Annotated in this window: 80 protein-coding genes and 1 pseudogene; 44 read left to right on the top strand and 37 right to left on the bottom strand. The window is 62.2% G+C overall.

All coding sequences use genetic code 11. The annotated features are described in order from the left end of the window. The 11 genes from AC3WLT_RS02280 to AC3WLT_RS02230 all read left to right on the top strand — a co-directional run. Positions 1–298: biotin/lipoyl-containing protein (locus tag AC3WLT_RS02280; RefSeq protein WP_492590309.1), on the top strand; the 298-nt coding region annotated here is incomplete at its 5' end. An 85-nt stretch (positions 299–383) separates the two neighbouring features. Then, positions 384–1,151 carry a LamB/YcsF family protein gene (locus AC3WLT_RS02275; protein ID WP_492590308.1) on the top strand — a complete coding sequence of 256 codons (768 nt, stop codon included), beginning with the start codon at positions 384–386 and terminating at the stop codon, positions 1,149–1,151. 185 nt (positions 1,152–1,336) lie between these two features. Beyond that, positions 1,337–2,095 (top strand): SDR family oxidoreductase, encoded by a 759-nt coding sequence (locus AC3WLT_RS02270; protein WP_492590307.1) that lies wholly within the window; start codon positions 1,337–1,339, stop codon positions 2,093–2,095. A gap of 8 nt (positions 2,096–2,103) precedes the next feature. Then, the gene (locus AC3WLT_RS02265) at positions 2,104–2,283 is read left to right on the top strand and encodes a hypothetical protein (protein ID WP_492590306.1); all 180 of its coding nucleotides are present in this window, start codon (positions 2,104–2,106) and stop codon (positions 2,281–2,283) included. A gap of 64 nt (positions 2,284–2,347) precedes the next feature. Then, a complete protein-coding gene (locus AC3WLT_RS02260) occupies positions 2,348–3,358 on the top strand; it encodes a 2-hydroxyacid dehydrogenase (protein WP_492590305.1) in 1,011 nt (336 codons plus the stop codon). Between the two features lie 336 nt (positions 3,359–3,694). Then, positions 3,695–4,396 (top strand): amino acid ABC transporter permease, encoded by a 702-nt coding sequence (locus AC3WLT_RS02255; RefSeq protein WP_492590304.1) that lies wholly within the window; start codon positions 3,695–3,697, stop codon positions 4,394–4,396. 1 nt (position 4,397) lies between these two features. Continuing rightward, complete coding sequence (locus AC3WLT_RS02250) at positions 4,398–5,147, top strand: amino acid ABC transporter permease (RefSeq protein WP_492590303.1); 750 nt, start codon at positions 4,398–4,400, stop codon at positions 5,145–5,147. A 27-nt stretch (positions 5,148–5,174) separates the two neighbouring features. Next, positions 5,175–5,903: an amino acid ABC transporter ATP-binding protein gene (locus AC3WLT_RS02245; RefSeq protein WP_492590302.1), complete on the top strand. Its 729-nt coding sequence runs from the start codon at positions 5,175–5,177 to the stop codon at positions 5,901–5,903. Positions 5,904–5,993: 90 nt separating this feature from the next. Continuing rightward, entirely contained in the window at positions 5,994–6,842 is an 849-nt protein-coding gene (locus AC3WLT_RS02240; RefSeq protein ID WP_492590301.1) for a transporter substrate-binding domain-containing protein, read from the top strand. A gap of 113 nt (positions 6,843–6,955) precedes the next feature. Beyond that, positions 6,956–7,495: a gluconokinase gene (locus AC3WLT_RS02235; protein WP_492590300.1), complete on the top strand. Its 540-nt coding sequence runs from the start codon at positions 6,956–6,958 to the stop codon at positions 7,493–7,495. Between the two features lie 19 nt (positions 7,496–7,514). Next, positions 7,515–8,270 (top strand): glucose 1-dehydrogenase, encoded by a 756-nt coding sequence (locus AC3WLT_RS02230; protein ID WP_492590415.1) that lies wholly within the window; start codon positions 7,515–7,517, stop codon positions 8,268–8,270. 234 nt (positions 8,271–8,504) lie between these two features. Here the strand turns inward: AC3WLT_RS02230 and AC3WLT_RS02225 are convergent, their stop codons facing one another. The 3 genes from AC3WLT_RS02225 to AC3WLT_RS02215 form a co-directional block, all read right to left on the bottom strand. Further along, complete coding sequence (locus tag AC3WLT_RS02225; RefSeq protein WP_492590299.1) at positions 8,505–9,374, bottom strand: DUF6920 family protein; 870 nt, start codon at positions 9,372–9,374, stop codon at positions 8,505–8,507. 69 nt (positions 9,375–9,443) lie between these two features. Next, the gene (locus tag AC3WLT_RS02220; protein ID WP_492590298.1) at positions 9,444–9,845 is read right to left on the bottom strand and encodes a hypothetical protein; all 402 of its coding nucleotides are present in this window, start codon (positions 9,843–9,845) and stop codon (positions 9,444–9,446) included. Positions 9,846–9,959: 114 nt separating this feature from the next. Next, positions 9,960–10,241, bottom strand: a complete 282-nt coding sequence (locus AC3WLT_RS02215; RefSeq protein ID WP_492590297.1) for a hypothetical protein — start codon at positions 10,239–10,241, stop codon at positions 9,960–9,962. 489 nt (positions 10,242–10,730) lie between these two features. Here AC3WLT_RS02215 and AC3WLT_RS02210 point away from each other — a divergent pair, with 489 nt between their 5' ends. The 7 genes from AC3WLT_RS02210 to AC3WLT_RS02180 all read left to right on the top strand — a co-directional run bounded on the left by AC3WLT_RS02210 (position 10,731) and on the right by AC3WLT_RS02180 (position 17,936). After that, entirely contained in the window at positions 10,731–11,744 is a 1,014-nt protein-coding gene (locus AC3WLT_RS02210; RefSeq protein ID WP_492590296.1) for an ABC transporter substrate-binding protein, read from the top strand. Between the two features lie 247 nt (positions 11,745–11,991). Then, positions 11,992–13,134: a porin gene (locus tag AC3WLT_RS02205; RefSeq protein WP_492590295.1), complete on the top strand. Its 1,143-nt coding sequence runs from the start codon at positions 11,992–11,994 to the stop codon at positions 13,132–13,134. A 116-nt stretch (positions 13,135–13,250) separates the two neighbouring features. Beyond that, positions 13,251–14,876 carry a methyl-accepting chemotaxis protein gene (locus tag AC3WLT_RS02200; RefSeq protein WP_492590294.1) on the top strand — a complete coding sequence of 542 codons (1,626 nt, stop codon included), beginning with the start codon at positions 13,251–13,253 and terminating at the stop codon, positions 14,874–14,876. Beyond that, positions 14,873–15,211, top strand: coding sequence for a DUF3579 domain-containing protein (locus AC3WLT_RS02195; RefSeq protein WP_492590293.1), 339 nt, complete (start codon positions 14,873–14,875; stop codon positions 15,209–15,211). Before AC3WLT_RS02200 ends, AC3WLT_RS02195 begins: the two co-directional genes overlap by 4 nt. Before the next feature lie 94 nt (positions 15,212–15,305). Beyond that, entirely contained in the window at positions 15,306–15,608 is a 303-nt protein-coding gene (locus tag AC3WLT_RS02190; RefSeq protein ID WP_492590292.1) for a hypothetical protein, read from the top strand. Positions 15,609–15,837: 229 nt separating this feature from the next. After that, positions 15,838–16,707, top strand: coding sequence for an ADP-polyphosphate phosphotransferase (locus AC3WLT_RS02185; protein WP_492590291.1), 870 nt, complete (start codon positions 15,838–15,840; stop codon positions 16,705–16,707). A gap of 404 nt (positions 16,708–17,111) precedes the next feature. Beyond that, positions 17,112–17,936 (top strand): acetyltransferase, encoded by an 825-nt coding sequence (locus AC3WLT_RS02180; RefSeq protein ID WP_492590290.1) that lies wholly within the window; start codon positions 17,112–17,114, stop codon positions 17,934–17,936. A 305-nt stretch (positions 17,937–18,241) separates the two neighbouring features. Here AC3WLT_RS02180 and AC3WLT_RS02175 read toward each other — a convergent pair whose 3' ends face one another. The 3 genes from AC3WLT_RS02175 to AC3WLT_RS02165 form a co-directional block, all read right to left on the bottom strand. After that, a complete protein-coding gene (locus tag AC3WLT_RS02175) occupies positions 18,242–19,000 on the bottom strand; it encodes an SH3 domain-containing protein (RefSeq protein ID WP_492590289.1) in 759 nt (252 codons plus the stop codon). A gap of 315 nt (positions 19,001–19,315) precedes the next feature. Beyond that, positions 19,316–19,687, bottom strand: a complete 372-nt coding sequence (locus AC3WLT_RS02170; protein WP_492590288.1) for an RcnB family protein — start codon at positions 19,685–19,687, stop codon at positions 19,316–19,318. A gap of 311 nt (positions 19,688–19,998) precedes the next feature. Then, positions 19,999–20,256, bottom strand: a complete 258-nt coding sequence (locus tag AC3WLT_RS02165) for a hypothetical protein (RefSeq protein ID WP_492590287.1) — start codon at positions 20,254–20,256, stop codon at positions 19,999–20,001. Between the two features lie 285 nt (positions 20,257–20,541). Here AC3WLT_RS02165 and AC3WLT_RS02160 point away from each other — a divergent pair, with 285 nt between their 5' ends. Together AC3WLT_RS02160 and AC3WLT_RS02155 are read left to right on the top strand one after the other, a co-directional pair. Beyond that, positions 20,542–21,708 carry a DUF4382 domain-containing protein gene (locus tag AC3WLT_RS02160; RefSeq protein ID WP_492590286.1) on the top strand — a complete coding sequence of 389 codons (1,167 nt, stop codon included), beginning with the start codon at positions 20,542–20,544 and terminating at the stop codon, positions 21,706–21,708. A gap of 50 nt (positions 21,709–21,758) precedes the next feature. Beyond that, on the top strand, positions 21,759–21,926 hold the full coding sequence (locus AC3WLT_RS02155; RefSeq protein ID WP_211610459.1) for a hypothetical protein: 168 nt from the start codon (positions 21,759–21,761) through the stop codon (positions 21,924–21,926). 203 nt (positions 21,927–22,129) lie between these two features. On the opposite strand, the gene AC3WLT_RS02150 is transcribed toward AC3WLT_RS02155, so the two are convergent. After that, positions 22,130–24,049 (bottom strand): NHL repeat-containing protein, encoded by a 1,920-nt coding sequence (locus AC3WLT_RS02150; RefSeq protein WP_492590285.1) that lies wholly within the window; start codon positions 24,047–24,049, stop codon positions 22,130–22,132. A 509-nt stretch (positions 24,050–24,558) separates the two neighbouring features. Here AC3WLT_RS02150 and AC3WLT_RS02145 point away from each other — a divergent pair. After that, positions 24,559–26,217 carry an ABC transporter substrate-binding protein gene (locus AC3WLT_RS02145; RefSeq protein WP_492590284.1) on the top strand — a complete coding sequence of 553 codons (1,659 nt, stop codon included), beginning with the start codon at positions 24,559–24,561 and terminating at the stop codon, positions 26,215–26,217. Positions 26,218–26,465: 248 nt separating this feature from the next. Here AC3WLT_RS02145 and AC3WLT_RS02140 read toward each other — a convergent pair whose 3' ends face one another. Both AC3WLT_RS02140 and AC3WLT_RS02135 read right to left on the bottom strand, forming a co-directional pair. Next, positions 26,466–27,041: a GNAT family N-acetyltransferase gene (locus tag AC3WLT_RS02140; RefSeq protein ID WP_492590283.1), complete on the bottom strand. Its 576-nt coding sequence runs from the start codon at positions 27,039–27,041 to the stop codon at positions 26,466–26,468. An 18-nt stretch (positions 27,042–27,059) separates the two neighbouring features. Further along, positions 27,060–28,112 carry an MsnO8 family LLM class oxidoreductase gene (locus tag AC3WLT_RS02135; RefSeq protein ID WP_492590282.1) on the bottom strand — a complete coding sequence of 351 codons (1,053 nt, stop codon included), beginning with the start codon at positions 28,110–28,112 and terminating at the stop codon, positions 27,060–27,062. Between the two features lie 318 nt (positions 28,113–28,430). Between AC3WLT_RS02135 and AC3WLT_RS02130 the strand changes: the two genes are divergently transcribed. The 6 genes from AC3WLT_RS02130 to AC3WLT_RS02105 all read left to right on the top strand — a co-directional run bounded on the left by AC3WLT_RS02130 (position 28,431) and on the right by AC3WLT_RS02105 (position 35,510). Beyond that, positions 28,431–29,456 (top strand): succinylglutamate desuccinylase/aspartoacylase family protein, encoded by a 1,026-nt coding sequence (locus tag AC3WLT_RS02130; protein WP_492590281.1) that lies wholly within the window; start codon positions 28,431–28,433, stop codon positions 29,454–29,456. A 185-nt stretch (positions 29,457–29,641) separates the two neighbouring features. Continuing rightward, positions 29,642–30,193: a GNAT family N-acetyltransferase gene (locus AC3WLT_RS02125; protein WP_492590280.1), complete on the top strand. Its 552-nt coding sequence runs from the start codon at positions 29,642–29,644 to the stop codon at positions 30,191–30,193. A 32-nt stretch (positions 30,194–30,225) separates the two neighbouring features. Continuing rightward, the gene (locus AC3WLT_RS02120) at positions 30,226–31,167 is read left to right on the top strand and encodes an ABC transporter substrate-binding protein (protein ID WP_492590279.1); all 942 of its coding nucleotides are present in this window, start codon (positions 30,226–30,228) and stop codon (positions 31,165–31,167) included. Between the two features lie 155 nt (positions 31,168–31,322). Continuing rightward, the gene (locus AC3WLT_RS02115) at positions 31,323–32,645 is read left to right on the top strand and encodes an LLM class flavin-dependent oxidoreductase (RefSeq protein WP_492590278.1); all 1,323 of its coding nucleotides are present in this window, start codon (positions 31,323–31,325) and stop codon (positions 32,643–32,645) included. 84 nt (positions 32,646–32,729) lie between these two features. Then, positions 32,730–34,553, top strand: a complete 1,824-nt coding sequence (locus AC3WLT_RS02110; RefSeq protein ID WP_492590277.1) for an amino acid ABC transporter permease/ATP-binding protein — start codon at positions 32,730–32,732, stop codon at positions 34,551–34,553. A gap of 21 nt (positions 34,554–34,574) precedes the next feature. Beyond that, a complete protein-coding gene (locus AC3WLT_RS02105; protein WP_492590276.1) occupies positions 34,575–35,510 on the top strand; it encodes an ABC transporter substrate-binding protein in 936 nt (311 codons plus the stop codon). A 46-nt stretch (positions 35,511–35,556) separates the two neighbouring features. Here the strand turns inward: AC3WLT_RS02105 and AC3WLT_RS02100 are convergent, their stop codons facing one another. Beyond that, positions 35,557–36,306 carry a GntR family transcriptional regulator gene (locus tag AC3WLT_RS02100; protein WP_492590275.1) on the bottom strand — a complete coding sequence of 250 codons (750 nt, stop codon included), beginning with the start codon at positions 36,304–36,306 and terminating at the stop codon, positions 35,557–35,559. Between the two features lie 187 nt (positions 36,307–36,493). Between AC3WLT_RS02100 and AC3WLT_RS02095 the strand changes: the two genes are divergently transcribed. Together AC3WLT_RS02095 and AC3WLT_RS02090 are read left to right on the top strand one after the other, a co-directional pair. Further along, positions 36,494–38,053, top strand: coding sequence for an SLC13 family permease (locus AC3WLT_RS02095; protein WP_492590274.1), 1,560 nt, complete (start codon positions 36,494–36,496; stop codon positions 38,051–38,053). Positions 38,054–38,109: 56 nt separating this feature from the next. Then, complete coding sequence (locus tag AC3WLT_RS02090; protein WP_492590273.1) at positions 38,110–40,566, top strand: hypothetical protein; 2,457 nt, start codon at positions 38,110–38,112, stop codon at positions 40,564–40,566. Here AC3WLT_RS02090 and AC3WLT_RS02085 read toward each other — a convergent pair. From AC3WLT_RS02085 to groEL, 4 genes and pseudogenes are all read right to left on the bottom strand, one after another. After that, positions 40,560–41,324, bottom strand: a complete 765-nt coding sequence (locus tag AC3WLT_RS02085; protein WP_492590272.1) for an ABC transporter ATP-binding protein — start codon at positions 41,322–41,324, stop codon at positions 40,560–40,562. The genes AC3WLT_RS02090 and AC3WLT_RS02085 overlap by 7 nt on opposite strands. Next, positions 41,324–42,214 (bottom strand): ABC transporter permease, encoded by an 891-nt coding sequence (locus AC3WLT_RS02080; protein ID WP_492590271.1) that lies wholly within the window; start codon positions 42,212–42,214, stop codon positions 41,324–41,326. Before AC3WLT_RS02080 ends, AC3WLT_RS02085 begins: the two co-directional genes overlap by 1 nt. Before the next feature lie 6 nt (positions 42,215–42,220). After that, on the bottom strand, positions 42,221–43,264 hold the full coding sequence (locus tag AC3WLT_RS02075; RefSeq protein WP_492590270.1) for an aliphatic sulfonate ABC transporter substrate-binding protein: 1,044 nt from the start codon (positions 43,262–43,264) through the stop codon (positions 42,221–42,223). Positions 43,265–43,503: 239 nt separating this feature from the next. Continuing rightward, positions 43,504–43,692, bottom strand: a pseudogene (groEL, locus tag AC3WLT_RS02070) (chaperonin GroEL); the annotation flags it as partial. Positions 43,693–43,896: 204 nt separating this feature from the next. Here groEL and AC3WLT_RS02065 point away from each other — a divergent pair. After that, entirely contained in the window at positions 43,897–45,216 is a 1,320-nt protein-coding gene (locus AC3WLT_RS02065; RefSeq protein ID WP_492590269.1) for an Nramp family divalent metal transporter, read from the top strand. Positions 45,217–45,243: 27 nt separating this feature from the next. Here the strand turns inward: AC3WLT_RS02065 and AC3WLT_RS02060 are convergent, their stop codons facing one another. Genes AC3WLT_RS02060 through AC3WLT_RS02050 form a run of 3 tightly spaced genes read right to left on the bottom strand, consistent with a single transcriptional unit; the run spans position 45,244 to position 47,526 of the window. Continuing rightward, a complete protein-coding gene (locus AC3WLT_RS02060; RefSeq protein ID WP_492590268.1) occupies positions 45,244–46,119 on the bottom strand; it encodes a DMT family transporter in 876 nt (291 codons plus the stop codon). Beyond that, complete coding sequence (locus tag AC3WLT_RS02055) at positions 46,112–46,927, bottom strand: DUF2182 domain-containing protein (RefSeq protein ID WP_492590267.1); 816 nt, start codon at positions 46,925–46,927, stop codon at positions 46,112–46,114. The genes AC3WLT_RS02060 and AC3WLT_RS02055 overlap by 8 nt, the downstream gene beginning before the upstream one ends. Then, positions 46,924–47,526: a DUF1326 domain-containing protein gene (locus tag AC3WLT_RS02050; RefSeq protein ID WP_492590266.1), complete on the bottom strand. Its 603-nt coding sequence runs from the start codon at positions 47,524–47,526 to the stop codon at positions 46,924–46,926. The genes AC3WLT_RS02055 and AC3WLT_RS02050 overlap by 4 nt, the downstream gene beginning before the upstream one ends. A 340-nt stretch (positions 47,527–47,866) precedes the next feature. Between AC3WLT_RS02050 and pdhA the strand changes: the two genes are divergently transcribed. The 3 genes from pdhA to AC3WLT_RS02035 are packed head-to-tail and all read left to right on the top strand — an operon-like array spanning position 47,867 to position 51,072. Further along, complete coding sequence (pdhA, locus tag AC3WLT_RS02045) at positions 47,867–48,955, top strand: pyruvate dehydrogenase (acetyl-transferring) E1 component subunit alpha (RefSeq protein ID WP_492590265.1); 1,089 nt, start codon at positions 47,867–47,869, stop codon at positions 48,953–48,955. Further along, positions 48,948–49,928, top strand: a complete 981-nt coding sequence (locus AC3WLT_RS02040) for an alpha-ketoacid dehydrogenase subunit beta (RefSeq protein ID WP_492590264.1) — start codon at positions 48,948–48,950, stop codon at positions 49,926–49,928. Before pdhA ends, AC3WLT_RS02040 begins: the two co-directional genes overlap by 8 nt. Before the next feature lie 4 nt (positions 49,929–49,932). Continuing rightward, the gene (locus AC3WLT_RS02035) at positions 49,933–51,072 is read left to right on the top strand and encodes a dihydrolipoamide acetyltransferase family protein (protein ID WP_492590263.1); all 1,140 of its coding nucleotides are present in this window, start codon (positions 49,933–49,935) and stop codon (positions 51,070–51,072) included. A 53-nt stretch (positions 51,073–51,125) separates the two neighbouring features. On the opposite strand, the gene AC3WLT_RS02030 is transcribed toward AC3WLT_RS02035, so the two are convergent. Together AC3WLT_RS02030 and fusA are read right to left on the bottom strand one after the other, a co-directional pair. After that, positions 51,126–51,914 (bottom strand): SAM hydrolase/SAM-dependent halogenase family protein, encoded by a 789-nt coding sequence (locus AC3WLT_RS02030; protein ID WP_492590262.1) that lies wholly within the window; start codon positions 51,912–51,914, stop codon positions 51,126–51,128. Between the two features lie 359 nt (positions 51,915–52,273). Continuing rightward, complete coding sequence (gene fusA / locus AC3WLT_RS02025; protein ID WP_492590261.1) at positions 52,274–54,325, bottom strand: elongation factor G; 2,052 nt, start codon at positions 54,323–54,325, stop codon at positions 52,274–52,276. Positions 54,326–54,546: 221 nt separating this feature from the next. Here fusA and AC3WLT_RS02020 point away from each other — a divergent pair, with 221 nt between their 5' ends. The 3 genes from AC3WLT_RS02020 to AC3WLT_RS02010 all read left to right on the top strand — a co-directional run bounded on the left by AC3WLT_RS02020 (position 54,547) and on the right by AC3WLT_RS02010 (position 57,792). Further along, complete coding sequence (locus AC3WLT_RS02020; RefSeq protein WP_492590260.1) at positions 54,547–55,032, top strand: aminoacyl-tRNA deacylase; 486 nt, start codon at positions 54,547–54,549, stop codon at positions 55,030–55,032. A gap of 83 nt (positions 55,033–55,115) precedes the next feature. Next, positions 55,116–55,853, top strand: coding sequence for a BON domain-containing protein (locus tag AC3WLT_RS02015; RefSeq protein WP_492590259.1), 738 nt, complete (start codon positions 55,116–55,118; stop codon positions 55,851–55,853). A 196-nt stretch (positions 55,854–56,049) separates the two neighbouring features. Beyond that, entirely contained in the window at positions 56,050–57,792 is a 1,743-nt protein-coding gene (locus tag AC3WLT_RS02010; protein WP_492590258.1) for a tetratricopeptide repeat protein, read from the top strand. A gap of 114 nt (positions 57,793–57,906) precedes the next feature. On the opposite strand, the gene AC3WLT_RS02005 is transcribed toward AC3WLT_RS02010, so the two are convergent. Further along, positions 57,907–58,281, bottom strand: a complete 375-nt coding sequence (locus AC3WLT_RS02005; RefSeq protein ID WP_492590414.1) for a DUF2784 domain-containing protein — start codon at positions 58,279–58,281, stop codon at positions 57,907–57,909. A gap of 177 nt (positions 58,282–58,458) precedes the next feature. On the opposite strand from AC3WLT_RS02005, the gene AC3WLT_RS02000 reads away from it, so the two are divergent. Then, on the top strand, positions 58,459–58,683 hold the full coding sequence (locus AC3WLT_RS02000) for a CDGSH iron-sulfur domain-containing protein (RefSeq protein ID WP_492590257.1): 225 nt from the start codon (positions 58,459–58,461) through the stop codon (positions 58,681–58,683). Positions 58,684–58,763: 80 nt separating this feature from the next. Here AC3WLT_RS02000 and AC3WLT_RS01995 read toward each other — a convergent pair whose 3' ends face one another. The 17 genes from AC3WLT_RS01995 to AC3WLT_RS01915 all read right to left on the bottom strand — a co-directional run bounded on the left by AC3WLT_RS01995 (position 58,764) and on the right by AC3WLT_RS01915 (position 73,884). Beyond that, complete coding sequence (locus AC3WLT_RS01995; protein ID WP_492590413.1) at positions 58,764–60,233, bottom strand: sigma-54 dependent transcriptional regulator; 1,470 nt, start codon at positions 60,231–60,233, stop codon at positions 58,764–58,766. A 265-nt stretch (positions 60,234–60,498) separates the two neighbouring features. Continuing rightward, positions 60,499–61,461 (bottom strand): type II secretion system F family protein, encoded by a 963-nt coding sequence (locus AC3WLT_RS01990; RefSeq protein ID WP_492590256.1) that lies wholly within the window; start codon positions 61,459–61,461, stop codon positions 60,499–60,501. A gap of 49 nt (positions 61,462–61,510) precedes the next feature. Next, positions 61,511–62,488 carry a type II secretion system F family protein gene (locus tag AC3WLT_RS01985; protein ID WP_492590255.1) on the bottom strand — a complete coding sequence of 326 codons (978 nt, stop codon included), beginning with the start codon at positions 62,486–62,488 and terminating at the stop codon, positions 61,511–61,513. A gap of 51 nt (positions 62,489–62,539) precedes the next feature. Continuing rightward, positions 62,540–63,907, bottom strand: coding sequence for a TadA family conjugal transfer-associated ATPase (locus AC3WLT_RS01980; RefSeq protein WP_492590254.1), 1,368 nt, complete (start codon positions 63,905–63,907; stop codon positions 62,540–62,542). A 21-nt stretch (positions 63,908–63,928) separates the two neighbouring features. Further along, on the bottom strand, positions 63,929–65,137 hold the full coding sequence (locus tag AC3WLT_RS01975; protein WP_492590253.1) for a CpaE/TadZ family protein: 1,209 nt from the start codon (positions 65,135–65,137) through the stop codon (positions 63,929–63,931). 26 nt (positions 65,138–65,163) lie between these two features. Beyond that, positions 65,164–65,631 (bottom strand): TadE family protein, encoded by a 468-nt coding sequence (locus AC3WLT_RS01970; RefSeq protein WP_492590252.1) that lies wholly within the window; start codon positions 65,629–65,631, stop codon positions 65,164–65,166. Then, positions 65,628–66,143 carry a TadE/TadG family type IV pilus assembly protein gene (locus tag AC3WLT_RS01965; protein WP_492590251.1) on the bottom strand — a complete coding sequence of 172 codons (516 nt, stop codon included), beginning with the start codon at positions 66,141–66,143 and terminating at the stop codon, positions 65,628–65,630. The genes AC3WLT_RS01970 and AC3WLT_RS01965 overlap by 4 nt, the downstream gene beginning before the upstream one ends. Positions 66,144–66,152: 9 nt before the next feature. Further along, on the bottom strand, positions 66,153–67,415 hold the full coding sequence (locus tag AC3WLT_RS01960) for a TadE/TadG family type IV pilus assembly protein (RefSeq protein ID WP_492590250.1): 1,263 nt from the start codon (positions 67,413–67,415) through the stop codon (positions 66,153–66,155). Positions 67,416–67,439: 24 nt separating this feature from the next. After that, positions 67,440–67,751 (bottom strand): hypothetical protein, encoded by a 312-nt coding sequence (locus tag AC3WLT_RS01955; RefSeq protein ID WP_492590248.1) that lies wholly within the window; start codon positions 67,749–67,751, stop codon positions 67,440–67,442. Positions 67,752–67,772: 21 nt separating this feature from the next. Next, positions 67,773–69,728, bottom strand: coding sequence for a type II and III secretion system protein family protein (locus AC3WLT_RS01950; protein ID WP_492590246.1), 1,956 nt, complete (start codon positions 69,726–69,728; stop codon positions 67,773–67,775). A 115-nt stretch (positions 69,729–69,843) separates the two neighbouring features. Beyond that, entirely contained in the window at positions 69,844–70,680 is an 837-nt protein-coding gene (cpaB, locus tag AC3WLT_RS01945) for a Flp pilus assembly protein CpaB (RefSeq protein WP_492590244.1), read from the bottom strand. Positions 70,681–70,717: 37 nt separating this feature from the next. Further along, positions 70,718–72,115 (bottom strand): DUF8689 domain-containing protein, encoded by a 1,398-nt coding sequence (locus tag AC3WLT_RS01940; RefSeq protein WP_492590242.1) that lies wholly within the window; start codon positions 72,113–72,115, stop codon positions 70,718–70,720. Positions 72,116–72,203: 88 nt separating this feature from the next. After that, positions 72,204–72,740, bottom strand: a complete 537-nt coding sequence (locus AC3WLT_RS01935; RefSeq protein WP_492590240.1) for an A24 family peptidase — start codon at positions 72,738–72,740, stop codon at positions 72,204–72,206. A gap of 27 nt (positions 72,741–72,767) precedes the next feature. Further along, a complete protein-coding gene (locus tag AC3WLT_RS01930) occupies positions 72,768–72,953 on the bottom strand; it encodes a Flp family type IVb pilin (RefSeq protein WP_492590238.1) in 186 nt (61 codons plus the stop codon). Positions 72,954–73,062: 109 nt separating this feature from the next. Continuing rightward, on the bottom strand, positions 73,063–73,272 hold the full coding sequence (locus AC3WLT_RS01925) for a Flp family type IVb pilin (protein WP_492590412.1): 210 nt from the start codon (positions 73,270–73,272) through the stop codon (positions 73,063–73,065). A gap of 105 nt (positions 73,273–73,377) precedes the next feature. Continuing rightward, the gene (locus AC3WLT_RS01920; RefSeq protein ID WP_492590236.1) at positions 73,378–73,548 is read right to left on the bottom strand and encodes a Flp family type IVb pilin; all 171 of its coding nucleotides are present in this window, start codon (positions 73,546–73,548) and stop codon (positions 73,378–73,380) included. Between the two features lie 96 nt (positions 73,549–73,644). Beyond that, positions 73,645–73,884, bottom strand: coding sequence for a hypothetical protein (locus AC3WLT_RS01915; RefSeq protein WP_492590234.1), 240 nt, complete (start codon positions 73,882–73,884; stop codon positions 73,645–73,647). Between the two features lie 737 nt (positions 73,885–74,621). Here AC3WLT_RS01915 and AC3WLT_RS01910 point away from each other — a divergent pair. The 7 genes from AC3WLT_RS01910 to AC3WLT_RS01880 all read left to right on the top strand — a co-directional run bounded on the left by AC3WLT_RS01910 (position 74,622) and on the right by AC3WLT_RS01880 (position 81,839). Beyond that, positions 74,622–75,863, top strand: a complete 1,242-nt coding sequence (locus tag AC3WLT_RS01910) for a glycosyltransferase family 87 protein (protein WP_492590411.1) — start codon at positions 74,622–74,624, stop codon at positions 75,861–75,863. Next, positions 75,860–77,119, top strand: a complete 1,260-nt coding sequence (locus AC3WLT_RS01905; RefSeq protein ID WP_492590232.1) for a glycosyltransferase family 87 protein — start codon at positions 75,860–75,862, stop codon at positions 77,117–77,119. Before AC3WLT_RS01910 ends, AC3WLT_RS01905 begins: the two co-directional genes overlap by 4 nt. 255 nt (positions 77,120–77,374) lie before the next feature. Beyond that, on the top strand, positions 77,375–78,436 hold the full coding sequence (locus AC3WLT_RS01900) for a glycosyltransferase (protein WP_492590230.1): 1,062 nt from the start codon (positions 77,375–77,377) through the stop codon (positions 78,434–78,436). Positions 78,437–78,454: 18 nt separating this feature from the next. Next, entirely contained in the window at positions 78,455–79,189 is a 735-nt protein-coding gene (locus AC3WLT_RS01895) for a class I SAM-dependent methyltransferase (protein ID WP_492590228.1), read from the top strand. 7 nt (positions 79,190–79,196) lie between these two features. Then, a complete protein-coding gene (locus AC3WLT_RS01890; RefSeq protein WP_492590226.1) occupies positions 79,197–79,574 on the top strand; it encodes a GtrA family protein in 378 nt (125 codons plus the stop codon). A gap of 393 nt (positions 79,575–79,967) precedes the next feature. Then, positions 79,968–81,194 (top strand): hypothetical protein, encoded by a 1,227-nt coding sequence (locus AC3WLT_RS01885; RefSeq protein WP_492590224.1) that lies wholly within the window; start codon positions 79,968–79,970, stop codon positions 81,192–81,194. Between the two features lie 381 nt (positions 81,195–81,575). Next, on the top strand, positions 81,576–81,839 hold the full coding sequence (locus AC3WLT_RS01880) for a hypothetical protein (protein ID WP_492590222.1): 264 nt from the start codon (positions 81,576–81,578) through the stop codon (positions 81,837–81,839). Positions 81,840–82,340 lie beyond the last annotated feature (501 nt).

Genomic DNA, 82,340 nt, shown 5'->3' with positions numbered 1-82,340 from the left:
GCCTATAGCCCGCTCTGGACGAGCGGGCGCGCCGGAACCGTCGCTGAACGGGCCGGCCGTCAGCGTCACCGCGAAGTCGGCCGGCATCTTTCTGACCACGCATCCGGCGCGTTCAACGCCGTTAGTCAGCGCGGGCGCTCACGTCAAACTGGGCGACATCGTCGGCTTGCTGCAGATCGCGCAGTTGTGTGTTCCGGTGGTCGCGCCAGTGGATGGCGTGGTCATGCAGTGGTGTGCCGCGCATGGCACGACGGTCGGTTATGGAACGCCATTGCTCGAGCTATCGCCATCGGCGTAGACGCTTATCGATAGACAGACTCTGAGCCGAAGGGGTCCGCTGCGGATTGCCCGGCACAGACCGCTTAAAGAATGGAGAGTGGATTGTGGAAATCGACCTGAACGCGGACCTGGGCGAAGGCTTCGGGCCCTATCGTATGGGCGAGGACGAAGCGATGCTCGATATCGTGTCGTCCGCCAACGTCGCATGCGGCTATCACGCGGGCGACCCGGTCATCATGGACAGGACGGTGCGGATGGCACTGGCGCGCAAGATCGACGTCGGCGCGCATGTCGGCTTTCCCGACCTGATGGGCTTCGGCCGGCGGCAAATTCAGGCGGACCCGCTTGAACTGGCGAATTACGTGGTGTATCAGATGGGCGCGCTTGCCGGCATTGCCAAGGCAGCGGGACATCGCGTCACGCACATGAGCTTTCACGGCGCGCTGGGCAACATGGCTGCCGCATCATATGAACTGGCGGAGCCGCTGGTGCGGGCGGTTGCCGAATTCGACCGCGATCTGATCATCAGCGTGTCGACGAACACGGAAATCGAACGGGCCGCCGACCACATCGGGATCCGCACAGCGAACACGTTTCTCGCCGACCGTGCCTACGACGATCAGGGTGCGCTCGTGTCGCGCAAGCTGGAAGGCGCGGTCATCAAGGACCGCGCGGCGGTCCTGGCACGCGTCAAAGAGTTGCTCGAAGAAGGCACCATCACGACGATCGCGGGCCACAAGCTCAAGGTCGCGATCCAGTCGATCCTGCTGCACGGCGATACGCCCGGCGCTGTCGAACTCGCGCGCACGGTGCGTGGTGTGATCGAGTCGGCGGGCGGCCGGGTCGTGCCCGTGTCGAAGCTCGTACGCTAGACGGCGCGTCGGGCAACCCGCATTGGCCAAACCGCGTCGTTCAACCATAAGCCAGCCTTATCGCCACAAAGCCAATCCGTCTTTGCCTCGCGTTTTCACGGCGTATACATTGGTAACAGCATTGGTAACAGGCTTATCGCACGCCTCGAAGGGCGACAGTCAAGAACTAGAGATAGAGGTCATTCATGCCGTTTTCAGACTATAAGACCGCGCTGGTGACGGGCGCTTCGACCGGGATGGGTGCTGCGATCGTCGAGCGCTTCTGCCGTGAAGGACTCGAAGTGCATGCGCTCGCCCGCAACGCCGATCGTCTGAATGAGCTGGCGGAGCGAACCGGTTGCATTCCGCACGCGATCGACGTGTGCGATCTGGCGGCGGTGACGAAGCTCACCCAGGAAGTACCTTTCGATATCGTCGTGAACAATGCCGGCGTATCGCGCAAGGGCTCGATTCTGGACGCCAGTGTCGAAGACATCGACGTTCAGGTGGAAGTCAACCTGCAAGCGGTTCTGCATCTCGTGCGGCTCACCATGCCGGGCATGGTCGCGCGGGATCGCGGTCATATCGTCAACATCAGTTCGATCGCGGCGATCTACAACTTCAACGGCAACTCCATCTATCACGCCACGAAGGCCGGAATTCACGCGTTGTCGCGCCAGTTGCGAGTGGATGCGACCGGCAAGCGTGTGCGCGTGACGGAAATCTGCCCGGGCCGGGTCGCCACCGATATCTTTGGCCACGTGCATGGCGACATCGAAGAGGCGCGCAAGAAGTTTATCGACGGCTTCGAGTTGCCGCTGCCATCCGATATTGCCGATGCCATCGCCTTTGCGATCGCTGCGCCGCTCGCGGTCAACATCAGCAATATGGAAATCCTGCCCACGCTGCAGGTGCCGGGCGGCCTGACGACGATCAAACGCGACCCGGCCGACCACAACGAGTAAGTGCAAGCATGTCTTCGAATCTTGCCGCGGTCGTCTCGACGCTGGACCCCGGCATGTGGCTCGATCGCGCGCTTCATAGCTGGGCCGCGCGCGAGCATGCCGGGATTTTTGTGCCGATATCGCGGCTATTCCATTGCATTCGTGAGATCTCGACCGCGGTGACCCGCGAGGTCGGCGCGTTCGGCTAACCCATTCGACTCTCGCGCAACGGCCGCGCGAGACCATCACCAGAGCCCAACAAGGAGGTTTTCCATGCGTGCATCGGTACTGGTTACCCGTGCGTCATTTCCGGACATTGTTGATCGCCTGCGCGCGAACTTTGATGTGACCGACAACCCGGAAGACACGATCTGGACGCAACCGGAGCTGATTGCCCGGCTGCAAGGCAAGGTGGGGGCCATGACGGCCGGCAGCGACCGGATCGACGCGACCTTGCTCGACGCTTGCCCGCAACTCAAGGCGGTATGCAACATCGGCGTGGGTTACAACAACGTCGACGTGGAAGCCTGTACCGCGCGTGGCGTGCTGGTGACGAATACGCCAGACGTCCTGACGGATACCACCGCCGACTTCGGTTTCGCGCTGATGATGGCAACGGCGCGGCGCATCACCGAGTCGGAACACTTCCTGCGCGGCGGCGAGTGGACCAGGACAGGGCGCTATGACATGTTCGTCGGCAGCGACGTGCATGGTTCGACGCTCGGCATTCTCGGCATGGGACGTATCGGCCAGGCCATCGCGCGGCGCGGCGCATTCGGTTTTGGCATGCGTGTGATCTATCACAATCGTTCGCCACTGACGCCGGATGTCGAGGCGAGCTGCCGGGCACGCTATGTCGACAAGGAGACGCTGTTGCGCGAATCCGATCATCTGATCGTCGTGGTGCCGTATTCGGCCAGTTCGCACCACGCGATAGGCGCGGCGGAGCTCAAGCAGATGAAATCGTCGGCCACGCTCACCAACATCGCGCGTGGCGGCGTGGTGGACGATGCCGCCCTGGCGGTGGCGCTCAACGAAGGCAGCATCGCGGCGGCTGGTCTGGACGTGTTCGAAGGCGAGCCGGTTGTCTGCCCGGCGCTTCTCGCGCAAAAGAATGTGGTATTGACGCCGCACATCGGCAGCGCGTCTGTCAGCACGCGACGTGCGATGGCCGCGCTTTGCGCAGACAATTTGATTGCCGCGCTGGGTTACGGCGCATCGGCTGGCAAGCCGCCGACACCGGTGAATCCGCAGGTGCTGACGCGCCCGGCAGCCACTGCCTGAGCGATGACCGGCGCAGTATGCTGCGCCGGCGCTGTTTCGCAAAAATGGGCGCTCCGATCGCGGAGCGCGCCAACCGATGAGGCGCCCGCAGAGGCGCCGCATACTGGAGACAAACACCATGCACGACCACGCCTGTTCCGCTGCCGGAAGCCGTCCCGATTCATCATTCCCGAAACTTATTGCACCAGAAGAAAGGCCTCTGCAACAGCCTTTTTTCGCGAGCTAGTATCAGTTCAACACGGAGGTCAATGACGACTTCTGGAGGGATAACGATGGTGCCGCAGGTCGAGTCAGACCGGGATCATCGCTTCGATCCGAATCATTGGGACGTGCAACATGAAACTTCATTTTGACCTGGCGACGGTGCTGCAAGGCGACTATGGGGCGCTGTTTCTCCATGGGATCGAGCTCACCCTCGCGATGGCAGCGCTGGCGTGGATGCTCTCGCTGGTCGTGGGCATTCTTCTCACGCTGATCCGCCTGACCAACAATCGTCTCGCGACGGCCTTCGTCAAGGCGTTCGTGGCCTACCACCGCAATGTGCCGATGCTGGTCCAGATCCTGTTCTGGTACTTCGGCATTTCGAACATCCTGCCGGACTCATTGCAGGCGCTGCTGAACCACTACAACGGCCAGTTCATTTTTGCGGTCGTGGCGATAGGGTTGTGCAGTGCGGCCTATCTCTCTGAGGATATCCGCAGCGGATTGCGGGCGATTCCCTACGGTCAGTACGAAGCTTCGCGCGCGCTGGGCTTGAACTTCCTGAATGGCATGCGTTACGTCGTTCTTCCGCAAGCGCTGCGCAATGCGATTCCGCCGATGGTCAATCACGCAGTCTTGCTGTTCAAGAATACGAGTCTCGCGATGGCGATCGGCGCGGCGGAGCTGACGTATGTCACCCGTCAGGTCGAGAACGAAACCTTCCTGTCTTTCGAGTCGTATTTCGTCGCCACAGCGTTGTATCTCGGCCTCTCCCTCGTCATCATGCTGGGCGGCGCCAAAATCGCGATGCACTACCGCATTCCGGGAGTGAAGTGACATGTTCGACATCCTGCGCGACAACTGGACACTTCTGCTCATTGGGCAGTATCCGCACGGCCCGCTAGGCGGCATCGTGCTGACGATACTGCTGTCGCTTTCAGCACTCGTCATCGCATTTCCTTTGGGTATCCTGGTCGCACTGGCCCGCATCAGCCCCTTCCGGTTTCTGCGGGCGCCGGCCACCGGTCTCGTCTACATGGTGCGGGGCATCCCGCTCCTGATGGTGATCTTCTGGGTGTACTTTCTCGTGCCAGTTCTGACCGGCTATCCGGTCACCGGGTTTGTCACGATGCTGTGCGCGCTCGTCATCTATGACTCCGCCTATCTCGGGGAAATCATCCGTGCGGGCATCGAGGGGCTGCCGAAAGGGCAGGCTGAAGCCTCGAGGGCGCTCGGCATGAGCTACATGCAGACCATGCGCGCGGTCATCCTGCCGCAGGCGCTTTACAACGTGGTGCCGAGCATGGTCACGCAGTTCGTATCGACGATCAAGGAGACCTCGCTCGGTTACATCATCAACGTTCAGGAGATCTCTTTCGCGGCGGATCAGATCAACAACCGGCTGCTGACGAAGCCGTTCCCCGTGTATCTGATTCTCGCCTTGAGCTACTTCGCCCTCTGTTACGCGCTGACACAGTTTGCGCAGTATCTGGAGCGGCGCGTGACACGCAAGCGGGCCGGCGTCGTCACGAAGACCCAGAAGGCGGGCGCCGTTGCGCTGACCGATCCGCTGCCCACCGAGAACTAGGCGTTCAATCACTTCGAGGTAATTCGCATGATCAAGTTTTCCAGCGTCAACAAATGGTACGGCGAATATCACGCTCTCGTGGACGTGAACGCCGAAGTTCGCAAAGGCGAAGTCGTGGTCGTCTGCGGGCCATCCGGCTCGGGTAAGTCGACGCTGATTCGCACCGTCAACCGGCTCGAGGAGATCGACCGGGGACAGATTTCGTTCGACGGTCAAAACATTCATGACAGGAAGCTGGGTCTGAATGCTTACCGCAGCAGAATCGGTTTCGTGTTTCAGCAGTTCAATCTGTTTCCGCATCTGTCCGTGATGGAAAACATCACGCTTTCGCCGATGCGCGTGAACGGCCTCAAGCGCGCGGATGCCGAACGCAAAGCGGCAGATTTGCTCTCGCGCGTCGGTTTGTCGAGCAAGGCCAGTGCTTACCCTGCGCAATTGTCTGGTGGTCAGCAGCAGCGCGTCGCGATTGCGAGAGCGCTGGCGATGGATCCGCCGGCGATGTTGTTCGACGAGCCCACCAGCGCGCTCGATCCGGAGATGGTTGGCGAAGTGCTGAACGTGATGAAGAGCCTCGCGCAGGAAGGCATGACGATGATGTGCGTCACGCATGAGATGGGGTTTGCGCGTGAGGTTGCCGACCGCGTGTGGTTTATGGACGCGGGGAAGATTCTCGAAACGGCGGAGCCGGAGGCATTCTTTTCGCACCCGAAACACGCACGCGCTCAGAGATTCCTGTCCGATCTTCGCACGCATTGAGGCAAGCAAGCGGAATAGCCTCCGCGATTCAGATTGACCACCTTTGATCAGCAGTCGATTGCTTTACACATAAACTTCAGGAGCATCACGATGCAGGTAAAGAAGATTTTCGCGGGGATGTTGGTCGTTGGCGGTGCAGTTGCATCGATTGCCCCGGCACATGCTGATCAATTGACCGATATCAAGAGTCGCGGTGAGTTGAGCTGCGGCGTGTATTCCAATGTGGAGCCCTTCTCGTATCCCAACGCGCAGACGCGTCAGCTCGAGGGTATGGACGTGGACTTGTGCAACGCGGTGGCAAAACAGCTGGGCGTGAAGGCGAAGCTCGAACCGTTGGCCGTCGAGGCACGCATTCCGCAATTGAAGCTGGGTCGGGTCGACATCGTGGTCGCCAATCTCGCGTACACCAAGACGCGGGCCACGCAGATTGCGTTTAGCGATTCGTACTATTCGACGAAGGAAGTGCTTGTCGTGAAGAAGGCTGATGCGAAGAAGAAGCTGATTGACTTCGCGGGACAGAAGATCAGTGCGGCGGATGGCTCCACCTCTGCACAGTCGATTCCCATTTCTATCAAGGATGGCCAGGCAGTGACCTTCCACGATACGAGTTCGGCGTTTCTCGCACTCGAGCAGAACAAGGTCAAAGGCTTCGTCACCAATCAGATGACTGCGACGAAAATCGCCAAGCAGGTGGATGGCACGGACGGCGCAGTGGCGATTGCGGCGGAGCCGATGCTGATCGAGCCGATCGCGGTGGGATTGCGCCAGAACGAGCCGGCCATGCTGGGCGCAGTCAACAAGGCTTTGGCAGCGATGGAGCAGAGCGGCGAGATGAGCAATATTTTCGACAAGTGGCTCGGACCGAAGACGCCTTATGGCCTGATCCGGACCGACAAGGTCACGCCGATCGACCAGCTCAAGTTCACACCGGTTTCCTGAAGCGGAGAGTTTGTGAGGTAGCGGTACGCTTTCATTTGCGCACCGCTACCTGCTGAATGGCCGACGCGATTCCGTAGGCCGCGTGCCGGGACAAGGTGGCAGGACTTTGCAACGTGACACATAAAATAGTGGTGATGGGTGTGTCGGGCTCGGGAAAGTCGACACTTGCGCGGCGCCTGGCCGCAGCGCTGGGAGGCGCTTTCATCGAGGGGGACGAGCATCACTCGGCGGACAGCCGCGACAAGATGCGCCGGGGTATCGCGTTGTGCGACAGTGACCGGGAGCCATGGCTGGACCACCTCGCCGAGCGGATGAATGAGATGCATGGTACGGCTGTGCTGTCCTGTTCCGCGTTGAGGCGTAGCTACCGGGAGCGCATGCGCGCGCGTGTCGCCGGGCTGAGATTCGTGTTTCTCGACATCACCTTGTCCGCGGCCGTTGCGCGGGTGGCTGGGCGGCTTGATCATGAGTTTCCAGCGACCCTGGTCGCGGATCAATTCGATACGCTCGAGTCGCCTGTTGGTGAAGCCGGTGTGCTCCAACTTTCTGCTTCGCAGGACAGTGCGTGCAGCATGAGAGAGGTGATGCAATGGCTGTGCGCGCCGGATGATGCTGGATGGAAGTCGGACGAATTAGAGTCGAAGAGGAGTTGAGTTGGACAACAATCTGAAGATGTTTGATCTGTCGGGGCGTCGTGCTCTGATCACCGGGTCGAGTACCGGTATCGGCTATGCGCTCGCCAAAGGATTGGCCGGCGCCGGCGCTGAAGTCATTCTGAATGGTCGCAGCGAAGCCAGGCTGGCGGAGGCTGTCAGCCGTTTGCGCGACGAGGGGGCGACCGTCCATGCTGCGAGTTTCGACGTGACGTCAGCCAATGAGGTCGAAGCGGCTATCGCGCAAATCGAGCGCGAAATCGGCGCGATCGACATTCTTGTCAACAACGCAGGCATGCAGCGTCGCGCACCGCTCGAACAGTTTTCCCATGCTCAATGGGAAGAGCTGATGAAGACCAATGTCGACAGCGTGTTCCTTGTCGGCCAGGCGGTAGCGCGGTACATGATTGCTCGCAAGCGCGGGAAGATCGTCAACATCTGTTCCGTGCAAAGCGAACTGGGCCGTCCCAACATCGCTGCCTACACCGCGAGCAAAGGCGCGGTGAAGATGCTGACGAAGGGAATGGCGATCGATTGGGGGCAACACGGGATCCAGGTCAATGGCCTTGGGCCGGGTTACTTCAAGACGGAACTGACCGAGGCGCTCGTCAAGGATGAAACTTTCAGCAACTGGCTGATCGGACGCACGCCGTCGCGGCGTTGGGGCGATGTGGAAGATCTCGTCGGCGCCGCCGTGTTCCTGGCGAGCAACGCCTCGAACTTCGTGAACGGCCATATTCTCTACGTGGATGGCGGCGTGACTGCCACGCTGTAACCTGTCGATCAGGACCCAGCAACTGCGCAACGTCCGGGCTGATCCCCGCCGCGTAGCCAGCAGCGATAATCCGGCTCAGGCTCATGAGCGCCTCGATCGACCAGTCATCCATGCCTGCGTCGCGCATCGAGGCGATGGCGGCTTCATCCGACACCGCCACGTAGTCGATCCGGCGACCCGGCGCGGCACTGATGCGCGCCATCGCTTCCGCGTTCGACAACGCTTCGTCGCCGGTCAGGGTGTAGGCCTTTCCTGCATGTCCGTCCAGTCATAGGCCAGGCTGGTGATCCGGCCTCGCCAGTAGGGCTTCGGTCCTTCAGGAAGCAGCCACGCCACTTCGCCCTCGAGCGGCACGAGCATGCCGTCGCGAACCGCGTAATCTCGACAGTAGGCCTCCCACGGCGTCGGAATCACTGAGCCGGCGATTGTGCGCCCGCGCGCTTCGGCACGCGCCGACGCGATCAACCCTCTCTCGTCAAAACGAATCAGAAGCGTGACCTTCACGTTGCGGTCATTGAGCGTCGCCTTCGCCGACGTGTCGTCGACCGGTTCCCACTCTACGCCCTGACTTGGCAGCAGTGCCGTCGGATACCACGCCGCTTCGGCCAGGAACCGCATCAACTCGCCATGCGCGAGCGCCGGCGTTCCGCGCAGCTCGGCGAGCGTGACCAGTCCGAACAGGCTGGCGTGCAGAATGCCTTTGCCTGCGACGTAGGCGTCATGCACCCTGACCTGCAGGCCCGGCAGCAGCGCAATACGTCCATCCCACACGAAACCCGGAGATCCAGCCGTCACGCGCTGGGTCGAGAAGAACGGCCTCCAGTGCTCGCCGTTCTCACTCATGTTGAAGCGGCCGGTGTGCTCGACCTTCACCGTCGCCACCATCGGCTGGCCTTCCTGCAACGACGCCCGGAAATAGCGCTGCACAGGCGCAGGAAGGCACTCGAGTTCCTGCGCCATGTACCGGTGAGGTCTCGGGGGCGCACGCGTCGCATCGAGCTTCGCACACAGCGCCTCGGTAGCACGCCGCCAACGCCGCGAGCCGAAGGCGAGCAGGATGGCTGCGCTCAATACGGCGAATGTCAGCAGCAGTATGGTTAGCATCGCGGGGACGACTCCTTCGGCCGCGTGGCGCCTCGCGCTCCCGTCTCGGCCATGGTTAGTGCACTTGTTTCACGCCAGCACCGCTTCTATCGGGCGGCGCAGCGAGCGCGGCATCGCGGGGCCGCGGCCGAAACGAACAACGAGGTCGGGTCGCTGGCCGTCGAGATTCAGGAAACGCGCCAATTGCGATCTGAGCGGCGACGCTTGCGCCTTCGTTGGCACCAGGCCGACCCGCGCTGTGCTCGCTGCGGAGTCGAATGTCACCTTTGCGTTCAACCCGTGCGCAATCGCTGCCTGACGCAGATTTTCGGTCGCGCAGCCCAGCGAGACAAACAGATGATGATCTGTCAGGGTGTCCATGCGGTCGTCGACGATCTGACGGTGGGATAAGTCAGGGGTTCCGTGAGGAATGCTGCGCTGTTTTCCGCGAGAATGCGCTATCTCACGGTAGTCCGAAACCCAGCGCGGCAATTGATGCAGATCAGGCAGCCCGCTGCTGCCGCGCGCAAGGTCAATAGCGCAGATAGGCCGGTCATCGCCAACTCCTGCGTCGCCTCATGATTCGCGCTATGTGGTTGTCTTCCTTCAAGTCCCCCGGCAAAACAGGATCGCAGCGCCAATGATCCCCGCCAGGAACACCCAGAAAACCGTGCTCTCAATCCTGGCCAGACCGAAGAGCTTGGTACAAAGGAGTCCGGCACTTCCAACGCCCCCAAGAAAGACTAGGAAGTCGCTGAATGTACGCGTTACCACACCATCAGTAGTGGAAGAGTATTGCCCCAACGCGCACGCCTTCAACATCAGGCCACCAAGGCAGACCAATACGAGGGCCGCAAATGGCCACCGCTCCATTTCGGTATCTTTCATCGCTGCTCCACAGATGACGCTGATTGCAGGCCGGCGCCATGCAGTGATTCCGACGCTACGCGACACATCGCAGGGAAAGAGCATCCGTCCACCCACTGTTTCACCGCTGCTGCCGCATGGTTGATAAACCGCTGGCAACGCATATGGGGTGACATCGCATTTTAAATGCGTGGCGCTTTCTGGATGGTTGAAACGGATTATAGAAACCGGACACCTTCTGCCAGCTTTCTGTGCCACCGCCAAATCATGGGTGTTAACCCGCGACCCCGCCGCAACCGCAACGACGGGTGCCGGCACTGTCACGTCGCGGTGTTAGTGACGGAATAGGGAAGGGACGCTTTTGAATGGCAGCGCGACTCATCCTCATGGAAATCCCGTATGAAACATGGATCTCGATGAAAGCCGGGAGAAGGATTCGTTCTTCTAGAATCGCTCCGTCGATGCAGACAGGCGGCATCCCGCCGCCACAGACAATAACGGAGACTATCGATGACCCACGGCTTTCGCACGCTGCGCCATATCGCCATCGCTTCCAGCCTGCTTTTCGGCCTTGCCTCGCAGCAGGCGACGGCGGCGGACAGCGGCAAGATCACCATCATGGTGGGCGGCATCACGAAGCTGATCTACCTGCCGGCACGCCTGACCGAACAGCTCGGCTATTTCAAGGACGAAGGGCTCGACGTCGAACTGCTGTCGCAACCGGCCGGCGTCGACGCGGAAAACGAACTGCTGGCCGGCGCTGTCCAGGCGGTGGTCGGCTTCTACGACCATACGATCGACCTGCAAACCAAAGGCAAGGACGTCAAGGCGATTGTGGTGTTCGGGCAGGTGCCGGGCGAAGTGGAGCTGGTATCGACCAAAGCCGCCGACACGATCAAATCGATGGCCGACGTGAAGGGCAAGACGCTTGGCGTGACGGGCCTCGGCTCGTCGACCAGCTTCCTCACGCAATACCTCGCTGGCCAGCACGGCATCCAGTCGACGGAATACACGATGCTGCCGGTGGGCGCCGACGCCAGCTTTATCGCGGCAATCAAGCAGGGCCGGATCGACGCGGGCATGACGACCGAACCTACGGTTTCGGCGTTGCAGAAGTCCGGCGACGCCAAGGTGCTGGTCGATATGCGCTCGGTCGAGGGCACGAAGGCAGCGCTGGGCGGCACCTACCCGGCGTCGAGCCTCTATGTGCAGGCGGCATGGGCCGATTCGCACAAGGCTGAAGCAGCGAAGCTCGCGCACGCGTTCGTTCGCACGATGCAGTTCATCCACACGCACAGCGCGGAAGAAATCGCCGCGAAGATGCCCGACGACTATCAGAAGGACAAGCCGCTCTACGTGAGCGCGCTGAAGGCTTCGCTGCCGATGTACACCGCGGACGGCAAGATGCCGGCCGACGGCCCGGCCACCGTGCTCAAGGTTTTGTCGGCGTTCAATCCGTCGGTCAAGGGCAAGCATATAGAGCTGGGGAAAACCTATACGAACGAGTTCGTTGGCGCGAAATAAGTCAGCGACATTGCGTGGGCTTGGCTACATTTTGCGCAGCAGGGATGCGGCGTAGCGGATGCCAAATCAGCAGCGTATATCAGTGAATGCACTTAGTTGTACGAGTGACACGGGAAAGCTGCCTGAAGGATTGAGGTGATTAGGATAGCGCTCATTGGCTGATCGGGACCGCCATCCGGATGTCCGGAGCGCAGTTGCAGCGGGCAACCAGAAAAAAATTTCAACGCAGTAATCAGAGGAGATGACCTTGAAGCAAAAATATCTGACCTTGGCCGTCGCAGCAGGCGCCTTGGCGGCGAGCGGCGCGCATGCACAGTCGAGCGTGCAACTCTATGGCCTCATCGATTTGAGCGCCCTCGCCTACACGACGAATGCCAACGCAGCCGGCAATCACCTGGTCTCCATGGGCCACCCCACCGACGGGAACGGCGAGCCGTGGTTCAGCGGCAGCCGCTGGGGCGTGCGCGGCGCCGAGGACATCGGTGGCGGTACGAAGGTCATCTTCATGTTGGAGAGCGAGTTCGTCCCCACGAACGGCAACATGGAAGATCCCGGTCAGCTCTTCGACCGTGACGCCTGGGTCGGTATCGAGAACGCTACGATCGGCAAGGTGACGGCCGGCTTCCAGGACACGGTCGCGAAGGACTTCTCGGGCCTCTACGGCGACCCGTACGTCAGCGCGACGTTCTCGACGAACGAAGGCGCCTACACCAACTCCAACAACTTCAAGCAACTGGTCTTCTACTCGGCTGGCCCGACTGGTACGCGCTCCGAAAACAGCATCGCGTGGAAGAAGCTCTTCAGCAACGGCATCTATGCGGCCGCCGACTATCAATTCAGCAACTCGACGCAGTTCGCCAACGGCTCGGGCTATCAGGCCGCGCTCGGCTACAACGGTGGGGCGTTCTCCATCGGCGGCTTCTACAGCCACACGAACAACGGCGGCTTCGTCGACCAGACGTACTCGGTGGGCGGCGACTATCGTTTCGGCATCGGCCGTGTCAACGCCGGCTACTTCCATTACACGGGCAAGCAGGGTGCGTTGCCGGAGCGTGAGGACAACGCGTGGACGGTGTCATTCAAGCTCGCGCCGCACGGTCCGATGGACTACGAACTCGGCTATCAGCAGATGCACGTGAAGAACGCCGCCTACAACAGCGCCGGCTTCATCCCGAACGCCAATTCCGGCGCGTTCGACACGACGGCCACGACAGTTCACAACGGCTACAAGGAGACGCTCTACGCTTCGACCTTCTACCACATCTCGAAGCGCACCGAGCTGTACCTGGCCGCCGACTACATGAAACTGCATGGCGGCTACACGGTGGCGGCAACGCATGGCCACAACAACCAGCTCGAAGTGGCCACGGGTATTCGCACCCGCTTCTGATCCTGGCATCAACTCCTCGCAGCAGATCTTTTTGATCGATTTGCTCCAATTTGCGGCGGCGGATTTATCCGTCTGCCGCTTTTTTTATGTTCAGCGGGTCGGGGAAGAAGACAACCATGTTCAGAGATACCACTATCCGAACAGCTTTGACGATCACCATCGCCGGTTATTCAGCAGCGCTGATGCTCGTGATCGCAACGTCGATCGCGGGTCTGAAAGCGGCCAACACGGCGCTCGACAGGATGTACCGCGAGGAAACGGCGTCGCTGCGACACCTGAGCGCCAGCAGCGACGCGCTTCTGCAGGTGCGGGTCGATCTCGGTGCGTACGAAACGCTCGTCGCGCAGGGCAAACCGACCGACGCAGTGCTCGCCCGGGTGCATGCCGAGCAGACCAGCAGCGATCGCGAACTGGCTGGTTATGCGGCGCAACCGCCTTCGAATGAGGTCGAGAGGAAGCTGGCTGACGCACTGCGCGCGAAGCGTGAGCAATTGATGAAGCAGGCACTTGCGCCTGAAATTACGGCGCTCGACCAGAACGATTTCATGTCGTTTCGCACGGCGCAGCGGCAGGCGCCTGACACGCTTTTCAGTGCCTACCGGAGCGCCGAGCTCGCGCTGGAGGATTTTCAGGCAGAGCAGCAAAAGGCGCGTTTTGCGTCAGCGCAACAGCATTTTCATATGCTGCTCTGGCTCTTCGGCGCGATCGGATCCGCTGCGATCGTGCTGGGCCTGTTCGCACGTTTCGCGTTGACGGCGTCGATCGTGCGGCCCATCGATCGGGCAATTCAGCATTTCGAGCGGATTGCGGCGGGTGATCTGACCAGTGCGATCGATACGCTGCGCGCCAACGAGATGGGCCGGTTGATGGCTGCGCTCGCGCGAATGCAGGCGGGGCTTGCTGCCGCCGTGGGGCAGGTGCGGCGCGGGACGGCGGCGATCACACATGGCGCGCGCGAAATCGCGAGTGGCAATGGCGATCTGTCGACACGTACCGAGCAGCAGGCAGCGACTTTGGAGGAGACCGCATCGAGCATGGAAGAGTTGACTGCGACCGTCCGGCAAAACGCCGACAACGCGCGGCAGGCCAGCGCGCTCGCCGAACACGCGTCGGAAGTCGCGGCCCGCGGGGGCGATGTCGTCGGTCAGGTTGTCGATGTGATCGCGGACATGTCATCGAGTTCAAACCGGATCGTCGACATCATTGGCGCGATCGAGGGCATCGCGTTCCAGACCAACATCCTCGCGCTGAATGCAGCCGTCGAAGCTGCGCGTGCCGGCGAGGAAGGGCGCGGATTCGCGGTGGTCGCGGGCGAGGTCCGCGCGCTCGCGCAACGTTCGGCCGCTGCAGCGAAGGAAATCAGGGAGCTGATCGGCGATTCGGTTGCGAAGGTGAAGAACGGTGCCGACCTGGCGGCGCGCGCTGGCGACACAATGACCGAAATCGTCACAGCGGCCCGCAACGTTACCGGCATCGTCAGCGAAATCAGTGTGGCCTCGGAAGAACAGTCGCGCGGCATCGATCAGATCAATCGCGCCGTGACGCAGATGGATAACGCGACCCAGCAGAACGCCGCACTGGTCGAGCAGGCCGCCGCGGCTGCTGCGTCGCTTGAAGAACAGGCACGCGCGCTCGACCATGCGGTGGCCGTGTTCCGGCTGGCTGAAACAGACAAGCCGTCCACCGTGGAACCCGGCGGGCAGAACTGGATGGCGTCCGAGCCATCGACCGTAGACGCATGACGGCAGCCGACAGAAGCGAACACTATCTGATCAGTGGCCTCACGCACCACCGGACAGTCTTCCGGCCGGGCGACTGGGCCGAGCGTCTGATGGGCGTCATCATCCTGTTCGTCGGGGAGCGTCGGCCCGGCATTCATATTGCCTCGACGCGCCTCGCCATGCCTGTCGTCGATACTGGCGTGAAATGCCTGATCGTGTCCGGTGAACTCCGAAGCGTTTGTCCGGAAGCCTTTGACTTCGTTGCCCGGTTTGCCGAAGACAATGATCTGCCGGTTGAGGTTCGTTTCTCGTCCGGCGACGGGGCTGGGCGGTCGGGTCCGGCTCCGGTCGACTGATTCGCGCCGTACAGGTTCCCAAACGACCCGAACGACCCGAACGGCCCGAGCGAGAACGGGTCAAACGTTCATGTAGTTTTTCGTGGAGAGGAAAGTGAAAGATCCTGCAAAGCATATCGTGCTGATTGCAGTGACTGTTTGCAGCACTGCCTGCCTGGCCGCGCAGCCCGACTACACGTACGAGACAACCGTACATCTGCCCGACGGTAAAACGGCGCAGTGTGCCGTGAATGAGCCTGCGGATGCCGCGCGCGTCTCAAGCACTACGCTTGACCTGAGCGATCAGCGCAAGGCTGAGGTGCTAGCCACGCAGCGCCTGCGCCTGCTGAGCGGCCCCAAATCGGAATACCCGTCACCCTATACGGCGCCCGTCGTGAGGTGCGAGCTTGTCAACTGAGCATCGGGGTTGTCGTACTTTCCGTGCGAATTCTGGGGTTGGTTTCGAAAGATCCATTCGCAACCTCCGATTGCGCACAAGCCCTCGCTAGTGGGAAACAAGCACGGGTATCGCAGACGACAGGAGTCATTGGCATCCGTGCGGGGAAGTGGCAGAGTGGGATTTCTGGAGACCGGGCCGCAAGACAGGGAACGCGACTCACGCGGCGGGCACCTGCGAAAGGATGCAAATGGACATCAATTCAAGAGACTTTCGTGTGCGGGAAGGCGATGAGGTCGACTTGCGGAAGTGGCCGACGAAGACAGCGCCCATATACACGTCAAAAGAACACTATCAACGGCTTCTAGCGGAGCACGTGGCGCAGCTCAGCTCGCTGCAACAGCTTCTTTACGCATCCAACCGCTATGCCGTCCTGCTTATATTCCAGGCCATGGATGCGGCGGGAAAAGATGGCGCGATCAAACATGTGATGTCCGGCGTGAACCCGCAAGGTTGTGAAGTATTCAGCTTTAAACATCCGAGCGCCGCGGAATTGCAGCACGATTTCCTCTGGCGTACTACCCGTGATTTGCCGGAACGTGGCCGGATCGGCATCTTCAACCGGTCCTACTATGAGGAAGTGCTGATCGCGCGAGTCCATCCGGAGATTCTCCGCAGCGAAGGCGTCCCGGGCGCGCTGCCCAATCGCAAGACCGTCTGGCACGAACGGTATCGCTCCATCACGGACCTGGAGCGACACCTCTTTACAAATGGAACCCGCATCGTCAAGTTCTACCTCCATCTATCGAAAGACGAGCAGCGAAAGCGTTTCCTTCAACGAATAGATGAACCGGAAAAAAACTGGAAATTCAGCCTTGCGGACATCGAGGAGAGGAAGTTCTGGAATCAGTACATGACGGCGTATGAAGATTGCCTTAGCGCGACAAGCACAAAGGACGCACCCTGGTACGTCGTTCCCGCCGACGATAAAGAGAACGCGCGCCTGATCGTATCGCAAGTTCTTGTCGATACGCTCCAGGAACTCAAAATGACTTACCCCAAAAGCACCGCAAAGCGCCGACAGGAGTTGCAAGCCATCCGCAAGCAACTCGCGAAATAACCCTGTCCGCGACCTTGCCTCATTTCGGTTTCACGCGCTGATGCTTCTCGAAGCGGCTGAAGATTTCCTGATCCATGCTCGAATGAGAAAGAGGTCCATGAGCACGGGCGCGGAGGTGACGCAGGTCAACAACCTGGACACCTTCAATGCCTGGTCTGAAGCGTAGGGTGGGGCTGACCGGTGTTTTTGCAGAGTCGTGCGGCCGCTAGCCTGATGCAGTGCAAATAGCGTGTTTCTCCTGGGGGCGGCGCATGACACACTTCGATGTCTTCAACGGTGACGCAGACGGAATCTGCGCGTTGCATCAACTGCGTCTGGCGAACCCGATTGCGTCTTCGCTGATCACCGGCGTCAAGCGTGAGGTCGCGTTGCTCCGCCGTGTTACGGCTCGGCGGGGCGATTCCGTGACGGTGCTGGACATATCCCTTGACGCAAATCGTGTCGCGTTGCGTGCGTTGCTCCGGCAGGGCGTCGACATCGAGTACTTCGACCATCACTCTGCTGGAGCGATTCCCCGGCGCACCAACCTGACCGCACACATCGATACGGCGCCAGACATATGTACCAGCATGCTCGTAGATCGTCATATCGGCGGACAACACCGGCTCTGGGCTGTCGTCGGCGCCTTTGGCGACAACCTCTCGCATGCCGCGCATACGCTCGCGCAGGGCTGCGATCTCCGACCTGAGCAAATGCAGCAGCTGCGTGAACTTGGCGAGTCGATCAATTACAACGCCTATGGCGACAACGAGGCGGATCTCGTGATCTCGCCCGCCAGGCTGTACGAAGCGGTGCATCTTTATCGATGTCCCTTCGATTTCGCGGCGAACGAGCCAATCGTGCAGGCGTTAGGCAAACAAATGCGGCGCGACCTGGAGCTGGCGCTGCAGTTGCGTCCCCACGCCGCGCTGTCCTGCGGGACGATATACGTGTTGCCGTACGAGGCGTGGACACGTCGCGTGCATGGGATATTCTCCAATCATCTGGCGACGAGTTTCCCCGATCTTGCCCATGCGGTCCTGACCGAGGATGCGCGAGGGGACTATACGGTGAGCGTGCGTGCGCCGCTCACTTCGCCGTATGGTGCCGACGAGCTCTGCCGACGGTTTGCGAGCGGCGGCGGGCGAGCGGCAGCGGCCGGCATCAATTCGCTTCCGCGCAATCGCTTGCAGGAATTCATGCGCGCGTTCGAGACGCTGTTTCGCGGCAGACATATGAAGCCGGACTGAACTTCCTCTGCGCGGATGCGGGACTCCGCGTGCGACGGCGTCTCGCGCCAATGCCAGTCGTCAGTCGATCTTGCGTGACTCGTTCTGATCGGCTTTCCGCGAATCGGGCGGGCCGCCAGCCTGCTGGAACGCGGCCAACTGATCGGTTTCCCGGCTCACGCGTAGGACGTGGCCCGAATGGCTAGCGTATCTACGACGACGCCGCAGCGGAACGGCTGCGGCAAATTCAACTGGCGCAGCGGCTCGGCGACTTATATTTTGCTTTTAACCGTGCCATGAATCGTTCGTGACAATCTGAACATAGCCTAATGGTTGTCAGGACGGTTTTCGTGTTCATTGCCGCCGCGTGCTTCTCCACCGTGCTGTGCGGGCGGAGAGCCGCCGCCGTGCATCTGCGGTGCACCCATCGCATTAGCAGGGCCTGGCGCTGGCTGAAGACCGGGCTGCGGCCGAGCCTGAGGCTGAACCTGAGGCTGAACCTGAGGCTGAACCTGAGGCTGAACCTGAGGCTGAACCTGAGGCTGAACCTGAGGAGCGCCGCGACGCTCCCGCGGCGTTTCCGGCGCACGACCATACGCAGGTTCACGACCGGGCGGCGGCCCCGGCGGTCGACCGACGTCACCACGAACCGGCGGGGGGCCTCCACGCGCGGGCGGCGGGTGATTTGCCCAGCGCGCCGCATCGTGGTACCACGGGCGGCCACGGTAATGATGGCCCCAGTAGGAATCGACCGAAAATATGACGACAGGCAGCCCGATCTGCACGCCATAAGTCATGACCAGAACATTCGCACCCTGGTACGGATAGCTGAGACTCCCGCCGTAGACCCATCCGCGCAAGTCGGGCGCCGCGACGTCGCACCAGCTGTAACCCTCGACGCAGCCCATCACCGTGAGCGGCACGCCTTCCGGCACCTCGGCTACCACCGGGTAATCCGGTGCTGGACCGGCGTAGACGTACACGGGCGCATTCGTATACGCCTGGACCTGCGCGAAAGCGGCGCCGGAGAGCGCCATCAGGCAGACACCGCCTGCGATGGCTCGGATGACAAAGTGCTTTTGCATGATTCCTCCCAAGCGGAACGCTGTTTCCCGGGCCTTGCCGTTCAGTCTTTGCAAAAGCGACGCAAATGGGCGGCATGCCGTTGGCGATCCGGCGATGGAGCGGTGCCATGTCTGACGTTTCTTCGGCGTGGCTCAGCGGTATTCAGGTGTTCAGCGTCGAACCAGACATGGCCTTGTACTGTCGCCGGCTCCTTTCCTTGCGATTCTCGATGGAGACAGCAAGTTTCACGCTTCGTCACAAGACGCCGGGTTAGGCTGCGCGAAGGGCCATGCCAAATAGCCTGATGCGGCGGCATCGCTACATCAGGGCCAAATTTACGGCCCGACTCGCAGAATCAGCCCGGAAGAGATCTGCACCATCAGATAGTCGCCGCCGACGCCGACCCAGGAATAGCCGCGCGGAGGCGGAGCAAGCCGGTAGGCGCGCCAGTCATCGATCACATACTGTCGATCGCGGTATTCGGGAGGCAGACGATCACCCTTGCGCCAGTGTCCGGGCGCGTTCGCCGAGTTGCCCGGACCCTCGGGGTTGTGTCCAGGCGGAACCTGTTTCGGACCGTGCCCATCGGATCCTTGACCGTGATTACCCTTGCCGGGATTGTCATGGGGTGGTTGTGCAAGAGCGAGCGACGATGTCAGCATACCCGTGACCATCAGCGACGCGAGAAGTACGCGGGATTTCTTCATGACTTATCTCCTGTCAGATTCACAGCATGGGGGTCTGGGGAAGCAATGAAATGGACAATCGGGTTAAATCCAGTCAGGTCCGTATGTTGTCCGTATGTTAATGGCCGCAGCCAGTCGGCGCATAAAATCTTGATGGCGTCCTCGTACGCGTTGCCACCGAGTACGATGTGACGCCTCCATTGGCTCCTGGCTCCCCGTGAGTCTGGTAGCGGACGACCACAACTTCCATGCGCCTGGCTGCGATTCGGCAATTGGAACCACGCGCCGGCATAAATGCCTTTGTCAATCTCCGCACTTTTCCATTCAGATGATCAGACCCGTTGGCCCATGAGGACAGTGGCCAGGGTGCCGGTATTATTCGCGGCCCGGGCTTCGAGTTCATCCAGTTGCCGCAGCAGGCTGTCCAGCGAGCGCAATTGCGCATTGGTCAGGTGCTGTGCATCGAGCAGTTGATGAAGCCGCCCGCGCCAGTAGGCGCCCGGCAGAATCGGTCCAGCGAGGTCCCCGATCATTGATGCGCCCATCACTCGCGCAAGATGTGCGATTTCGAGGTCGATTAACGTGGCCATGGCTTGTCTCGCAACGTGCGTTCTTGTTATGTAACAAAGAGCTACCACAACCCTAATCCAAATGCCGCGGATTAACAATTGGGTCGGTTATCAGTCGCCTCGCTAAAGCCGGGAGTCCGTCGTCTCAGAAGTCCATACTGCATCACGTGCAAACTGACATGCGGAATTTCGCCCTGCATGACAGAAAATGTCAAAAATTTGAGTTACTGGTTGTTGCAATTTGCTCGATCTGCTTACAAGGCGTTTCCGTATCCTTCAGCACACAACAATGAAGGAGGATTCCCCATGAAAACGATACTCAAGACGCTGACGTGCGTGCTGGCGTTTCCACTCGTGCTTGCCGGATGTGGAGGCGGAGGTGGCGATGGCGGCAGCACCGCCACCGGCACGCTCCATGTCCAGATGACAGACTCCCCGTCATGCGGTTTCGACCATGTCTATGTGACGGTCAGCAAGGTTCGTGTCAACACGAACGCGCAGGCTGCTGACACTGACGGCGGCTGGACTGACGTGGCATTGTCGAGCCCTCAGAAGATCGATCTGCTGTCGCTGACCAACGGCGTGCTGGCCGACCTTGGGCAAACCGCATTGCCCGCCGGCCAGTATCAGCAGGTTCGTCTGGTGCTCGCGCAGAATCAGGGCAACACGCTGGCAAATTCGATTGTTCCGACCGGCGGCAGCGAGCAGCCGCTCGACACGCCAAGCGCCACGCAAAGCGGCTACAAGATCATCCGGCCGTTCACGGTTCAACCCAACACGCTGGTCGATCTCGTACTCGACTTCAACGCGTGCAAATCGATCGTCCAGAAAGGTAACGGCTCGTACAGTCTGAAGCCGGTCGTGACCGCGACGCCGACGGTCGTGAGCGGCACGATCTCCGGCTTCGTCGCGCCGGCCGAAGCGGGGGCTGCCGTTTATGCGGAGCAGAACGGCCACGTCATCAAGGGCACGGTTGCCGACAGCAACGGACAGTTCGTGCTAACGCCGCTCGAGCAGAGTTCAACCAACGGCAACTATGATGTCGTCATCGTGCAGAATAACGTTGCAACGGGTATCGTGCGCTCCGTGCCGGTCGTTGTGAATACATCGACGGTCGTGGCCACGTCGTCGGCACCGATCGTGCTGCCGGCATCCGTCATGCACGTCGCAAGCGGGACAGTTCTGCCGGTTAGCGCGCAAGCCATCGTACGGGCACTGCAATCGATTAGCGGCCTCAACTACGAAATCACCAGCGCGAACGCCAATCTGGATAGCGGCGCCTACGCGTTGAACCTGCCAGCCGCCGCACCACTGATCGGCACTTATTCGGGGAGCCTGCCGGTCGCGCTGACCCCGGTCGCAAGCGTCGCTGGACAGTACATCGCAGAGGCCGATAGCGCGAGCGGGGCGACTCAGTCGTCCGCAGTCAATGTATCGACAAGCGATCAAGCCAACGTCAACTTCAGTTTCTAACGATCATCACGTAATGAAGGAAGGGCGTAAGCCCTTCCTCGGGGAACCCCATGAAAAAAATCTTCTGTCTCCTGATGGCGGGTGCCGCCCTGTTGGGCGGCTGCGCGCTGTATGTGCCTGATTCGCCGGGCGTGGTTGTCGTGCCGCAAGGCGGGCCCCAGGGTGGTCCGGGCAACGGTTTCTGTCCGCCAGGACAGGCGAAGAAGGGTAACTGCTGACGAGAAGAAAGATGGAACACAGAGGGCGCCTGCGGGCGCCCTCTGTGTTCCATCAGGTCAAATGGCTGATTGCGACGTGCTGACTGCGGTGAAGCTTCGCATTCACCCGCGCATGCGAGTGTGAACGCGCGTGATCTGTGTGAGCCGCGTGAAGACTCTTACGGCTCGTTTGCGTGTCGGCGCGCAGCCACGGTTCCGGACGATCAGGGAGTCCAATGATAAACAACGATGCTGGAGCCGTTGTAGTCGTCCTTCGTCACCACGTACTCTCCGGTCGACCTTCGGTACGATCTAAGGCCGTACATCGAATCCACGTCATAGCCAACATAGACGGTCCCGGAGCTATTGTTGGTCAGCGTGATGTCCAGGTTGCCGGTGTTGAGATTGAAGGCGTCGATGTTGGGCACCGTGTGCACGTATCCGACGAAGAGATAGTTGCCCGTTGCCGTGATCGACTTGGGATTGGCGCTGGTGAGGTTGATCACCGGATTGGGCGCGGCGGTGTTGCCTGCGAGCCAGCCGTGATATACCTCGACCCTCGTTCCGATGGCCGTCCAGTCTGTGCTCCCGGCAATGCCCTGTGCCAGGATCATGGTGTCGCTTTCCGGCAGGTAGATGATCCGCGTTAATGGCGTGATCGTGCCCGGAATGGGAGTTGAAATTCCTGCTCCCCATGTTGGCTTGCCGTTGGCATCAAAGCTGACCAGCGGGTAGTGCCAGATGGCGTTCGTCTTGTCCAGGCCGGCCCAGATGTCTCCCTTGCTGTCGAGGCAGAATCCATCCCTGATCCTCGCAGTCGTATTGAACGCCGTGCCTGGAATCGAGGCGTCCGGTATGGCGACGTAGCCATTCGCAGCGTTGAAGTGGAAGAGGTAGAAGATGTCGGGATTCTGGCCGGCCGCCACGAGAATCCGGTTTGCGCCGATGGTGGCGAGTTGACCGAAGTGCTCACCGCGTCCGGGATCGTTGACGTTGATTCTTGGATCGGACGGATAGTCGATCGGATCGACGGTATTCGCGACGAAGGTTCCTCCAGCGGCGCCGGTGTAGATGTTGGTGCCTCCGTAGAACCAGGCGCCGTCTGTACCTGGATCCGGAGCGCCGATCGCTTCGAAGTTGAGGGACTGAAGCTTCCATTGCAGGTTGCCGGAGGGGCCGTAGGAATGAATGTCCGTACCGCCGTCGCGGCCGAGGTCCCAGGTTCCGCCCCATGGATTGTTGAGCACATACAGATTGCCGGCGGAGTCTTTGCCGATGCCGGCGACGCGGGTGAACCGCTTGTCGCCGACCTGGCCTTTTATTCCAGCCGTGGTGTCGAGATATCCGCCCTGAATGCCAAACGTGCCGATCAAAACAGGCGTGCGCGAGACGTCGTAGATCTTGATGTTCATGTCAGGCCCCTCGTCGCCGATCATGAGACGCCCCGTCGCCGCGTCGAAATACAGTGCGGACGGTCGGGAGGCAACGGACATCTGGATGGCGTTAAGTGGCGCGCCGGCCGGATTGAATTCGAGGATCGTACCCGCGCTCTTCTGAGCAACCCAGATATTGCCGGCGCCGTCGACGGCGAGCGCGCCAGGGCCTGAGACGTTGATATCTTGCTGCCAGACACCGGCGGTGGTGTAGACCCGGACGCGATTTCCAGGAAGGTCGCTCGCATAAAAGAGTGAGCCCGATGTCGCGAGTCCGGTGATGACATCAGCCCGCTGCAAGGTCGTTGTCGCGCTGACTGGGATGACAAGGTCGCGCGTTTGACTCGCGCGGTTATATCGGCCTACCGCTCCACTGCCGTAAGTGGTGTTGTATTGCAAGGCGGCGAAGATGGAAGTTGCATTACCCGTAATGGCGCTGCCCTGAAACTCGCCGTGCCCCCCTATGGACCCCATGCTTTGGCCGTTCTGGTATATCGCGACACCGCCCTCGTTTTCGTCCCACATGGAAGCCGTATAGATGACTCCCTCGGGCGCTATCCACATGGAACGCGCGACGCTACCCACGCGGGTGGTGTTGGTCCCAAAGGTGTTCGCCACCCAGTCGGTGGTGTACTGCGCCTGAGATTCCGGCGCGATCGCGGCGATCAGGACTGCAGCAAGGAACGCCGCACAGATTCGTTTTATGACCATGATTAATGCTCTTCTATCCCCGGATAAGCTCGCGCTGGCGCGTATAGCCCTGTGTGCGCCCTTTACAAGCGGGCAAGGGTATGCCGGTGGCCATGTCCGCGTGGTGCGGACAACCAAAGGCTGCGTGACTACGGGGAAAGCATAGCCTTGCGCGGCAACGGCCATTGTCTTGAACAGGGGTGTTACTGCGGGCTAATTTGCGGGATTGGCAGCAGTCGGGCGACAGGAGGTGGCGATTCAGTAAGGGGGATGCCGCTAGCGGATGTCGGGTAGCGCCCAACGGCTGGGTGCGGCATCGAGCGGCACGGTCAGGCCCGCAACAGCGCTACGACGACCCGTTGTGTACTGCGCAAACGACCGCCCTACCTAATCATCAGACGTTTCCGGCCGACGAATCTGCGTGACGTCAGAAGGACTTAGCAAAGTCGAATTAATTGGTTATCGATTAGGACTTCGTAACCGAAGATTCCGGTTTCTTCATACGGACGCGAATTCCGCCAACTGTTCACATGCATAAGGGAATCCGTAGTATTCGATCGAGTTCATGGGGTAGGGCATGCAGAGCGGCTCTTGTTTCTGGCGTGAGCGCAGCATGCCTGGCGCTTGGTGGCGTCGACGTTGCAAGTGCCGCATCGAGCGGAAAGACGCTCGTATTCTGCACCGAAGGCAGTCCAGGCGGTTTCGATCCAGGACAGCACACGACCAGTACAGATTTCGACGCGAGCACCTATCCGCTTTACAACGGCCTTGTTCAGTTCCACCGCGGTACGCTCGACCTCGAGCCCGCGCTTGCGACCCGCTGGGACGTCTCCGCCGACGAGAAGACGTACACGTTCCATCTGAGACATGGCGTGAAGTTCCAGACAACGGCGTGGTTCAGGCCGACCCGCGACTTCAACGCGGACGATGTGGTCTTCACGTTCCGGCGTATGCTCGATCGGGAGTTTCCGTTCCGCAAGGCGTATCCAACCGACTTTCCTTACTTCAGCGACCTCGGCTTCGACAGGAACATCGCATCGATCGAAAGGCTCGACGACGATACCGTGCGCTTCGTTCTCAGAACGCCGGACGTGATCTTCGTGCGAAACCTGGCGATGAGTTTTGCCTCCGTTCTGTCGGCCGAATACGCGAGCCAGCTCGCGCGCGAGCATCGTGAGGCCGACATCAACCAGCTCCCGGTCGGCACCGGACCTTTCGTGCTGCGTTCGTATCAGAAAGATGCCGTGATCCGCTACGATGCCAATCCCGACTACTGGCGCCCGCAAGACGTCAAGCTCGCTCACCTGGTGTTCTCGATCACGCCCGACCCGGCCGTGCGAGTCCAGAAGCTTGCCGGCGACGAATGCCAGGTGTCGGTGTTCCCAAGACCGGCCGATATCGACGTAGTCCGGCGCGATCCGGAGTTGACGATCTTTTCGGGCGTCGGCTTCAACGTCGGTTTCGTTGCGTACAACACGCAGCATGCGCCGCTCGACCGGCTCGCGGTACGTCGCGCGCTGGATATGGCGATCGACAAGCGCGCGATCGTCAACGCGGTGTATGGCGGACAGGCGAGCATCGCGACCAATCCGATGCCGCCCGCGCAATGGTCGTACAACGACCGGCTGAAGGATGCGCCGTTCAGTCCCGAGAAGGCCAGAACCTTGCTCAAAGAAGCCGGTTTTCCGGACGGATTCAGCATCTCGCTGTGGGCAATGCCCGTGCAACGTCCTTACAACCCGAACGCGCGGTTAATGGCCGAGATGATCCAGCACGACTGGGCGCAGATTGGTGTGCGGGCCACGATCGTCAGCTACGAATGGGGCGAATATAACCGGCGTGCGAAGGCGGGAGGGGAGCACGATGCGATCCTGTATGGATGGTCGGGCGACAACGGCGATCCGGACAACTGGCTCGGCACACTGCTCGGGTGCGACGCGGTGCATGGCGGCAACCTCGCGAAATGGTGTGATGCGGACTTCAATACGCTCGTCGTCAAGGCTCGCGCGACGAGTGACACTGCCTTCCGCACGGCTCTATATCAACAGGCGCAGGTGCTGTTCAAACAGCGGGTGCCGTTCACGCCGATCGCCCATTCGATCGTTTCCATGCCGGTGTCGAAGCGCGTGAAGGGGCTATCTTTTTCGCCGTTGGGTGGCCACAGGTTCGACGGCGTGTGGATCGAATGAACGTTCGGCGGGCGGAAATCTCACTGTCGAGGCGCAATTCTGTCCGCAGTTGAGCGTACCGCCAGCGACAGGCGCATTCTGCGCGCTTGACGAGTGCTGTGCCGCGAATGCAAACAGGATCGCGAGCGCAGCCTGCAGCAGCGAAACCTGATGGTTGGATCCGGACGCCCGCAATGAGGGATTTATCGATCAATGCCTTCAGGAATGTTCAATGATGGAGTGAAATCCGCGCTGCGCAATGCACGGATTCAGGATGCCAGGAGCCCGTCGCGAGATGGCCGTTTCGCCTCAGGTAGATCGCGGTAGATATCCGGAATAAGAATCTTGCTTAGCCAGACGAGCGGCGTACCCAGAGCGTTGATGGAGTTGCGAAACGGCTGGTAGCCACGGCGCTCGTATACGTTCCTCAGCCAGGGATGCTCGATCGCCGTCGCGAGATAGGCGGCGGGCGCCTTGATCTGCGAGCGCAGGAATTCGGTTTCGACGTGATCCAGCAATGCGCTGCCCACGCCCTGCCGCTTGTAGCGTTCGGAAACGGCAAACCAGTGTATGAAGGGATACGGTGGCGCACGTTCATCGTGAGTCAGCCAGGGAAATCGTACCGTCAGCGTTGCGACGATCTCCGTCTGCGCATGTGGCGAATGCGTGCGTTCCAGCACGAATGTCGACTCGCGCAGAATCTTTTCGCGGAGCTGTTCGAACGGCGTGCGAGTGATCGTGAAGTGAATGCCCTGCCGCGCGAGCGGAGCATACGACTGTTGAAGCAGCTGATAGAGTGCCGGTGCATCGTCGGCAGTGGCAATGCGGACTGTGTCTTTCATCATTGAGTCGCGGGGATCGGTTCAGTCGCGCGTTGCTTCAGCGGCGTACGACGCTTCGCCGTGCAAGAGCCCGCGTGCCAGCAAACGCACTGAGGCGAGGCGCTGCGCGGCGTCCGTCACCGGGTTGTCGACGATGAATTCATCGACGCCATAACGGTGTTGCAGTTCGCCGAGCGCGTCATGGACAGCGTCGGGCGTGCCATGCACGATGTGCGTCTCACGCTCCTCGATGCGATGAGCGCCACCGCCTGCCTGGCGAACGAATTCTTCGGCCTGGGCCATGCTGCCCACCGTCACCGGCTGTTGATCCCCGACCTGCACACGAAAACGCTGGGTGTCCGATGCGAGCCGTGCTGCTTCGGCAGTGGTTTCTGCAGCGATCACGGAGATGGCCAACAGTGGCTTGCGCCCGTTCGATGCCACGCGATAGTGCTCGCAAGCGCGCTCGACCTCATCCGGCGCGCCGTTGATGTGAGCCGCGTACACGAAGTCCCAGCCAAGACGGGCCGCGAGCGCCGCGCTATCGATGCTTGCTCCGAGCAGGAAAGGGCGTGCGGGGGACGGCGGCAGCGGCGTCGCCCGCAGAACGGAACCGAACTGTTCCTCACCGCCGACAGCGCCGTGTTCGCGATTCCCGGCGAGATAGCGGTCCAGCTCGAATGCGAGCGCCGCGAAATCCGGTTTGTGCGCGTGGTCGTGCGTCGATTGCAGCGCGCGCGTCGAAAGCGGCAACCCGCCAGGCGCCTTGCCGATGCCGAGGTCGACACGCCCGGGTGCGAGCGAGGTCAGCAGATTGAAATTTTCCGCGATCTTGTACGGACTGTAATGCTGCAGCATCACGCCGCCCGAACCTACACGTATGCGCCTTGTGCGTGCAAGGATATAAGCGATCAGGATTTCAGGCGAAGGGCAGGCTAGCTGACTCGTGTTGTGATGCTCAGCCAGCCAATAGCGCCGGTATCCCCACGCTTCGGCGTGGCGCGCCAGGTCGACACTGCGCATCAGTGCCTGGGTCGGTGTCTCGCCTTGTGCGATAGGGCTCTTGTCCAGCAGGCTTAAGGCGTAGGCGGTCATTGGAATTTCTGGAAGTACGACATGTGTCGGGCTCGCGCGGCCTGGTGAGCCGATATCTGATTAGTACGGCGATAGTATTTCGCCGTGAACGGCAAGGTCAAACAATCAAGAAGAATAAGTAAAGACAAAAAGATTTGCTCAACGCGGCTACGCGAACAGATGTTAAGTGGAGCCAACATCGATACACTCGGAAGCCGTACCCGGTAACGCTATTTTTCGTGCAAGTCACGTATAACCGAAGACTCTTCGACTTTTCGATTCGGTTATCGGCAACTCCGTTCAACCTCGAGCTGCCGGCACTGCCATAGGACCTGACATATGCGCCTGAATCCGATCGTCAGCGAAATCGACTTCGACGCGCCCGGACGGCACGGCGGATATCTGCGTCTTCCGCACTCGGTGCATCGTTCCGCATACGGCTGGCTGCCACTACCCGTTGTCTCGATACGAAATGGAAGCGGGCCGGTCGTGCTCGTGATGGCAGGCAATCACGGCGACGAATTCGAAGGGCAAATTCTCGCCTCGCAACTCACGCGCGAAATCGATCCCGCCCGTGTAACAGGGCAAATCATCGTGCTGCCGGCCGCCAATGCGCCCGCGGTGGAACAGGGGCTACGGACGTCTCCGATAGACGACGGCAACCTCAACCGCGCGTTTCCCGGCGACCCGCGAGGGTCGCCCACGCAAATCATCGCGCACTACATCGAGCACGAACTGCTCGCGCGTGCCGACTATCTGATCGATCTGCATTCGGGCGGCAGTTCGCTGCTTTATCACGGCAGCAACATGCTCGCGATCGAGCCGCGCGACGAAGCCGAGAAAGCGCGGCTGGTCGATTTGCTGAATGCATTCGGCTTGCCGAGCGCCTTCATTCATCGCGAGAATCCTGTGCACGCGGCGGCAGCGGCGCGTCGTCAAGGCGCGCTATCCATCACGACTGAACTGGGCGGTGCGGGAACGGTCAACCCCGCGTTGATTCGTGAGGCGCGACAAGGGCTGCTGCATTTTCTCGGCCACGTCGGCCTGCTGCATGGGTCACTCGTGCCGGAATCGCCACCTGCGAGCACGCGTTTCAGACGGGTTGCCGGCGCGCGCCACTACGTCTATGCCTACGACAGCGGCGTATATGAGCCGCTTGTCGAACTGGGTGAGCGCGCGAGTCAGGGGCAACCCGCTGCGCGAATTCATTTTCCCGATACGCCATGGCGCGAACCCGTGATCCGCCATTTCGACAGCGACGGTGAAGTGGTCTGCAAACGGGTGCCCGCGCTGGTCCGAAGAGGCGATTGTCTGTTTCATCTTGCCGAGGATGATGCGTCGTTCTCCGCTGCGCTTGCGCGGTGATGACGTTCCATTGACGCATGCGATGCGCCGATAACGGAAACGGATGCGCGAGCAGTCGAACAGACATCGAAAACCATTCTCCATGGGGGCGCCATATTCATATACCAATTGCTTGTTTAGTCGCCGAACGACTGCGCGCTATCGTATGAACTCCCGAAGACAAGCCGGTAAGCCGGTCGATCATCATGAGTTTTAGTGTTGTCGATACCACTCCGCTCGATCCGCTCGCCGGACCTTTGTTGAGCGCGTTACAGCGTGAGTACGCCACACGCTATGCGTCGTTTCACCAGGATAACGGCGAGTCGGCCGCGCAGGAAATCGCGCGTTATCCGGCCGAGGCATTTGCGCCGCCCGAGGGCGCATTCATTCTGCTGGTGCGGGACGGCGAGGCGATCGGGGGCGGTGCATTCAAGCGCTACGACGCGCGCACCGCCGAACTCAAGCGTGTCTGGACGCGCGACGATGTGCGCCGCCAGGGTCTCGCGCGCCGCGTCGTGCATGAACTCGAACAGCGCGCGCTCGCCCAGGGCTACACCCGCGTTTATCTGACGACAGGCTTCCGGCAACCCGAAGCGTGGGCGTTGTACGCGAATGCCGGCTACGCCAGCCTGTTCGACACATCGTTGCCGCCTGAGGTGCATGTTCATCTGCGCTACGGCAAGGATCTCCTCGATCCTGTCCGTATCGATACCCTCGACGATCTTCGTGCCAACGAAGCCGACCTCGCAAGCCGATAAACCCACCTGCATTTCCCATGGAGCAAATGACGATGAGATTGCGCGCGCATCTTGCAGCGCTTGTATTGGCGGGCGTGACCGGCTTGACGGCCGGCATCGCTCCAGCCCTCGCCGCGGTGCCGGGGTTCGATCTGAGCCCGGCGCAACAGAGCCGGATTCGCGGCACGCAGGACCCGGCCGCCATCAAGGCCATACCTTCGAACTTCGCCTTCGTCGGGAAGAATGCGTTGACGGTGGGCATCGTCGTTGGTCATCCGCCGATCAGCACCTATGCGAGCGATGCGAAGACGGTAGTCGGATTCGACCCGGATCTCGCGCAACTGATAGCGGACAGTCTCGGCAAGCATCTCGACGTCGTGATTCTCGCGTGGCCGGACTGGCCGCTGGCGCTTGCGTCGGGCAAGGTCGACGTGGTGATTTCCAACGTCACGGTGACGGAAGAGCGCAAGGCGAAGTTCGACTTCTCGACCTACCGGCAGGATCAGCTCGGCTTCTATGTGAGAACCGACAGTCCGATCAGGCAAATCACGGAGCCGAAGGACGTCGCCGGTCTGCGGATCATCACCGACGCCGGGACCAATCAGGAAAAGATTCTGCTGGAGTGGGACCGGCAGAATGTCGCGCATGGACTCAAGCCCGTTTCCGTGCAGTACTACGACGACGATGCGGTGAGGTCCGTCGCGCTGCAGTCGGGACGGGCGGACGCAATCTTCAGCGTCAACGCGACGCTTGCCTACGATGCAGCGAGGCGAGGCAAGACGCGCCAGGTCGGCACGTTGAGCGGCGGCTGGCCGCGCACGGCGGAGGTTGCAGTGACGTCCCGCAGGGGCAGCGGTCTTGCCGATCCGCTCACCATCGCGCTGAACGACCTCATCCAGAACGGACAGTATCGTGCGGTGCTCGCGCGCTGGCATCTCGAGTCCGAGGCGATCGGGCGGGCGGCGACCAATCCGCCGGGTTTGCCGAAGTCGTGACGCGCCGTATGCACGCATCAGGACGCATCAGCCTTCGGCGTACCGCATCAGCGTAATTCGCGGCAACCGAGCAGTAGTGAGCGCGCCGGGCGGTTTTCTCGCGAGCGCAAATGCCTAGCCCGCTTCAATTTTTCTTCTGTCTGGCGAACGACATCATGAGCAAGAAGCACATCCCATTCGGCATCATGCTGCAAGGTGCCGGCAGCCACATGAATGCCTGGAAACATCCCGCCGGCCCAGCGGATGCCAGCGTCAATCTGGATTTCATGATCAGGACGGCGCAAAAAGCGGAAGTCAACGGCATTGCGTTCGCATTCGTCGCGGACGGTCTCTATATCAACGAGAAATCGATCCCGCATTTCCTGAACCGCTTCGAGCCCATTTCGATCCTGTCGGCGCTCGCTACCGTTACGTCGAAGATCGGTCTGGCGGGTACGGTTTCAACGTCGTATAGCGACCCGTTCACAGTCGCACGTCAGTTCGCATCGCTCGATCTGATCAGCGGCGGCCGCGCCGGTTGGAACGTCGTCACGACGCCGCTCGAAGGCACCGCGAAGAACTACGGTGGATCGCATCCGGAACACGCGTTGCGCTATGAAATTGCGGACGAGTATCTGAGCGTGACACAAGGGCTGTGGGACAGCTGGGATGACAATGCATTCGTGCGCGACCGCGAGCGTGGCGTGTTTTTCGATCGCGACAAGCTGCATGCGCTGAACCACCAGGGCAAGTTCTTTCAGGTAGCGGGGCCGCTGAACATCCAGCGTTCGCCGCAAGGGCAGCCGGTGATATTCCAGGCTGGTTCGTCGGAAGCGGGCATAGCATTGGCTGGCAAATACGCCGATGCGGTGTTCACGCATTCGGTATCGGTCGAAGAGACCCAGGTGTTCGCACAGCATGTCAAGGACAGCGCCGAGGCGCATGGGCGCAGCCGCGATGACGTAAAGATCTTCCCCGGTATCGGTCCGATTGTCGGCGCCACGCATGAGGAAGCCGAAGCAAAGTACCGGGCAATTCGCGATCTGCTCAATATCGATGAAGCGCTCGCCTATCTGGGCCGCTTTTTCGACCATCACGACTTTACGCAGTACCCGCTCGATGCCCCGTTCCCTGAACTCGGCGATATCGGCAGGAACAGCTTCCGCTCGACGACCGATCGCATCAAGGCCAATGCGCGCAACAAGGGGCAAACCTTGCGCGAGGTCGCGCTCGAAGTCGCGACGCCGAAGACACATTTCCTCGGTACGGCGGAACACGTGGCCGATGAAATCATTCGCTGGATAGACGCAGGTGCCGCCGACGGATTCATTCTTGGCTTCGCGGTGCAGGCCCAGGGCCTCGACGATTTTGTCCGCTACGTGATTCCTGAGTTGCTGCTGCGCGGCCGTTACGAGACGAAGCTCACGGGTGCGACGCTGCGCGACCATCTTGGCCTGCCACGCAAGGAAAGCCGTTACACGCTCGCCGAGCCTGCATAAACGGACACAAAGCGGGCACAAAGCGGGCACAAAGCGGACACAAAGCGCATATGAAACAGACACGAAACGGACACGGTGCGAACGATGAACGAAACCGCTGAAATCGCCGTACAGGCGCCGGGTTCCGGGCAAGGAGAATTGCAACGGGATCGAAGCCGATATCACGTCGTGCCCGCGAAGCATCGCGCGCGTACGGCCGGCGCTGTCGTCGCGGCGATCCTGATCGCGCTCGTGCTCGACTCCGTGCTGGCCAACCCGCGCTGGGGCTGGGGCGTTTTTGCCGAATGGTTTCTGTCGGAACCGGTGCTGTCGGGGCTTGGAAGGACACTGCTGCTGACGGCGCTCGGCGCGTCGATCGGCTTCGCGCTCGGCATGCTTATCGCGCTGGCAAGGGGCTCGCGTTCCCCGCTTCTGGCAGGCAGCGCGTGGGTCTTCGTGTGGTTGTTCCGCTCGATTCCGCTCATCGTGCTGCTGTTGATCCTGAACAACCTCGGCTATCTGTACGAAACCGTCAGCATCGGCATTCCCTTTACCGGCATCACGTTTGCCAACTGGCCGACCACCGAAGTCATCAGTCCTTTCTGCGCGGCCGTTCTCGGTCTGACGCTCCATCACGCCGCCTTTTCGGCGGAAGTGATTCGAGGCGGCATTCTGTCCGTCGATCAGGGGCAGCTCGAAGCAGCCGCTGCGCTGGGACTGCCGCGGCTTCGTCAGGCGCGGCGCATCGTGCTGCCGCAGGCAATGCGGGCCATTGTGCCGACCGCGTTCAACGATCTCATCGCACTGGCGAAGGGTTCCGCAATGGTCTACGTGCTGGCCATGCCCGAACTGTTCTATACGGTGCAGATCATCTACCGGCGCAATCTTGAGGTCATCCCGCTGCTGATGGTGGCGACCGTGTGGTATCTGATCATTCTCACGGTGCTTTCAGCGATCCAGGTGTATGTCGAACGCCATTTCTCGCGCGGGGCCACGCGCAGCATTACGCCGACCGTATTCGACGATTTCGTCAAAGCGCTTCCCGGGTTTGTGCGGCGTCGGCTCTGGCGCCGGGATGAAATCGCATCGTCCGGCGATCCTCGATTCGCCGCCGCGCCGGCTGAGTCGACGGTCGACAGCGATGCGAATCTGTGGGCCGATCAGCGCAAAGGCGGCGAGGTCGTCATCCAGAAGGTGTCGAAGAGTTTCGGCACACTAAAGGTGCTCGACAACGTCTCGCTCACCATGCGCCCCGGCAGTGTGACCGTGATCCTCGGTCAATCCGGCTCCGGCAAGTCGACGTTGTTGCGCACGATCAATCACCTCGAACGGGTCGACGACGGCTTTATCGATATCGACGGTGAACTGATCGGATATCGCCGTGAAGAGATGACGCTGTACGAACTGAAGGAGAAGGACGTGCTACGGCGTCGCGTGGATGTCGGCATGGTGTTTCAGAATTTCAATCTTTTCCCGCATCTGAGCGTGCTGCAGAACATCGTCGAGGCGCCCGTCGCGCTTGGCCGGCTGCCACGCAAGGAAGCGGAGCAGCTTGCGCGTGGTCTGCTTGCGCGCGTCGGGCTGGCGAATAAGGCGGATGCGTGGCCGCGGCAATTGTCGGGCGGCCAGCAGCAGCGGGTCGCGATTGCTCGCGCATTGGCGTTGAGGCCGAAGGTGCTGCTGTTCGACGAACCGACATCCGCTCTCGATCCCGAGCTGGTGAATGAAGTGCTCGACGTCATTAAGGAGCTTGCGCGCTCGGGTACCACGATGGTGATCGTCACGCATGAGATCGGCTTTGCGCGGGAAGTGGCCGACACCATCGTATTCATGGATCGCGGCCGGGTGATCGAAGTCGGTCCGCCGGCGAACGTGCTGAACGCACCCCAACATTCCCGCACGCGCGAATTTCTGTCGCGCGTGCTCTGACAACTCCATCTTCGCAACGCAATGATCAACAGGCGAACATTCATTATTACCGGCATCACGGCCGGGCTGGCGACGATCAGTGGTGGTGCCCATGCCGCGCAGGCCAGCGTCGATCTCAGTCCGCAGCAGCCGGGACGCATTCGTACCGGGAAAAACGAGCAGGCGATTGCGGCGATCGCGAATCGCTACCGCTTCGTCAGGGAAGGATGCTTGACGGTCGCCATCTCGCCGCATGGCCCGCCCACTGCAACCTATGCGACGGATGCGCGAACCGTCATCGGTTCGGATGCGGACTATGCGCAACTGATCGCCGACTCGTTGGGGCTCAAGCTCGACATCGTGCCTATTGCATGGGTCGACTGGCCATTGGGTTTGAGTTCGGGGAAATACGACGCAGTCATCTCGAACGTCGGCGTAACGGAACAGCGCAAGGAGAAGTTCGACTTCACCACGTACCGTCAGGGTTTGCACGGTTTCTATGTGCGCTCCGCCAGCCCGATACGCAGCATCGCGGAGCCGAAAGACATTGCGGGCCTGCGCGTGATCACCGGTTCGGGGACGATTCAGGAAAAGATCATCCTCGAATGGAACCGGCAGAACGTCGCGAAAGGTCTCAAGCCCGTCGAGGTCCAGTATTTCGACGACGACGCGGCAAGCCGCGTTGCGCTGCTCTCCGGTCGTGCGGACGTCGAGTTCGATCCCAATGCGCCGCTTGCCTACGACGCCGCGCGAACCGGCGCGATTCGCCAGGTGGGAACCGTGAATGCGGGCTGGCCCGCGAGAGCGGACGTTGCGATCGCAACACGCAAAGGCAGCGGACTCGTCGATGGGCTGACGCTGGCGACCAATGGCGTGATAGCCAATGGTACTTACACGCGCTCGCTCGCGCGCTGGGGGATTCAGGCTGAGGCGCTGAACCGTGCCGAAAGCAACCCGCCGGGCTTGCCAAAATTCTGAACCCGCTGCAATGATCTTCCGTTTGTCCCTGCGGCGCCCGTTGGTTCTAGCGGGCACCATAGGTGAGCGTCGCGTTCATCGCGCTGCTGACGATGAATTCGTAGCGCTCCGGACGAATGTGGAAAACCGTCGATTCACACGCGCGCCCGTCGGTGAGATACGACGTCCGCTTCATCACCATCAGCGGCGCATGTTTCGATACGCCCAGCACGCGTGCGGTTTCGGCGGATGCGGCGACCGCAGTGATCGACATATCGGCGCGCTCGATCTGCCACCGCAGCAGCGCGTCAAGCATCTCGTAAGACGGCATGCCGGCGGCCTGCTCGTGTGAGATAGCCCGTGCTTCCGGCAACAGGCAGGTTTGCGCCAGCGCGACCGGCTCGCCGTCGACGGAATGCAACCTCTCCAGATACACACACGTTTCGACATCCGCGCCGAACACGTCCTGCAGGCCCGGCGGCACGCTGCATTCTTCCATCCGCCGCAACTCCATATGCGGGGCGGCGCCCTGGCGCGCGAGCGAATCGTAAAAGCCGCGCAATACGTCGAGCCGATGCTGGAGGCGCTTGCCGGTTGCAAAGGTTCCTTTGCCCTGTTTGCGCTCCACCAGCTTTTCGTCGGCGAGCTTGCCGATCGCGAGGCGCACGGTCACGCGGCTCACCGAAAAGCGCTCGCTCAACTCGGCCTCCGACGGCAGTTTCCCTGAAGGCTCATAACGGCCGCGCTCGATCTCGCCGCGCAACGTGCCGGCGATCTGTTCATACAGCGATGTGATGTGTTCGCGAACCAGTGTCATAGGGGTAGTGCGTCCTCAAGGCGGTGTGTCCGGGACGGCAGCCACGGCGGCCGACCGTTCCTTTCCCACAAATCACGATATCGATGTGAAATCCTGTTAGATCGATAACTTGTATTAATACGTATTATGCCAACTCCAGGGCGGCAAGCGACCGTCGCATTAGAGCCGAACGATGGGGAGTTGGGAAGTGACGAACGAAACAGCAGGCAATCCGCCGCTGGAAAGGGAAGGCTGGCCTGCCTCTTTCGGCACCGCTGCGGATTCGCGGGAGCCGCGCGCATCGGACGCGAGGCGCATCCCGCGGACGCCGTTGAAAGCCCGCGTGGGATTCATCGCCGCGTGGCTGTGCTTCTTCGCGATTGCATGGTGGCTGCCGACACCACAGGGCCTGACCTCGCAGGGCAAGGCAACGCTGGCGGTCGTCGCATGGGTGGCGATCGTGTGGGTCGTCGAGGCGATTCCGGTCGGCGTGAGCGGCATTCTCGTGCCGATGCTGCTGGTGCTGTCGCATGCGGTCACGCCGTTTCCAAAGGCCGCGAGCGGGTTTGCCGCGCCGGTGGTGTTTCTTTGCCTCGTCGCGTTCCTGTTCTCCGCGATCATGCAGGCCGCCGGTCTCGATCGCCGCATCGCGCTGCTGCTGCTCGAGCGCTTCAAGGCACGCACCGCGAACGGTGTGATCTGGGCGATGTTCGGGGTCAACTTCGTGATGTCGCTCGTCGTGCCGGCCGCCAACGCGCGCGCCGCCACACTGTTGCCGGTGACCAACGGCATCGTCGGCCTGTTCGGCGGCAGCGCGCGCGAACGTGAGGCGAAGAAGGCGATCGTGATCCAGACGCTCGTCTATGGCTCGATGATCAGCGGCATGTGCATTCTCACCGCGCATCTGCCGAACATGGTCGTGTCCGGTCTGCTGGAGAAACAGCTTGGGCTGCGGCTGTCGTATTTCACGTGGTTCAAGCTGCAATGGCCGTATCTCGGCATGTTCGTGCTGACCCAGTTCTGGGTGCAGCACTATTTCAAATCGCGTGCGGTCGCGATTCCCGGCGGCCGTCAGGCGATCGTCGCCGAAAGGCGCAAGCTGCCGCCCGCAGGCGGGCACGACTACGCGGCGCTCGCCGTGTTCGCGTTTGTCGCATTGATGTGGGCAACCGAATCGCTGCACGGCTTGCCGTCGGAAATCGTCGCGTTGATCGGACTCGCGCTGATGTTCGCGCCGGGCGTGCTGCGCTTCGGCTGGAAAGAGGTCCAGGAGCGGACCATCTGGGGCACGCTGTTTCTGCTGGGCGGCGCGTTGTCGCTGTCGGCGGCGATCAGCGGTTCGGGGCTCGCGCAGTGGGCAGCGGATCATATCTACGCGGTCGCGCATGGTGATGTCTGGTGGGCCGTGCTGGCGATCGTGATGGTCGGTACGCACGTGATCCGGATCGGCATGCTGTCGAACGTCGCTGCCGTGACGATGATCGCGCCAGTCGCATTGGCTTTGGCGCCGCGGCTTGGTCTGCATCCGGTCGCGTTCACGCTGCTGATCAGCGACACCGACAGCTTTGCTTATTTGCTGCCGACGCAAATCACCGCGGGCGTCATCGCCTACAGCAGCGGCGCGTTCACGACGGCGGATTACGCGAAGGTCGGTGTGGTGTCGGTGCTGATCGCGATTGTCTACGGTATCTGCGTGATGGCGCCCTGGTATGCGTGGCTAGGCGTGCCGGTCTGGAATCCAGCCGCGCCGTGGCCGTTCACGCACTGACCGGCGTACTGCCGCATACCGGATCTCACGAATTTCACTTTCAGGAAAGCATGGCGATGAATGACCGCGCACAGGGAATCGAAGCGAAGGGCGCCGCGTTGCGCGAGCGACTGGGGACGCACGTCGCACCGGCCGGATTGTATGAGCGTCACAAGGCCCTGCCGTTCGCCGGGCGTGTGAGCTGCAACGTGACGCGTCTGGAGGCGGGCAGCTGGAGCGAGATCGTGCTCGACTACGAAGTCGGCGCATCCGGCATTGCGGACGGCGCGTGGCTCAAGGCGACCTTCAAGTTCTATTCCGACTGGGCGTTGTTCCAGACGAGCGACCCGGGCGCCGCGAACTTCATCAGCGCGGAATATCATGCGGCGCCGCTCGCGCCGGGCCAGAGTCCGGCGACGGTTCAGGCGCTGAACGTGCGCTTCGACCAGAAGGGACATGAGCGGCCGTTCCAGAAAGCGGTGATCGTCGACGTCGCGGACGGCTATCTGAACGCGGGCGACCACATCGTCATCCGGCTTGGCGACCGGCGCCGCGGACCTGGCACCCGCGTGCAGACCTTCGTCGAGGATCAGTTCCGCTTCAGGTTCTATGTCGACCCGCTCGGTACGTCGCGCTTCGTGGCGGTGCCCGGCGATGTCGTGATCGATATTCATGCGGGCGCGCCGTCGCAGGTGCTGCTGAACGGTCCGCGGTTCGTGCGGCCGTCAGAACCGGCGACGTTTCGCGTCTCGTTGCAGGACCGCTGGGGCAATGCATGCCGCGATGCCGGTGGGGCGATCGAAGTGTGCGCCTATGACGATCGCGATCAGCTGGTCCATCGCCGCGAACTGCGGCTGCCAGAAGAGGGCTGGGCTACCTGCGCGCTGGATGACCTGCCGACGTCCACCGAAGGCACGCTGCGCATCGTGGCCACTGCGCCTGCGCTGCACGGCGTGCGCGCGGCCGAAGTCTTGCTGACCATCGACCCGCGTTTGCCGGTTGCCCGCTCGCTGTACGCCGACCTGCACGTTCACGCTCACGATACGGTCGGCACGAACAGCCCGGCCTACAACGCGGCGTACGCTCGCGACATCGGCGGTATCGACGTGCTCGGTTACACCGCGAACGACTTCCAGATCACGGATGCGAACTGGCAGCTCGGCGTCGACACGGTCGAAGCATTCAACGAGGCGGGACGCTTCGTCGTCTACCCGGTTCAGGAATGGTGCGGCAGTTCGACGGCCGGCGGCGATCACAACGTCGTCTTTCTTGGCGACGAGCCGCCGGGCTTCCCCTATAACGCACGCGGCGAACATAACCGCACGCTGGTGTGGAACGAGGACATGAAGGGCTCCGCGGTCGAACTGGGCCGCTGGCCGGTCGAGGAACTGTGGGACGCTTATGTCGACGATGCCGAACAGCACCTCGTGATGCCGCATGTGGGCGGACGACGCTACATTCCCGACTGGCATCATCCGGAACTGGAACGGCTGGTCGAAATCGCGTCGACGTGGGGACACTTCGACTGGCTTTACCGCGACGTGATTGCGCGAGGCTACCAGTTGGGCGTCGCGGCGAGCGGCGACGAACATCGCGGCAGGCCGGGCGGCGGCGCGCCCGGCGTGCAGGTGTTCGGCGTGCACGGCGGCCTGACCGGCGTGCTGTCCGACACGCTCGACCGGAAAGCGGTGGGCCGCGCGCTGCGGGCACGCCACACATGGGCGACCACCGGCGAGCATAGCGCCGCGCTGGTTCGCTGCGGCGAACACCGGCAGGGCGATGCATTTGCGCATCGCGGCCCGGCTACGCTCGACTACCGTCTGCTCGGGCGCGCCGGCTGGGAATACGTTGCGGCGTTCGACCACTCGGGCCTGATCTGGGAGCGCGACCTGCATGAAGAACTGGGTTATTCGGATCGGCTGATCCGTATCCGCTGGGGCGGCGCGCGTATTCGCGACCGCTACCGATGGGCATCATGGCGCGGCCGGGTCCGCATTCTCAACGGGACGATCCACAACTTCGGCTCGGCGGGCTTCGAGCACATCGAGGAAGCCGCCTGGCGCACCGGCACGACCGACATCGAATTCCGCAGCGATACGTATGGCGATGCCGACAGCGTCGAAATCGACGTCGGCAATCTGGCGAACGCGCGGATCGTGATCGAAGGGACTATCGACAGTTTCGTGAAAGTTGGCGATCCGCTACAGGGCAATCCGTTCGCGCATGCGCCGACGTTTCGCTGGGAGATCAGCGGCGCGGAGCTGCTCGCGCAGGGGACTGCAAGACATGAACTGGGGGGGACGGAACTGTTCGTCGCCGCGGAGCGCCTGACCGCCAGGCCGTTGCCGCAGGATCTGTCGGGCACGCTGGAGATTGCACCGCTGAACGCGCCGTTCGGTTTCCGGCCCGTGTATCTGTTCGGGCGGCAGCGGGATGACAGCAAGGTGTGGACGTCGGCGCAGTTCATCACGTTCGAGTCCTCAACCGATACGGGACAGCGCGGGCGATCCGCGGACCTGGATATTTCTCATTGAACAGACGGTAGCGACACGCCGATGCCGTCCAGCAATTCGTCCCGCACGCGCGTGAGCGTTCCGTCGCGCCGGTCGCGCGGCCGTGGCGCGGCAATCCCGATGTCCCGCGCGAGGCGGCCCGCGCCGGTCTTGCCGGACGGCGCGAGCAACAGCACGCGATCGGACAGATAAAGCGCCTCGTCCAGATCATGCGTGACGAGCAGTGCCGCGCTGCCGTGCGCCTGCGTGAGCGATAGCAACAGGTCCTGCAGCCGCGTCCGGGTCATCGCATCGACGGCGCTGAACGGTTCGTCGAGCAGCAGCAGATCGGGCTTCGGGAATAGTCCGCGCGCCAGTGCGACACGCTGCGCCATACCGCCGGATAGCTGCTTGGGCAATGCGTCGCGTAGGCCGGCCAGCCCCACTTCGCCGAGCAATTCCGCCACACGCGGATCGCTGCCCCGCCGGGGGCCGGCGGAAAACGCGACGTTGTCGCCAACCTTCAGCCACGGCAGCAGGCGAGGCTCCTGGAAGATCACGCCGAGCCTCGCCGACGGACCGCGCTGCGGCACGCCGTCGAGCAGGATCTCGCCACCGAAGTCGCGATCGAGACCCGCGATCGCGCGCAGCAGCGTGCTCTTGCCGCAGCCGCTCGGGCCGACAAGGCTCACGATTTCGCCGCGTCCGATCGCGAACGTCACACGTTCGAGCACGGTGCGCCCGTCGTAACCCTTGCTGACTGCACGGACGTCGAGCAGAGGCGCTGGAACTGGGGGCATCAGCGCACGCTCCGCGAAGAAAGTTGATCGGTTGCCGTGTCGCGCCACGACAGCGTATGTATCTCGATCGCTTTGAGAATGCCGTCGCTGAGTTTGCCCAGCAAAGCGAGCAACAGGATCGCGCCGAACACGAGGTCGGGACGTCCGGTCTCACGCCCATCGCTGAGCAGGTAACCGAGTCCGCGGGTGGCCGCGATGAGTTCCGCCGCCACCATGAACATCCACGCGAGACTCAAGCCCGTGCGCAATCCGGTGAAGATCTGTGGAAGCGAGGCGGGCAACAGGATGCGCGTGAAAAGCGCACGCTGATTCAGGCGATTGACGTCACCGAGTTCGATCAGCTTTCTGTCGACGTCGCGAATCCCCGCCACGACGCTGAGCTGCACCGGAAAGAACGCGCCGATCGCGATCAGCGTGATTTTCGGTGCTTCGTCGATACCCATCCACAGCAGGAGAATCGGCACCCACGCAAGCGACGGAATCGCGCGCAGCGCCTGAAAAGCTGGGTCGAGCAGCGCATCGAGACGCCGGCTCAAACCCATCGCCGCGCCGAGCAGGAGCGCGAGTGCGGCGCCGAGACCGAAACCGGCAAAGACGCGCGCGCAGCTTGCCCCGATGTGACGGCCGAGGCGGGCGCCGCCCAGCTCCCAGAGTGTCCTCGCGATGGAACTCGGCGCCGGCACCAGATGTTCCGGCAAGATCGACAGGCGGACCAGCACTTCGATGAGGGCGAGAAACCCGAACGGCAAAGCCAGACCGGCGATGCGCCAGCGCTTTAGCGGATCGCGCGGCCGCGCCGGGGCGCGGCGAACCGGTTCAGCCGAGTCGCGGTTGTGAAGCTTGAGCGAATCGTCGGCGGCCATGCTGAGCTGACGGAATGCGCGGCTCATTTGTCGTTACTTGCCGCTGTTCGCCGCGATGACCGGCTGGGCCGCCTTCACGTCGATCAATGCGTCGATCGCCGTGTTCAGATCGGTGCCGGGTTTGACCAACTGCTCCTGCACGAGGATCGGTGCGGCGGCTTTCAGTGCAGCCAGTTGCCGTTCGCCTGGCCGCGGTTGACTGAAATCGTTGCGGCTCAGTTGCAGTCTGGCGACCGGCAGCGACAGCTTCGATTCCTCGGCGATGATTTTCGCCGTCTCGTCAGGATGGGCGGCGATCCACAGCCTAGCCTTCTCGTACACCTTCAGCACATGCGTCAGCGTATCGGGATGCGCACTGATGAAGTCTTCCCGCGCATTCAGGAAACCCCACGTGTTGAAGTCGACGTTCCGGTAAAGCAGACGGGCGCCATCGTCGATCTGCGCGGCAGCCATATGCGGATCCAGACCGGCCCATGCGTCCACCTGACCGTTTGCCAGCGCGACGCGTCCGTCCGGGTGTTGCAGGTTGACGATCTCGACGTCGTCGCGCGACAGGCCGGCGGTATGCAGCGCGCGCAATGTGAAGAGGAAAGGGTCGGTGCCCTTGGTTGCCGCGATCTTTTTGCCTTTCAGGTCGGCGAGAGACTTGATCGGCGAATCTTTTCGCACGACCAGCGCGGTCCATTCAGGCCGCGAAAAAATATAGACGGCGCGAATCGGATTGCCGTTCGCCTTGCCGAGTACGGCAGCGAGGCCTGCCGTCGAGCCGATATCGATGGCGCCGCTGTTCAGATATTCGAGCGCGCGATTGCTGCCGAGACTCAGCACCCATTTGACCTGCGTATGATCCGGCGCGAGTTCCTGTTCGAGCCAGCCGTTGCGCTTGATGACCAGGCTTTCCGGCGAGTAGTACGCGTAGTCGAGTTTCAGTTCGGCGGGCGGGGCAGCTTGCGCTGCGTGCGACGCCAGGACGACAATAACGGCCGCTGCCGCCGCGAGAAAAACGGCCGGTCTGGCCAGCAGCCGGCGCGGTTTTTGAAGGAATGGCTTCAGTGCTGCGCCCCGGGAGAATGTCATCGAATGGTCCTTGAAACTGTTTCTTTATGACCGCTCAATGTAATCAACGCACGAGCGCAAGCGAACCAATAAAAGCTCACAACCAAAGCACGTGGCGCGCTATGACTGCGATGACGAATAAGCGGCGCACGCCGGCATGCCGTTGAAGACATGTCGGCGTGCGTGATCCGCCTGGCGTTGGGCCTGTAGGTCGGTTTCTAGAAATCCAGGCCTGGCCCGCCTGCGCCGGGACCACCGGCCTGGCCGGCCGGCGGCTTGCCGTCTTCCGCCGTGATCACGCCTTCCTTTCCGACACGGTCGATAGCCTCGGCGGTGCGCTGCCCGATCGATTCCTCGCCGTTCGCCGAAATCGTTGCGACTTGGGCGATCTCCTTGCTGGTAGTAGTCGGCTTGCTGATCTTCTTCAGTTCTTCGAGCGCCTGCGCAAGTTCGCATTAGGGTGGACAATCACACTCTGCGGTACATTTCTTCTTATGACCGAGGTGGGCACAGCGGTGACTCCGCTGTTGCAAAATGTCCTCGATGCAAGCCGAGGCGCGATGGCCTCGCGGTGGCCTCGCGGTGGCCTGATTGTCACGCCTGCGTGGTGAATCGGGCACTTCTGTCATTGGCGTGAGCAAGGAGCGACGAGCTTGGACGATCGCGTTCGTAAGGCAGCCAGACCTGCAACGAGTACCGAGCGCACCACGCTTGCGGCGAGAGAGGTATTGGAAGGTCGCCGCCGTGGCGCGCTGATGCTGTTGCCGTTTGCTGGACCGGCCATAGTCGTCTCCGTTGCCTATATGGATCCGGGCAACTTTGCGACGAACATTCAGGCGGGCGCCCGATACGGTTACGCGCTGCTGTGGGTGGTGCTGTTCGCAAACCTCGTGGCGATGCTGTTTCAGGCGCTATCCGCGAAACTCGGCATCGCCACAGGGCGCAACCTTGCGGAATTGTGCCGCGAACGTTTCCCCAAACCTGTCGTGCTGCTGATGTGGGGCGTCAGCGAAATCGCCGCCATGGCAACCGACCTGGCCGAATTTCTCGGCGGTGCTATCGGGCTGTCGTTACTGTTTCACATGCCGTTGCTCACCGGCATGATGGTCACGGCGGTGGTGACCTACGGCCTGCTATTGTTCGAGAGCGCGGGTTTTCGTCCCCTTGAACTGGCGATTGGCGCACTCGTAGGCATCATCGGCCTGTCCTACCTTGCCGAGCTATTCATTACCCCGGTTGCGTGGCCGGGTGTATTCGTCCATACCTTTTCCCCTCAATTGCCCGACGCGGATGCGCTGACGATTTCCGTCGGTATCGTGGGCGCGACCGTGATGCCGCACGCGCTCTTCCTGCATTCGGGGCTGACGCAAAGGCGAGCGCCCGCCAGGACGGAGCGCGAGCGGGCAACGTTGCTGAAATTCTCGAATATCGAAGTCGTCATCGCGCTGACCATTGCCGGCCTCATCAATATGGCGATGGTCATCATGGCCGCTGGTGCATTTCACCATGGGTATCCGGAGGTCGCGGAGATCGAAACGGCCTATCACACGCTGGCGCCGCTATTAGGCATTGGGGCGGCAGGCATCTTTCTGTTGTCCCTGATCGCTTCGGGCGTATCCAGTTCCGTTGTCGGCACGATGGCGGGTCAGATGATCATGCAAGGGTTCGTCGGTTTTCGAATTCCGCTATGGTTGCGCCGGGTCGTCACGATGGTGCCGAGTTTCGTCGTGGTGGCGCTTGGGGTCAATGCGACCCAGGCGCTCGTCATCAGTCAGGTTGTGTTGAGTCTTGCGTTGCCGCTGCCGATGGCAGCGTTGCTCTGGTTCACTTGCCACAGGGATGTGATGGGCGCATACACGAATCGCCCGTCCATCGCGGTGGTTGCGATGCTGGCGGCACTTATTGTTTTAGCGTTCAACGTCGTGCTCGTGCTGCAAACGTTCGGCGTCGACATTCCCGGCCTGCCACGCTGAGACCGGCCGTGCGTCCGAAGCAGGACGCTACGGGCGCGGCCTCTGCGACCTGCTGAACAGCACCATCGCAATGCCGCCGAGGATCGCCGCGGAGGCGGCAGCCAGCCGCGCTGTGATCGCTTCCGACAGGAACGCCACGCCGCCAAATGCAGCGAGCAGCGGCACCGACAACTGTACGGTGGCGGCTCGCATGGCGGAAAGCTTGCCGAGCGCGGCATACCAGATGACATACCCGATGCCGGACGTGAGCGCACCGGAGGCAATAGCCATGCCGACACCGGCCACGTTCGCATGAGCGTTGGCGACGAAAAGCAGGCTCAGTACGAGGGCGAGCGGCGCCGCCCGTGCGAAGTTGCCTGCCGTGGCGGCTAGGGGATCGGCGACGGCGCGGCCGCGCAGCGAGTACACGCCCCACGCCACGCCGGCGATCGCCATCAGCGCGGCACCGAATGGCGCAGGCGCGGCGACACCCGGCGACACCAGGTAGACGAGCCCCGCGACAGCCAGAGCGAGACCCAGCCATGCAACGGATCCGAACATCTCGCCTGAGCGCAAACCGCCGCTTAACATCGTCAATTGGACCGCGCCGAACAGAATCAATGCGCCTGTGCCCGCGGGCAAGGTGAGATAGGCGAAGGAGAAGAACGCGACATACGCGAACAGCATCGCTGCAGCGCGCCAGTCGGCATGGCGGGGCAAGGATCGTTCCGACCGGAAGCGCACGATGACGGCGAGCGCGATCGCTCCGGAAATCAGCCTGATGCTGGCGAAGCTGGCCGGATCGATGCCTCGTTGCAGCAATGCGAGCCGGCACAACAGTGAATTGCCCGCGAAGGCGAGCATCGCCGCCCCGGTGAGGACGATCGTCTGCAAGGTGGGCAAGCCGCTGCGCGCTTCATGCATGGGTCGCCACCAGCACGATTGCCCAGGACAGCAGCGCAACACCGAGCGGCTTGCCGAGACGCCGGCCCCAGCGAACGTTCTTTTCGATCGCCATCACGGCCGCAAGCAGGAGCATCCAGCCGAGGCTGCCGGTGCCGAGTGCGAACATCAGCAGCATCAGCGCCCAGCAGCACCCGACGCAGAACAGGCCGTGCTGCACGCCAAGCGCGAACGCGTGCCGGGCTTGCGCATGCCCGCGCCAGTGCTCGATAACGAAACTCAAGGGCGTGCGGCACTTTTCCAGGCACCGGTACTTGAGGCTGCTGAACTGAAATGCGCCGGCCAACGCAATGGTCGCGGCGCCGATCAGCCAGCCATGCCAGGCCAATGTGGGTGCGCTGGCGAGCAGGAACAGCACCGTACTTTGAAGTGCATGCGCGAGGAGCCCGAAGGCGCCCCACACCGTCATGTAGCCGAGGACGAGCAGCATGAGGAGGCGCCCATGATCCGGGCGTTGGGCCGTCAACCGGTCGAAGATATTGAACAACGGCAAGGTGGTGGGCAGCATCATGGCCGCCGTCATGAGTATCCATGCGGCCGCGTAGAGCACCACGGGCACGATCACATTGCCGGCCGGAATGACACGGCACAGAAACGCCGCCGGTCCTGACGCTGTCCAGTCACCGTGCTCGAGATAGCGTCCGTACGGGCTGCGCGCCCATGCCCACAACGTCAGCCACGCGAGCGCGATCAGCACGGCTAGGACGGGCACGAACACGCGATAGTGGCGCGACGCGCTGGGCGGCAACGCGGCTGGCGTCGGGCTCATGCGTCAAAGACGAACGTGCTCTGCAGGGCGTTGTGGTTCTTGATGTCGAGGTCGATGCCGAGGGCGGCGTTTTTGGATCGATAGCTCGGGGCCTTGCCGACAAACACCGGAGCCCCCGGCACCGTCGAGAACACGGTGTCGGAGAGGGTCGTCTGGCCGCCGGTCGCGCCGAGATAGGGCTCGAGTTCGGCGTAGTAGTTCGTGCCGATCTCGAGTTCGCCCTTGCCTGCGACTACCGTGAAGCGGATCGGCGCCCGCTCCACCGAGACGACCTGGCCGATGAGCTTGGCGAGTTCGGCGACGGGGCCGCCGGCCTGCCCGGTGTACACCTTCAGCAGTGCTTCTTCCTGCGCCTTGGAGGCCTGATCGTCGATGTAGATCGCGGCAGTCCAGTTGCCTTGCAGGATGTTGCCGGGTATATGAGCCACGGCTGCGATGGTATTGCCGCCCACATCGACACCGTCGATCGTTCCCTTGTCTACGTGCCACGCGACGATGGTGTCGCAGGTGCCGTTGTCAGGGTCCTCGCCGATCCAGCAGGGACATAGGACCTTGCAGTTACAAACCTCGAGCAGACGACCTTCCAGGTGATAGCTCATACGGACCTCCGTTGAAGATACGTGAACACCGACCTGTCACCGTGGTTCACGGCGACGGTGAACACGTCAATTTCCCAGAAACGATAGGGTTTTTCTGCGCGGCAGGTCACAGTCGGGCAATCATTATTGGAAGCATAGTTAATCTCGCCCATCTATCAAGCGGGACACGCCTGAGCGGGTTCCTTATGTCAGACGTTAGGCCGCGTCTCTTGTGGTGCATCGCGACAATCGGGCCTTCGGCCCGGTTTGAATGCGCGAGCGCAGCGGTGTTTGTGCGGTAGCGCTCGTGCGTGCGAACTCCGCCGCGTATACGATATCTGAATGAACATGGAGAGCGGTCATGACCACGGCTGCCAGTTTTCATATCGGCTACACGCAATACCTTGGCCCCGGCGGCGAGCCTGTTCAACCGTTGCCAGCGTTTGCGCGGGACCCGGCGGCGCTGATTCCGCTCTATCGCGCGATGATGCTGACACGCGCGTTCGACACGAAGGCGGTCGCACTGCAGCGTACCGGCAAGCTCGGCACCTTCGCGTCGTCGCTCGGACAGGAGGCGATTGGCGTCGGCGTCGCCAGCGCGATGCAGTCCGACGACGTGCTGTTTCCTTCCTATCGCGATCACGCCGCGCAATTGCTGCGCGGCGTCACGATGACGGAAAGCCTGCTGTATTGGGGCGGCGACGAACGCGGCAGCGACTTCAGCGGACCGCGCTGCGATTTCCCGAACTGTGTGCCGATCGGCACGCAGGTATGCCATGCCGCCGGCGCGGCCTACGCGTTCATGTTGCGTCAGGAGCCGCGCGTCGCGGTGGCGATATTCGGCGACGGCGGCACGTCCAAAGGCGACTTCTACGAGGCCATGAACATGGCCGGCGTCTGGCAGGCGCCGCTGGTCCTCGTGGTCAATAACAATCAATGGGCGATCTCGGTGCCGCGCAGCCGCCAGAGCGCGGCGCAAACGCTCGCGCAAAAAGCGATCGCTGCGGGAATCGACGGGCTGCAGGTCGACGGCAACGACGTGATCGCGGTGCATCAGGTGGTCCACGCGGCGCTCGCCAAAGCTCGCCGCGGCGATGGCCCGACGCTGATCGAAGCGCTCAGCTATCGCCTTGGCGATCACACGACAGCCGACGACGCGACGCGCTATCGCGACTCCGAGGTCCTCAGCAAGCAATGGGAATTCGAACCGTTGCTGCGGTTGCGTACTTACCTGATGCGGATGAACGTCTGGGACAAGGCGCAGGACGAGCAGCTCGGCCGCGCGTGTCTTGCGCAGGTCGAGCAGGCCGTCGACGCGTATCTGGCGATACTGCCGCCAGACCCATCCGCCATGTTCGATCACCTGTATGAAGCCTTGCCGCTGGCGATGCGTGAGCAACTGGCGATGGCACAGCGATTCGCGCCTCCTGCGGGGAACCGCCATGGCTGACCTCAATATGGTCGAAGCGCTCAATCAGGCGCTCGCCTATGAACTGGCGCACGACCCGGCCGTCGTGCTGCTCGGCGAGGATATCGGCGTGAACGGCGGCGTGTTCCGCGCGACGGTCGGCTTACAGGCCCGATTCGGCGCGCAGCGGGTGATCGATACGCCTTTGGCCGAAACCGCGATCGCCGGCGCCGCGATCGGCATGGCGGCGATGGACCTGAAGCCGGTCGTGGAGATCCAGTTCAGCGGCTTCATCTATCCGGCCATCGACCACATTCTGAATCATGCGTCGCGTCTGCGGCATCGAACCCGCGGACGGCTGGCGTGCCCGCTTGTGATCCGTGCGCCGTGCGGCGCAGGTATTCACGCACCGGAGCATCACTCCGAAAGCCCTGAAGCGCTGTTCACCCATATACCCGGACTGCGTGTCGTGACGCCGTCATCGCCAGCACGCGCGTACGGCTTGCTGCTCGCGTCGATCCGCGACCCGGACCCGGTGATCTTCTTCGAGCCGACACGGCTGTACCGGCTCTTCAGGCAGCCGGTGGAGGATAACGGCGAGGCGTTGCCGCTCGACACCTGCTTTACGTTGCGCGATGGGTCGGACGTCACCCTGGTGAGTTGGGGGGGCGCATTGCAGGACGTGCAGGCCGCGGCCGATGTGCTCGCGCAGGAAGGCGTGATGGCCGAGGTGATCGACGTGGCGACGCTCAAGCCGCTCGACATGAACACGATTCTCGCGTCGGTGGCGAAAACCGGGCGCTGCGTGATCGTGCACGAGGGCTCGCGCACCGGAGGGGTGGGCGCGGAGATTGCCGCCGGCATCGCCGAACGCGGACTGTATTCGCTGCTCGCGCCGGTGCAGCGCGTCACCGGATATGACGTGGTGGTGCCGCTGTACAGGCTCGAGAATCAATATATGCCAGGCACGGAGCGCATCGTTGCCGCGGTCAGGCAGACTCTGGAGGCGTCGTGAAGCCATGAAAGTCTTCAAACTGCCCGATCTCGGCGAAGGCTTGCAAGAAGCGGAGATCGTCGAGTGGCACGTCAAGAGCGGTGACGACATTCGCGCGGATCAACCGCTGCTGTCGGTCGAAACGGCGAAAGCGATCGTCGAGATTCCGTCGCCGCAATCCGGCCGCATCGTGAAGCTGTTCGGCCAGCCGGGCGACGTCGTGCATCTGGGCGCGCCGCTTGTCGCATTCGAAGGAGAGGGCGACGAAGCCGATGCCGGCACTGTGGTCGGTCATATGGAGGTCGGCCAGCATGTTGTGCGGGAAGCGCCGGCGGAGCCTGGCGGCGGTATCGGCGCAGGCATCGGCGCAGGCATCGGCGCGGGTGTCGCCGTGATTAAGGCGATCCCGGCGGCGCGGGCGCTCGCGCGCAAGCTGGATGTCGATCTGGCGATGGTGACGCCGTCGGGGCCGGAGGGTGTGATCACGGCGGCAGACGTGCAGCGTGTCGCGAAGATCCTCGCCGAACTCGGGCCGCCCGAAGTGCTGCGCGGCGTGCGGCGCGCGATGGCGCAGAACATGGCGCGCGCGCGGAGCGAAGTGGCGGCGGCAACCGTCATCGACGATGCCGACATTCATGCGTGGCCGCCGCATACCGATGTCACGATCCGTCTGATCCGCGCGCTGGTGGCCGGATGCCGCGCCGAACCGGGGCTCAACGCATGGTTCGACGGACATACGGGACGGCGCCACGTGCTGGAGAAGATCGATCTCGGCATCGCCGTCGATCTGCCGGACGGCCTGTTCGTCCCGGTGTTGCGCAACGTCGCGCTGCGCGACCCAGCGGATCTGCGCGCCGGGCTCGACCGGATGCGTGCCGACATCCGGGCCCGCAAGATTCCGCCGGAAGAACTGCGCGGCAATACGATCACGCTGTCGAATTTCGGCATGATCGCCGGTAAATATGCGGCTCCCGTGGTGGTGCCGCCCACCGTCGCGATTCTCGGAGCCGGGCGTATTCACGAGCAGGTCGTGGCGGCAGCCGGAGTTCCCGCCGTGCATCGGATCTTGCCGCTGAGTCTGACATTCGACCATCGGGTCGTCACGGGCGGTGAGGCGGCGCGTTTTCTTGCCGCGACGATGGCGGATCTGCAGATGGCACAGTAGCCGTGCCCGGATGATCGGACACGCGCACATCGGCGACGGCGGACTACGGGGCGTCAGCTGTTCCCGCCGTTGCGCGGATCGGGGGGCAAGCGCCGCTGCCGAACTGCATCCCCGACACGCACACCAAGCTGAGCCGCGGCGCTGCCGCCGCTCACCGCAATCTCCACTAGCCCGACCGAGTTCTCGTACCAGAACGCTTGACCGGCCGGTGCATCGGCAAAGACCCGGGCATAGGCGACTTCTCTGGAAGCAATGTCCAGCCGGGCGTTCCTCGGCACGGTGCCAGCCCGCAGCCCGGTCAGCGCATTGCCATAGTGATCCACGTAGATGACTTCGGCCAGATCGTCCGCACCAAGCTGCACACGCAAACCCGCGCTTTCAGCCAGCTTGTCGGGAAGCGGATTAAGAAGCGGGTCGGGACGCAGGTCGCCGCAGCTGAGCCAGGCTGCCAGCGGGGCGAACAGATCGCGGCCATGGAACGAGGCGGAGAGCATCGCGGGACGCCACGTAATGCGCCAGGTTCGGGAACGCGCCGCGCGCGCCGCCACGACCGAGAGCAAACCGTTGTCCGGTCCCACGAACCACTGCGCGTCGGCTTGCAGCACGACCGCATCGCGCTCGCCGCCTACGCCGGGGTCGACCACGGCCAGAAACACCGTATCCGGCAGGTACCAGCCTCGAAGCGCGGCGAGCAGATGCGCGCCTGCCCGCGGGTTGTAATTCGGCGCAGTGTGCAGCACATCGATGAGGGTGGTGCCGGCTGCCGCGTGCCGCAGCAAGGCGGTCTTCAGCTGTCCGACATAGATGTCGTCGGCCCCGAAGTCAGTAAACAGCGCGATCATCGCATAGCCTCCTTCCAACGCTGTGCCTTCCTATGTGCCTGGGTCCGGCACATCGTAGCCCGGATCTGTGCGCGGCGTCGTTCTCACGTTCGGCGGCGCAGCGTCGCCGTCAGAAAGTGCGTAGCCGCGATCCAGTGCTTCAGGGAGGGCGAACGGGTGTTCGACCGCCTGTCGTCGAATACGCGTTACGCCGGGTTGCGTGTCGGGTTGCGTATCAGGTTGCGTATCAGGTTGCGTACCAGGTGGCGTATCAGGTTGCGTACCAGGTGGCGTATCAGGTGACGTATCAGGCGGCGTATCAGGTGGCGTATCGGATTGCGTATCAGGTGGCGCGTCGGGTCGCTCGACTGGCATGCCGCTCATGGCGCCGCGCCGTCGCCCTGTTTTTTGTGCTGCGCCGCCATCCGCTCCTGCTGAGCGGGGGACACCGGATCGTAGTGGCTGAGCTGGATACTGTACGTGCCGTGCCCGCCGGCAATGGCGTTCAGACGCGACTGATAGTCGTTGAGTTCGGACAACGGCACCTGCCCTGCGACGACCACGGCGTTGCCGGCGGCCGTGCGTGTGCCATGAACCTGCCCGCGCTTGGCGGACAGGTCGCCGATGATGTCGCCCATCGCGGCTTCCGGCGTCATCACCTCGATGTCCACGATGGGTTCGAGCAGGACGGGCTGGGCTTTCAGCACGGCGTCGATGAAGGCCTTGCGCCCGGCGGAGACGAACGCCACTTCCTTGGAGTCGACTGGATGGCTCTTGCCGTCGAAGACGGTGACTCGCACGTCCTGCATCGGGAAGCCGGCAAGCGGCCCGCTGTCGATGACCTGCTGGATGCCCTTTTCCACGGCGGGCATGAACTGGCCGGGAATGGCGCCGCCCTTGACGGCGTCGACGAACTCGAAGCCGGCGCCGCGCGGCAGGGGCTCCACGCGCAGCATCACTTCGCCGAATTGTCCGGCGCCGCCGGTTTGCTTCTTGTGGCGATGATGTCCCTCGGCCTTGGCGCCGATGGTTTCCCGATAGGCGATCTTCGGCGGCCGTGTCACGACCTCGAGCTTGTATTGCTCGGAGAGTCGCTCCAGAACGAGGCGCAGGTGCAACTCGCCCAGACCTCGCACCACCGTCTCGTTGGTGCCGACCGGGTGTTCGATACGCAGGCACGGATCTTCCGCACTCAGCTTTTGCAGAATTTCCCAGAGGCGCTGCTCGTTGCCCCGGCGCGCAGGCTCGATCGCCAAACCGTAGATGGGGGTGGGGAAGTCGAGCGGGGTCAGGTGGATGTCGCCGTCCTCGGGTGCGTCGTGCAGCACGGCATCGAAGCCGATCTCGTCGACCTTGGCCGTGGCGCAGATATCGCCTGGACCGGCCTGCTGGACGTCCTCGTGCTCCTTGCCCTGCAGCATCAATAGATGGGCGACCTTGAACGGCTGGCGCCCGTCGCCGATATAGAGCTGGCTATCGCGCCTGATCGTGCCCTGATGGATGCGAAACACGGCCATCTTGCCGATGTAGGGGTCCATGACGATCTTGAAGGTATGGGCCAATACATGCTTGTCGGCGACCGGTTCGGCGCGCACGACCTCCCGGCGGCCGCCGGCATCGCGGTAGAAGAGCGGCGCGTTGCCTTCCAGCGGATTGGGCAGAAGCCGGACGAACACGTCGAGCAGTTCCGCGATGCCGGCGCCGTTGGCCGCCGACGTGAAGCAGACCGGCACCAGATGACCTTCGCGCAGCGCCCGCTCGAAGGGCTCGTGCAGCTGCTCCGGGCTGATGGCCTCGCCTTGCTCCAGGTAAAGCTCCATCAAGGCCGGGTCGATCTCGACCACTTGATCGACCAGCGCATCGTGCGCGGCCGCAACAGAGAGGAAGTCGGCGTCGCCGGCAGGGTTGAAAAAACAATCCACCACCTGGCGGCCGCTCTGCGCCGGCAGGTTGATGGGCAGGCATCCCTTGCCGAAGTTCTCCTGAATCTGCAGCAGCAGGCCGGGAAGGTCGGCTTTTTCTCCATCGATGCCGTTCACGACGATCATTCTGCAGAGCTTGCGCTCCTCCGCCCAGGCCATCATGCGCCGGGTGGTGGTTTCGATGCCGGTCTGCGCATTGACGACGATGGCGGCAGTCTCCACAGCGGGCAGCGCACTGATCGACAGCCCGGAAAAGTCCGGATAGCCGGGTGTATCCAGCAGATAAATGCGTGTATCCCGGTAGTGCAGGTGGGTGACGGCGGAGTTCAGCGAGTGGTGATATTTGCGTTCGAGCGGGTCGAAATCGCAGACCGTGGTGCCGCGCTCCACGCTGCCGGGCGCGTGGAGCGCGCCGCCTCGGTGCAGCAGGGCTTCGACAAGCGATGTCTTGCCGCATCCGGCATGCCCGACCAGGGCGATCGTGCGGATGGCGTCGGGGCTGTAGCGCATGGCCGCCCTCGTCCAGTAGTGGATGTGGGGCCATTATTGGCGAAAACAGACCCGCGTGCCATACGGGATGATCGTCCCATTCGTCGTCACGCCCGCACAGTCATGGCGCTGCCGTCCGCATGCGGCCGTCTGCATGTTTTCACGCGCGAGCTAAAGCGAACTATCCTTAAGGAATCTTGCGCAATAATCCCTCGTTTCCTTCCTTCCAGAGGAGGTGTGTCATGGCAATCTCTGCCACTCTCCAGAGCTGCCTGAGCAGCAAGGGCTCCCAGTACGAAATCGTGCATCATCCGTACAGCCATTCCAGCACCGAAACTGCGGCGGCGGCACATATTCCCGGCGACCGTCTCGCCAAGACCGTGCTTTTCGAAGACGAACACGGCTACGTGGCGGCTGTGCTGCCATCGACCTACGCCGTGCGGCTGTCCGAGCTTTGGGCAAAGACCGGACGCCACCTCCTGCTGGCCAAAGAGGTCGATCTGCGGGAGCTGTTCAAGGATTGCGACGCAGGGGCGCTTCCGCCGGTATGTACGGCCTATGGCATGCAAACCTATCTCGACGAGAGCCTTGCCCAGCATCCGGATGTCTATTTTGAGGCCGGCGATCATCAAGAGCTGATTCACATGGACACGGATCAATTCCTGGAACTGATGGATCGAGCCGAGCGGGCACGCTTCGCCCGTCGCATGCATGGTCTGCCGACCTGAGCAGCGCCCGCCTGATACGGCAAGGCTTGTGCAGTGCGCCATAAAGGGGCGCTGTGTCACCCAACCATTGCGCGAGGCGGATCATGCAACGCAGCGATACGGTGTTGAAGCAGGTGATGGCAGCCTTCGAACGCGAATCACACCTGAAGCTCCAGAATCATCCCATTCATATGAGTTTCGACGGCGGCACCTTGACCGTGGCAGGCGAGGTACCGGATATCGCATCCAAGAAACGGCTTCTTCAGTTGACCCAGGTACACAGCGAGGGCCAGCGTCTGGTCGACCGGCTGCGTGTCGCCGTCAGCCCGCCGGTCGGCGATGGCGAGTTGCGCACGCATGTCTGCGAACGGCTGGCGCAGGCGGTGGATTTCCGCAATTGCGTGATCTGTGCGCGCGTCAAGGGCCAGCTTGAAGTGCTGCGCGGCACCATGGACCAGGCGGGCAACGACGGCAGCGGCGTCGTCGAAGTGACGGTCGAGGACGGTGTTGTGACCCTGACGGGGCAAGTGATCAGCCTGTCTCACAGGCGCCTCGCGAGTGTGACTGCCTGGTGGGTCGGCGGCTGCCGTGACGTCGTGAATCTGCTGGAGCTGGTGCCCGCCGAAGCGGACGGCGACGATGAGATTTCCGATGCTTTGCAACTGGTGCTCGAAACCGATCTGCGTGTGCGCGCTGACCAGATCACCATCAATGTGGAAAACCACAGGATTACGCTGGCAGGTTGGGTGGCGACCGAAGCCGAAAGACGCCGGGCGGAACAGGACGCCTGGTGTCTGGATGCCGTCGAGGGCGTTGTCAATCACATCCAGGTGCGGGCCTGATCTGACTGCAGGCCCGCGTAGTGCTTTTTCAACCGGTAAGACATCTGCTCCGCAGTCGGGCAGCCCGACTCGCTGCACCTCCTGGCAGGAGCGCTGCTCTGCTCCGCGTGGCTGCCGCGATCGTCGGCCGGAGGAGGGAAGCAAGCTGCATTGCCGGACGCCGCTGCTTTCCATTGAACGGCGAGCGTGATGGGAAATGAGTGCGCGCAAGATTCTTTCGGGCGTGGCGCTGGCCGTGTTGTCCGGAGGATGCCTGGCTGCGGACGCGGGAAGTGCCTGTTCTCCGGCGTACTCCGAGGTCGATATCAAAAACGGCCTCAAGGTACAGGCCGATTGCGGATTGTCCGTCCAGACGCTCAACCGCATGACCATCGAGTTGAACCGCGCGGTGAAGCGCGCGAGACTCTCCGGTGCGCAGAGGGTCTCGCTCGCGAGAGCCGCCAACGTGATACTCGGTGCAGTGCATGCGCAATCGGGCCGCATCGGGCGCAGGACCGATACCGCGTTCGTCAATATCGAACCGCTAATCGAGCGCCTTGCCGGGCAAATCAGGGCGCGGCCCGACGCAGATCTGGTAGCCGAAGCCCGGAAATGGACCGCACGTTACGAGGATCTGCTGCGCAGATCCTCGATCGCACGGAGTTCCGATCCGCTTGAACTGCAGATAGACGAAGCGCTCGAGCGCTTCGATCTGGATGGCGCGTCAAAACTGCTGACCAGGCTGCTTGCCGAACAACAGGGAACCGCGCAGGTGTTGGCGGTGCGTTGTTATGAGGCTGGCGAAATCGAACTGCTGCGCTTCGCGCCGCAGAATGCATTGCCGTATCTGGAAAAGGCCTACGCGTTGCAACCGGAAGACGCCGACATTGCGACTGCATTTTCCGACTCTTTGCAGGAGCAACGCGAGTTTGAACGTGCGGAACCGATTTACCGTACGCTGCTGTCGCGCTATCAGATGCTTGCGCAGGAGAAGCCTGCGGCCTACCAGCCGCAAATTGCACGCACGCTCGACAAGCTCGGCAACCTTTACGTCGGGATGCAACGGCCAAAGGAGGCGGAGGCCGCCTATCTGCGGGCGCTGGAGATCTACTGGGTACTGGCGCAACAGAACCCGGCGGCCTACGGGCCGGCTGTGGCAGAAACCTTCGACAACCTGGGCGTTCTATATCGCGATACACAGCGCCTGAGGGAAGCAGCGGATGCCTACCGCGAAGCGCTAGGCATCGATCGTGCATTGGCCTATCGCGATCCTGCGACCTACAAGCCTGATATCGCGACGACGCTCAACGACCTCGGCATCCTGTACGACGCCACACAACGCATGAGCGATGCGGAGCAGGCGTATCGCGAGGCGCTGGACATCCAGCGGGCTCTCGTGCGAGGCAACCCTGCGGCCTATCGCCCGGCACTCGCGCGTACGCTCAACAACCTCGGCAACCTGTATAGCGCCATGCAGCGACTGCAGCAGGCAGAGCATGTCTACAAGGAAGCGCTCACGATCCGGCAGCAGCTTGCCCGGGAGAGTCCAGCACTGTATCGGCCCGACGTGGCGCGCACGCTGACCAATCTTGGCGCGCTCTATCGTGCCACGCGACGGCCGAAGGATGCACAGGAGGCTTATCAGGATGCGTTGCAAATCTATCGTTCGCTCGTGCAGGAAGACCCCGCTGCCTACCAGCCGGACGAAGCGCGGACGCTGAACAATCTAGGTGTTCTTTTCAGTCACAGCGGCCACCCACGCGAGGCGGAAGGCGCCTACCGGCACGCGCTGGATCTTTATCGGACTCTGTCGCGAGATAATCGCGCGGCCTACCGTCAGGATGAAGCGCGGACACTTGGCAACCTGAGCGCGCTCTTCAGCCAGACCCGGCGACCGCGTGAGGCCGACGAGACCCGACGTGAAGCAGCCCGTCTTCTCGACACAACGGCCGCGCCGTAGATCGCACGGCAAACTGCCTTTGCGTTGGGTGCGTTGGGTGCGTTGGGTGCGTTGGCTGCGTTCGGTGCGTTCGGTGCGTTCGGTGCGTTCCGTGCGTTCCGTGCGTTAGGTGCGTTAGGTGCGTTGCCGGGGCGGCACCCTGCGCCAGGTCAGCAGCACCGCCAAAGCGAACACCACATAAGCGAGCGTAAACACCCAGACCGGCACATCGTAATAGAGCAGGCGGCTCACCCAGCGCTGGATGAAGCCTTGCGCCCCAACCGAGCCATTTCGCAGCCAGTCTTCCAGCGCAGTCAGGGGGCAGACTACGCCCAGCACTGACAGGGCCGACACCAGGCCGATCGCGAACAGATGAGTGAGCCGGAACAGTCGGTGACGTACCCAATCCCAACCGAGGGCCGAGCCGACCCAGATCGCAGCGAGTCCGCCCACGATAAAAAGCGCGATCAGTGCGTGCATGACGAGCACCGCATCGGCGATCATGATCATGATGTCCTCACACCATTCGCGGCGAATTTCCGACTGGTTTTTGTGCGATGCCGCGATGCGCGCCGCACCTTGGCGCCGTATCAGAGATAGACTGAAATTTGACCTGTATTCAGGTTGCCGCATCGGGTGTCCCTAACATGTGCGGGACCGCGCGATTCACAACGATCGGAGGCGCAAATGGCAACTGCAATTATCACCCCCCGGAACAACGGCCCTTACCACATCAAGGGCGACTTCAAGATTACCACCCAAGGCGGGAAAAATATCGAGGTAGATAAGGATGAAGTCTGGCTATGTCGATGTGGACACTCGAACAACAAGCCGTTCTGCGACGGTTCACACAGGAAGAGCGAGTTCAGGAGCGATCTTGACGAAAAGCCGCAGGAAGGAGAAACGCCCTGATGCATTCGTTGCTGTGGACAAGTTCGGCGCAGACGATGGAGCGTCGGCATCACGCACATGGAAAACCGGAAAGTCGCCAATCAGACGGACGGGTCCCCGTTCAGTATCTCGTCCGTATCGTCCACAGCCATATCTTTGACGTTGCGCATTCCGTACGCGACCATCAGCCGATACAGCGTGACGCGCGAGATTCCGAGCGCCGCCGCCGTTTCGCCCATCCGGTAATCGTGCCGCCGCAATGCGGTTTCGATCGCGCTGCGCTCGGCCTCTTCGCGTACGAGGTCGAGCGTCATCGCTTCCTTGTCGGTCGGCGATTCGAGGTCGAGATCATGAGGCGTCAGCAGCCTGCCTTCAGCCATCACGAGCGCGCGGCGCACACGGTTGTTTAACTCGCGCACATTGCCGGGCCACGGGTGGTTGTACATGGCGGCGATCGCCGATGGCGTGAAGCCGCGAATCTTGCGCGTGCTTTCGGTCTTGTACTTCTGCAGGACGTGATGCGCGAGTATTTCGATGTCTTTGCCGCGTGCGCGCAGCGGCGGCTCGTCGACACGCAGCACGCACAGACGATGGAACAGATCGGCGCGGAAGCGTCCGTCGAGTATGGCGGCTTCGAGGTCGACGTGGGTGGCCGAAATCACGCGTATGTCGACGGGAAGCGATTCGTGGCTGCCAAGCCGTTCGATCCTGCCTTCCTGCAGGAAGCGCAACAGGCTCGCCTGCGCCTCGAGCGGCATGTCGCCAATTTCATCGAGAAACAGGGTGCCGCCGTTTGCCGATTCGATGCGGCCGATCTTGCGCTGCTCCGCGCCGGTGAACGCGCCGCGTTCGTAGCCGAACAGTTCCGACTGAAGAAGATGCTGCGGAATCGCGCCGCAATTGATCGCAACGAACGGCGCCTTGCGCCGCGGCGACCGCTCGTGGATCGCGTGAGCGGTGAGCTCTTTGCCGGTGCCGGATTCTCCGGAAATGAACACGCTGGCATTGGTGTTGGCGACCTTGCGGATTATGCCGAAAAGCTGCTGCATCGCCTCGCAGGTGCCAACCATCTCCTTGTCGCCCGGAAGGGTGGCTTCGGCAGCATGGTCAAAATAATCCAACGCCGCCATGCCTCGAGCATGCCCGAGCACATGGGAGAGCCATTCAGACGGCAGCGGCAGCGTGACGTAATCGAAACAATAATTGCGAATCAGTTCGCGCACGACGCGGCTTGCCGTGTGGCCTTCGGCCGAGACCGCCACCCAGCCGATGGCCGGTTGGCTCAGGCACTCCTTGAGGGCCGCAAAGTCGCGTGGCGCGAAGCCGTCGAAATCGATGAGACCTGCTGCGACGCCTGTTTTCCCCGTCACGGCTTGCGCACCGGCGGCGGTTTTCGCCACAGTCACCTCCCAGCCGGCCAGGCGCATATTGGTCAGGAGCACGTCGCTCGGTGCGCGAGCAACGCAAATCAGACGGTGCTGGGTGTCCGGCTGGCGTTGGGGTGCGGACTGCGCAGAATCGGCCGTCACGCAAGAGGTCGTTCGAAAACGGTCTGGTGATTTTGGCACGATATTCCCCCCTTTCTTTTTACGTTGTTGCACGCCTGAAAATCGGCTGCGCGACGACGTCCGGTGCTTCGATGCTACTCGCTGCGGGTGCTGCAAAAAAAAGAATCTCGATGCGGCCGTCACAGCCAGGACCACAAAACTCCCATACAGGGGTAACGTCCCGATTCGTCCGCGGATGTATCGGTATTTTCCCCGACGAATCGCGGCTCGGAGCACGGCTTATTGCCGACGTACGCGATGCGCTCTTGCGGCGCGACTGATCGGAAAGCTAGGCACCACCCAGGGTAGGCAGAAGAGTCCGGTAGATGTGGATAAATGCGGGCCCCAGCAGGACGGTGAGAAGGGCAGGGAAGATGCAGAAAATGAGCGGAAACAGCAATTTCAGCGCGATCTTCGACGCCTGCTCTTCAGCGCGCATCCGGCGGCGTGTGCGCAGGGTATCCGACAGGACACGCAATGAGGAACCGATGCTGGTGCCGAAACGCTCGGCCTGAATCAGCATCGCGCAAAAGGAATCGACATCCTCGACACCCGTGCGCAGAGTCAGATTACGCAGCGCCTTCTCCTTGGTAAACCCGGAGCGCATTTCGAGCAGCATCAGCTGGAGTTCGCTGGCGACCACCGGGCTGCGCAATTCGATTTCTCCGGCCACTTTCATCAACGCCGCATCAAGGCTGAGACCCGCTTCGACACAGACTGTCAGCAAGTCGAGCGCGTCGGGAAAATCTTCGAAGATCGCACGCTTACGCCACGCGATGCGGCGCGTAAGCACGGCGTGCGGCAGGTAATAGCCCATCCCGGCAAGTGTGGCGAGCATGCCGAACAACATATACGGCTGCGCCGCGAACGACGTGTTTGCCAGCCAGGCCAGTGCGATCAGCGGCAGCGCGAGCGCGAGCACGGTTTTAGCGGCGAAATAGAGGGCGGCGGCCCCTGGCGTGCGCCAGCCGGCATTCATCATCTGCACGCGCAGTGCCGAGTTTTCCCAGCCTTCGGCCGGGATCGACAGCTTCGAAATCGGCTGTGAAATTTCCACGAGCTTTTCGAGCCACGCGGTCCCCGGCGGCGTGGCGCCCGGGTCAGACACGGGCAGGTTCATGCCCCCCGCCTGTTCGATGCGCCGGCGCATATCGCGCGGCGAGAATAGAAGCATGGCGCCGAACACTGCGCCGCACACCACGGCGAACAGGCCGGCCAGTAACAGCATATGCATCGAGTCGAGCGTTTGCATGACAGCTCCTTAATAGCTTGATCTGCGGCGCACCTGTGCGCAAGCACCATCAGACGCGAATCTTGACGATGCGCCGCATCCACAGCACGCCGAATAACATCGAGGAGATCACCGCCTCGATCATTTTGATGCCGGCCGAGTCCTGCCACAGCACCTCAAGGAAGGTGGGGTTGAGGACCATCATCAACCCCGCGGTACCAAATGGCAGCAAACCCAGTATCCACGCCGACAGCTTGCCCTCGGCTGCCAGCACGCGGATCTTGTCGAACAGCTTCAGGCGCTCGCGGATCAGCGTGGCAATGCCGTCCAGTACCTCCGCGAGATTGCCGCCCGTCTCCCGTTGAATGAGCACGGCGATCACGAAGTAACGCAAGTCGCGGACCGGCACGCGCGTCGCGAGATTCATCAGGGCCTCGTTCAGTGAGACACCGTAGTTGATTTCGTCAAACGTGATGCGGAATTCGCTCCCCATTGGCTCGGCGAACTCGGTGCTCACCATGCCGATCGCGCCGGAGAACGCATGTCCCGCGCGCAGCGCGCGGCTAATCATGTCGGCGACCTCAGGCAACTGACGTTCGAGTTGACGCAGCCGGCGGGTGCGCCGCCGGGTCACGTACAGGAGCGGCAGCGCCGACGTGGCCAATGCGCCGAGCGCAGCGAACATCATCGGCACGGGTGTGAACGTGGCGAGGGCCAGCACGGTCGCAGGCAAAACGAGGCTCGTGCCGACCAGCCGCGCAATCGACCACTTGACCCCCGATTGCTGGATCCACAGGTCGAGCGTCTGAATGCGCGGCACCTGCATCAGCAACTTGTCGAGCAGTGCCGAGTCGCTCAGCATGCGCTCTTTCAGGATCGTCAGACGCTCCTTATGCACTTGCCCGCCAGCGGACAATGCGCGGATACGCGATTCGATCCGGCGGGCGGCAGGGCCGTGACGATTGTTCCACCACTGGTAGCTCCCCTCGAGCGCGAGTACGACAGCGATGAACAGCAAGATGGCGAAGGCGTAGAAGATCGGGTTCATGCAGGTCTCCTGAGACCGCTGCGAGTCAATAAGCGGATCGGGTAAGACGAATCAGGCGGTTTCGAAATGCCGTCCTGGGTCGTAGGTCTGGTCGGGCAACGCGATGCCGAAAGCCTGCAAGCGCTCGGCGAATTTGGGCCGCACGCCGGTCGCGCAGAAACGCCCGCGCACGACGCCGTTCTCGTCGATACCGGTTCGCTTGAACGTGAAGATTTCCTGCATGTTGACGATGTCTCCCTCCATGCCGGTGATCTCCTGAATGCTGACGATCTTGCGCCGGCCATCGGTCAGCCGGGCAGCCTGGACCACGACCGAGATCGCCGATGAAATCTGCTGGCGCATGGTTTTGGTCGGCAGCGACAGGCCCCCGAGGTTGATCATGTTTTCGAGGCGTGTCAGCGCGTCGCGCGGGGTATTCGCGTGGATCGTGGCGAGCGACCCTTCGTGACCGGTGTTCATCGCGTTGAGCATGTCGAGCGCCTCCGCGCCGCGCACTTCGCCGAGGATGATGCGATCGGGCCGCATCCGCAGGGCGTTGCGCACCAGTGTGCGCTGCGTGATCTCGCCGCGCCCCTCGATGTTTGGCGGGCGTGTTTCGAGCCGCAGCACATGCTGCTGCCGCATTTGCAGTTCCGCGGCGTCTTCGATGGTCACGATGCGCTCATCGTCCGGAATGAAGCCCGACAGGACGTTGAGCAGCGTCGTCTTGCCGCTGCCGGTGCCGCCCGACACCAGCACGTTGACCTTCGCGCGCGCCAGGGCGTCGAGCACCTCCGCCATCGGCGGCGTGAGGCTCTGCAACTGGATCAGGTCGGAGATCTGCAGCGGATTGACGGCGAAACGCCGGATCGACAGCAGCGGTCCATCCACCGCGGAAGGCGGAATGATGGCATTCACCCGCGAGCCGTCTGGAAGACGTGCGTCGACCATCGGGCTGGATTCGTCGATCCGGCGTCCGACGCGCGACACGATCTTTTCGATGACCTTCATCAGGTGCGCATCGTCGTAGAACGTCACGTCGGTCAGCTCGAGCTTTCCTTTGCGTTCGACATAGGTATGCTGGTATGTATTGACGAGAATGTCGGACACTGTCGGATCGCGCAGCAGGCTTTCCAGCGGACCGAAACCGAACATCTCGTCGTACACGTCGATCACGAGCTGCCGGCGTTCGAGGTCGTTGGCCGGCGCCTTCTGCTCGTCGAGAGTGCGCGCAATGAGCGCACCGATCTCGTGGCGGACCTGGTCAGCCTGCAGCCGCGCGAGACGTTCCAGCTCGACACGCTCGAGCACGCACTGATGTATTTCCCGTTTCAGCTTCTGGTAAGCGGCCCGCGCCATCTGGTTCGGCGAATGCAAGCCGTTTTCGCGCTCGCCGAACGGCTGCACGCGTTGAGCGGAAATCTGTTCACGCAGCGACATGTTGGTCTCCTTGGGGTGTCTCTACATAGCCTTGAGTTTCGGCGCCGGGCTGCGGCCGAAGAAGCGGGCGAGCAGCGGCTCGCTCCGTCCGCTGCCGCCCTCGGATTCCGGCGCGAGGCTGACGATGTTGTTCGCGAGCGCAAGCAGACTGCGCGACACGGCGCAATTGCGGCTCACCTTCGCGATCGGCACGCCGTGGTTCATCGATTCCGACACGGTTTCGGTGTCTTCCGGGATGACCTGATAGGGACGCATGCCGAGCACTTCCTCCAACGCGGCACGCGCGCGTTCCCCGTGGCGCGTGTACCGGTTCAGCAGCAAACGGGTACGGTCAGGCGGATAAGCGAGCGACGCCAGAATCTCCTGCAAACGCCGGCCCGCTCGTACGTGCGGCATGCTCGCTTGCAAGACGATATGAATCTGGTCGCTGCGATCCAGCGCCAGGATGGAAAGCGGATTGATGGTTTGTCCGAGATCGAAGATCACCAGGTCGTAGCGGGGCGCGGCGACGCCCAGAATCCACTCGAGCCGCTCTTCCTTGATGTCCGCGGCTTTGATGGGGTCCCCGGCGCCGGCGAGTATATGGAACGTGTCGTTCACGTGTACGAGGCAGGCGTCGAAGAAGGCCGCGTCCATCCGCTCGACCTGCGCGCACATCTGCGGTAACGTCGACGGCGGTTTTTCGTCGGAGACAAGAAAGGCGGCATCCCCGAACAGCTGATTGAGGTCGATCAGCAGCACACGTTTTTGCTGGCTATCGGCGATCGTATGCGCGACATTGCTGGCGATGAAGCTGGTGCCTGCGCCACCCTTGCAGGAGAGGAACGAAACGATCTGTGTCTCGTGCCCGCCGTGCAGCGCCCGCTGACTCTCGATACGCAACAGCGCTTCACCGAGCGAATGCCGGTCGAGCGGCCAGCCGAGCACGTCGCGAAAGCCGGCGCGCATGGCTTCGATCAATGTCTGCGGCGACGCATCCGGCATCAGCAGGATGCACGTGAGCCGCGCGTGCTGATGGCACAGTTTGCCGATGACCGGAAGCTCGGCGCTCTCGATCGACGACGCGTCGACGATCAGCACATCGAACGCGTCGAGGCTGTCGCCGCGCTCCACCAGTAACGACGGTTTGCCGGCCATCCGGGTCGTACGGTAGTTACCGCACTCGCCGATCAGGCGCACGATTTGGGAAAGCCGCGCGGCGTCTTCCGAAGTGATGAGAATGTTGATCATGGTCGTGGCTGCCTGGCTGTGGGTAGTTATTGACAGACGGTGCCGCCCGTCGAAGTCGCGAGACTTTCGCGCGGCAAGGTGGTGGTGAGCGGCGGCATCTTGAGCGTGAGCGGCACGAACGGAATCATGGTTGCCACGCTGACGTTGGTCACGCTGACGGTGACGGTACTGCAGCTGCTTCGGGCGGTCGTCGCATCAGAGTTGCACCCGGCAGGCGCATAGGAAACCGAGATGTTCGATGCGGCAAGCAACGGCAGCAGCGCGCTCATCTTCGTCTTGATCACGCTCGCGTCGGCGTCGCACACGATGGCCGTCCTTGCGCCAAGACGAACCGCTTCGCTCGCCGTATTCCAGTAGAACAGCACGCGCGAGAACTCGCAGACGCCAATCAGCAGGGTCAGGAAAATACCCATGACCAGGGCCAGTTCGACGGCGGCGGCGCCGCGTTGACGCCGCCGTCGTGGCAAGGCGTGCTGCGGAGAGGACGTGTTCATAGCACCTGCCTCATGATTGTCGTGATGTCGTTGAAATTGAGCGTGGAGATGCCGCGAAAAGGCTCGATCGGCGCATAGCTGAAGCCGGTGATCTTGACCGCGACCAGGTTGACGCTGCCTGCGGGCGTGCCCGAGCTCGAACCGTTGTTCGAGTCGTAGGTCGGCACATTGCCGAACGACATGCCCGGGCAGCCCGTCGAATTGACCCGGTCGCAGATCACCACCATGCTCGTCTTGAGACCGTTGACCAGCACGGACCCGCTGCAGTCGGTGGTGCCGTATACCGCGAGGCATTGCGCCTGGGTAACCGGATACGACATGTCGCTTGGCGAGAACTCGGACAGATAGCGTGCGGCGTCGCGCGTCGCCTTGGTGAGCGCCTCGTACTGGTAGATCGCGTAACCGAATTCGGCAACGCCGGTGACCAGCAGGACGAGCGGTATCAAGACGATCCCGAACTCCACCGCGGCCACGCCGCGCATCTTCCGCAGTGACAACGAATTTCTTCTCATGACGGGCTCCTATTGCACCAGCACGGGAACGAGCGGCCCGGCGCCGGTGCCGGCACCCGGCGCACCTTGAGTCGCGCACGGGCTGCCCGTCGAATTCGACAGACCGAGGTACTCGAGAAACACCGAGTCGATATTGCCGCCCTGCTGCATGGGGTTGACCATCAGCACACAGGTCCAGCCGGTAACCGGTGCCTGATGCGTACCGGCGGTCGCAAAGCCGGTGCAGTCCACCATGGGCGCGAGCACCAGCCGGCGATCGGCGCCGTTCTTGTACGCGGATTGCGCGGCGGCGCTGCCTTGCGTCTTGTACTGCGTGACGTTGTCCCCCTGGTACGGCGCGTACGCTTTGCGTTCTTGCACGAAGTCGGGGTAGGCGTTGCCGCTGGGATTGGACGCAGTGGTGTAGGCGTAGCCGGTAAAGTCGGGCACGCCGCTCGCGCCGCCGCCATAGATGCCGAAACGCGTGTTCCAGTCAACGGCGAGCGACGCCTTGTTGCCGGTGGTGCCGATCATGGAGCCGTTCGCCGGCAGGTTGCATTGACCGGAACCGGTCAGCTGCGTGCCTAGCGAACTTGCGCCGCTGCTGCCCGGCGTCAGAGTGGCCCAGCCGAAGTTGCCGCCGCCGTACGTGCCGTTGCCCTGAGTGTCTATCTTGGAGATCAGCCATTGGCCCGTCGTGTAGGACGACGCGCCGGCCGATGCTGGCGTGCAGATGAACACTGGGATCGCACAAGCGGTTTGCGCGGCGCCGACCGTGGCGACCGCGGCGGCCGATACCGACGAACTCTCCAGCTTCGCAGCGTTGGCTGCGCTCATGCCCGGCAGCAAGCCGAGAACCTGAATGAACCAGCTCGCTATACCGGTCAACTGCGTCGTGCACTGCGCATACTTGATGTTGGCGAGCGAATAGGTGATCGAGTCTTTGCTCTCGAATGCATCGCTCGTGGAATCGCTATAGGTGACGGTGCTGTCGGTCAGCGCCGAGACGGCGGTGCTCTGGAAAAAGGCGTTGTTGGCGTGAGCCGCGGCGATACCGGCCGCTTCGGACACCGACAACGGTGTTGCACCGGTGAGGTCGCGTGCGGCTGCCAGCGCGCAGGCATCGGCGCTGTTCTGCAACTCGCTTTTAGTGACGTACAGCTTGCCGAGGTCGAGCGCGAGACCGACGAAACCGATCAGCGCCACGAGCGACAACGCGACGATGATCGACACTGCGCCGCGCTCGCTCCGACGAGCTGCACCGCACCTCTCTGATTGCTTTACACGACGCATGACGACCCCCCGTGCAGATTGTTTTTACTGACCACCGGCCCCGCCGCCGCCGTTGCCGATGCCGATGACAAACGCGTTCGGCGCCGGTACGGGTTGTTGAAAGGACTTGTCATAGGTGTCCATCGCCGAAGCAGCGGCCTTGCCGTCCATGCCCTGCGCCGACTGCGCGTGTTCCGCCGCGTGCGGATCGATGATCTGCGCCTGGGTGACGGCTTTGAGGGCCTCGCCGAAATGCGCATCCCAGATCGGCGTGCTGGACATGCAACCGCCCAGCGCCGCGCAGACCGGCACGATGAGCGCGGCCCAGCGTGCGAAAGCAAAGTGTTCGTGTTTCATGAGATTCCCCTTGGCATCACATCAATGTTCGACCGCGTGGCTCGACGCGTCCGCTTTGGCGACTTCCTGTCGCCCCTGACGCGCGGCGATCCGTGCCGCGGCACTTTCGATACGGGCAGCGCGGGCCGTCTGCTCAGCCGCGGCGGACGGCGGCGCGTCCGCCAGCAGTACCGCTATGCCGGCCGTCGCGTCCGGGACGGGACTCGTCCGTGCCGCGGCCTGCGGGTCGGAGGGCGGCAACGCCGTCGCAACGGGTGCGACGGGTGCGACGGGTGTTTGCGGCACCGGTTCGGGCGAGGACAGAGGCGCCTGCTGGCTCGCCGAGGCCGGGGCCGGCATGGGCGAAGCGGCCGGGGCAGCGCCGGCAGGCGCGGCATGCGCCTTCGGGTGACGGCCTTCCATGTTGCCGGTCGCGTAGACATCGACCGCGTTGGGCTGCGAGAAGCTGTCCGTCGGCAGCGGCAGGTCGGCGGTCTGCAGCGGCTTGACGAGATGCGGCGTGACGATGAACACGAGTTCCGTCAGGTCCTGCTGGAACGACGTGCTGCGCGCCAGCGCACCGAGCACCGGTATTTCGCCAATACCGGGTATCGCTTTCAGCGCGCCGGTGACGTTGCTCTTCATCAGTCCGCCGATCGCAAACGACTCGCCGTCGCTCATCTGGACGACAGTGGACGCACGACGGGTCGTGATGAGCGGCAGGATTGATACTCCGCTCACGTTGGTCGCGCTGAGCGTAATGCCGGTCGGCGACAGCTCGGACACCTCGGGTGCGACCTTCAGGCTGATACGGCCGTTGGAGAGCACGGTCGGCGTGAACTTCAGGCCAACGCCGAATTCCTCTTCCTGCAGCGTGATCGTCGTCGCGCCTGTACTGCTGCTCTGCGGCACCGGAATGAAGATCTTGCCGCCGGCGAGGAAGGTGGCCTCCTGGCCGCTGATTGCGACGAGGTTCGGTTCGGCGAGGATCTTGACGAGGTCGTCCGTCTTCTGCGCATCGATGGCGAAGCTAAGCGGACGGTTGTTCGCCTTGCTGCCCGTAATGAGGCTCGACACGCCGGCCAGCAGGTTGCTCACGAGCGCGCCGCTCCATGAGCCGAAGCCACCCTGAATGTTGAGCGCCGCGCCCAACTGGTTGATGAGCGTCTTCGACACCTCGGCGACCTTGACTTCGAGCATCACCTGCTGCGGCGCGTCGACCGTCATCATGTTGATCACGTCGGCCGGCTTGCTGGTGCTCGAACTCTGCTGGGCTACGTTGGCCCCGTTGCCGAGGTTGCCGGACGCGCTCTGCGATTGCTGGGTGGGCTGCGCGCTCGCGTAGGCCTTGGCGATCTCCATCGCCTGCTGGGCGGCCGGCGAACTCGACACGTTTCCGCCGAGCACCAGGTTGCCTGCCGCGGTCGATACGCGAATGCCGTGCTCGCCGGGCAACAGTTGCCCAAGCGATTGCTGCACGCCATTGGCGTCGATGTTGACGATCACGTCGATCATCTGGCATCCGCCGCTGCGCCCCTGAACGATCATGTTGGTCGTGCCGACCGCCATGCCGACGAGGTAGAGCGTGCGCGGCGACACCAGCGTGGCCTGCACGATCGACGGATTGCCGAGCGTGCGGTTGCGTGCCGGTTCGGCGAGCGGCACGAGCGTCGACTTGCCGACCGGCACGACGACACTGGTCTCTTCGTGGATATCGCCGCTGCAGTTCGGGCCGCGCAGCGGCGCGGCGGCAGCGGCGCCGGCTGCTCCGCCGGCCGGCATCGGCGCCATGCTGACCATCATCGGCATCGGCGCGCGTCCCGCCGGCAACGGCGCATTCGGCCTGGCCTTCGCGAGCGCCGGAACCTCGGCCGCTTCCTGCGCTGCGCCGCTTTGCGCGACAAGCAATCCGGTGCACAGAGCCGAGGCGAGCACGACGCCGCCCAGCTTGCGGCGACGCACCGCATCACCGGATGTGAATCCCAAGTTCGTTTTCATTTTCCTGCCCCCGTTTGCCGACATCGGTCGATCGTTACTTCCGTTGTTTGCCCTGAATTTGCCTTGATGGTGGCGGTTGCGGCGGCTTGTCTTCGCAAATGCCGCCGCCTCCAGCCTAGAAACATTCAACACTGCCCAACACACCCGAAAGCACGCCGACGCAGTCCCGCTTCGCCGCCGGTCGAGCGGCGTAGCGCACCCGCGCCGGATGGACGGGCAAAGCGGCAGGTGCCGAGGCTGCAACGGCAGCGGGTGTGCCGAGCAGGGTGACCTTCGTGGCGCCGCCGGTCGGCAGCGTTGCCTTGTCGACCTGATTGCGCAGCACCAGCGACAGCGTGCCAACGCTGCGCGCGAGATCGAGTTTTTCCGCCTGGTCGGGTGAGACTTCGAGCGTAACGGCGTTGACGACCTTCGGCTGCGTGTCATCGCGATTGACCTGCTGGGCCACCGCGAGAACCAGGATCTTTTCCAGCACGATCTTCGAGATGCTTTGCTGCGAGTCGCTCTTGCCCGGCTCCTGAGTGTTCACGATGACGTCGACGTAGTTGCCCGGCAGCGCGAAGCCCGCGACGCCGACCACGTCGTTCACGCGGACCGTGATGGCGCGGTTGCCTTCACCGATGACGGCCGAGAGGCCGCCTTTGGTGCCGATCGGCGCGAGCTTCGATTCGATCACGGGTTCGCCACGCCCGAGGCTCGTGCGTACCACGCGGCCCTCGAGCGCTTTCGGATCGGTGAATGCACCCGGCGGCACGCTTCCCGTCGGCCAGTTGACCGTGCGGATCAGGTTGGAGTTGAGCGGCTCGCCGAGATTGACGTCGCCCGCCGCGACTGCGATAGGCGTCACCGCATTCGACGAGGTTTGCATCAGCCATCGGGAAGCAAAGATCACGGCGGCCAGACCCGCCAGGACGGCGACGGCCAGCATGACTAAAGCGCGACTGTTTTTCATGGTGAGACTCCTGCGTAGGTCGTTGGACACATGCCGGTCAGCCGGCGGCCAACTGTCGGCCCGGCCGGTCGGCCGTAGGTGGGTAAGGGCTGTCGTGCTCCATCGCGGTGCCGAAATAGCTGTGCCATGCATTGCGCAGGCCTTCTTCCGTCACTTCGCGCGACGTGCCGTGGTAGTGCGCCGCGGCGGAAACCAGGTCGAGCAGATCGCCGGGATAGCAGGCGAGGAACGGCCGGCCACTCGGGAAGTGCAGGTTGTGCAGCAGGTAATCGAACGCGGCTTGGGTAGCGTTGAGCTTGAGCGCAGCGCAACGGGCGTTGAAGACCGCGTGATAGTCGTCGATCGATAACGGTCCGACGTACAGCTTCGAACCGAGCCGGCGCAGGAAGGCCTCGTCGAACTGGGCCGGAGCGAGGTTGCTGGAGAACACCGGCCATACGTCGAACGGCGCTACGAAGCGCGAGCCGGATTGCAGCGTGAACTGATCGACACCCCGATCGAGCGGCATCAACCAGCGATTCAGCAGTTCATGAGGTGCAACACGCTGGCGACCGAGGTCGTCGACGATATACAGCCCCATGTTTGCTTTCATGTGCGGCGGTGCCTGATAGAAACCGGCTGCGGCGTCATAGCGCAGGTCGAGCCCTTCGAGCGTCAGTTCGCCGCCCGAGATCACCACCGGGCGGCGGCACATACGCCAGCGCCGGTCGCCGGCCGGCGCCTGGCTCTGCTCGGGTGCGTCGCGGTGCACGAGCGGGTCATGCAGCTGCACGATTTCGCCGCCGACGTAGAGCGCATAAGGAATCGGCACGTTGCCGCGCAGCAGCAGTCCAAGCCGCTCCGCGAGAAACGTCTTGCCGCTGCCGGCGAGGCCGTGCAGCAACAATGGGCGGCCGGCATTGAGCGATGCGGCGGCTGCATCGAGCAGCGCGGGCTCGATGACCACGTCCCGGAATGCCGCCTGCACGTCGGTTTGCGTGATGCGCACCCAGCGAACCGAGTGTTCGCGCACACTTTCCACATAGCTTTCGAACACGACGGGGGCGGGGCCGCAATATCTGCACCGCGTCAGTTCGTCTTGCGCGAGCGCGCGACCGCTGTCCGTGAGGCGAAACTGCACGTCGATGTCGTTCGCGCCGCGGTGGGTGATCTCGACAAGGTGCTCGCGCACGAGAAATGCCAGCACGTCGTCCAGTACACCGACCGACAGCCCGTGCCGTTCCGCGAGCTCCGCGAAACTCGACTTGCCGTGCAGCAGGGTGGACTTGAGTACGAGCCGTGTCACGAACTCCTGCGGCAGTCCGGTTTCGGCTAGCGTGCGCGGAGCGCGCAGCGACACAGTGGATTCCTCCGCCTGACGCCCATACGACGGCGCAGGCTCCGGGAGGTGCGTAACCTGCACGACAGTCCTGGTTTCAAGGTTCTGCTGGTTCATCGCTCTTTTCTCCAACACCGGTTTGCGGCCGGCGTCACAGGCTCTACGGCTATGGCTGCCCATGCTGGGGCAACCCCGGATGGTTCGGCTATGCAGCCGACGCGAACAACACACCTAATGTCCCTGCGGCAATGGCGACGCCATAGGGCAGTGATCCGACCGATTCGATCTGCTGGTACTCGATATTCCTTGCCCGCTGCCGTCCGGGGCGCCACCCGCCACTGGCGATGCACCAGAGATTCACGAGCAAGTGCCTCATCCGGCCGTGACGCAAGGTGACCCACAATGACCAGATCCCGCCTATGACGAACGTCGCCAGTGCGATGCGAAAGGTCATCGCCGGTCCGACCCAGGCGCCGATCGTCAGCAGCAGTTTCACGTCGCCCGCCGCCATGCCGCGCAGCAGATAGAACGGCAGCAACACCGCGAAGCCTGTCAGGGCGCCAGCCAGCCAGTCCGCGCTTCCAGCCAGCGGGCCGTGCAGCCAGACTTGCACGAAAAGCGCGGCGGCAAGGCCTGGCGCGATGACCCGGTTCGGAATCCGCCTGCAGGTGAGATCTGTGCTGGCGGTCACGATGGCCAGAGCGATCACGCACGGCGGAATGGGTTGTGGGGGCAGTAACATGACGGGGCTCGATGGGTTGGCCTGCGTTTATGAAAGCGCCGCCGCGACCTTGGTGGCGATCTGCTGATAGAGATCGCCCACCGAGGTGCCTAGCGACGCGACCGCGCCGAGGATCGTCACAGCAATGAGCGAGCCGATCAGTGCGTACTCGATCGACGTGACGCCGCCGTCGTCCTGCAGCAGTTGCTTCGCAATGTCGCACCACGCACGCATGGCTATCTCCCGAATTGGCTCGTTACCGGCGCCGTCTTATGGCAGAACACGCAATACCTCGAGAAAGACGGGAGAGGTGGAAGAACCGTTCGCCCGTCGAATCCCGTCTCTAAATATCGTTCCCGATAGTGGTGAAGATCGAGTTCAGGTCTGATCCGACTGTCGTTACGGCGCCGATGATGACGACCGCAATCAGTGCAGCGATCAGGCCGTACTCGATAGCCGTCACGCCCTGTTCATCCGACACGAAACGTTTGATGCGGTCTACGCCAGTCTGGACGGATGGCCGTATCGAGACGCGTGGCGTCGTTACTCTCATCGCATTCATGGGTCGCTCCTCTTTATGTTCCGGAGTGAGGTCAGAATCGAAAATCCGGCGGAGACGGACGAATCAAGAGGCTGAGATCGTCCGTCGGCGCGCGGCTTAAAGTTCAGTACCAATCGTCGTGAAGACGCCGTTCAGCTTTGAGCCAACGGTCGTTACTGCACCAATGATGACGACTGCGATCAGGGCGGCGATCAGTCCGTATTCGATGGCGGTTACACCATCTTCGTCACGAACAAAACGCTTGGCTTGGGTGATGATATGTTGCATGGCAATCTCCTTTCGGATAACTAACGATAAACCCTTGACCTGAATAGGTTGAGGGGAGGAACTACTGGCACTGCGGAAAAAACTGGTGTTCCGGGTCTAAGCCAGACGTATCGGCATACGCACGTCAGTGTGCGAACCGGTCATGGCGGAAGATTCTGCGTGAGAAAACAGACCAGAGAACGCGTGCGAGGCGATTTGCCAGACGCGCAGCCCGTAGAGATCATCCCCGGCGCGATGGTGCGCGCAGCGGGTGATCGATGTGATTGCGACCGGAAACGTGTAGCCTGGGTCGCTGTTGCGGCGGTGCGGCCGTCGCTTTGTTTGATGGTTCTTCATGTCGTGGTCCTCGACTTCCGTTGCTCGTTATTGGCTTCCGGCCGAAGTCGGAGCCCGCTAGTCAGTCGGCGACTACCATCTGATCCGCACTCGTGCTGTCTTTGATGCTTGCAGCAGCGTAGGTGAAGAAACATCCCCGTGGCTGACTCCGGTTGCGATTCAGGCTCTCCCTCGTGCCTGCTACCTGTATCGCCCCGGCCGTCACGTCGTCGATTTCCGCGCACTTTCCTACGCAAGCACCGGGCCAGCTGCTCCAAATGCCAGGAAATACGGAGGGGTTGCTGGACCGTCCACGGTTCGACCCAGTTCCGGAAGCACAGCTTGTTTCGAATCTGCGACATCTCCGGGCGCCGATTTCCTGGGTGGCCGGCCCCGGAGAGCCCCGCCGTTCGTTGCGCTGCGGCAAATATCTAGCGATTTACCCTGGTCCGGATCGAACCTCGGCGCGGATGGGATCGGGGGCATTTCCACAAGCTTGCCTGTATGAATCGTTTCAACGCTGAAACATGCCCCCTCCCGGAAGCTCGAAATCTCATCAAATTTGCGCTCCGATGCGTATCTTCGGCGGGTGCGTGGGTCGATGAGGAAAACGATGGGTTGAAAGTCGGAATTTTTCCTACAACAATGAATCGACCGCAAGCGCGCGATGATCAATTCGCTCGCTTAGGAATAGAAACAAAAATCAGGATGACCGGATGAGTCACAAAAACATCCGGCTCTCATGCGAGGCGGGGATCATGTACTTTGCAAATCGGGGAACGCTCGAATCGGAACGTCGCATCCATGGCTGGCTGACGCGGGAGCGCCTGCTGTTGTATAGCTGCACGATGCTCGTACTGTGCGCCATTCTGCTCGCGGCATGGTGTTGGACTAGCGGCGGCTTCATGATTGCCGAGGCTGCTCGGCCCGGTGTCGACTTCTCGGTGTTCTGGACTGCATCGCACCTGATGCTGAACGGCTCGCCGGCGGCGGTCTACGACTATCCGACGTTTGCGCGCGCCGAATCGACGCTATTCGGCGCGTATGTGAATCACGGTTTTTTGCCGTGGCTCTATCCGCCTACGCTGCTGCTGCTCGTCACACCGCTTTCCCTTCTGCCGTACATCGTCAGCTATTTGCTGTTCGTGTGCGCCGGAGCCTGGCTGTTTGCAACCGGCACCCTCGGCGTTGCCGGCTTCGCCGCCCGCTTTAGCCGTCCACGGCTCGCAGCACTTGTGGTGCTCGCGTATCCGGGCGTATTTATCGCAGCCGTCGTCGGGCAGAACGCATTGATGACCGCCGCGCTGATGGCGTTCGCCGTTCGCTGGACCGAGCGACATCCCGTGCGAGCCGGCATTTGTATCGGCTTGCTGGCGATCAAACCGCAATTGGCCGTGTTGTTTCCGGTTGTGCTGATCGCGGCGCGGGCGTGGAAAACCATGTGGGCAGCAGCGATAAGCGCCGCAGTGCTGACTGGACTCAGTGTGCTGGTGTGCGGCACGCAATCGCTCCGCGCGTTCATGGCTAGCACCAGCGTGGCACGGGAGCTGGTGCTCGAGCATCGGATACCGTACTGGTTGGCGTCCCCGACGCCGTTCGCCGCGTTGCGTCTCGCGGATGCATCGATCGCTGTGGCTTACGCCGTGCAAGGCGGCGTCGCGCTGATCGCCGCTGTGGCCGCGTACTATGTGTGGCAACACACAGACGATCTGCGTATGCGGGCCGCAGCAATTGCGGTGGCCACGCTGCTGGCCAACCCCTACCTATGGTTCTACGAGCTGACCTGGATCGGCGTTGCGCTCGCCTGTCTTGCCGCGTGCGGCCTTGAAAAGGGCTGGCAACGCGGTGAGCAGAGCGTTCTGGTTCTTGCGTGGCTGCTGCCGGTCTTCGAGTACTTCAATCGCCTGACCCAGTTGCCGCAAATCGGACCGGTCGTGTTGCTGCTGTTTCTGCTCGCTATCGTGCGTCGCACGCGACTCGATGCGAAGGTGGCGGCATGAACCTGCACACGTTCCGCCATGCACCGCCGAAATGCCGGCCGCTGGTGGCATTGCGCGTTGCGGGTCCTGCGCGGCGTCCGCATTGGCTCAACGCGGATCGTCTGCGGCTATACCCGATGGTCGTGTTTGGGTGCTACGCATTGTTCATTGCGATCTATCTGTTTCGGCTGAACGAGCAAGGTGGCATGAGTCCCTTCATGGTGGATTTCCTGCCGTTTCTGGCACTGCATGGGCACGCAGCCGACGCCTATAACATCCAGGCACTGTCCGTGATCGAGGTCGGTGCGGTGCCGCACTTTGGCACGGCGAACGGTATCTTGCCGTGGCTGTATCCGCCCAATGCGCTACTGCTTGTCTTCCCCCTTGCGCTGCTTCCCTATAAGGCGGCCGCGGTGGTATGGCTCGGTGGCGCGTATGTGCTGTTCGTCAAGGTGATCCGTGCCATCGTGGCAGACCGGCACGCCTTCCTGCCTGCGCTGTTATTTCCAGGCGCGCTTTTCGTCGTCTCAACAGGACAAAACGGCTTGCTGACGGCCGCGCTCGCCGGATGCGGGCTCGCCTTATTGCGCCGCCGGCCAGTCGCTGCCGGGATCTGTCTGGGCCTGTTGTGCATGAAGCCGCAACTGGTCCTGCTGTTTCCACTGGCGCTGCTGTGCTCCCGCTCATGGCGATCGCTGGCTGCGTTCGTGCTTACGGCGGCGTCGACGCTCGCGCTCGCGGTGCTCGCTTTCGGCACGGGCACGCTCACCGCATTCCTGCATAACACGGGGATCGCCACCTACAGCCTCGAATCCGCGCATGCCACGCTTGCGCGCGTGCCGACCGTATTTGCGCTTGCGACGCTGGTTCATGCGCCGGCTGTGCTTGCCTATGCAGGGCAGGGCGCCTGTGCGCTGATCGCCGCGGCCGCGGTCTGTTACGCGTGGGGCCGTGAATGTTCGTACGCGCTGCGCGCAGCAACGTTGATCTGTGCAAGCCTGCTCGTGAGCCCCTATCTCTACGACTACGATCTCGCCTGGTATGGCGTGCTGATCGCCTGGTATTGCCGGCATGCGCTGGTCGCCGGCTGGGAACGAGGCGAACGCGAATGGCTGGTCGTGCTGTGGTTCGCTCCGCTCGCGGGCATGCTGATCATTGCTTGCGGGCCATTCCAGTTCATGCCGTTGATTTCGCTGACGACGCTCTGGATGCTAGTGCGGCGCATCGCGCTGGAAAGGCGCGCGGCCCCGGTCTTCCAACGCTACGCCGATGAGTGAGGAGTATGAAATGACACTCACGTCGATCAGGATTGCGCACAGCCGGAACCACACCACGCCAGCAGCGGGGTTCATGCGCATCGCTCGCATTGCCGTTGAGGCTTTCGGCGGCGTGGCAGTCGCATTCTCCGGTAGGAAACCGAAGTATTCCACGAGAAAAGAAAACGCCGGAGACAAACGTGCGCGATGTGTTAGCCACATCCGCACCAGTTCATCCGGCATATAGCGTCAAATCAGAACAACGGGGAGGTCGTCATGTTTGAAAAAAATAATATTCCACTGATTTCACTGGTGGTGCCGTTCTACAACGAATGCGATGCCGTGGACCATTTCTTTGGCGAGATCATTCCGGTTCTCGAAGGAATCGCATCGACGCGCTTCGAAATCGTCTGCGTCAACGACGGCAGCAGCGATGGGACCCTTGACAAGCTGATCGCTGCCAGCGTGCGGGACGCGCGCATTCGCGTCATCGACCTGACGCGGAACTTCGGCAAGGAGGCGGCGCTGACAGCCGGTATCGACGAAGCGTTCGGCGATGCGGTGATCCCTATCGACGCGGATCTTCAGGATCCGCCGAGCCTGATTCCAGTGATGATCGAACACTGGCGCAATGGGGCGGAAGTGGTCGCCGCCAAGCGGTCGAACCGCGCGTGCGACACCTTCGCGAAACGTACCGCCGCCGCGATCTACTATCGCGTTCACAATGCATTGTCTGAAGTGAAGCTGCCGGAAAACGTCGGCGACTTCCGGCTGATGGACCGCCAGGTCGTCAATGCGCTGCGAAGCTTGCCCGAGCGGCGGCGCTTCATGAAAGGGCTGTTTGCGTGGGTTGGCTATCGGGCCGTGATTGTCGAGTACCAGCGCGAGCCGCGTAGCGCCGGTCATTCGAAATTCTCCGGATGGCGCTTGTGGAATTTTGCGCTGGAAGGCATCACGAGCTTCAGCACCGTGCCGCTGCGGAGCTGGAGCTATATCGGCCTTGCGATCGCCACCGCGGCTTTTGTCTATGGCGGTTTCATCATCGGCCGCACGCTGTGGTTCGGCAACCCGGTGCCGGGTTATGCGTCGCTGCTTTCAGTGATGCTGTTCATGGGCGGTATCGAACTGGTCGGTATCGGCGTGGTCGGCGAATACATCGGACGTATCTACTACGAGACGAAGGGAAGGCCGGTCTATCTCGTGCGTCGCCGCTATCAGGCAAAGACCAAGATCAGCATGCTGCCCGTCGGGCGCAACAATTCGCGCACGTCGAACACACTGCGGCTCGAATCCTCACGCAAGCGTATCGCGCAGCGTGTGCGGTTCGCTAGCCGCTGAGTCATGGAGGATTGAAACATGTCTCCCGAAGCCTATCTGCAGATGGCCGAAACCGAGGCCGAACATTGGTGGTTTCGCGGCCGGCGCGATGTGTTGCGTTCGGTGCTGTGCCGCCTCGCGTTGCCGTCCCGGGCGCGTGTGCTCGAAGTGGGCTCAGGCACAGGCGGCAACCTCGAAATGCTGGCCGAATTCGGCAGTGTGAGTGGACTCGAAATGGACGAAACGGCGCGCAGGCTCACCGCAAAACACACCGGTGAGCGTTTCGATATCCGCGCAGGGCGTTGTCCGGACGATCTGCCTTTCGAGCGCGAACGCTTCGACCTGGTCTGCTTCTTCGATTGCCTCGAACACATCGCCGACGATGTCGGCTCGCTCGCGCGCATGCGGGCAATCCTGGCTCCCGGCGGGAAGATTCTCGTGACAGTGCCGGCCTATCAATGGCTATGGAGCGCGCATGACGTGTTTCTGCACCACCATAGACGCTACAGTCGAGCGACGCTTATGGCGTGTGCCGACGCGGCAGGATATCGCATCGAACGCATCACGTACTTCAATACGCTGCTGCTGCCGTTGGCGATTGCCGTTCGTTTCGTCGACCGCCTGCTCAAGCACGAGAGATCGAGCGGCGATGCCACTCCGGCCACTGCGCTGAACAGGCTCCTATACCGGATCTTTAGCGCGGAGCGTCACTGGGTGTCGCATGGCAAGTTGCCGTGCGGCGTGTCGCTACTCGCTGTGCTGACGGTGAAGTGACTCAGGCATGACGAACAACACCGAGTTGACAAGACTGCTCCGCTTCGGCGTATGCGGACTGCTGGCGACAGGCCTCCATGTCGGCGTGGCTGTGGTGCTGATTTCGCACGCCGGTGCGTCTCCGACGCTGGCAAACACCGTGGCGTTCGCGTGTGCGACGTGCTGGTCATACCTGGTGAACACCCTTTGGAGCTTCTCGTCTTCGCTTCTTTTCAGGAACGTCTGGCGATTCATTGCCGTTTCGCTTGGCGGCCTGGCGTTGACGGGATTGGTGTCGTACCTTGCGCAGGCTGCGGGAGCGGGGCCGCGGATAGGAATTGCGATGGTCGTTTGCGCGGTCACGCCGCTCACTTTTGTCACGCACCGTCGCTGGACATATCGCTAGAACCTCAGCCGCTGATTGCGATCGATCGCATCAATCGCCGCAAGAACGCCTGGAACCGGAGGAAACCTGACAATTTCCGCGGGTTTCTGGCGACACTCTGGCAACACACAGCGAAGACAGCAACGGGGGACTCAATTGAAGAACGCACTCATTGTTGCAACAACGAGGATTGCCGATTCTTGGGGCAGACCGTCCTTTTCGATAGTCGCCGCGGTAATCGGCTACGGCATTTGCCTTTTCACCCCAGCGCTGCTGAACGACGGCGATACGTATTGGCACATTGCAACAGGCCTGTGGGTTCTTCATACCGGTTCGGTCCCGCACGCAGATCCGTTCTCCTATACGTTCGCGGGAGCGCCTTGGGTGGCGCATGAGTGGCTGTCCGAGGTTTTCATGGCACTGGCCTGGAAAGCAGCCGGCTGGGGCGGCATCGTTATGCTTTTCGGCGCGGCAACTGCCATGACGTTCGGCGTGCTCGCGCATTACCTCGCACGCCGGCTGCGCCAGCCGGCAGCCGTTGTCGTGTTTATCCTCGGCGCTGCGTGTATCAGCGGCAGTCTGCTTGCGCGCCCGCACATGCTCGCGTTGTCGATGCTCGTGTTTTGGTCCACGGGTTTGCTTCTGGCGAGGGACAAAGGCGCGGCGCCATCGCCGCGTCTCCTTCCCCTCATGCTGGTCTGGGCCAATCTCCATGGCAGCTTCGTTTTCGGCCTTGCGCTTGTCGTGTCACTGGCAGTCGAAGCATGGATGGAAGCGAAGACGGATCGGACCGGAGTCGCGCGTGGCTGGGGAGGGTTTCTCGCGGCGGCAATCGGCATGTCGCTTGTCACGCCGAACGGCTGGCATGGCCTGTTGTTTCCGTTCCAGCTCGCGCGCATGACCCAGATCGGCAGCATAGGCGAGTGGAGTCCAACGAACTTTCACGCGCTCGAGCCGCTGGAGCTGGCGCTAATGGCGATGCTCTACATCGCGTTTTCGCGAGGAATCCGGCTGCCGATTCCCCGGCTTCTCACGCTTATCACATTGCTACATCTTGCGCTTCAGCACAGCCGGCATCAAATGCTCGCCGGCGTAGTGGGCGCGTTGCTTCTGGCGAGGCCTCTTGGCCAGGCTTTTGGCGGCAGCGAGCCCGACAGCCAGAGACAGCTCCCTTCGCTCCGCTGGACCGTCGTCGGCCTGACTTGCGTGCTGCTGTTGACGACACTCCGCATAACGCACCCGCTCGTGCGTACCGACGATCACGTGTCGCCGATCACGGCGCTAGATCACGTTCCGCCCGGCATCCTGCATGAGCCCGTGATCAACAGCTATGAATTTGGCGGCTATTTGATATTCAGGCACATCAAGCCGTTCATTGACGGCCGCGCCGATATGTACGGGGACGATTTCCTCGCTGGCTACAGCGCCGCCTTGACGCCGAATTGCACTGTATTCGAGCGGATCGTGGAGAAATACAGGATTCGATGGGCGCTTCTCGGCGCCCACAGTCCCGCTTTGGTGATGATCGACGCGCTTCCCCAATGGCGGCGTCTGTACGCAGACGACACTGCCGCGGTGTACGTTCGGGATCAGGGACGAGCCGTATCTGCGGCGAAGAGCGCAGAACCTGGCCCTTTGTAGCGACGTAGGCGGCATAGTTCGCAAGCCGCATCGCCGACATGATCAGAAAGCGCCGACATCCTCGTAAAGCAATTGCGCCTTGAGTACCCAGTGGTACAGCTTTTCCAACCTGTTAGGTGAAACCTGTAGACCGGTGCCCGCAACACCCCCTTGCGTTGTTAGTATGACCTTCAGCTCCACTGCAGAAAATTGCGGGCTAGCGATGCTGATGTATCGCGCAAACTATTGCTGTAGTGACCCCGTGACCAAATCGGGCAGTTGAGGATGCCGGACAAGATGAGTAGTCGAAAATGCGCTTCGTCGCCACGTTGCCAGCGGGATGTACACTTCCCGGAAGAGAGCAGTTTCAGGATAGGCTGAATCAGCCGGGCAAGGTCGGCAATGAAAAGAATTTACGGATACAAAGGCTTTGAAGTCGCGGTGGAGCTTGAGCCGGTGTGGAAGACTGCGGGAGGCGTTACGCTATTGCCCCCGCAGGGTTTCGTAGCTGTCGTGCAAATCAGAATGGTGGGCGCTACTGTCCCCGTGGTTGCGCCGATACGCCTCTCGGCGACCACCCAGCAACCGTTCGCGACACAAGCCGAGGCGCTCATGGCGGGATATAGCGCCGGGCAGCGGATAGTGGACGACACGCTCGCGGGCTGACAACAGTTTTGTTACTGGATGCCGCAGAACTAATTAGAACCGCGCATCGCGGGGCATTCGTATTGCCTCGGGCGTATAGATACCGCCGACTTTCTTCCGCCGACTTTCGCGCCCGGGCCGGCCTCGCGCTGATGCCCCACATCTTGTTGCAGGCCGGCTCCTCCTGGGGCATGCCGCTGTTCGAGCACGAAACCCGCCGTTCTTCGCGGCGTCAGCCAATACTCCCACCTTTCTGAGCATTTCGACGTTGCCGCCGATACTGTACGAATGTACAGTATCGTGCGTAGCCAGACAGCGAGCGCGGCGCATCCCGGCCGGGGGAACGATGCAATGATTCTGTGGCAAGTGCTCGGCCGTGGGCCGATCGATGGCCTACAAATCAAATATCGGCCGGCTGTCGCGGCGAAGGCGCACCGTCAATCCGGCCGCCGCAGATTAATCTTTCCGGGCGCGCGGGCAAGCGCGCACGTTTGAATGGAGATTCAACTCATGCCGGCTTCA

This window comes from Paraburkholderia sp. FW306-2-2C-D06C (genome assembly GCF_058781505.1).
Note: the sequence above shows the minus strand (reverse complement) of the source record. Positions and strands in the feature narration are given on the sequence as shown.

Coding starts and splice junctions, on each gene's coding strand:
- AC3WLT_RS02270 (WP_492590307.1), top strand. CDS start 1,337: ATGCCGTTTTCAGACTATAAGACCGCGCTGGTGACGGGCGCTTCGACC.
- AC3WLT_RS02265 (WP_492590306.1), top strand. CDS start 2,104: ATGTCTTCGAATCTTGCCGCGGTCGTCTCGACGCTGGACCCCGGCATG.
- AC3WLT_RS02260 (WP_492590305.1), top strand. CDS start 2,348: ATGCGTGCATCGGTACTGGTTACCCGTGCGTCATTTCCGGACATTGTT.
- AC3WLT_RS02255 (WP_492590304.1), top strand. CDS start 3,695: ATGAAACTTCATTTTGACCTGGCGACGGTGCTGCAAGGCGACTATGGG.
- AC3WLT_RS02250 (WP_492590303.1), top strand. CDS start 4,398: ATGTTCGACATCCTGCGCGACAACTGGACACTTCTGCTCATTGGGCAG.
- AC3WLT_RS02245 (WP_492590302.1), top strand. CDS start 5,175: ATGATCAAGTTTTCCAGCGTCAACAAATGGTACGGCGAATATCACGCT.
- AC3WLT_RS02240 (WP_492590301.1), top strand. CDS start 5,994: ATGCAGGTAAAGAAGATTTTCGCGGGGATGTTGGTCGTTGGCGGTGCA.
- AC3WLT_RS02230 (WP_492590415.1), top strand. CDS start 7,515: ATGTTTGATCTGTCGGGGCGTCGTGCTCTGATCACCGGGTCGAGTACC.
- AC3WLT_RS02225 (WP_492590299.1), bottom strand. CDS start 9,374: ATGCTAACCATACTGCTGCTGACATTCGCCGTATTGAGCGCAGCCATC.
- AC3WLT_RS02215 (WP_492590297.1), bottom strand. CDS start 10,241: ATGAAAGATACCGAAATGGAGCGGTGGCCATTTGCGGCCCTCGTATTG.
- AC3WLT_RS02210 (WP_492590296.1), top strand. CDS start 10,731: ATGACCCACGGCTTTCGCACGCTGCGCCATATCGCCATCGCTTCCAGC.
- AC3WLT_RS02200 (WP_492590294.1), top strand. CDS start 13,251: ATGTTCAGAGATACCACTATCCGAACAGCTTTGACGATCACCATCGCC.
- AC3WLT_RS02195 (WP_492590293.1), top strand. CDS start 14,873: ATGACGGCAGCCGACAGAAGCGAACACTATCTGATCAGTGGCCTCACG.
- AC3WLT_RS02185 (WP_492590291.1), top strand. CDS start 15,838: ATGGACATCAATTCAAGAGACTTTCGTGTGCGGGAAGGCGATGAGGTC.
- AC3WLT_RS02175 (WP_492590289.1), bottom strand. CDS start 19,000: ATGCAAAAGCACTTTGTCATCCGAGCCATCGCAGGCGGTGTCTGCCTG.
- AC3WLT_RS02170 (WP_492590288.1), bottom strand. CDS start 19,687: ATGAAGAAATCCCGCGTACTTCTCGCGTCGCTGATGGTCACGGGTATG.
- AC3WLT_RS02165 (WP_492590287.1), bottom strand. CDS start 20,256: ATGGCCACGTTAATCGACCTCGAAATCGCACATCTTGCGCGAGTGATG.
- AC3WLT_RS02160 (WP_492590286.1), top strand. CDS start 20,542: ATGAAAACGATACTCAAGACGCTGACGTGCGTGCTGGCGTTTCCACTC.
- AC3WLT_RS02155 (WP_211610459.1), top strand. CDS start 21,759: ATGAAAAAAATCTTCTGTCTCCTGATGGCGGGTGCCGCCCTGTTGGGC.
- AC3WLT_RS02150 (WP_492590285.1), bottom strand. CDS start 24,049: ATGGTCATAAAACGAATCTGTGCGGCGTTCCTTGCTGCAGTCCTGATC.
- AC3WLT_RS02145 (WP_492590284.1), top strand. CDS start 24,559: ATGCATAAGGGAATCCGTAGTATTCGATCGAGTTCATGGGGTAGGGCA.
- AC3WLT_RS02140 (WP_492590283.1), bottom strand. CDS start 27,041: ATGATGAAAGACACAGTCCGCATTGCCACTGCCGACGATGCACCGGCA.
- AC3WLT_RS02135 (WP_492590282.1), bottom strand. CDS start 28,112: ATGACCGCCTACGCCTTAAGCCTGCTGGACAAGAGCCCTATCGCACAA.
- AC3WLT_RS02130 (WP_492590281.1), top strand. CDS start 28,431: ATGCGCCTGAATCCGATCGTCAGCGAAATCGACTTCGACGCGCCCGGA.
- AC3WLT_RS02125 (WP_492590280.1), top strand. CDS start 29,642: ATGAGTTTTAGTGTTGTCGATACCACTCCGCTCGATCCGCTCGCCGGA.
- AC3WLT_RS02120 (WP_492590279.1), top strand. CDS start 30,226: ATGAGATTGCGCGCGCATCTTGCAGCGCTTGTATTGGCGGGCGTGACC.
- AC3WLT_RS02115 (WP_492590278.1), top strand. CDS start 31,323: ATGAGCAAGAAGCACATCCCATTCGGCATCATGCTGCAAGGTGCCGGC.
- AC3WLT_RS02110 (WP_492590277.1), top strand. CDS start 32,730: ATGAACGAAACCGCTGAAATCGCCGTACAGGCGCCGGGTTCCGGGCAA.
- AC3WLT_RS02105 (WP_492590276.1), top strand. CDS start 34,575: ATGATCAACAGGCGAACATTCATTATTACCGGCATCACGGCCGGGCTG.
- AC3WLT_RS02100 (WP_492590275.1), bottom strand. CDS start 36,306: ATGACACTGGTTCGCGAACACATCACATCGCTGTATGAACAGATCGCC.
- AC3WLT_RS02090 (WP_492590273.1), top strand. CDS start 38,110: ATGAATGACCGCGCACAGGGAATCGAAGCGAAGGGCGCCGCGTTGCGC.
- AC3WLT_RS02085 (WP_492590272.1), bottom strand. CDS start 41,324: ATGCCCCCAGTTCCAGCGCCTCTGCTCGACGTCCGTGCAGTCAGCAAG.
- AC3WLT_RS02080 (WP_492590271.1), bottom strand. CDS start 42,214: ATGAGCCGCGCATTCCGTCAGCTCAGCATGGCCGCCGACGATTCGCTC.
- AC3WLT_RS02075 (WP_492590270.1), bottom strand. CDS start 43,264: ATGACATTCTCCCGGGGCGCAGCACTGAAGCCATTCCTTCAAAAACCG.
- AC3WLT_RS02060 (WP_492590268.1), bottom strand. CDS start 46,119: ATGCATGAAGCGCGCAGCGGCTTGCCCACCTTGCAGACGATCGTCCTC.
- AC3WLT_RS02055 (WP_492590267.1), bottom strand. CDS start 46,927: ATGAGCCCGACGCCAGCCGCGTTGCCGCCCAGCGCGTCGCGCCACTAT.
- AC3WLT_RS02050 (WP_492590266.1), bottom strand. CDS start 47,526: ATGAGCTATCACCTGGAAGGTCGTCTGCTCGAGGTTTGTAACTGCAAG.
- pdhA (WP_492590265.1), top strand. CDS start 47,867: ATGACCACGGCTGCCAGTTTTCATATCGGCTACACGCAATACCTTGGC.
- AC3WLT_RS02040 (WP_492590264.1), top strand. CDS start 48,948: ATGGCTGACCTCAATATGGTCGAAGCGCTCAATCAGGCGCTCGCCTAT.
- AC3WLT_RS02035 (WP_492590263.1), top strand. CDS start 49,933: ATGAAAGTCTTCAAACTGCCCGATCTCGGCGAAGGCTTGCAAGAAGCG.
- AC3WLT_RS02030 (WP_492590262.1), bottom strand. CDS start 51,914: ATGATCGCGCTGTTTACTGACTTCGGGGCCGACGACATCTATGTCGGA.
- fusA (WP_492590261.1), bottom strand. CDS start 54,325: ATGCGCTACAGCCCCGACGCCATCCGCACGATCGCCCTGGTCGGGCAT.
- AC3WLT_RS02020 (WP_492590260.1), top strand. CDS start 54,547: ATGGCAATCTCTGCCACTCTCCAGAGCTGCCTGAGCAGCAAGGGCTCC.
- AC3WLT_RS02015 (WP_492590259.1), top strand. CDS start 55,116: ATGCAACGCAGCGATACGGTGTTGAAGCAGGTGATGGCAGCCTTCGAA.
- AC3WLT_RS02010 (WP_492590258.1), top strand. CDS start 56,050: ATGAGTGCGCGCAAGATTCTTTCGGGCGTGGCGCTGGCCGTGTTGTCC.
- AC3WLT_RS02005 (WP_492590414.1), bottom strand. CDS start 58,281: ATGATCATGATCGCCGATGCGGTGCTCGTCATGCACGCACTGATCGCG.
- AC3WLT_RS02000 (WP_492590257.1), top strand. CDS start 58,459: ATGGCAACTGCAATTATCACCCCCCGGAACAACGGCCCTTACCACATC.
- AC3WLT_RS01990 (WP_492590256.1), bottom strand. CDS start 61,461: ATGCAAACGCTCGACTCGATGCATATGCTGTTACTGGCCGGCCTGTTC.
- AC3WLT_RS01985 (WP_492590255.1), bottom strand. CDS start 62,488: ATGAACCCGATCTTCTACGCCTTCGCCATCTTGCTGTTCATCGCTGTC.
- AC3WLT_RS01980 (WP_492590254.1), bottom strand. CDS start 63,907: ATGTCGCTGCGTGAACAGATTTCCGCTCAACGCGTGCAGCCGTTCGGC.
- AC3WLT_RS01975 (WP_492590253.1), bottom strand. CDS start 65,137: ATGATCAACATTCTCATCACTTCGGAAGACGCCGCGCGGCTTTCCCAA.
- AC3WLT_RS01970 (WP_492590252.1), bottom strand. CDS start 65,631: ATGAACACGTCCTCTCCGCAGCACGCCTTGCCACGACGGCGGCGTCAA.
- AC3WLT_RS01965 (WP_492590251.1), bottom strand. CDS start 66,143: ATGAGAAGAAATTCGTTGTCACTGCGGAAGATGCGCGGCGTGGCCGCG.
- AC3WLT_RS01960 (WP_492590250.1), bottom strand. CDS start 67,415: ATGCGTCGTGTAAAGCAATCAGAGAGGTGCGGTGCAGCTCGTCGGAGC.
- AC3WLT_RS01955 (WP_492590248.1), bottom strand. CDS start 67,751: ATGAAACACGAACACTTTGCTTTCGCACGCTGGGCCGCGCTCATCGTG.
- AC3WLT_RS01950 (WP_492590246.1), bottom strand. CDS start 69,728: ATGAAAACGAACTTGGGATTCACATCCGGTGATGCGGTGCGTCGCCGC.
- cpaB (WP_492590244.1), bottom strand. CDS start 70,680: ATGAAAAACAGTCGCGCTTTAGTCATGCTGGCCGTCGCCGTCCTGGCG.
- AC3WLT_RS01940 (WP_492590242.1), bottom strand. CDS start 72,115: ATGAACCAGCAGAACCTTGAAACCAGGACTGTCGTGCAGGTTACGCAC.
- AC3WLT_RS01935 (WP_492590240.1), bottom strand. CDS start 72,740: ATGTTACTGCCCCCACAACCCATTCCGCCGTGCGTGATCGCTCTGGCC.
- AC3WLT_RS01930 (WP_492590238.1), bottom strand. CDS start 72,953: ATGCGTGCGTGGTGCGACATTGCGAAGCAACTGCTGCAGGACGACGGC.
- AC3WLT_RS01925 (WP_492590412.1), bottom strand. CDS start 73,272: ATGAGAGTAACGACGCCACGCGTCTCGATACGGCCATCCGTCCAGACT.
- AC3WLT_RS01920 (WP_492590236.1), bottom strand. CDS start 73,548: ATGCAACATATCATCACCCAAGCCAAGCGTTTTGTTCGTGACGAAGAT.
- AC3WLT_RS01915 (WP_492590234.1), bottom strand. CDS start 73,884: ATGAAGAACCATCAAACAAAGCGACGGCCGCACCGCCGCAACAGCGAC.
- AC3WLT_RS01910 (WP_492590411.1), top strand. CDS start 74,622: ATGTACTTTGCAAATCGGGGAACGCTCGAATCGGAACGTCGCATCCAT.
- AC3WLT_RS01905 (WP_492590232.1), top strand. CDS start 75,860: ATGAACCTGCACACGTTCCGCCATGCACCGCCGAAATGCCGGCCGCTG.
- AC3WLT_RS01900 (WP_492590230.1), top strand. CDS start 77,375: ATGTTTGAAAAAAATAATATTCCACTGATTTCACTGGTGGTGCCGTTC.
- AC3WLT_RS01895 (WP_492590228.1), top strand. CDS start 78,455: ATGTCTCCCGAAGCCTATCTGCAGATGGCCGAAACCGAGGCCGAACAT.
- AC3WLT_RS01890 (WP_492590226.1), top strand. CDS start 79,197: ATGACGAACAACACCGAGTTGACAAGACTGCTCCGCTTCGGCGTATGC.
- AC3WLT_RS01885 (WP_492590224.1), top strand. CDS start 79,968: ATGGCACTGGCCTGGAAAGCAGCCGGCTGGGGCGGCATCGTTATGCTT.
- AC3WLT_RS01880 (WP_492590222.1), top strand. CDS start 81,576: ATGAAAAGAATTTACGGATACAAAGGCTTTGAAGTCGCGGTGGAGCTT.